A 115343-nucleotide genomic window follows, 5' to 3' on the forward strand; every position below is an offset into this window, starting at 1 on the left:
ACGTTCCCACGCGTTACTAACCCGTCCGCCGCTCACTCCGAAGAGTGCGCTCGACTTGCATGTGTTAGGCCTGCCGCCAGCGTTCGTTCTGAGCCAGGATCAAACTCTCAAGTTGAAAAGCACTTACATGCTTATCCTTGACGTTCGAACCTCTGCACATCTTTGAATGTCCTACCGCTAACGCTACTTGAGGACGGGCCTCAAACAGCACGGCTTCGAACCCGGCTAGGAACTCGAAACGAACATCCAACATTCTCTGTTTCTCGTGCTTCAGTACCAAAGGTACAGAAAGCCGACAAACAGTGAAGCTGACACTTTATTATCGCGCAACCAACCCGCAACTAGAGCGAAAGGCCTTGCTAAAAGCGTTGATATGAAGAGGTTGATCCATCGAATGAACCAAACCGCCCACATATCTCTTCAGATATCATCAATGTCAAAGAGCATACATCCAGAGACAATAACCAACAGATGCGCCAATCTCATGACGCGCCCGCCGATCAAACCCTCATAAATGCCACCGTCTTTCCGATGCGTCCGACCGTCTCTCCAGCCCGTCCCAGCGTCTCTCCGCCGTGTTTCCCATCCAATCCAGCGTCCCCGCCGCACCGTCCGGTGTGTCTCAGTAGCGCCTCAGCGCCGCCGGTGAAGGGGGTTCTAAGGCGAGTTACACAAAGCCGCAACACCAAAATGACAGAAAAACGAAGTTTCCCGAGAGAAAAACATATAATCCAATTAAATCAATGGCTTAAGCCGCAAAAAAGTCAGCACCTCTGACCCGAAATCCACCCCATCACCGCCAGAACTCCCCCGCAAAGACACCCAAATCACACTTACCCACAGACTCGCACAACATATCCACAGACCAACCCAAATCCAAAACGAGTCACAATCCAAAAAAACCAGCAAAAAACCGGGTGAGGCTGCGTGGTGAAGCCAATGGCCATGGCCCCAGATATGTCTTAGCCAACTCTCTCTACATATAAGAAGATGGGCGAGAGCGGCGAAAGGCGCGCAACAAAGACTGCCACCCCCGCTGTATTAGAATGCGCCGTGCCGTCGGACTGCAAACGCCGCGCCCTTGGAAGGGGCGCGGCGTCTGGCCCAACAGAATAGGACCAAAGGTTCGGTTCTGGCGGGAGACCCTGCCCGTCAAGGCGCGGATCTTCCGGTATTACTGGAGCTGGGCCCAGAACAATTCCAGATGACGCGACACGATTTCCTGAAACCGGCCATCGGCCTTGAGCGCCTTCAGGCCTGCGTTGATGCGATAGAGATGCGAGGTGCCGCGCCAGTGGCGTTTGGAAATCACCACGTGCAGGCCCTCTTCGGAGAGCGGGCGTTCAAGAGGAAGCACCTGATCACGCAACCCTTCGGAGATAAGTGTATTCGCGCCGAGAAAGAGGTTCAGTGAGACCGCATCCACCTCCCGCGCCATCAGCTTGCGGAAGCAGGCGCCGGGGTCGGCTGCCTGAACCAGCGTCAGCTTGCCCTCGCTCAACCAGCGGCGATCTCCGCGATCAAGGTCATGGGTGTAGTACCCTTCAGGACGGCACAGAGTCTTGCCCAGCATATCGGTGTCGCTGTTAAAGGCGAAGGCCGCATCTGCCCGCACGAAGACCATGATCGGGATGGTCATCAGCGGCTCCGAGAAATGGAAGTTCACGCAGCGTTCATCTGTTGGGTTTGATGCACAATCCGGCTTCATCCAGGGAAACCCCATGTCGAACTGCTTCTCATCCAGCATCGGGAACAGATGTTTTGACCAATCCTGCTCCCAGGTGATCGAATAGGATACAGGCGCGGGAGTCAGTTCCAGCGCGGCATTGACCAGTTCGGTCACCATCCCCTGACCGGGCAAGGCCTGATCGGTAAATGGGGCAAAGCCACCGCCGGTCAGCAACTTCATCTCCGCATCATCCTTGCGCAGCGGCGTGGCATCGGGGGCAGTGGCCTGCTGTGCGCAGGGGATGTGCAGCGTTTTACCGGGAATAACGCTCGGCCCCTCCAGCACATGCTGGTTGCTATAGTAGATCAGTGTCCAGCGGCTACGGTCACCATAATGGGTTTCGGCGATCGAGAAGAGCGTGTCGCCGGGTTGAACCCGGTAATCGACATTGCAGATGGCTTGCGCCGCGCGTGGTGCGACGCCGATGGCCAGCAGCAACGCAATGGCTGCCGTTGCGAGATGTTTCAGCATGGCGCCCTCCCTCAGAAGCCGGCCCAGATCCTGGCCATGTGATCCTCGATAATGGCCTGATAACGACCATTCTCACGGATGTTGCGCAGACCCGTATTGATCATGGCCAGCATTTCATCGGCCTGTGGATGGGTTTTATGCACCACGACATGGATACCCAGCACCGAAAGCGGCAACGGCAGCACCTCAAACTGATCAAGCAGATCGTTTTCTTTCATCACGCTGCGCCCGGTGAATTCATTGATCGCGACGGCATCCGCCTCGCCTTTGGCGACCATCTCGAAACAATCGGCAACCTTATGCGGCTGCTTCAGGGTGATCTTTTTCTCCTCCATCCAGCGGCGACCGTAACCATCTAGATCGAAGGTCAGATAGCCAGCCGGACGGCAGAGGGTCTTACCCTCGATGTCGGCGTCACTCTCAAAGGTGAAGGGGCGTGACTTATCCACGAACAGCAGCATCAGCGTCTCAAACATCGGGTCCGAGAACAGAAAGTTCACGCAGCGATAGCTCTCCGGCATGGTGTCGCAATCCGGACGATACCAAGGGAAACCCAGATCCAGCAGCGCGTTCGATAACAGCGGATCAAAATGGGAGGCCCAGTCGTCCACCCAGTGGATGGCAAAGCCCTGCGCCGGGGCGGCATCGGTCATCGCTGCATTCACCACCTCGGTGATCAGCCCGCCATTATGGGCGGTCTTGGAGGTGAAGGGCGCATAGTCATCACCGGTCAGCAGGTTGATCTTGCTGCGCACGGCGGCGGTACCAGGCTGCACCTTGACCGGTGCCGCGACCACCGGTTGCGCATCCGCAACGGCCTTACCGCCGGGCAGCCCTGTCGGCAGACCATTCAGGCAGGCCATGGTCAGTTCCATGCCGACGCGGATCGCATCCGGGCGCGGGCCAATCGCGTCGATGTTGCGGCTGTGGATGGCACTCCACATGCCCACATCCTTGTAGAGCCGGTCAGCGATCAGTGACAGGCTGTCCCCGGGGCGCACCTTATATGTGCCGCCGCAGGTCTCTGCGGCCAAGGGCGTGGCAAATAGGCCGGTAACGCAACAAAGCGCCGCGATCAGGTGTTTTCTCATAATGTCCCTCTTGGGTTTAACTCGGGCGCCTCGCGCCGATTATCGGCGCCGCCTCTTCTGTCTTAGGATGGTTGGAAGACTTGTCTCTTGGCGGCCTACCGCGCATCGACCGAGAGCATGGGGGCGCGCAGCAGAAACGGCCCGGAGCTGGTGTTACTGCCCGACGAACAGCGCCAGAATGGTTGCGGTATCGACGCGCCCATCCGCTCCGATCAGCGCCCCAGGTACGGTGATGGTCTCGCTGCGATAGGCATCATTTACCATTTGGTCGATATAGGCAGGCGATTGTCCCTGCCCCACGGCCCGCAACACCAGACTATACAGCGCGGTATGGGCCTGCGACGCCGGGGTGGCGGGCTGGACTTCTTCCGCAGATGGTGTCGCAGCGCTGCCACGCCGCAGCGCCGCCAGCGTTCCTGCGGTCATCTGCGCAACCATGGCATCTTCGGCGCTGAGCGGGGCGGCGGTTTCGACCGCAGCCGTTAGCAGTTCCTCAGCCGCGGCCCGCTCGCTGGGGGTGGCACTTGGATCCAACCCCGCCAGCGCCTGAGGCGTCAGCAACCGTGCCACACGCGGCTGATCACCAGCTGTATCGGCGGTCTCATCAGGTCCGAACTGTAGCACTGCAAGACCCACGGCAAAGAACCCCAGGACCGCAGCCGCAGCCCCCAGTTTCATGATCGGCGACACCCGGGCCAAGGGACGGCCGAGAGCAGGCTTACGCCCGCCAGTCTTCCCGTCTGCGGCTTTGAAGGACCCGGCAGCCCCCTTATCGATATCCGGATTGATGTCAGTCCGATCCTGCGCAACGGAGGCCACCGCCGCAATATTTGCCTTGGCGCGGGATTTTCCCGCCTGAGGCGAGCGCAGCGTACTGTTGCTTGAGGAGATAACACCATCAATCTGGACCGAGCGCACCGGACGATCACCGGTACCAGCGACCTCTGTTCGGGTTTCACTGTCTTTTTTAACGCTCAACATCGGCCCACATTACCCCCCGGCTGCTCCGAAAATCGCGGTCGAGCCGCGTTTTATTAACCGATTCTTAACGTTTGAGCGATTCTGCGTCAACATTCTGCGGCAGAATGGTAAATCGCTACAGGATTTGCTGTGGGAAAGCCCATGTTGAGAGGCCAACCGGGGGTTCCCTCGATATACAGAACCAAGGAATTCGGCGTACGCATGTCGATCATCTCGGCTGTACACAGCCCCGCCGCGCGGGTCACCATTTGCACGAGACGCAATCATGAGGCGAGTTACATGCAGGTCAAATCGCAGCGTGGCATAAGCCGGCACAGGATAGCGTCGTCCTGTGCCTCAGCGCCATCACCAGCCCGAGTGAACCATCGCGGGCAGCCGGAACTTGCTGCCCGCGATTGATATCAGAAATCCAGGTTCTCGACGCTCAGTGCGTTTTTCTGGATGAACTCACGGCGAGGCTCGACAACATCGCCCATCAGTTTGGTGAACAGATCATCCGCCTCAACCATGTCTTCGACACGGACCTGCAACAGGGTACGCGCATCAGGGTCCAGCGTGGTCTCCCACAGCTGGTCGGGGTTCATCTCGCCCAGACCTTTGTAACGCTGGAGCGCCAGACCTTTTTCGCCCTCTTCGAGGATGGCTTTCAACAGGCCAAGAGGGCCGTGAATCGCCTGGCTGCGGTCGCGCCGCACCAAGGTTGCGGTAGCCCCATAGGTTTCCTGTAAGCTGTTGGTAAAGCTGCCAGTTTTCCGGGCCTCTCCGGAGCGCAGCATCGGACCGTCCAAGGTGCGCAGCTCCTCCACCCCACGCAGGATCCGCGACAGGCGAATGCCGTGATCCTGAGTGATGCGCCCACGCCAACCGCGTTCATATTCCAACGCAATCAGATCCAGACGCTGCGCCACCTTATCAGCAACGCCCTGCAGATCGGCATCGACGGCGCCGGGCACAAAGGCACCCGCTACTGCGGCCTGCTCCAGAATATGGCGCGGGTAATGGGTGGGGAAGGCGTCCAGAACACGCTTGAGCTGACGCGCCTCATCAACAACACGGGCAAGATCCTGGCCGACCAGTTCCTCGCCGCTGCCCAGTTTCAGCACCGCTCCGTCAACGCCCTGGTTGATCAGATATTCATCAAGAGCGGCCTGATCCTTGAGGTAAACCTCCGATTTGCCGCGCGACACCTTATACAGAGGCGGCTGCGCGATATAGAGATACCCGCCTTCGATCAGCTCCGGCATCTGGCGATAGAAGAACGTGAGCAAGAGGGTTCGGATATGCGCGCCGTCGACGTCAGCATCAGTCATGATGACAATCTTGTGGTAGCGCAGCTTATCGATGTTGAACTCATCCCGACCAATGCCGGTGCCAAGTGCCATCACCAGGTTGCCGATTTCCTGACTGCCGAGCATCCGGTCAAACCGCGCACGCTCCACGTTCAGAATTTTACCACGCAGAGGCAGGATCGCTTGGGTCATCCGGTCGCGGCCCGTCTGGGCGGATCCGCCGGCGGAGTCCCCCTCCACCAGGAAGACTTCGGTCTTGGATGGATCTTTCTCCGAGCAGTCTTTCAGTTTGCCTGCCAGATAGTTCACATCCATCGCCGTCTTGCGTCGGGTCAGCTCGCGCGCCTTGCGGGCAGCCTCCCGCGCGAGAGCGGCTTCGATAATCTTGCCGACGATCTGCTTGGCCTGGTTTGGGTTTTCCTCAAACCATTCTGCCAGCTTTTCGTTGACCAGGCTTTCGACCACCGGTCGCACCTCGGAGGAGACCAGTTTGTCCTTGGTCTGGCTGGAGAATTTCGGATCGGGCACCTTGACAGACAATACGCAGGTCAGCCCCTCACGGGCGTCATCCCCGGTAAAGGAAACCTTCTCCTTCTTGGCGATGCCGGAAGATTGCGCATAATTGTTGATGGTACGGGTCAGCGCACCACGAAAGCCAGCAACATGGGTGCCACCATCCCGCTGCGGGATATTATTGGTAAAGGGCAGCACGGTTTCATGATAGCTGTCGTTCCACCACATCGCCACCTCAACCCCGATCTCATCCCTGTCACCGGTGATATAGATCGGCGCCTCCATCACGGGCGACTTCGACCGATCAAGATATTTGACGAATTCCTTGACGCCGCCTTCGTAGAACAGCTCCACCTCCAGCCGTTCGGCCGGGCGCTCGTCAATCAGGATGATCCGCACGCCTGAGTTCAGGAACGCCAGCTCACGCAGGCGTTTTTCCAGCGTCTCGAATAAATATTCGAGGTTGGAGAACGTATCGGTGGAGGCGAGAAAGCGCACCTCGGTGCCGGTCTGATCGCCACAGTCGCCAACAACCTTCAGGTGTTCGGCCGTATCGCCACGTTCAAATCGCGCGACATGCTCCTTGCCATCACGCCAGATGCGCAGTTCCAGCCAATCTGACAGCGCATTTACAACGGACACACCCACGCCGTGCAGACCACCGGAAACCTTGTAAGAGTTGCTATCGAACTTACCGCCCGCATGCAGCTGGGTCATGATGACCTCAGCTGCTGAGACACCTTCTTCTTCATGAATTCCAACCGGAATCCCGCGTCCGTTGTCATTCACCGAGACGCTGGAATCAGCGTGAATTTTCACGACCACCCGGTCCGCGTGACCGGCCAGGGCCTCGTCGATGCCATTGTCGACAACCTCATACACCATATGGTGCAGCCCCGACCCATCGTCGGTGTCCCCGATATACATGCCAGGGCGTTTGCGAACCGCCTCCAAGCCTTTGAGAACCTTGATGGAATCCGCGCCATATTCTGCGGGGGCCTGCTCGTTTCCGGACATTCACATCTTCCTGTCTTTGCTTCAGGATTTTATACGAAGTCTGGCCGGGAATGTCACGCGCAAGCCCCTTTTTTTCTTGGTGGAATCAGGCCGCTCTCGCCCCCAGGTCAGCAACCTTGCGCTGCCAGGAAAGGACAGTCTTTTCCGCAGCATCTGTCGCCGGTGCAAAAGACGAGAACCGCGTCGGTTTTATCCCGACAAATCCCAGGATCTGGCTGCTGATAATCCGCTTGATCGCATTGCCGTAGATCAGCCGCAGCCAGAGCGCGGGCGTGTCAGAAGTCAGCAGTACTCGTGCCGTTTTTCCGGTGAGCATCGGCGCGGGCAACCCCATGACATTGGTGTTCCGCGTGTCAAATGCGCGGCCCGGCAAGAGCGCACGATCAAAGACGCCTTTCAGCTTGGCCGGTATCGCGCCCCACCACATGGGCGTTGCCATCACAACGTGATCAGCCCACTCCAGATCGGTTAGAAAATCCGCAAGATCCGGCTCCAGCGGTTTTACGTTCTGATACCCTGCCTGCCCGTAGTCGATATCAAATTGCATGGTCGACAGATCATGGTAGCGCACCTGATGACCCCCCGCCTCGGCTGCTTTTTGATACGTTTGGCAAAGCGACTGGGACAGCGAGCTGGGTGCTGGGTGACCATTGAGGATGATGATTTTTCGCGTGGACATGGGGACCTCCGAATCTTAAAACTGACTGAGGTCAATTTATTTAGAAAATGACCGTGGTCAATAATTAAATTGACCACGGTCACATATGTGAGAGGTCATCATGTCCCGCGCTCCTCAGCAACGTCGACTGGAAACCCGTGCCCGCCTTCTGGAGGTGGCTGCCGCGCAGATCGCCGCATCGGGCTACAGCGGTTTGAGAGTGGAAGATGTGGTTGCAGAAGCCGGCGTCGCAAAGGGCACGTTGTTTTCGCATTTTGGCGATAAAAACGGCCTTCTTGCTGCGGTGATCGGCCCCCGGATCATGGCGATTTTGGATGATACCGAGGCCTTGCCCGCACCTCAGACACTGGATGAGCTGATTGATCGACTGCTGCCCGTAGTGCAGTTCGTGGCGCAGGATCGGGTGATTTTCGATCTGTTGCTGCGCTATTCAGGCACCACAGGTACCGAAACTGATGTGGTCATTACACAGAGCTTTTTCCGCCAGATCTCTCTCTGGTCCGGTTGGGTCACACAGCTGCAGAACACCGGCGCGCTGCGTCAGGATCAGCCGGCGGACGTGCTGGCCGAGGGCATTCAGGCATTCCTGAACCATATATTGGCCCTGTCATTCTGCGCTGCACATGATACCTCCGGCAGCTTCCGCGAGGATCTTCTGACGTATCTCAGCCCGTGGCTGGTACTATCGTCTGGGACATAGGACCAGTGCAGACCTCAAACGAAGGGGATCAGGCACCCAACCCCGATCAGCAAACACCCCGACACGATATTGATCCGGCGCAGTGTGGCCGGGGACGTGATGTGCCAGCGCACCCGGTGGACCAGACCGGCCATGCACAGATTCCCCACCAGAGGCACCAGGAAGGACAACACCACAATAGCGAGGATATCGAGATGGGTGACAGCCGTCAGATCAAAAAAACCCGGTAGTACCCCCATGTAGAACAGAATCGCCTTCGGATTGCCCAGAATGACCGCGATACCGGCGACAAACCCGGCCCATAATCCCGGACGGGTCAGCGCGCTATTGGCCTCAATCCGGGCATCGGCGTGACGCAGCAACATGCCACCCATGAACAGGAACATCGCGCTGGCGACCCAGCGCAGCACCTCCATCAGGCCGGCGATCTCCGATACGATCCAGGACACGCCCGCCACTGCAACCAACGGCCAGAGGATATCGCCACAAGCCACGCCCAAGGCCAGCGGCCATGCCGCAGGAAAGCCACCCGACATCGCCCGCGCCATCACCGCAAGCCAGACTGGCCCCGGCGTCAGGAACAACACAAACAGCCCACCTGCATAAAGGGTCAGATCCCAAGCAGACACGCTCATCCCGCCACCACCTCGGAACCTGTGGCCCCGTCCTCAACGGTGAACATCTGCGCCCTGCCTTCAAATTCATCGAACAGTTCGGGGCCGGTGCCCGTCATCCAGGCCTGCGCCCCCAGCGTCACAATCTCCTGATAGAGCGCAGCCCTGCGGAACACATCCAGATGCGCCGAAACTTCGTCCAGCAGCAGAATCGGCGGCGCGCCGCCTTCTGCGATCAACGCTCGCGCATTGGCCAGGATCAGCGAAACCAATAGCGCCTTCTGTTCACCGGTGGAACAATCGCGCGCGGGCACACCTTTGGCCGCATAGGTGCCCAGCAGATCTGTACGATGCGGACCCAGCAGGGTACGCCCGGCCGCCAAATCACGAAACCGGCCCTCCTCAAAGGCTTCCTGCAGATCTGCTGCAGTGTCCGGAAGCCCGCCGTCGGATTGGATCAGTTCCAGCTCAGCAGCGGGAAAGGCCGTTTCGGCAGCCTCCTGCGCCATGCGCAGGCGGTCCACCGCAGCAGTGCGCGCCGCGTGGATGCGATGGCCGCTTTCAGCCATCTGCGTTTCCAGCACCCGGTACCAGCCAGCATCGCGGATCTGTTCCTTCAGCAGGCGATTGCGCTCCCGCATGGCCTTCTCATAGAGCAATGTCGCCTCGGCATGACCGGGATCAAAACTCAACACGATGCGGTCGAGAAACCGCCGCCGCCCCTCGGCCGCCTCGATCCACAGCCGATCCATCGCAGGGATCAACCAGACCACGCGGCAAATCTGCCCCAGATCAATCTGGCTGGCGGCTTTGTTGTCGATCTTGACCTGCCGTGCCTTGCCCGCTTCCGACCAGGTTTCCACTTCATAGCTTTGCCGCGCGACGGTCAGCTGTCCCTTCAGCTTCCAACCAAGAGCCTCGGGGCGGCGCGCCATATCAGCAGCGCTGGCACGACGCAGACCGCGCCCTGGTGAAAACAGCGAGACCGCCTCAAGAATATTGGTCTTACCCGCACCATTGGCGCCATGGATGGCGACAGGACGCCCATCCAAATGCAAATCCGCCCGCAAATGCGAGCGGAAATGCGACAATGTCAGCGTGGTCAACGCCAGCATGAGGCGGGATCCAGTGTCATCTTTCCAAAAATACTCAAATTCCCCCGCCCGGCGGACAGCTCAACCGCCAAGAGGGGCAACCGCGCCGCCCAGCAGATCACACCCGCATGGGCATGACGACATAAACCGCGCTTTCGTCACTGCCTTCCCGCATCAGGGTTGGATCACCGGATGAATTGAACATGAACACCGCGTTTTCACGATCAACCTGATTGGCGATCTCGAGCAGATATTTTGCGTTGAAACCGATCTCCAGCCGCTCGTCACGATAAGCCACCGCCAGTTCCTCCTCAGCCGCACCGCTGTCAGGCGCGTTGACAGAAAGGATCAGCCGGTCCTCATCCAATTGCAGTTTCACCGCACGAGAGCGTTCTGAGGACACGGTTGCGACCCGGTCCACAGCGCGGGCAAATTCAGAGGCGTCCACTTCCAGACGGCGGGTATTGCCCGCCGGGATGACCCGCGTGTAATCAGGGAAGGTGCCATCAATGACCTTGGAGGTCAGCGTGATATTCGGTGTCGCAAAGCGCACTTTGGTCTCCGAAACCGAAACAGCAATGTCCATCTCATCGTCATCCAACAGCTTACGCAACTCGCCGACGGTTTTGCGCGGCACGATCACACCGGGCATATCCTCGGCGCCCATCGGCAGGTTGGCATCAATTCGCGCCAGCCGGTGGCCATCGGTGGCCACACAGCGCAGCGCCTTGCCGCCTTCGACACCATCAGCGACGTGCATATAGACACCGTTCAAATAGTAGCGTGTCTCCTCGGTGGAAATGGCGAACTTCGACTTGTCGAACAACCGCTGCAGGACGGCTGCATTGGCGGAGAAGTTGGAGTGATATTCGGATGAGGCCATCACCGGGAAATCTTCACGCGGCAGGGTGGCCAGCGAGAAGTTAGAGCGACCTGCCTCAACCGTCAGACGGCCGCTGGCGGCATCTGCAGTCAGGGTAACCAGGGCACCATCCGGCAGTTTACGCACAATCTCATGCAACGTGGTGGCGGCGACGGTGGTGGCGCCAGCGCGTTCGACCTGAGCCGGGGCCTTGTCGACCACCTCGATATCCAGATCGGTGGCGCGGAACTGAACGATGTCCCCTTCGGCCTCAATCAGCACATTTGCCAGGATCGGAATGGTGTTGCGGCGTTCAACCACTGACTGGGCCTGAGCCACAGCTTTCAACAGGGTGCCGCGTTCGATGCTGATCTTCATGTCCCTAAGTCCTCTAACGTCTGGCCGGGAGAAGCAACGTAACGCTTTACCCCTTCGGCACAAGGCTTTTTATGGATTTGTCCAAGGGATTGTCCGCAGCGTCAAGGGCGGATGCCCCCTTGCCCGATTTATCCCCGGTAAACGTGGCTCTCCGGCATGGTTTGCCCGCAGCCACCCGATTTGCGTCATCCCGCGATCTCCTGCGCCCAGAGGGCAAAAGACCCCGGACTGGCCGGGGTCATGCGGGACTTTTGGGGACGCAAGCCGACGGGGCGTCAGCGCAAAATCTGCGGCAAACGCCGAAAGATGTCAGGCCTCCAGAGAGCGGCGCAGCATTTCGACATCTTCGGCGATCTGGCCGTCGATTGTCTTCAGCTCTTCGATGCGACGCACACCGTGCATCACGGTGGTGTGGTCACGCCCGCCAAAGCGGCGGCCGATTTCCGGCAGGCTGCGGCTGGTCAGTTGCTTGCACAGATACATAGCCACCTGACGCGGACGCGCATAAGACCGCAGCCGCTTGGGGCCAATGATATCTGACATACGAATGTTGTAATACTCGGACACCTTGCGCTGGATCTCTTCGACGGTGATCTTACGCTCAGACGCGCGCAGAACATCCGCCAGACAATCCTGAGTCAGTTCCATGTCGATCTCACGACCCACAAGCGATGCGAAAGCAAACAGGCGTGTCAGCGCACCTTCGAGAACGCGAACGTTGGTTGAAATGCGGTGCGCCAGGAATTCCAGCACGCCATCAGCAATCCGCAGATCCGGGTAGGTCTGCATCTGCTGTGCCACTTTGGACTGCAGGATGCCCAGACGCAGTTCATAGTCCGTCGGGTGCAGATCGACCACCAGACCACATTGCAGGCGTGAACGAACACGGTCTTCCAGATCCTTGATCTCCCCCGGAGCGCGGTCGGCGGAAATGATGATCTGCTTGTTCTGGTCCACCAGCGCATTGAAGGTGTGGAAGAATTCTTCCTGCGTGCTGTCCTTGCCGGCGATGAACTGCACATCGTCCACCATCAGCACATCGACCGAACGGAACAGATGTTTGAAGTCCATCATCTTACGTTCGCGCAGCGCCTGCACGAAGCGATACATGAACTGCTCTGCCGACAGGTAGAGCACATTCAACTCCGGATTGCGGGCGGTCAGTTCCCAGGCAATCGCGTGCATCAAGTGGGTTTTACCCAGACCCACGCCCCCATATAGCACCAGCGGGTTAAAGGTCACCGGACCACCCTCAGCCACGCGGCGCGCGGCAGCATGCGCAAGCTCGTTGGGCTTGCCCACAACAAAGCTATCGAAGGTGAAACGCGGATCCAGCGGTGCCGCCTGCAATGTCTCGCCCTGATCCTTCGGCGCGGCAGCGTGACCTGTGGCAGTGCGGGCGCGTGGCAGATCGGTCAGCGCCTCATCATCCAGATCAAGCGGCAGGTCATCAGCAGCACCTGCGGCGTCAACAGCGGTCGGACGTGCAGCTGTATTGGCTGCGACCCTAAAGGCCAGCCGCTGCACCGGTTCACCCGACATGTTCAGTTCGTGCAGGATCAGGTCAGCGAAGTTCTGGCTGACATAATTCCCCATGAAGTTTGTCGGCACGTTGAAAATGGCAACGCCATTCTCCACGCAGGTAAACTCCAGAGGTTCGATCCAAGTTGTAAAGTTATTTTGCCCCACGGTTTTCAACAAACGCTGTCTCAACCGGCCCCAGTTATCTTCCGTCATTCTGCGCCTCACGCGTCCCAATAGCATCGGCCCTTATTTGGCCTCTTGTTTCATCCCCAGCCTGGCCCAAAGCCCAGACGACGTTCACGCACAGCGGATGTGTGTACTGACCCGTAACCGGAGCAGCACTGCCTCGCAGAAGGCAAAAATTGGGATCGCTTTTACATCAACCGGCGAGCAAATTTGCGACGGTCGAATAGACGAACCAAATACATACACAATTGGAACAGGCCTGCCGTCTGGATTGATCCAGAAACACAGCAGGAGCGCGGTGCACGGAGCATTGAAATGCCTGTGTACCAGCGCAATCAGCGTCCTTGAGTCCCATCAAGGATGCCTTGAGCAGCCTGTCCCCCAGCGAGTGAATCGCTGTAACAGTGGTAGCAATTCGGAGGGGGTCGCAGCAACGAAACTATGATGTTGACTCAGGGATTGGTCACAAAGAATCCCCTGCGCCCACCGAGGCGCCACTCGCTGTGACCAAAATGCAAAAGGCGCCGCTGAACGCGACGCCTTTCTGTTTTTTACGGCTTGTCGGAGGAGCGCTCAGCGTGGGTGCAATGGAATCAGCAGGCCCCCTGGAACGTCCCGTTTCAGCCCAGCGCTTTGACGCGAGCGGTCAGACGGGAGATTTTCCGCGATGCAGTGTTCTTGTGGTAGACGCCTTTGGTCACGCCACGCATCAGTTCGGGCTGAGCAGCGCGCACAGCTTCTGCTGCTGCTTCTTTGTCGCCGGAAGCGATAGCTTCTTCAGCTTTACGCAGGAAGGTACGGATGCGCGAACGACGGGCTTTGTTGACAGCAAAGCGTTTCTCGTTCTGACGGGCGCGCTTTTTTGCCTGAGGCGAATTTGCCATGGTGTAGGACCTAACTTTGGTTTCGTGTTTTCAATAGGCGCAATGCCAGCCGAACCCGGATCCGATCCACCGGTGTGATTCTAGCCAAGCGGGCTGCACGCGCATGTATGGCGGCGGGTAGTAACGTCAAACCCCGAGGAATGCAAGCCATGTCGGGATTGCCCGCCCTTTCCCGGTCCCAGCGCGCTGCCACAGCCCCAACTGGAAACGGGCAGACGCCAGCGCCTGCCCGTTTCATATCTCGAAAAGAGGTGCCACAGATTGCGTCACCGCAGTCTGTGAATAGACTTACTTGTCGCGGAATTGAGCTTCGCGTTTTTCCAGGAAAGCGGCCATGCCCTCTTTCTGATCTTCGGTGGCAAACATCGAGTGGAATACGCGGCGTTCGAACAGCAGGCCTTCGCTCAACGGCAACTCATAGCTGCGATTCACGGTTTCCTTCACCGCCATCGCTGTCAGCAAGGACTTCTCGGCAATTTTATGCGCCGCTGCAGTGGCTTCATCCAACAGTTTCTTGGCGGGCACCACGCGAGACACCAAACCAGCGCGCTCGGCCTCTTCAGCCGTCATAAAGCGCCCGGTCAGGTTCATGTCCATGGACTTGGACTTCCCGACAAAGCGGGTCAGGCGCTGGGTACCGCCGATGCCGGCAATCACGCCAAGATTGATCTCAGGCTGGCCAAATTTGGCAGTATCTGCGGCAATGATGAAATCACAAAGCATCGCCAGCTCACATCCGCCGCCCAGCGCGTAGCCTGCCACGGCTGCAATGATCGGCTTACGGATCGCGCTGACGCGGTCATTCACACCCGCAAACAGATTGGTCGAAAACACTTCTGTAAAGCTCTTTTCCGACATCTCCTTGATATCGGCCCCTGCAGCGAAGGCCTTTTCCGACCCGGTCAGGATGATGCAGCGCACCTTGTCGCTGGCGTCCGCCTCTTCCAAGGCGGTGCAAAGCTCACTCAAAAGCTCGGAATTGAGCGCGTTCAACGCTTCGGGCCGGTTCAGTTTAATTTGGCAAACGTGGTCCTGCACTTCGACGTTGATCGTCTCATAGGCCATGATAGTCGCTTTCGGTTGTTCCGTTCAGGGAAGAGTCATTATCACGCGACACATCGCATTCAAGCTATCTTTGGCATTTGCCACAGTAGAAGGAAGAGCGCCCCGATTGGGTAATCCGACCCACGGTGCCACCACAGCCCGCCCGTCGACAGGCCTCTCCCTCACGGCCATAGACATCGAAGCTGTGCTGGAAATATCCAAGTTCTCCATCGGCTTGGCGGAAATCCTTCAGCGATGAGCCACCCGCCTTAATGCCATCCGTCAGCACATCCTTGATGATCGGAACCAGGGCGCCAACCCGTGGCGCGGCGATCTGTCCGGCCTTACGCTTGGGCGATATTCCCGCACGAAACAACGCCTCGCAGACATAGATATTGCCAAGGCCCGCGATGATTCCCTGATCCAGCAACGCCGATTTCACTGGCGTGTTGCGCCCGCTGAAGGCGGCGATCAGATGCTCTTCGTGAAAGCTGTTGCCCAGCGGTTCCGGCCCGAGAACCGCCAGAAGCTTATGTTGATCAGCAGTCGCCGTTTCCAGCAGGTCCATAGCGCCAAACCGGCGCGGATCGTTGAAGGTGATGCGCGCGCCATTGTCCATATCGAACACCACATGATCGTGTTTCTGCGCCTTCGGATGGTCATGAACGAACCGGCCCAGAGGGTCACCAGAGACGGTCATGCGCCCCGACATGCCAAGATGCACCAGCAGCGTTTCGCCGCTGTCCAGATCGGCCAAGATGTACTTGGAGCGCCGCCGGAGCGCGGTGACACAACGCCCGGTCAGCCGTTCGGCCATACGTTCGGGAAAGGGCCAGCGCAGATCGGGCCGGTTAACGGCAGCCTTTTTGATCACCGCTCCCTCCATCGCGGGGGATAATCCGCGGCGCACCGTCTCGACCTCGGGCAATTCTGGCATTACATCCCTCCTGACACGTTGCATCTACATGGGGCCGAAGGGCCGCATTGTACCGCCCTCTCAGCGCCCTATAACTGGGGCGACTCATAACAAACGGCAAGCCGCATGACCCAGAGATCTGAAGATACCACCCATTTCGGGTTTGAAACCGTGCCCGAGTCGGAAAAGGCAGGGCGCGTGCAGGGCGTATTCAACTCAGTCGCGTCAAAATACGACGTGATGAATGACGTCATGAGCATGGGCATCCACCGGATCTGGAAAGACGCGATGATGGACTGGCTGTCGCCGCGGCCGGGTCAACGCCTTCTGGATGTGGCCGGTGGTACCGGCGATATCTCGTTCCGGTTCCTGAAGCGTGCTGGCTATGGCCATTCCACCGTACTGGATTTGACAGCCCCGATGCTGGAAGAGGGCCGCAAGCGGGCTGAGGCCGCACAGATGGCCGACAGTCTGGACTGGGTCACCGGTGACGCGATGGCGCTGCCGTTCAAGGACAACACCTTTGATGTCTACACCATCTCCTTTGGCATTCGGAATGTTACCCGCCCTCAGGAAGCCCTGAACGAGGCCTACCGTGTTCTGAAACCCGGAGGGCGCCTGATGGTTTTGGAATTCAGCCAGCTGCCTAACGCGGCCATGCAGAAAGCATATGACCTCTATTCCTTCAACGTGATTCCCCGCATGGGGCAGATGATTGCGAATGATTATGACAGCTATCAGTATCTAGTTGAATCAATACGTAATTTTCCGGATCAGGACACATTCCTGTCAATGGTGCGAGAGGCCGGTTTTGCCAATGCCAAATACCGCAACCTGTCGCTGGGCATTGCCGCGCTGCACTCTGGCTGGAAGATCTGAACCATGCGTGGCCCCCACAATATTATCCGCCTGATCCGCACAGGCGCCACATTCGAGCGCACGGGCGCCATGAACGTGGTGCTGGATGCCTTTGAGGCGCCCAAACCCCTGCGCATTCTGGCCCGCACTCTTGGCTGGCCATTCAAATGGCTGGGGTACAAGGGCGATCCGACAATGCCACCGGCCACCCGCGCGCTGACCGCGCTGGGGCCTGCCTACATCAAATTTGGGCAGGTTCTGTCCACCCGGCCCGATGTGGTTGGCGATGATCTCGCGGTGCAGTTGCGGGTGCTACAGGACAAACTGCCCCCATTTTCCCGCGCCGAGGCGATGACACAGGTCGAACAGGAACTCGGACAGTCGGTTGATCAGATCTATTCTGAGTTCAGCGAACCCATTGCCGCCGCGTCTATTGCGCAGGTGCATCGCGCACGGCTGAGGGACACCGACCAAGAGGTTGCCGTAAAAGTGCTACGCCCCGGCATTGAACGCGCCTTCCGCAAGGATGTGGATGCCTTCTATTTCGCAGCACGGATTGCCGATCTCTTTGCCCCTGGCGCGCGGCGGCTTAAGCCGATGGATGTGATCAAGCATTTCGACGGCGTTGTGCAGGGCGAACTGGACCTGCGATTGGAAAGCGCCGCTGCATCCGAATTTGCCGCCAATACCAAGGATGACGAGGGTTTTCAGCTGCCCCAAATCCTGTGGAATCACTCCGCCCGTCGCGTGATGACACTCGGCTGGGCCGACGGGCTGCCACTCGGCGACAATGCTGCATTGGATGCGGCCGGCCATGACCGAACCGTTTTGGCTGAACGGGTACTGTCGCTGTTTTTGCGCCATGCCCTGCGTGATGGCTATTTCCATGCCGATATGCATCAGGGCAACCTGAAAGTCGCGGCCAACGGTGATATCATCGCCTATGATTTCGGCATTATGGGCCATATCGACGAATACACTCGCCGGGTCTACGCCGAGATTCTCTTTGGCTTCATCAAACGAGACTACAAGCGCGTCGCCGAGGTGCATTTCGAGGCAGGCTATGTGCCTGCCGACCGCGATGTCGATGAATTTGCCCGTGCACTGCGCGCTGTGGGGGAACCGATCTTTGGCATGGATGCCACCCATATCTCTATGGGGCGACTGCTGAACTACCTGTTTGAAGTGACCGAGCGCTTTGGCATGGAAACCCGGACCGAACTGATCCTGCTGCAACGTACCATGGTTGTGGTGGAAGGTGTGGCCCGGTCACTGGATCCCCATATCAATATCTGGGATTCGGCCCGCCCCGTGGTGGAGGACTACATCAAGAAATCCATCGGTCCTCGGGCAGTCGTCAATGATTTGATGAGCACGGCCAAGGTGATGGCCCGATTTGGTCCCCGCCTGCCCGCGCTTGTGGAACAGGCATTGATCGCCCAGACTCATGAAACCGGTGACCGCAGCCGCCGGTCCGGCAAGACAGGCTGGGTGCTGCCAGGTCTCTGCGGTTTGGGGTTGGGTCTGGCCATTGCTTTTGCCGCAGCCGCCTTTAGCTAGCCCCATCAGCGCAGGCGGTTGAGCACCGAGAGTGACGGGTAGCCGTCCGGGGTCAGCCCCATGGCCAGCTGATAAGCGCGCAGGGCGGCACGGGTCTTCGGTCCGATCCGCCCGTCCGCTCCGCCAGTACCATAGCCCGCTCCGGTCAGCCGCTGCTGCAGCTCGCGCCGTTCCTTATACGTCAGGGGACGGCTGTCCCGCGGCCAGCTGGCGCGGATCGGTCCCGTGCCACGCAACCGGTCGCTCAGGTGCCCCACACCAATCACATAGGCATCCGCCGCATTATACCGCTCAATCACGGCGAAGTTTCTATAGACGATGAAGGCAACCCCCTGCGCACCGGCAGGCAGCAGCAGTGCGCCCTTTCCGTGATCCGGCAGTGATCCGCCATCGGCGCTGGTCACCCCCAGCTGCCGCCAGGCCTGTGCAGATTTGATGATTTTGCGATCCGCCAGCGCATAGTTGAACCCTGTTGGCAGGCGCACCTCCAGCCCCCAGGGTTGGTCTTTCACCCAGCCGAAACGTTTCAGATAGGCGGCGGTTGACGCGAGCGCATCAGCAGGATCATCGGACCAGATATCGCGTTTGCCATCCCCGGTGAAGTCCACCGCATAGGCCAAGTAGGAAGTCGGCATGAATTGCGTGTGCCCCATTGCCCCGGCCCAGCTGCCGGTCATTGCCTCCGGCGTCACATCACCCGCCTGAAGGATCTGTAAGGCGGCAATCAGCTGGCTTTCGAAAAACGCACCGCGCCGCCCGTCAAAGGCCAGTGTCGCCAGCGATCGAATGATATCGCGCTCCCCCCGGAAGGTACCGTAGTTGCTCTCCATGCCCCAGACGGCAGCAACAACCTCTCTGTCGACGCCATATTTGGCTTCGATGCGGGCCAATGTTTGCGCGTGGTCGCGCAGGGCAGCCTTCCCGTTCTGAATGCGCGCGTCGGACACCGCACGCTCAAGATAAGTCCAGATCGGGGTTACGAACTCCGATTGATTGCCATCACGCTGCACGATCTTCGGATCGAATTCCACACCAGAGAGCGCCCGGTCCAGAGTGACCTGCGACAGACCTTCGGCCCGTGCGCGCGGGCGGAACGCTGCGATCCAGCCCTCAAAGGCGCGTTGCTTGGCTGGGGAGACGCCGGGCTCCGCAGGTGCAGGAGCCTGTTGCTCCGGGCGTATCCGCGGCCGCAACGGGGTAGCTGCCACGCCCGATGGCGCCACCGGGCGGGCCGTTGGGCGCAAGGACACCTGCGGCGGTTGAGATGCCGCAATCTCCACAAGCGGTCCATCGGCTGTGGGCAAGGGGCTGGCTGCAACGCGGGCATCGGTCATCGCCAGGGCTGCAAGCATCGCTGCTGTCAGGGCTATGTGCCTCCGGGCGCCAAGATCATACTGCATCTTACACCTCATTTTTTTCTGCTCTGTCTCAGTCTATCCGCATCCCTGCCTCACTCAAAGCAGCGGCGTGCCGGTGTGCGGAGGCTTGCCGACTTATCAGAAGGCGGCGCTACCTCTCTGGAGCGTCTGACCCCGCGTCGGCCTGCGGCGCACAGCCTGCAAGGTCGGCGCGCATCTGTGCCAGGGCATCACGCAGCATCGGCACCCGGTGGGGACGAAAGCTGACATCTGTGGCCTCAAACCCTGCAATCCGGTCAACGCGAAATACCCGCACGTCGTCTCGCAGGCCGCACCAGGCAATCAGCACGGTGGAGCGATCAAAATAGACCAGGCCGAGCGGCTTAACATGGCGTTGGGTGACGGCGCCTTTTGCATCGCAATAATCCAGCCGTACCTCGACCTCATCCCATGTCGCGCGACGCAGGTCTGCCAAGGCGATCCCCGGCGGCTGTGGACGCTGAAGCCGATAGGCAGACAACACCGCATGCCGCAACCGATGAGCCTGACGATTCGGCAGGCGCGCCTGCAGCTTGCGCAAGGCCTCGGCGGCAGCATCGGCCAGTTCGGGATCGCCAATCTGCTGAACCTCGCGCAGGCCAAGAACCAGCGCCTCCAGCTCAGTGTCGCGAAAGCCCATGGGTGGCAACGCATTGTCTTCGATCAGGGTGAAACCATAGCCTGCCTCGCCGTCGATAATCGCGCCCATCTCGCGCAGGGTAGCGATATCACGGTGAACACTTCGGGCAGAAATACCAAGATCCTGCGCCAATCTAGCGGCGGTGTGGGGCCCGGCCCCCTGACGCAGCAGCTGCATAACCTGGAAAAGACGATGAGATCGGGACATGGTTCATCATCTCTACCTCTGATGACAGTTTCTGTCATCAGCAACCGCTAAAACAGGGTAACTCATCTTCCAAGGAGCCAGACTGACATGACCCGCCCCTTTGCCAGCGCTGAAATTTCTGCCGTTTTTGATCAGGCGCCGCCGGGCACACAGGAAGGCCTGTTGCGATTGCGCGAGCTGATCTTTGATGTGGCTGAAAGCGATCCTGATGTCGGGCCGGTCACGGAGACCTTGAAATGGGGGCAGCCGTCTTATGTGGCCGCGCGCGCCGGGCTGGGCACCCCGCTGCGTCTGGGCCGGTCCAATCAGGCGCGATTTGCGTTGCTGGTTCACTGCCAGAGCCGGGTGATCGACAATTTTGCCAATCGTTTTCCAGCCTGGGACAGATTCGACGGGACCCGTGGCGTCCTGTTCAACCGTGTCGAGGAGGTGGAGCCCCTTCGCCACGGCTGGCTGATCCGTCACGCATTGACCTATCACAAATCCAAAGCTGCCACTGACCGGGCCCGCAGGGACCCGGACCGATTCAACTAGGACCGCGAAGCGCAGCCAGGTCAGCTGCGGCGCTTGCGTTCCACCTTGCGCTTGATCTTGCTGCGCTTCGCCTTCGCCTTGGCGGATTTGCGTTTCACGGATCGACCCGCCGGGCTGCGTCGCCCGCCACCGCCGCCCGCTGGCATCGGTTTGTCCTCGATCGACAGAAGCTCCAGTTCCAGCCCTCCGGTCACCGGAGTGGCCTGTGCCAACCGCACCTTCACCCGCTGACCGATGGCGATGATCAGACCGGTATCGGCGCCCATTAGGGTCCCGGCTTCGGCGTCAAAATGGAAAAACTCCCGCCCGATAGAACGCACAGGCACCAGACCATCGGCCCCGGTTTCATCCAGTTTCACAAAGGCGCCAAAGCGGGCAATGCCGCTGATACGACCCTCGAATTCATTGCCGACCCGTTCCGCCAGATAGGCGGCAAGATAGCGATCTGTGGTGTCCCGTTCTGCCATCATAGACCGGCGCTCGGTCTCCGAGATATGGGTCGCGGTCTGTTCCAGCCGTTCGATCTCGGCGGTGTCCAGCCCGTCATCTCCCCAACCATGAGCGGTGATCAGGGCGCGGTGTACGATCAGATCGGCATAACGGCGGATGGGCGACGTGAAATGTGCATAATTGCGCAAGGCCAGACCGAAATGGCCGAAGTTCTCCGGACCATAATAAGCCTGCTGCATGGATCGCAGGGTCGAGATATTGATCAGTTCCGCATCATCGGTCCCGGCTGCCCCGTGCAGCAGCGCATTCAGGTGGCGGGTCTGTAGGACCTGCCCCTTGGCCAACGCAAGCCCCGCCGCACGGGCGGTCTCACGCAGCGCTTCCAGCTTCTCTGGGGATGGTTCCTCATGCACGCGGAACAACAGCGGCGTGCGTTTCTTGATCAGGGTTTCCGCCGCTGCCACATTGGCCAGCACCATGAATTCTTCAATCAGTTTATGAGCGTCCAGACGGTCGCGGAAATTCACCGATGCGACAGTACCTTTCTCATCCAAAACGATTTTGCGTTCCGGCAGGTCCAGATCCAGAGGCTGACGCTCTGCCCGGGCTTTGACCAGCGCAGCGTAGGCGGCGTAAAGCGGCTTGATAACAGGCTCTAAAAAGGGACCTGTGCGATCAGTTGGCGCGCCATCCATCGCCTCTTGCACTTCAGCGTAATGCAGGGATGCCGCCGACCGCATCAAGCCCCGCACAAAGCGATGGGCGATTTTGTTGCCGTCTGCATCAATCTGCATCCGCACTGCAACGCAGGCCCGCGGCACCCCTTCGTGCAGGCTGCAAAGATCGCCTGACAACCGGTCCGGCAGCATGGGCACAACCCGATCCGGGAAATAACTGGAATTGCCACGTTTGCGCGCCTCGCGATCCAGCATCGAGCCCGGCTGCACATAGGCCGCGACATCGGCAATCGCGACCCAGATGACATGGCCACCGGGGTTCTTGGGATCATCATCGGCATGGGCATAGCAGGCGTCGTCATGATCACGCGCATCCGCAGGGTCGATGGTGATCAACGGCAGATCTCGCAGATCTTCGCGCCCCTTCAGGCCCATAGGTTTGGCCGCATCGGCCTCCGCGATGACCTCATCGGGGAAATGGTCAGGAATACCATGCTGATGAATCGCAATCAGCGACACGGCCTTGGGCGCTGACGGATCACCAAGACGGTCGACAACGCGGGCGCGCGGCAGTCCGAGACGCGATTTCGGTCCGGCCTGTTCCGCCTCCACCAGTTCGCCGTCGCGCGCGCCATGGGTGGCGTTTTCAGCAACGGCCCACTCCGTGGAGGCTGATTTATCGATGGGCACGATACGCCCGCCCTCATCACCTTTGCGGAAGATGCCGATCACCCGGCGCGGATTGGTGCCGATGCGGCGGATCAACCGGGCCTCGTAATGATACTCGGCATCCTGAACAACCGTCAGGCGGGCCAGAATGCGGTCCCCCTCACCCAGCGCAGGGTCCGACGCACGCGGCATCACCAGCACGACGGGTTCGACGCCTTCCCCATGCCATTCCAGCGGCCGCGCGAATAGATCACCATCTCCATCCGGTGCTTTGATCTGCAGCACGCTTACCGGGGGCAGTCGCTCAGGGTCACGGTAGGTCTTTTTACGCTTTTCCAGATGGCCTTCGGCCTCAAGCTCTTTGAGGATCCGTTTCAGATCGATTCTGTCTGAGCCTTTGATGCCGAATGCTTTGGCAATGTCACGTTTTGAGGTATGGGTCGGATGGGCTGCGATCCAGTCGAGGATCTCGGCCTTGGAAGGAATACGGGTCATATTTCTGAGCTACCACGCCCAGCCCCCAAGGTCATCGTGAAAAGCGCGCCGCAGACGTCATTGCCCGGGCGCGCGCTGTTCAGGTATCACTTTTGATATTCGGTCAGTTTTGGTCGAAATAATCGCGCAGGATGCGGCCATAAATCGATTTGAGCTGGTGGATCTGGGCAATTTCCACCCGTTCATCGACCTGATGCATCGTTTTTCCGACCAAACCTACTTCAACCACCGGGCAGTGGTTTTTGACAAACCGCGCATCCGAGGTCCCGCCAGTGGTGGACAGCTGAGGTTTGCGACCGGTCTCGGTCTCGACTGCGGCGCTGACAAGATCGGACAGCGGCCCTGGCGGCGTGATGAAACTCTCGCCGGAGACTTTGATTTCCACCGCGATATCAACACCAAAATCCTTTGCCGCACGCGCCGCTTCTGCGCGCAGCCAATCGCTGAGCTCCGCGCCGGTATGGGCATCGTTAAAACGGATATTGACCGTGGAGCGCGTCTGCGCGGGAATGACATTGGTAGCCGGGTTGCCGGTATCGATAGTCACCACCGCAAGGGTGGAGGCATCAAAATGCTCCGTGCCCTGATCCAACTCGTGGCTGGCAAGGCGGTCCATCAGGCGCACCATAGCATTCAGCGGGTTCTTGGCGCGGTGAGGATAGGCCGAATGACCTTGCACGCCGGTGACCGTGAACCAGGCGGACAGCGACCCGCGACGCCCGATCTTGATCATCTCACCCATCTCATCGGGGCAGGTCGGCTCTCCCACCAGACAGACAGCCATTTGTTCGCCCTCGCGGTCCATGTGGTCCAGCAACGCGGTCGTACCATCGATGGCATCACCTTCTTCGTCTCCGGTGATGGTCAGGAGAATGGCCCCATCGGGCGGTGTGGTCTGAACCAAATCAATAGCAGCAGCCACAAAGGCGGCGACGCCCGATTTCATGTCAGTCGCCCCACGTCCATAGAGAAAACCGTCTTTCTCCTCGGCACCAAAAGGGTCAACGGTCCAGGCATTCGTGTCACCTACCGGCACCACATCGGTATGACCATTGAAGCCCATGGTGCGCGGGTGCCCCTTGTCACCCCAGCGGGCAATCAGATTGCTGACCTCGCCACGATCCACACGGGTACAGGTAAAGCCAGCCGCACTCAGCACCTTGTCCAGAAGGACCAGCGCACCGCTCTCCTCCGGTGTGACAGAGGCACAGCGGATCAGATCGGCGGTCAACTGTTGCGGGTCGAGTGGCGAATGCGTCATTTGGATCCTCCGGATATGGGCCGCGAGTCTCTGGCCCTGGTCTGCGACCTCTGGCTACCCCGGTTCAGGCCATGGTGCAAACCTCCACGCCCTACGAAAGCCGATGCCACAAGCCCACCGCGCGACTACCTCAGCCCCGGCAACCGGTTTGTGGCGTAAATGCCGCGCAGACCTGCGTTATTCCGCCGTACCGTCCGAGCGGGCCGGACAAACCGCCGGTGAAAATGTTAATGAAACCTTAATTACGACTCGAGGCAGAGCATCAGATGCTGTGAAACCACCGTAACAACGGGGCCACAGAGCAGACCGGACAGCGCGTTATCTCATCTTTATTGGAGGGGAGCGGGACGCAATCGGCAACCGTCGTAGCGGTGCCATGTACCGGAACCATGCGGTGCCTCATCGTGCAGAGGTGAGACAGAGCAATGGTTGCAGCATCCGAGCTGACATACAACATCAACGCCACTGCGGAACAGATGGCCGAGACTATCTTTGGCGATAGTGTGCAGGTGGTAAACGCCAGCTACACCGGCGATACCCGAGCCTCGGCGATTTATTCCGACGGCGATACGATTGCACCCGGCGCGACGCCCTCCGATACCGGCATCATCCTCTCCACAGGCCAGGCCAGCGCCTATACCAACTCGACCGGTGAGGCCAATCAGTCCAACAATCAGACCACCGCCAGCGACGGTCCCAACGATGATCCCGCCTTCAACGCGGCCGCTGGCACACGGACGTTCGACGCCTCTTATCTGGATGTAACGTTTGTGCCCGATGGCTCGGTCATGACGCTGCAGTTCGTCTTTGCCTCTGAGGAGTACCCTGAATACCAGGACTCGGTGTTTCAGGATTTCGTCGGCGTTTGGGTAAATGGCCAGATGGTGAACCTGGAGATCGGCAATGGCGACGCGGATCCGGGCAATGTGAACTCCGGCAATAATTCCAACATCTACCTCGACAACGCCAACGACGACTACAACACTGAAATGGACGGTCTGACCGTCACCATGACGTTGACCATGCAGGTCGATCCCGGTGTGGAAAACACCATCCGGATCGGCATCGCCGATGTGTCGGACGGCAGCTATGACAGTAACCTGCTGATCGCCGCAGACTCCGCGCAGACCGATGTGATCGCAGAAACCGACACCGTCCGCGTTGACGCCAACGGATCGCGGGTGGTCAATGTACTGGCCAATGATACCAACAACTCTGCAACAGCACTGACCATCACACATATCAACGGCACCGCCGTTGTTGCAGGGGATGTGATTACACTGGGCACCGGCCAGCAGGTCCAGCTCAACGCAAATGGCACCTTGACCCTGATCGGTGACGGCGATGTGGAAGACTTCGCCTTCACCTATACGGCCAGCAATGGCACCAACAGCGATGTCGGCTATGTGGAGGCAACAAGCATCCCCTGTTTCGTGGCCGGCAGCCGCCTGTTGACGGATAGGGGGCTGGTCTCTGTCGAAACTCTGCAACCCGGTGATCTTGTCATGACCCGTGACGATGGCTTGCAACCCCTGCGCTGGATCGGCTCGCGGCGTGTGCAGGCGCAGGGCCGTTTTGCGCCGATTCGAATCAGGGCTGGCGCGCTTGGCAATCATAACGACCTCTGGGTGTCGCCACAGCACCGCGTATTGCTGAGCAACGGGATTGCGGAAATGCTGTTTGGCGCGCATGAGGTGCTGGTCGCGGCCAAAGATCTGATCAATGATCATTCGATCACACGCAAGCCTGGCGGTGAGGTCACCTATGTCCATGTGCTGTTCGATGATCACCAGCTTGTCACCAGCGAGGGATTGGTGACCGAGAGCTTCCTGCCCGGTCCGCAAACCAGTCGGCAGTTCGACCATGACGTCCTGAACGAACTGCAAGCGCTGTTCCCAGACCTCGACCCCTGCACCGGCGAGGGCTATGGCCCGGCAGTCCGCCCCAGCCTGCGCAGCTATGAGGCGCGCCTGCTCTCAGCCACACTTGATGCGCGCTGATCAGATGAGTTGGGTGGCGGCACATAGCATCGACCGGAAGGGGATCGCCTTGGCGACGCCCCAAAACAGCCGCTGTCCCGGTGGCCCCGACAACGCCTTGATGACAAGGGGTAGCCTCTGTCTGGATCTGTCTCTGGATGAGGCGCGCCCAAGCGGTGATCTGCTGCTGCTGGAGCGAACAATAGAGGATCCGGAGGGCTGGCCCCTCCTGCTGCGTGTGAAGCGAAATCTGGGCCGTGGCATCACGCTGACCCTTTGCCAACCGGGCTGCGAACTGGAGCACCGGATCATTGCCGACACCGCTCTTAGCACCGAAAGCGATGCAGCGCGGCTGGTCTATTCCTGGGACAGCCTGTTGCGCTGGGGGCGGTTGGCGCTGATGACCGGTTCGGGCGGAAACATCGCGACCGTGGACATTTCATCGCCTCCACCATTGCGGGTGCGGGACGCAAAAACACTGCTGTCGCTGCTGCCAGCCACGGCGGAGGTCTGCGGACTGCGGGCCGTTTCGCTGAACTCTGACATTGTGCCGTTAACGCCGCTTGCCGGGCTGATACCAGAGACAAAGATTGCCACCCCCGATGGAGAGACATCGCTGGGACAGCTGCGACGCGGAGATCTGGTGCTGACACCCGAGGGCGATGCTGTGCCTGTTCTGCATCGCATCGACCGCCGCGTCCCAGCCATCGGTCACGATGCCCCCATGCGTCTGCGGGCGCCATTCTTTGGGCTGACAGAGGATCTTTTGCTGGCGCCACAACAGCGGCTGGTGATCTCCGGCACGGATGTGGATTACCTCTTTGGTCGCCCGGATGTTCGACTGACGGCGGAGATGCTTCAGGGAACTGCGGTGGCCGCACCAACGACGGTTGCGCTGCACGGCAGAACTGACAGTCCTTGCCCATTGATCGAACTGATCCAACTGATACTGCCACGTCATCAGCGCTTCATCGCAGCGGGCACGGCCGTCGAAAGCCTGTATTTGGGTCGCCTGCGAAGAAAGCGCAGCGCCTATGAGGCCAGCGCGCTGTCCCATCTGGATCGCAATACAATCCCCGAACATGCCTTGGATCCGGCCCCGTTGCTGCGCAGCTTTGATGCCGCAGTTTTGGCAGAACGGCGCATCGCCTGACCGCGACACTTGCCTGAGGCTTTGGGACATTCTAAGGACAAAACGAATGATGTCTCATGGGGTTCTATCGTTCCGTTGCGCCGTTTTTTTGCTCCTTTTGTTCTGATCTACCTGTTGTGGGGGCTCGCGGCGACTGCCGAAACCCTGACCGTCAGCACCGTAACGCGACCTCCATTTTCGATGATGGAAGGGGACCGTGAGACCGGGTTCTCTATTGATCTGGTGCGTAGCCTGACCGACCGGTTGGGTTGGGATTATCAGCTCGTCCGCACCGATACCTTTGGCGAAATGCTGGAAATGGTGCGCACTGGCGAGGTGGATATGGCGGCGGCCAATATCTCCATCACGGCAGCGCGCGAAACCGATATGGATTTCAGCCACCCAATTTTCGAAAGCGGTCTGCGGATCATGGTGGCGGCGGCTGACGTACGTGCCCCGTCACTGATCCGGGTGCTGTTCTCCGCCGATCTGATGATTGCCATCGCCATTGCGGTCGTCTTGCTGATGGGCGGTGGCATGCTGATGTGGGGGCTGGAGCGGCGCGCACAGCCCTATTTCGACCGGCCCCTGAAAGAGGCCTGGTTCCCGTCATTCTGGTGGGCCCTGAACCTGGTCGTCAACGGCGGGTTTGAGGAGCGGGTACCGCGCACCCCGATTGGGCGGATCTTTGGCGTGATTCTCGTTGTTTCCTCACTATTCGTGGTGTCCCTCTTCGTGGCTAAGATCACCGCCGTCATGACGGTTGAGGCGATCAGCGGGTCCATCAATTCTGTCAACGATCTCTACGACAAGGACGTCGGCACCCTCGCGGAGTCCACAGCCGCGCGCTTCCTTGAGCGGCGCGACATCAGCTATCGCGGGTTCTCGGATCTGGCCTCACTGCTGCACGATTTCGAAACCGGCAACACACGGGTCGTGGTGTTCGATGCGCCCGTTCTGGATCACTATATGGAAGACAACGGTCGCCTGCATGGACGTGCGGTCGGCCAGGTGTTCCTGCGCGAGGACTATGGCCTGTTGTTGCCGGACGGCTCGCCGCATCTGGAAGAGATCAACCGCGCCCTGCTGGCCCTGCGCGAAAACGGGGAATATGGCGACATTTATCGCAAGTGGTTCGGCAAGGCGCCCTGACCAAATCTGACCAAGGTGGTCTGGTCCACGACCCCACTATAGCCACTGACGCCAGAGACACGCCCGCCGTCAGTGCAGGGTTGCAGGCCCATCCTCGAAAAACGGCGTCATCTGCGCGACGATCACCGAATTCTCGTCCAGCGCACGCTGCATAAGCTCGCGCTCCTCGTCCGAGATGTCTTGATCCTCGGCCTCACGCTCAGCCAAAGTCCCATAGCCGGTGACATCAAGTGGCGCGGTGTCGGCCTGCTTCAGGATTGCAACGGTTTCACGCACGGCCTCAGCCTCATCAACGCCAGAAGCGTAGATCATTAGGGCCGCACCAGTTGCCCCTTCGGGAAGGCCATCGCCTTCCTTGCGCCCGATCTGCACCACGAGCGTGTAGACCTGCTGACGGGAGATTTTCTTTTTTTCCATGCGCTCGCCATATCCCCGTGACGGGGGCTTGGTCAATACAAGCCAACCGGCTAAGCGCAGCAACGCGCCCGTTCAGTAGCGGCTGCGCATCTGATAGCCCGGATGAAAACTCATCCTGACAAAGGTCACCGGCTGCGCCTGAAACCACGTCGTGCGTTCCATCTGAAACAACGGCGCAGCAATCGGGCAAGCAAGGTATTCGGCAAGCGCCGCATCAGCAGCGATCGCCCCGAAGCTGAGTTCCGCCGTCGAAAACGGCACCTCGGCCAATAGCCATTCATTGGGCCCGACCGTACTGAAATCGGCCTCTGCAACGCTGGGTACTGCTGCAATGTTGATCCAGCGATCTTCGAACTGAAACGGTTGATTGTCTCCATAGTGCATCGCACGGATATGTAGCACAGGAGTGTCCGCAGCCAGCTGAAGCTGCGAGGCCAGCCATCCCGGAGCCGAGATCTCCTCCCGATGCACCAGCGCATAGCGGTAGATGGCGTTGCGATCCTCAACCAACTGGCGGGTCAGGGTGATCTCGAGCTTGGCTTGTTTCACGGGTAACACTGCCACCCGTGTGCCGCTTTTGCGTTTGCGGTCGATGATGCCGCGGTCAGCCAACTCTCGCAGCGCACGATTTACTGTGGCGCGGGCGCAACCAAATTCTTCTGCAAGATCCTGTTCGGTTGGCAGAAGATCACCCTGCCCCCAGACCCGGTCCTGAATGCGTTTCAGCACCTCATCACGGACATCCTGAAAGCCGGTCTTTGTCCGTTCTGTCATGCGTCTGCCCCCGCTGGTATCCTGCTCAACCGCTGCCACAGGCCATCCTGTGCCGCAACCCCATGTGCCATCAAAGCGCGCTAAGAAGCGCAGCCACTGCAGAGTTATAGCGGGCGATAATCTGTTCGCGGTTCGCATGGCGTCCGCCGCTCACTACGTGGCGCCCCGCCGACCAGACATCGCGAACCACAGAATCGTCGGCAGCAAAACACAGCCCATCCAGAAACTGATCCGGGCGCAATGCGCAGAGTGTGACATCGGTGGTGTCAAAGGCCATCAGATCCGCCAGTGCCCCAACTGCAAGTCGGCCGGCGTCACGCCCCAGAGCCTGAGCACCCCCGCAAGCCGTACCAAGATAGAGGGTCGCGCCGACAGATCCTTCCTCCGGCACCATCACGTTGCGGGCGAGATCACGCAGCCGTTGCGAGTATTCCAGCAGCCGCAGTTCTTCGCTGAGGGAAATTCTGATATTTGAATCCGACCCCACACCGAAGCGACCGCCATTGTTCTGGAACAATACGCCATTAAACGGCCCGTCACCCAGATTTGCCTCGGTTATCGGACAGAGCCCAGCCACCGCCCCGCTGCGCGCCAGGTCATGGGTTTCCCTCTCCGTCATATGAGTCGCGTGGATGAGGCACCAATCCTTATCGACCGCGCAGTTGTTCAGCAACCACTGCACCGGTCGCTCTCCCAGCCATCCGCCGATATCTGCGACCTCCTGCGGCTGTTCAGCGATATGGATGTGAACCGGGCTTTCTGCACGCAAGGTGAGCACCTCGGCCAGTTCATCCGGCGCGGTCGCACGCAGTGAATGGGGCGCTATGCCAACCCGCGCATCCATCGGCAAAAGCTCACGCGCAGTGGTGCGACAGTCGGACAGAAGGTTTGCATAGCGCGTCACATCATTGCCGAACCGTTGCTGCCCACCGCCCAAAGGTGCCTGCCCCGCGCCGCCGTAAGTATACAGCACCGGCAGATGAGTCAGTCCGATTCCGGTCAAATCCGCAGCGGCAAACACGCGATGGCTCAACTCACCCAGCACCTCATAGGGCTGACCGCCCGGCTGATGATGCACATAGTGGAATTCCCCCACCGACGCATACCCTGCTTCCAGCATTTCCATGAAAACAAGCGCGGCAATCGCCTCATATTGCTCAGGCGTCAGGTGATCGACGAATTGATACATCAGCTTGCGCCAGGACCAGAAGCTGTCCCGCCCGGACACGCGGGTTTCGGTCATTCCTGCCATCGCCCGCTGAAAGCTATGAGAATGCAGGTTGGCCAGTGCCGGCACCAACGCCCCGACCCGATGATCCTGCGGCTGCACAGCCGCACCGGGCTCAAGCGTTGCGATCTTCCCTGCCTCAATCGTGAGCCGCAGATCGGTAACCCAGCCCTGAGGCATCCGCGCGTGTTGGGCAAAAATTGTCTGCATCAGATCCCCATATGTATAGACATAATATCATTAGATCCATACATTCCCCCTATCAAGCGTTTTTGCGAGGATGCCATGGGCGACACCGATTCCTATCTGATCTGTGATGCGACACTGGCAACGATGACTGGAAGTGATCCTGCCTACGGGTTGGTTCCTGACGGTTTGATTGTTGTACAAAACGGCTGGATCCGTTGGTGCGGGTCTGAGGCGCAGCTGCCCAAGGACTATTCAGATTGGCCGCGCGTCTCGATGGGGGGGCGTCTGGTCACACCCGGCCTGATCGACTGCCACACCCATATCGTCTTTGGCGGCAACCGGGCGATGGAGTTCGAGATGCGCCTGAATGGTGCATCATACGAAGACGTCGCACGTGCAGGAGGCGGCATCGTCTCGACCGTATCCGCAACCCGCACCGCATCGCTGGAGGATCTGGTGCAGGGCGCGCTGCCGCGGCTTGATGCGCTGATCGCTGAGGGCGCGACAGTGGTTGAGGTGAAATCCGGTTATGGGCTAGACCGCGAAACCGAGCTGAACATGCTTCGCGCCGCCCGGCGACTGGCAGTACTGCGTTCGGTGACGGTGAACACCACCTTCCTTGGCGCGCATGCCACGCCCGGCGAATACAAAGGCCGCGATGATGCCTATATAGACGAGGTCTGCATTCCCGCCTTACGTGCGGCCCATGCCGAAGGGCTGGTCGATGCGGTTGATGGCTTCTGCGAGAACATCGCCTTTGCGCCCGCGCAGATCGAACGGGTGTTCAAGGCGGCACGGGAGCTGGGTCTGCCAGTGAAACTACACGCCGAACAGTTGAGTCATCAGGGCGGTACCGCGCTGTCAGCACAATATGGTGCATTGTCAGTCGATCACGTGGAATACGCCACCGAAGACGACGCCAAGATGATGGCCGCTGCGGGTTCTGTTGCTGTGATCCTGCCGGGTGCGTTTTACACCATCCGCGAAACCCAGGCGCCGCCGATTGGGCATTTCCGCAGCCATGGCGTGCCGATGGCGCTGGCGACGGACTGCAATCCTGGCTCCTCGCCGCTGACCTCTTTGCTGCTGACCATGAACATGGGCTGCACCCTGTTCCGCATGACGCCGGAGGAGGCGCTGGCAGGCGTCACTTGCAACGCCGCCCGCGCGCTGGGGCTGACAGACCGCGGTCAGATTTCTGCCGGCATGCGCGCCGATCTGGCGGTCTGGGACGTGGAAACGCCCGGCGAGCTGGCCTACCGCATCGGCTTCAACCCGCTTTACACCCGTATCTATGAGGGCAACCAATGATCGAGATGATCCCCGGCACAGTGACCCTGTCCACGCTGGAAGATATCTACCGCAACCTGACCCCGGCCAAGCTGGCGTCTTCGGCCCGTGAACCGGTGGAAGCTGCGGCGCAGATGGTGGCAGATGCCGCTGCCGGACAAGAGGCGGTCTATGGCATTAACACCGGCTTCGGCAAACTGGCCTCGACCAAGATCGCACCGGAAGACACCGCCACCCTGCAGCGCAACCTGATCCTGTCGCATTGCTGCGGAGTAGGGGAGGCGCTGCCGGAGGACAAGACCCGGCTGATGATGACGCTGAAACTGCTGTCGATGGGGCGTGGTGCATCGGGTGTGCGCTGGCTGGTGATTGATCAGATCGAACAGATGCTGGCGCATGGCGTGGTACCGGTGATCCCGTCGCAAGGGTCCGTAGGCGCTTCGGGCGACCTGGCGCCGCTGGCGCATATGGCGGCGGCGATGATCGGGGCAGGGGAGGCCACGTATGACGGCACCCGCATGTCCAGTGCAGAAGCGCTGAAAAAGGCCGGATTAGAGCCTATTGTTCTGGGTCCCAAGGAAGGCCTGGGGCTGATCAACGGCACCCAGTTCTCGACTGCCTGCGCCTTGGCCGGGCTGTTTGACGCCTGGCGCATGGCTGAGGCCTCGATGACCATCGCATCGCTGACGACGGACGCCATCATGGGCTCCACCGCGCCGCTGATCGCCGATATCCACACCCTGCGCGGCCATGCCGGGCAGATCGACGTAGCACAGCAGATGCGGGAGATCATGGACGGTTCGGAAATCCGCGAAAGCCACCGCGAGGACGATACCCGGGTGCAGGATCCCTATTGCATCCGCTGCCAGCCGCAGGTGGTGGGTGCGGCGCTGGACGTGCTGCGGATGGCCGCTAAAACGCTGGAGATTGAGGCCAATGCCGTCACGGATAATCCGCTGGTGCTGGTGAACGAGGGACGCATTGTTTCGGGCGGCAACTTTCATGCGGAATACGTCGGCTTTGCCGCTGACCAGATCGCGCTGGCGGTGGCTGAGATCGGCGCCATCGCGCAGCGCCGGGTGGCGTTGATGGTCGACCCGACCCTAAGCCACGACCTGCCGCCGTTCCTGACGCCGGATCCGGGGCTGAACTCGGGCTTTATGATCGCGGAGGTGACAACTGCGGCACTGATGAGCGAGAACAAGCATCTGGCCAACCCCTGCGTGACCGACTCGACCCCGACCTCGGCGAACCAGGAGGACCACGTGTCTATGGCCGCCCATGGCGCGCTGCGGCTGGGACGGATGAACGCCAACCTGTCGGTGATCCTCGGCGTTGAAATGCTCTGTGCCGCGCAAGGGGTGGAGGCGCGCGCGCCGCTGCAGACCTCGGCGCGCCTGCAGGATGTATTGGCGATGCTGCGCAAAGACATCCCGGCGCTGGCCGAGGATCGCTATCTGGCACCGGACATCGAAGATGCAAGCGCCATGGTTCGCGCGGGCCGTGTTGCGGAAGCTGCCGGTGTGAAGGTGACGGCATGATTGAAGTGACCCAAGGCGTATCGCCGCTGGTGCTGGGGCTGCCCCATACCGGCACCGATGTGCCGCCGGACATCTGGGAGTGCCTGAACGAAGCGGGCAGGGCGCTGGCCGATACCGATTGGCATATCCATAATCTCTATGCAGAACTGGTGGAGGACATCACTACCGTTCGCACCCCCATCCATCGCTATGTGATCGACGTGAACCGCGACCCCACCGGAATCAGTCTCTATCCTGGGAAAAATACCACCACATTGGCGCCCCTGACCGACTTCGACGGGCTACCGATCTGGCGCGAAGGCATGGCGCCGGACAAGGCGGAAATCAGCCGCCGCCGCGACTTCTATCATGCGCCGTACCACGCGGCGCTGACGGCAGAACTGGAGCGGGTGAAGGCGATCCACGGCTTTGCCATCCTTTATGACTGCCATTCGATCCGCGGCGATATCCCGTTCCTGTTTGAGGGCCGTCTGCCGGATTTTAACACTGGCACCAATCTGGGCACCACCTGCGCGCCTGAAATCGAGGCGCTGACCGTGGCCCGTTGCGCGGCGGCAGAGGGCTATACCTCGACCCTCAACGGCCGTTTCAAGGGCGGTTGGACCACCCGCCATTACGGGCGGCCCGCGGAGGGATTGCATGCGATCCAGATGGAACTGGCGCAGGCCACCTACTGCCAGGAAAGCGCCCCCTGGACCTATCTGCCGGAGCGCGCGGACAACCTGCGCACCCATCTCACCAAAATTCTGACTGATCTCAAAAACTGGAGGCCCTCGGCATGAGCGATCCCCGCAAGAACACCCGCGACATCTTCCCGCCCACCGGTTCGGAAATCACCGCCAAGTCCTGGATGACCGAGGCGCCGATGCGGATGATGATGAACAACCTGCATCCCGATGTGGCCGAAAACCCGCATGAGCTGGTGGTCTACGGCGGCATCGGCCGCGCCGCGCGCACCTGGCAGGATTTCGACCTGATCGTCGAGACCCTGAAAAACCTAGAAGAAGACCAGACCCTGATGGTGCAGTCCGGCAAGCCGGTTGGCGTCTTTCAGACCCACAAGGACGCGCCGCGGGTGCTGATCGCCAACTCCAACTTGGTGCCGCATTGGGCCAATTGGGACCACTTCAACGAGCTCGATAAGAAGGGTCTGATGATGTACGGCCAGATGACGGCCGGTTCGTGGATCTATATCGGCACGCAGGGCATCGTGCAGGGCACCTATGAGACCTTTGCCGAGGCGGGCCGCCAGCATTACGGCGGCAGCCTCAAGGGCAAGTGGATCCTGACCGGCGGCCTTGGCGGCATGGGCGGCGCGCAGCCTTTGGCGGCTGTTTTTGCCGGGGCCAGCTGCCTGGCGGTGGAGTGCAATCCCGACAGCATCGATTTCCGCCTGCGCACCAAATACCTGGACGAAAAGGCCGAAACTCTGGACGAGGCGCTGCAGATGATCGAGCGCTGGACCAAGGCGGGCGAGGCGAAATCCGTGGGCCTTCTGGGCAATGCGGCTGAGATTTTCCCGGAGCTGGTGAAGCGCGCGGAAACAGGCGGCATCCGCCCCGATATCGTGACTGACCAGACCTCGGCGCATGATCCGGTCAACGGCTACTTGCCGCTGGGCTGGACCATGGGTGAATGGAAAGAGCGCCGTGAGAGCGACAAGAAAGCGGTTGAGAAAGCCGCCCGCGCCTCGATGAAGGTACAGGTTAAGGCGATGTGCGATTTCCATGCGATGGGCGTGCCCACGGTGGATTACGGCAACAACATCCGCCAGATGGCGCTGGAGGAGGGGCTGGAGAACGCGTTCGACTTCCCCGGCTTTGTGCCTGCCTATATCCGCCCGCTGTTCTGCCGCGGCATCGGTCCGTTCCGCTGGGCTGCACTTTCGGGCGACCCGGAAGATATCCGCAAGACCGACGCCAAGATGAAGGAACTGTTCCCCGAGAACGAAGGCCTGCACCGCTGGCTGGACATGGCGCAGGAGCGCATCGCATTCCAGGGTCTGCCCGCGCGGATCTGCTGGATCGGCCTCGGCGACCGTCATAAGGCGGGCCTTGCGTTCAACGAAATGGTCCGCACGGGTGAGCTGTCGGCGCCGGTGGTGATTGGCCGTGACCATCTGGATAGCGGCTCGGTGGCGTCGCCCAACCGCGAAACGGAGTCGATGCTGGATGGCTCGGACGCGGTGTCGGACTGGCCGCTTCTGAATGCGCTGCTGAACACCGCGTCGGGTGCCACCTGGGTGTCGCTGCATCATGGCGGCGGCGTTGGCATGGGCTTTTCGCAGCATTCCGGCGTGGTGATCTGCTGTGATGGCAGTGACGACGCCGAGCGCCGCATCGGGCGCGTTCTGTGGAACGATCCGGCAACCGGTGTGATGCGCCATGCGGATGCGGGATACGATATCGCCAAGGACTGCGCGCGCGAGCATGGGCTGAACCTGCCCGGCATCCTCTGAGGTCAAAAGGGGCGCTGCCCCTCGGCCTTCCGGCCTCACCCCGGAGTATTTAGAGAAACGTGACAAGGCCAAGCGTCTGTCATCTTTCCCGAAAATACTCTGGGGTCCGGGGCAAAGCCCCGGCTAATACAAAAAACGCGCCTCTAATATTCTAGAGAGCGCGTTTCTTTTGCAGACTGTGCCGCGCAATCAGTCGCGCAGCAGCTCGTTGATCCCGGTCTTGGAGCGGGTTCTTTCATCGACGCGCTTCACGATCACCGCACAATAGAGATTGATGCCGTTTTTCGACGGCATAGAGCCCGCAACAACAACCGAATAGGGCGGCACTTCGCCGTACATCACTTCGCCGGTTTCACGATCAACGATCTTGGTGGACTGACCGATAAAGACGCCCATGCCCAGAACCGACCCTTCCCGCACGATGCAGCCTTCGACCACCTCGGAGCGTGCCCCGATGAAGCAATTGTCCTCAATGATCGTGGGACCGGCCTGCATCGGCTCCAGCACGCCACCGATACCGACACCGCCGGACAGGTGCACGTTCTTGCCGATTTGGGCACAGGAGCCAACGGTCGCCCAGGTGTCAACCATGGTGCCCTCATCGACATGGGCCCCGAGATTGACGAAGGACGGCATCAGGACCACGCCCGGCGCGATATAGGCCGATTTGCGAACAACGCAGTTGGGGACGGCACGGAAACCCGCCGCTTTCCATTGGGTTTCACCCCAACCTTTGAACTTGCTGTCGACCTTGTCCCACCAGCCGGAGCCCTGCGGGCCGCCGGATTGCTCTTCCATATCCTTAATGCGGAAGCCCAGCAGCACGGCCTTCTTGGCCCATTGGTTGACATGCCAGTCGCCACTGTCCTGACGTTCGGCCACACGCAGCTTGCCGGAATCCAATGCGTTCAGGGTCTCTTCGATCGCATCGCGCTGCTCACCTGTGGTGGCGGATGTGATGGTGTCACGGGCCTCCCAAGCGGCCTCAATTGCGGTTTCCAGCTGGGCGTTGGACATCAGGGGTCTCTCCGGCGTGTGGTTGGTTTCGCTGCTACATACCCTCATTTTGCCATGGGGTCATGTGCGGATTGCGTCAATATTCCTCTCCGCAGCGGCCAATCGCGGTACCAGTTACTGGCACCTAGCGGACGCGACGCAAATGACGACGCAGAATATCGCAGGCAGTGGTCACATCGCGACGGCGCATGGCCTGCACGATCAGGGCATGGTCGGTGTCAACGCGCTGACTCCAGCGGTGCTTCCAGTTCGCAAAAAGATGCCGGGCGGAGGCAATATGCAGGTCATCAATTGTCGCCAGCAGGCGCGGCATGCCACAGGGCGACAGGATCACCCGATGAAAGGCCCGATTTTTTTGCTCCCAATCAGCCATATCGGTTGCAGCATCACAGGCCAGCCGGGCGGCATCCGCCGCCTCCAGCTCTGCCGACCCCAAATGGGCAAAGGCATTCTGCAACGCCAGCAATTCCAACGAGACACGCATTTCAATGACCTCGCGTATTTCCGATGGGTCCAGAGCGGTCACCCGCATTCCCCGACGCGGAATGGACTGGGCCAGTCCATGTGCCTCCAGTCGCAGGAGTGCTTCGCGGACCGGCACATGGCTGGCATTGAACTCACGCGCGATGTGATCCTGGCGCAGTTTCTCACCTGCTGGCAGCGCGCCTGTGACGATCCGTTCGCTCAATGCATGATAAATACGGTCAGAGATTGTGGCGCTGACGCTCATGATACGGCCCCGCAACATCGATGAGAGAACCAATTTCCAACGCAGCACTCACGAAGGTACATTCAGTGCCTCCAGCGGATCAGTGGCAATATTGCCACCACAGAGAAGCACAGCGACCCGCTCATCCGGGGCGGGTTGGTAGGCACCGCTGGTCAGCGCTGCCAAGGCAGTTGCACCTGCCGGCTCCACCAGAAGCCGACGCTCCTTCCACAGTTTGTTCTGCGCTGCGCTAATTGCCTCATCCGACACGGTGAGCGAGGTCACGGTATCAGATTGGCCCTGTGCCAGCTCATAGCAGAGGGTTCCGATTCGCCGAGCACCAAGCGCATTTGCAGCAACACCCGACACTTCGACATCAACAGGCCTGCCGACGGCAAGCGCGGCGTTCAGCGCCGAGCTGGTTTCGGGCTCCACTGCCACAATCTTCTTCGATCCACCATACCAGGCCATCGCGCCTGCGATGAGGCCGCCGCCGCCCACCGCGATCAAAAGGGTATCGGCCTCCAGACCCTGGGCATCCCATTCGGCAAAACAGGTTCCCTGACCAATCACCGTTGCAGCTGCGTCGTAGGCATGGACCTGCATGGCGCCAGTTTGCTGCTCATAGGCCTGCGCCTGCTCTAGCGCATTGGCATAGGCGCCCGGCACGACCTCCAGGTCGGCGCCGCAGGCCCGGATCAGCGCAATTTTCGCAGGGCCTGCCATCTCAGGCACATAGACGCGCGCGCGCACTCCAAGCCGCTTTGCCGCATAGGCAACCGCTGCGCCATGATTTCCACCCGAAGCCGCCACCAGCCCCGCATCCGGCACAGATCCGCCCAACAGGGTGTTGAAGGCACCCCGCGCCTTGAAGCTGCCGGTGTGCTGCATATGCTCCAGCTTCAGCGATATTGGGTAATCTAATCCAAAGCCGGTGGTTTCGAGTATCGGTGTGCGTTGAATATACGGGCGGATCCGCGTGTCAGCGGCCCTGATATCCTGTGTCCAATGCATATGCTGTCCCCTTTTGCCCTCGGCGCGCTGACCGTAATCCCTGTACCGGCGGGTGCAAGCCCTCGTTACACCTGACCGCGCTTCACCATGGATCACCTTCGTGTCGGCGCGCCATTCCGGGCTAGCGCCACGACAGCCAAAGCGGTAGAACTGGAACTCCGCTTTTTTCAAAAATAACACAGTAGGTTTGCAATGAATGATGATCGCCACAGCCGATTCCGGGATGCACATTCTGACAGGGATCGCGCCGAGCACGTGCCATCGACACCGCAGACCGAATCTCCCGCGTATCGTCTGGCGTTTGCAGATAAAGATTTTCTCTGTCGCGACGAGCTGCGCCCGGTGCGGTTGCAGCTGGAGCTGCTGAAGCCCCAGCTAATGCTGGATGAACATGGTATTGAAAGCACAATCGTCATGTTTGGCGGTGCGCGGATCCCTGCCCCCAAGGACAAGGATAAGGCGCGCACCAAGACATTGCGTGACCTGTCGCATTTCTACGATGAGGCTCGCAAATTTGCAAAGCTGATGACCGAAAAATCCATGACCACCGGTGGCAAGAATGATGTCATCGTCACCGGCGGTGGCCCGGGTGTGATGGAGGCGGGCAACCGTGGAGCGATTGATGCCGGGGGCGCCTCGGTTGGCCTCAATATCGTGCTGCCGCATGAGCAGGCGCCGAATGAATATGTGACGCCCGACCTGTGTTTCAACTTCCACTATTTTGCGATCCGGAAAATGCACTTCTTGATGCGCGCGCGCGCCATCACCGTGTTCCCAGGCGGCTTTGGCACCCTGGATGAGATGTTTGAAACCCTGACACTCATTCAGACCGGCCGGATGGAGCGTGTTCCATTCCTGCTTTTTGGCCGTGCCTTCTGGGAAAAGATCATCAATTGGGAGGCACTGGCGGATGCCGGTACCATTTCCGAGGAAGATCTTGATCTGTTCCGTTTTGTGGAAACCGCCGAGGAGGCGATCCACGTTATCGACAACTGGGAACCAGCGCCACCACGCGACAGCCTGCCCGGTCGCGACGAGTAATCATGTAACCTTCCCCGTCGCGCAGAAAAAGTGCGTGGCGGGGACCGCTAGATGCGCAAATGGATCAGGCAAATTCGGCTGGCAGGGCACCCAACGGTTTGCCATGCGGCAGGCGGGTCAGAATTTGCGCCCCTTCGATATCCTTGATCGCATAGCCGTAGCCACGCAGACGGAATTTCCATTCACGTTGGCTCAGCGCCTTGCCGCGTTCTTCACGCACCAGATCCAAAACGGTGGGCTCAATCGGCGTGGCGGCCGGTGTATGACGTGCCATGATCTCTTTCCCTTCCATTGACTGTCTACGATTTGGAAACTGTCCTGTCGAAATGGCAGAAATGTACCGCGATTGAGGAAATTTCTGGGCAGCAGCCAAAACCGCAAGTCACGGAGTTCAGAATCGCCGCCTGGCAACCGGAGATCGAAAGCCATCAAATCAGCATCCTAATCTTCCGTCATTAAGAGGATTGCTTTGAATATGATCTTCCGGCGCAGAAATGCCATTTTCTGGAATCTGATGGAAAAGCATCTGCCCAGACCCTCCAACATCCAGGTATTGCTTTGAATAAACTGCATTTTCAGAAAGGGATCGCAAAAAAAGCGACAGGAACAGATCAGTGCAGATTGCAACACTCAGATAGGTCGCGAGTCCCAAAACTGCGCAAAAAGTCCCAATCTTGGGCGTATCGGCGCCACATTCATTGACGAGGTTGATGGTAACCCAATGTGGAGTGGTCACATGCCAAGAGTCTCGGATTATTCAGCGCTGCTATACTATCTTGATGGTGACCATTTTCGCTGGAACGCCCCTGCCGAAATTGGGACCCAGGCAATCATCACATATAGCTTCACAGAGACCGGTAGCCTTGCAGACCCTGCAGTAAGCGACCCCTATGGCGCGACGGAATACTGGTCATTTGACGAGGATCAGCGCGACATCTTTCGCGAAGGACTTTCCCTCTACGAAGATATTTCGGGGGTCCGGTTTATCGAAGTCGAAGGCCGGGGCATGATCAATGCGTTTGGTACAACCGGCAGCAGTGCTGGTGGCTGGGCCAATATCGCGATGTCCGGAAATGGCTTCACTGGCCGAGGCGACCTGACCGTTGATACGGACGTCATGACAAAAGGCACCTATGGCTATGTCACGGTGTTGCATGAGATAGGTCATACTCTCGGACTGCAACACTCTCATGACGGCGGTCTGACACTAGATCGTCACGCAGACACACCCGAAAACACAGTGATGACCTACAATCATAGCCCTGCCTATGTGACCGAATTGGGCACCTTTGATATTCAGGCAATGCAACATCTCTACGGCAATTCCGATAGCTTCACCGGATGGGAAATACTGGGCGGCGGAAGCGACCCGATCATCATCCGCAGTACGAATGCTTCTGAAACGGTGATCGGAACCGATCAAAATACCACCATCAATGCCAAGGGCGGCCATGACCACGTTCAGGGCCGTGAAGCAGATGACACACTGCGCGGCGCGGATGGGCGCGATACGATGGTCGGTGGCTTGGGAGAGGACCGCCTATTTGGCGGTAATGGCGCCGACCTCCTGATTGGCGGCACCGGGGGCGACGCCTATTCCGGTGGTAGCGATGATGACGTCCTCTACGGCAATCGCGGGCATGACATGCTACACGGCGGATCCGGCAACGACCACCTGTTGGGTGGTATTGGCCGCGACACGCTGGTGGGCGGCGACGGCAGCGATACCCTGACCGGTGGTACTGGTGCGGATACCTTTGTTTTTGATCAGGCTGATGCCTTCGACACCAACCGGATTACCGATTTTGGTCGGGGCGCAGATGTGATCGACCTGTCGGGTCTTTGGCTTACCAGTCTGGACCAGCTGGACATCGCAAAAGACAGCGGCACCACCACCATCTCCTATTCCAATTGGTTTGAGCTGGAGCTGACCAATTATGCCGACCCCCTAACGGGATCGGATTTCATATTCAGTTGAGGCAGCCGGGGACCTGCCTGGAGGTCGAGGTCAGGGGTTGAGCCCCGCCTCGGCCTCAATCTGTTTACGGCTCTTGCGCGCACGCTCGGTTGCGGATTTCAACTGACCACAGGCCGCCAGAATGTCTTCACCACGCGGGGTACGGATAGGCGAGGCATAGCCGGCCTGATAGATGATGTTCGCGAACGCATGGATCCGGTTGTTCGACGACCGCGTATAAGGCGAGCCAGGCCATTCATTGAATGGGATGAGGTTCACTTTCGCCGGGATCCCCTTGATCAATTCGACCAGGCGATGGGCGTCTTCATCGCTATCGTTCACACCATTCAGCATCACATACTCGAAGGTGATCCGCTCCGAATTGGTCAGACGGGGATACGCTCGCAGAGCCTCCAGAAGTGCTTCGATATTCCAGCGTTTGTTGATTGGCACCAGCTTGTCGCGCACCTCATCCGTGGTGGCATGGAAGGACACCGCCAGAAGGCAGCCGATTTCTTCGGCCGTGCGGGCAATTTCCGGCACCACCCCCGAGGTCGAGAGAGTAATACGACGGCGTGACAGGCTGATCCCCTCAGGATCCATCGCAATCTTCATCGCATCGCGCACGTTTTCGAAGTTGTAGAGCGGCTCACCCATGCCCATCAGCACGATGTTCGACAGCAGACGCGTCTCGTCCTTGGGGGCTCCGGGTACGGGCCATTCGTCCAGATCGTCACGCGCCATCATGATCTGGCCGACGATTTCAGCGGCGGTCAGGTTGCGGACCAGCTTCTGCGTGCCGGTATGGCAGAAGGAACATGTCAGGGTGCACCCCACCTGGGAGGAAATGCAGAGCGTGCCGCGCCCTTCCTCCGGGATATAGACGACCTCAACCTCGTGACCGCCAGCAATGCGCACCAGATATTTGCGCGTCCCATCGGTCGAGACCTGCTTGCTCACGACCTCCGGGGTCGCAATCTCAAAATGCTCATCCAAGTCAGCGCGATAAGCTTTGGCGAGGTTTGTCATCTCGGCAAAGTCACGCTTGCCCCATTGATAAATCCACTGCCAGATCTGCCCCACCCGCATTTTGGCCTGCTTTTCCGGTGTTCCATGCGCGATCAGGGTCTCGCGCAGCTGGTCGCGGGTCAGGCCCACAAGATTGATCTTGCCGCCCTCTGGCAGTTTGCGGGGCAGGGTCAGGACGTCTTGGGTGATCGGCGCATTGGCGGTCATGGCAAAAAGACTCGGTCTGTTTGGGTGGATGCGGCTCTATATAGGATTCTCACCGAAGATCAAAAGGAATCCTGCAGATTGATCTTTTGCGCCCGCTATCCTGCGTGGTCCATCAGCGCCTCGACCCGATCCCGCGTCAGGGTGATGCGACAGGACAGAATGGCGATACCGGTACCGGAACCACCGCCGAAGGTCGCGCCGACAAAATCGCAATGAGCATCCCGAAACGCCTCCCAGGACTTTTGCGCTGTCTCCAACGCCGGGCTGGCACTTTGACGCCCTGTAATGCCGTCCAGATCGGCGGCCGCCTCTCGGGCATAATCGAGCGCTCGTGACAGTGCGGCGTTCGCGCGAGTCTGGTCACCATTCAGTCAGTCGCGCAGCTCAATCTGGGAACCGGTACCACTGCATTCCATCGCGGGATCCGCAAGAGCGGGCAGCGGCAGCGCAAGAAGGGCTGAAAGCATGTACGGCCGCATGATCTGAATGTCCTTTTTCTTTGTCATCGCTTCACCGAAATAAAGTTTTGTTTGCGCAAATACAAAACCCCGGACAAAAGCCGGGGTTTATAGGCGTTCAGTTGAAGCGCCAGAGCGATCTCCGGATGCCCTCAGTTACAGCGCTTTTCCGCGTCTTCGACCGCGGCGGTAAAGCCCAGGAGCGAGAACGTATCCTTGGTCTGCGTGCCGCGTGCGGACCGGGCGGTCAGAACTGCCTGCGCGCCGCGTTTCATTGCGGTGATGATCTTCGCGTCATCCGCAGCAGTCGCAGGCCAGGCCCATTCGCCTTCGGTGAACAGCTCAAATTCGGTGTCACCCACCGCAAGGTTCACAGTCGAACCCGGAGCAAAAGGATACCCGCCAGTAAAGGTCACCTGACCCTTGTCGCCCGTCTCCGGTCGGTAGAAGACAAACAACTGAATCTTGCCGCGACGCACCGCTTTGACCCGCCCGTCGCGGGTGTTCACGGTTTCCTTGGGCGCTGAGACTCCCCAGCATTCCTTGGGACTTTCGCCTTGGAACACGCTCCAGTCGACATTGCTCGCAACGCGATTGTCAGATTCTGCCTGCTGTGCGGATGCGCTGGTGGCCATTGCGGCCAGACACAGGCCCGCGATGCAGCGGACGAGTTTTGATGTCATTTGTCCCAACTCCAAGACTGTCTTTACCTCAAATAAGCCAGAGGACATGCGGCGTTGCCTCCGCCGTCTGGTCCCGATCCCCTCGCTTGTGTACTCATACACACTATCGTAACTATCGCCACGTGTGAAAGCCCGTTTTGGCGGGAAATTGCCAACAGGAAAGGCGTTTTGTGATGACCAACCCCGTACCAATGACCGAAGTATGGCGCGGTCCACTCCTAGAAAGCCTCCACTTAGGGCATGCCGTGGTCTGTAACGCCAAGGGCGAGATCGTGCGCAGCTGGGGCGATCCCGATGCGGTGATTTACCCTCGCAGCTCGGCCAAAATGATCCAGGCCTTGCCACTGATTACCTCGGGTGCTGCCGCAAAATACGGGCTGACATCTGAACAGCTGGCCCTGGCCTGCGCCTCCCACAATGGAGCCGAAATCCACACAAGCCGCGTTAACGCCTGGTTGGATCAGCTCTCCATGACCGATCATGATTTCCGCTGCGGCCCGCAGCTGCCCGACGATATTCCCGCGCGCAACGCGCTGATCAAAACAGACACCAGCCCCTGTCAGGTGCACAATAATTGCTCCGGCAAACACGCGGGTTTCTTGACCCTGTCACAGCATCTGGGCGCCGGACCCGAGTATGTCGAGATTGACCACCCGGTACAGCAGGCCTGCCGCAGCGCCTTTGAGCAGGTGACGGAAGAAGTCAGCCCCGGCTACGGTATCGACGGATGCTCGGCCCCGAATTTCGCAACCTCCGTAAAAGGTCTGGCCCGCGCGATGGCTTGGTTCGCCGCCGCGTCGGACCGCTCAGACCGCGATGCAGACGCCGCACAGCAGTTGGTCAGCGCGATGATGGCCCATCCCGAGCTGGTTGCAGGTGAAACCCGCGCCTGCACTAACCTGATGCGCGCGATGGGTGGCAAGGTAGCCATCAAAACCGGCGCCGAAGCCGTCTTCATAGCCATCCTGCCCGAACAGAAACTGGGTGTGGCGCTGAAAATCACCGACGGCGCCACCCGCGCCAGCGAATGCGCAATTGCAAGCATTCTGGTGGGGCTGGGCGTTCTGGATGCGGATCATCCAGCAACGCTAAAATACCGCAACGCCCCCCTGATCAATCGTCGCGGTATTGACTGTGGTTCAATCCGGCCATCCGCCGAAATGACATTCTGAACGTAAATCGCCCCGGCAGCCATATGGCGACCGGGGCGATGTTTAAGGCAGCAGCCTGTCATTACATTTCGATAATTTCGGCCACCTCAACCGAACCGTCGCCGCTGACAACCATCGGGCAACCATTTGCCATTTTGCAGGCGGCGTCGATGTCGACCGCCTCGACCACAGAATACCCGGAAAGCGGATTGGCCCCGCCATTGTCCTCGACCCCGGAATGCTGAACCGTCTTGGACATGCCAACGGGATTGCCGGGCACGACAAGCGCATCGCCCATTTCTCCCATCCAGCTTTTCCAAGCATCCATCACCTTCGCCCCCTCCTCAGGTGACTCAGGTGTCTTGCCGCCGTGATACGCAAAGATGAATTGTGGCATTGGGTACTCCTCTCCCGTTTGGGTCTTCGTTAAAAACACTCGCAGCCGCCTGTATCTGCCAAGATTACTGGATCTTGGACGCCAGTTTGCGCAGGGTTGATTCCCAGCCTTTCTGATGGCCTGCGGCCTGTTCGGAACTGTCCAGATTGCGATGGTCGATGACCAGGCGAGCCCCCGCATCGACAGCCTCAACGGTCAGGGTCACATGGCTTTCGTGACCCCGCGCGCCGGTCTCATCGTGCCATCCCCAGGTAAACCCGATCGATTGCGGCGGCCGCACATGGGTGACCACCCCGGACACATGGTAGCGATCCCCATCCGCATTGGTCATGACCGTGGACCACGGCCCCTCCTGATGGAAATTCAATGTATGTTCAGGCACGGTCATCCCCTCAGGCCCCCACCATTGCAGCAGTTTTTCGGTGTCGCTGATCCAGGCAAACAGGCGCTCCGGTGTGACTGGAAATTCGCGTTCCAATCGCAGATCTGTCATTCCATTTCCTCCTTTAGCGCCGCCTCCAGCCGGTCAAGGCTGCTTTGCCAGAACGATTGTCGAGATATCGTCCAATCCGCGATCAGCTTCAGCCCCTCCGGTCGCGCAGAATACAATCGGCGCGTCCCATCGGCGCGCTGAGCAACCAGCCCCGCCTCGCGCAGGACCTTGAGGTGCCGAGAGACTGCTGGCGCCGTGATGCCCGATCCCCGAACAAGATCCCCGGCGGGCAATTCGCCGTGTTCCATCAACTGTTCGACGATGGCCATGCGGGTGCCGTCAGACAGCGCGGAAAAGGATTTGAGCAGAGGTGTCATACCCTCACATTAACACAATCGTTAATTAATATATAGGTTAAATTGTGGACGACACGGCAACCGGACTGGCATTGACGCGGCTTCAGAACATCAGGGGATCACAGCATGTCCCATAAGAGACGCAACGCCAGCACAACCGATGTCAGCACCAGCAACGGCTTGATCATCCGCGCACCCTGTTTCTGCGCTATCCCGGCGCCTACGCGTGCGCCGACGATCTGCGCAGCGCCCATGGCCAATCCCACACCCCACCAAGGCGTCGCAACAAAAGCAAAGGCCAGCAGCGCCCCGGCGTTAGATGCAAAATTCAGCAGCTTTGTATGTGCGGTCGCCCGCAAAATGCCGAAACCGGCCAGCGACACGAAACCAAGCATGTAGAAACTACCGGCCCCCGGCCCCAGAAGACCATCATAGAGCCCGCAGAGCGGCACAATTGTGACTGCAAAAAGCGTGGGAGACAGGCGCCGTGTCCGGTCACTGTCATCCAGCCCCTTTTTGGTGGCAAAGAATACCGCGATCCCAATTAGCAGCAACGGCAGGATCCATCGGATCCACGTTGTCGGCAGAACGGATATCAACAGCGCGCCGCAGATTGAGGCAAGGCCCGCGATCAGGGCTGACCCGGCCTGCGCCCGCAGGTCAACATGACCGCCGCGGGAATAGCTGATCGCCGCGGTGGCGGCGCCAAACAACCCTTGAATCTTGTTGGTCGCCAAAGCGGTAATGGGATTGGCACCGGCCAGCAGCAATACAGGCACCGTGATCAGCCCTCCACCGCCCGCAACCGCATCAATAAACCCAGCCGCAAACCCTGCTGCCATCAACAGCAGCAGGAGATCAAACCCCACTTCGAACATAAAATCAGCCCTTGAAATCAGTCCGGGCATAGCCCTGGAGATAAAGCAGTGCCGTCAGGTCGCCGTGGTTGATACGGATATCACATTCTGCGGCCACAGATGGTTTGGCGTGCAAGGCAACCCCTGCTCCTGCCCGGCCCAACATGCCGAGATCATTGGCCCCGTCACCGACCGCCATGACATCCGCCTCGCTCAACCCGAGGCGGGCGGTGATCTGTTCCAGCGCCTCAACCTTGGCAGCGCGCCCCAGAATCGGCATACCAACCTCGCCAGTGAGCAACCCATCGGCGACCAGCAACGTATTGGCACGGTTCTCATCGAATCCCAGCTGCTCTGCCACCCGTGAGGTAAAGGCGGTGAACCCACCAGACACCAGCGCCGCGTAGGCCCCGTCAGCCTTCATCGTAGCCAGCAGCGCGGGCCCACCAGGCATCAAGGTGATGCGACGATCCAAAACCTGAGCAATCACTTCGACAGGCAGCCCTTTCAGCAGCGCCACGCGCTCCCGCAGGGCGCCGTCGAAATCCAGCTCACCATTCATGGCGCGGGCGGTGATGTCCTTCACGCGCGCACCGACGCCGGCCTCCTCAGCCAGCTCATCAATACACTCCTGTTGGATCATGGTGCTGTCCATATCGGCCAGCAGCATCTTCTTGCGACGCCCCTCCCTTGGCTGAACCACCAGATCAACGCCAAGCTCCTGCAGATCGGCCCAGACCTCCCATTGGTTGTCCGGCAACCGCTCCAAAGAGAACTCCGCAGCAATATCGGGTGCCAGCCACTGTGCGTCCCCACCAGCCCAGGCATTGCGCAGAGAGTCGACAAGCGCAGGCGCAAGGCAGGGGTTTTTCGGATTGCAAAGCAGGGTGGCAACAAACATCGGCAGGCTCCATTCGGGCGGGGTTGCGCCCGTCATACGCCCGCACGCCCACTATCGCCAAGCCCTCGAATCCACCCCGATGCCAGAACTGTGCTGCCAGCGTCGCACATCACGTCGGCCTGCCGCCCTAGGATACATCTGTTTCCGAAAGGCGTCACAACAGGTCGTGAATGATCCCAAAATGGCCGCTATCTGTCGTTTTCCCTGTTGCCGGGCCGGATTTCAGCCAGTAGCCCTATCTGTGGGACACCTCTCCCCAACGAGAGGCGCTTATCTGGAAGGATAGCAGTAATGGCTATTGAACAACCGGCAACGCGGCCGGGTAATCCGCGTTTTTCTTCTGGCCCCTGCGCCAAACCCCCCGCATTTGATCTGACCAAACTTGCAGGCGCGCCCTTGGGCCGCAGCCACCGTGCTGCCGTTGGCAAGGACAAGCTGCTCGCCGCAATTGAAGGCACGCGCGAAATCCTCGGCGTACCGGCGGATTACCGCATTGGCATCGTGCCTGCCTCGGACACCGGCGCTGTTGAGATGGCAATGTGGAACCTGCTGGGCGCGCGCGGCGCGGAGATGCTGGCCTGGGAAAGCTTTGGCGCGGGCTGGGTTACGGATGTTGTCAAACAGCTGAAACTGGACGCGGTTGTGAAGACCGCCGACTACGGTGAGCTGGTCGATCTGGCCTCTGTCGATTTCAACAATGACGTCGTTTTCACCTGGAACGGCACGACATCCGGCGTGCGTGTGCCCAACGGTGACTGGATTCCATCCGACCGTGATGGGCTGACCATCTGCGATGCGACCTCTGCTGCCTTCGCGCAGGATCTGCCGTGGGACAAACTGGATGTGACCACCTTCTCCTGGCAGAAAGTTCTGGGTGGTGAGGCCGCACATGGCATGATCATCCTGTCCCCGCGCGCGGTCGAACGGCTGGAAAGCTATACCCCAGCCTGGCCCCTGCCGAAGATCTTCCGCCTGACCAAAGGCGGCAAGCTGATCGACGGTATCTTCAAGGGGGCGACGATCAATACACCGTCCATGCTGGCGGTTGAGGATTACCTGCTGGCGCTGGACTGGGCGCGGTCTGTTGGTGGTCTGGACGGGTTGAAGGCGCGCGCGGACGCAAATGCCCAGGCGATCTTCAACTTTTGTGCCAACCGCCCCTGGATCGCCAATCTGGCAACGGATGTCGCGACACGGTCAAACACCTCAGTCTGCCTGAAGTTCACCGATCCCCGCATTCAGGACGGCGCTGTATTTGCCAAGGCAATCGCCAAGCGGCTGGAGGCGGAGAACATCGCTCTGGACATCGGCGCCTATCGCGACGCGCCGGCCGGCCTGCGCATCTGGTGCGGCGGCACGGTTGAAACCTCAGATATCGAGGCCATGCTGCCCTGGCTCGAATGGGCCTTTGAGGTCGAAATCGCAGCACAATCGGCAGCGGCCTGATCAAGACGCCGCCTGCCCGACCAACCAAATCGGGCAGGCACCATATACCCTGACGTCTAGCGCGGCGTCATTCCAGACATTCGGCCCAACCGGCCCCCGCATGAAGGACCTAACCCATGGCTCCCAAAGTTCTCATTTCCGACAAGCTGTCCGAAGCCGCTGTTCAGATTTTCCGTGATCGCGGTATCGACGTTGATTTCCAGCCCGACCTGGGTAAGGACAAGGACAAACTGGCCGCAATCATCGGCGACTACGACGGGCTTGCGATCCGTTCGGCCACCAAGGTGACGCAGAAGATTCTCGACAATGCCACCAACCTCAAGGTGATCGCCCGCGCCGGCATCGGCACCGATAATATCGACAAGGATGCTGCCTCGCAGAAGGGCGTGATCGTGATGAACACGCCTTTTGGCAATATGATCACCACCGCCGAGCATGCCATCGCCATGATGTTTGCTGTCGCGCGACAGATCCCTGAGGCCTCCGCCTCGACCCATGCCGGAAAATGGGAGAAATCCAAATTCATGGGGGTCGAACTGACCAACAAGACGCTGGGTGTGATCGGTGCCGGAAACATCGGTGGCATTGTCTGCGACCGTGCGCGTGGACTGAAGATGAAAGTCGTCGCCTATGACCCCTTCCTCAGCCAGGAAAAGGCCGACAAGATCGGCGTCGAGAAGGTCGAGCTGGATGAGCTGCTCGCGCGGGCAGATTTCATCACCCTGCATGTGCCTCTGACCGATCAGACACGGAACATCCTGTCCAAGGAGAACCTGGAAAAAACCAAGAAAGGCGTCCGTATCATCAATTGCGCCCGTGGTGGTCTGGTGGATGAGGCTGCTCTGGCAGAGCTGCTGACCTCCGGCCATGTTGCCGGTGCAGCCTTTGATGTCTTTTCCGAAGAACCGGCCAAAACTAATCCGCTCTTCGGCCTACCAAACGTAGTCTGTACCCCGCATCTGGGCGCCGCCACCAGTGAGGCACAGGAAAATGTCGCCCTGCAGGTCGCGGAACAGATGTCCAACTATCTGCTGGACGGTGCTGTCGAAAACGCGCTGAACATGCCTTCGATGACCGCTGAGGAAGCCCGTGTGATGGGTCCCTGGGTTGCACTCTCCGGCCACCTCGGCGGCTTTATCGGACAGATGACCGATGAACCCATTCAGGCGATCAATATCCTGTATGACGGTGTGGCCTCCGAGATGAACCTCGCCGCACTGAACTGCTCGGTTGTGGCAGGCATCATGAAGAAGCTGAACCCGGACGTGAATATGGTGTCCGCACCAGTGGTGGCCCGCGAACGCGGCATTCAGATCTCCACCACCAATCAGGATAAGTCCGGCACCTTTGACGGTTATATCAAGGTCACGGTGGTCACCAGCAAGCGCGAGCGTTCGGTGGCCGGAACCGTGTTCTCCGACGGCAAACCACGCTTCATCCAGATCAAGGGCATCAATATCGACGCCGAGGTTGGCGCGCATATGCTCTATACCACCAACGAAGATGTCCCCGGCATCATTGGTACACTGGGGCAGATCCTGGGCGACATGGGCGTCAATATCGCCAACTTTACCCTCGGTCGGTCCGAGGCTGGTGGGGAGGCCATCGCGCTTCTTTACGTTGATGAACCGGTGCCCGCAGCCGCCCGGGCAGCTTTGGCAGAAACCGAGTTCTTCAACCAGATCAAACCGCTGCAATTCGATGTCGGCTGAGTTCTAGTTCAGCTACGATTTGAACAGATGCGCCGCCCGGGTATAAGGGCGGCGCATTTTACGTTTCGCCTCTGTTGATGACACCCTGAGGGACCCCGCCCTATGACCAGACCTACGACAAGCCCAATCTACGCCATCGGTGATATTCACGGCCAGCTGGAGATGTTGGAGCAAGCCCTGGAATGTATCGAAGCAGACGGCGGCCGCGACGCACAGGTGGTGTTCCTTGGCGATTATATTGACCGCGGACCTGATAGCCGGGGTGTCATTGACCTGCTGATCCGCGGCCAGACAGAAGGACGTGACTGGACCACGCTCCTTGGTAATCATGACCGCATGTTCGCATGGTTCATGGAAGATATCCCGCGTCACGACCCGCATATGCTGGTTGGCTATCACTGGCTGCATGAACGCATCGGCGGGATCGAAACCCTGGAAAGCTACGGCGTTGCAGTCCCTGAACGCACCCGGCTGGAGGACGTCCATGCAGCGGCAAGGGCTGCTGTGCCAGACAGCCATGTCACCTTCCTTCGACAGCTAAAACCAATGTATCAGACCGATGATCTGGCTTTCGTCCACGCAGGGATCAAACCCGGTATCTCACTGGATGACCAAGTCGAAAACGATCTGGTATGGATCCGCCAGCCCTTCCACAGACACACCGCCCAGCACCCGAAACTGATCATTCACGGCCATACACCGGTGGATACCCCCACGCATTATGGTAACCGCGTCAACCTCGACACCGGAGCGGGCTACGGCAAACCGCTCACAACAGCTGTCTTTGAAGGTGCCTCAGCCTGGTCTCTCAGTGACACAGGGCGACGAAAGCTAGCCCCATAGCCATCTTCCCTTGGCCGAATATGCGGAGTGACCGACTTTGCGGGAAGAGCTCCGTAGCGAGGGCACGCCATGCGACGGAGTAAACGTGAAGCCGCCCATCATCTTGGAACAGGATACGCTGGGCTTAACAATAGATTCCAGAGACCTGTTGCAGTCTGGCGCAAGGCTGATAGTCAATATCGGCGAGATCGCGGAAGTTCAGATCCGTCAGGCGGACATCGGTCACGTCACCATCGGCGACCCTGTTGGATTGAGGTCTCGGCGAAGTATCTATCTGACATGCTGCATAGCCAGTAGAGCGTATGTTCTACTCCCTTCATCTCCTCAGGGAAGATACTGAACGAAGCGATTGCATATCCTCGAGGTGGATTGCGGCCTAAGGCCAATGAGGGAGCAGACAGCCCCTCCCCCACGTATATCAAAAATCCAGATCGGCGTAATGCGCAGGTGGGCTGAAACCGGGGATCTGATCGGCAAGAATCGAGCGGAAGGCCGGACGCGATTTGATCTTGGCGTACCAATCCTTGACCACCGCCGACCGGTTCCAATCCACGTCCGAAATATAGTCCAGCGACGACAGATGCGCGGCCGCCGCGAAGTCTGCCAGTGTCATCTGATCGCCAGCAAGCCAACGGCGGTGATCGAGCAGCCAGGCAAGATAATCTAGATGATACTTGATTGCCCGCGCGCCGGCCTTGACGTTGCCGCTGTCAGGATAACCTTGGCCAGTCACCTTCTTGTTCACCCGCTCATATAGCAGTTTGGAGGTGACCTCATGGTGGAATTTGTCGTCAAACCAACTGACCAGACGGCGCACCTCATAACGGCCCTCGGGGTCGCTGGGCATCAGAGATGGGTCGGGGCGGGTCTCTTCGAGATATTCGCAGATGGCAGCGCTTTCGGCCATCAACTTACCATCCAGACGGATCACCGGCACCTTGGCAGCAGGGTTGCGACGCAGGAAATCGGCCTCTTTCTCCCAGTAACGCTCCTCGACCAGCTCAACCTCGATCCGCTTTTCGGCCAGCGACAGGCGCACTTTGCGGCAAAAGGGTGAGAGGGGCACATGATAGAGGCGGGCCATGGGACAGCGGATCTCCTGTTGCGGGCGGCTGGGGTCAGACAGCAATGCCCAAAAGCGGCAGAAGTTTCAATCCTCGAAACAGGCCGCGCGGCCATCTGCGCGAATGGTGGCCGCACCATCCATGATCTGGGCTGCGCGTTTGCGCATGAACGCGGTGGGTTTGGCCGCTGAACGCTCTTTGGGGTTGGGCAAAACGGTGGCTAGAAGTGCGGCCTGCCTGCGGCTCAGTTCATCCGGACCGACACCGAAATAATGCCGCGCGGCAGCCTCGGCGCCAAACACACCTTCGCCCATTTCAGCAACATTCAGATAGACCTCAAGGATACGCCGCTTGGTCCAAACGGCCTCAACCATCGGGGTCATCAGCGTTTCCAGCGCCTTGCGGAACCAACTGCGCCCCTGCCAGAGAAACACGTTTTTTACCACCTGCTGAGAAATGGTGGAGCCGCCGCGTTGACCACCGTCAGCGATTGCAGCGCGAATGGCCTGCGCATCCAGCCCCCAGTGCTGGCAGAATCGGGCATCCTCAGCCGCCACGACAGACCGCCCCAGCGCCGGTGCGATATGTTCGATCGGCACCCACTCACGATCAACATCCCCAAGGCGGCGATATTCCGACCAGATGGTATGTGTGGTGGGCGGGTTGATCACCGAAAACAACAGGATCGGCAACAGGGTCACAACCAGAAAACCCAAGGTGGCCCGCCCCAGCCAGCGCCGCAACAGGCGGCGGGGAGAGAGCTTTGCGCGGGCCTTGCTTTTGCCTGCTGCCTTGCTTTGCTTCTTGCCCTTTGTTGAGGGTTTCGATGCTTTGGTTGATTTTTCTGCCTTCGCCATAAGGTCTCTATACGGCAGAGATCGGGCTTGCTCCAACCGGGAAATCCCTTCGCCCGCAAGAGATTGCCCAGCCGCAGTGTCCAGATGTGAAAAGGCCCCGACCACAGCAGCGGTCGGAGCCCATCCAAGGCACATGCAGAGGAGGTGGCGGGGCCTATTCCGCCGGAACGGCTGTAGCCTCAAGCGTCAGAGGCTGCGGCAGCTTGTTCAGCATTTCCTTCGGGCAGATTTGCAGGAAATTGCCCTTCTCGTTCTCCCAATGCTGCAGGATTTCAGCGGCCTTGCGGCTACCTGTTTCCTGCAGATGGCGCTCAATCAGACCTTTCAGCTGATCGTCCCAATGGGCGACGGTCACCGCACAGGTCACCAGTGACTCCATGTTCATCATGGTTTCGGCCTTGCCCTCGGGATCGTAGATATAGGCCATGCCGCCGGTCATGCCTGCACCGAAGTTGGCACCAATGGAGCCGAGGATTACCGCGATACCACCGGTCATATATTCACAGCCACAGGCGCCACAGCCCTCGACCACCACGCTCGCGCCGGAGTTACGGACGGCAAAGCGTTCACCGGCACGACCCGCAGCAAACAGATAGCCATCGGTCGCACCATAGAGAACAGTGTTCCCGACAATGGTGTTTTCGCTCGCATTCAGCGGCGACGCCATCGGCGGACGCACGACGATGGTACCGCCCGACAGACCCTTACCGACATAGTCATTGGCATCACCGGACACTTCCAGCTTCAGACCCGGTGCTGCAAAGGCGCCCAGCGACTGACCAGCAGAGCCCTGCAGCTTCACCGTCAGGTGATCGGACTGCAGCGTGTTGCGCATACCGAAGTTGCGGACAATGTGGCTGGAGGTACGGGTGCCGACGGTCCGGTGGGTGTTCTGCACCGCATAGGACAACTGCATCTTTTCGCCATCTTGCAGGAACCGCGCCGCGTCGCGGACAATTTCCTTGTCCAACGTATCAGGCACTGCGTTACGGTCTTTATCGCGGTTGTAGACGATATTGGCAGAGCCATCGACGGTGATCAGCAGCGGATTAAGATCCAGATCATCCAAATGTGCCGATCCGCGCGAGACCTGCGCCAGAAGATCCGCACGGCCAATCACCTCATCCAGCGACCGCGCGCCGATGGAGGCGAGGATTTCCCGTACCTCCTGAGCGTAGAAGGTGATCAGGTTCACAACCTTATCTGCATTGCCGGTGAACTTGCCGCGCAGCGCTTCGTCTTGGGTGCAGACCCCCACAGGACAGGTGTTGGACTGACACTGGCGCACCATGATGCAGCCCATTGCGATCAGCGCCGCAGTGCCGATGCCGTATTCCTCGGCGCCCAGCATTGCGGCCATCACAATATCGCGCCCAGTGCGCAATCCGCCGTCGGTGCGCAGCGTCACCCGCTCGCGCAGGTTGTTCATTGCCAGCACCTGATGCGCCTCTGTCAGACCCATCTCCCACGGCAGGCCGGCATATTTGATCGAGGTCGCAGGCGACGCGCCGGTGCCGCCGTTGTGACCTGAAATCAGGATGATGTCAGCCTTGGCCTTGGCCACGCCTGCGGCAATGGTGCCAACGCCGGAAGACGCCACCAGCTTCACCGTCACCTTGCAACGCGGGTTGATCTGTTTCAGGTCATAGATCAGCTGCGCCAGGTCCTCGATCGAGTAGATATCATGGTGCGGCGGCGGCGAGATCAGGGTCACCCCCTTGGTTGAGTGACGCAGGCGGGCGATCAGGTCAGTGACCTTCATCCCCGGCAGCTGGCCGCCCTCACCGGGCTTGGCGCCCTGGGCCACCTTGATCTCCAGCTCTTCGCACTGGTTCAGGTATTCAGCAGTCACACCAAAGCGGCCCGACGCCACCTGCTTGATCTTTGCAGACGGATTGTCGCCGTTCGGCTCTGGTACGAAATGTGCCGGATCTTCGCCACCCTCACCGGAATCAGATTTCGCACCGATCCGGTTCATCGCCACATTCAGCGTTTTGTGCGCCTCGGGCGACAACGCGCCAAGGGACATGCCCGGCGTGACGAACCGTTTGCGGATAGAGGTGATTGATTCAACCTCTTCAATCGGCACCGCTTCACCCATCGGTTTGACCTGCAGCAGATCCCGCAGATGGATCGGCGGATTCGACTGCATTTTGGCCGAATACTGCTTCCACAGCTCAAACGAGGCGCGGTTGCAGGCCATCTGCATCATATGCATCGAGGTGGCTTCCCAAGCGTGGGTCTCACCAGTCTTGCGGGCCTTATAGAAACCGCCGATGGGCAGAACGTCCTGACCATTATCCCATGCCTTGGCGTGGATCTCTTCCAGTTTGCTCTGGATACCGGTCACGCCGATACCAGAAATACGTGAGGTCATGCCGGGGAAGAATTCCGCACACATGGCACGGGACAGGCCCACCGCCTCAAAGTTGAGACCGCCGCGATAAGAAGAAATTACCGAGATACCCATCTTCGCCATGATCTTCAGCAGACCTTGGTCGATGGCTTCGCGGTAGCGGGCGACGTTTTCAGTGAGATTGCCGTCCAGCAGACCACGATCGATGCGGTCAGCCAGCGAATCTTCGGCCAGATAGGCGTTAACCACAGTGGCACCACAACCGATCAGAACCGCGAAATAATGCGGGTCGATACACTCGGCGGAGCGTACATTGAGCGAGCAAAAGGTCCGCAGACCCTTGCGGGTCAGATGCGAATGCACTGCAGACGTCGCCAGAATCATCGGCATCGCCACGCGCCCCTCGCCGGAATGCTGGTCGGTCAGGACGATGTGACCGGCACCGGAGCTGACAGCCTCTTCCGCCTCGGCACGGATGCGCGCCAAGGCAGCGTTCAGCGACCCCCGACCGGGGGCAAAGCTACAGTCGATTTCTGCCAGCGGCGCGTTCAGATTCTGAACCAATTCGTCCCACTGGGAATTGCCGACAAAGGGGCTTTCCAGCACGATGATCTCGGTCTGAGAACTGTCTTCGTCCAGCACGTTTTTGAGATTACCGAACCGAGTTTTCAGCGACATCACGCGATATTCGCGCAAGGAGTCGATAGGCGGGTTGGTCACCTGCGAGAAGTTCTGCCGGAAGAAATGGCTGAGCGGGCGATACATTTTTGACAGCACCGCAGACGGAGTGTCATCGCCCATGGAAGCAAGGGTTTCCTTGCCATCCTCAGCCATAGGCGCAAGGATCTGCTCCAGCTCTTCGATCGTATAGCCAGCAGCAATCTGACGACGGCGCAGCTCATCTCCGCTGAACAGCGGCTTTTCGGTGGCTGTGGCAAGCGTACTGTCCAGATCGTTGATCTTCTTCACCCAATCACCAAACGGCAAGGCCGAGGCCAGTTTGTTCTTGATCGCGGTGTCGTGGAACAGCTTGCCTTTTTTCATGTCGACAGCCAGCATCTGACCCGGACCAAGCGCGCCCTTTTCGACGACAGTGGCCTCGTCAATCGGCACCATGCCTGCCTCGGAACCCGCAATCACCAAACCATCGCCGGTGACCACATAGCGCATGGGGCGCAGACCGTTGCGGTCGAGACCAGCACAAACCCAGCGACCATCGGTCATTGCCAGTGCGGCCGGGCCATCCCAGGGCTCCATCACGGAGTTGCAGTAGGAATACATGTCACGCCAGGCCTGCGGCAGTTCCACCGCCTGTTTGGACCAGCTTTCGGGCACCATCATGGTCTTGGCCATCGGTGCCGAACGGCCCGCCCGCACCAGAACCTCAAACACCGAATCCAGCGCCGCAGAGTCAGATGACCCGCTTGCAACGATCGGTTTGATATCCTCGGCGTAATCCCCAAAGGTCGAAGAGGCCATGCGGATCTCGTGGCTCTTCATCCAATTCATATTGCCCTTCAGCGTGTTGATCTCGCCGTTGTGGGCCAACATGCGGAACGGCTGGGCCAGCCACCACTGTGGAAACGTATTGGTAGAGTAACGCTGGTGATAGATCGCAAAGGCGCTCTCAAACCGTTCATCCATCAGATCGGGGTAGAACACGGCGACCTGCTCGGCCAGCATCATGCCCTTGTAGATGATTGAGCGGCAGGACAGCGACGCGATATAAAGTTGTCCAACCTGCGCGGCAGCGGCGGCTTTCTCGATCCGGCGACGAATCACATAAAGCTCGCGCTCAAAGGTTTCCTCATCCACGCCTTTGGAATTGGAGATCAGGATCTGCTCAATCTCTGGGCGGGTCGCGTTTGCCTTTTCCCCCAGACAGGTGACATCCACCGGCACATGGCGCCAGCCATAGATGTAATAGCCCATCCGCAGAACTTCGCTTTCCACGATGGTCCGGCAGCGTTCCTGTGCTCCAAAATCAGTACGCGGCAAGAAGACCTGACCAACCGCCATCAGCTGGTCTTCACGCGGCTCGTGTCCCGTGCGACGAACCTGATCATAGAAGAAAGGTGCCGGGATCTGCACATGAATGCCGGCGCCATCGCCGGTCATGCCGTCGGCATCAACCGCCCCCCGGTGCCAGATCGCTTTCAACGCGTCGATGCCAGCCTCAACCACCTTACGGCTGCGCTTACCGTTGACCGAAACAACAAGGCCAACACCGCAGGAAGAATGCTCTTCTTCTTCCGCATAGAGACCGTTTTCAGCCATCCACTGACGCTTTGCCTCTTCGGCGCGTACCCATTCTGCATCATATTTTGTCATGTCTTACTCCCGTTCCGGTGGGCGGCCCCTTGGGGGCGGCACCTGCCCGGTAGAATATCTGTCTTACTCAGCGGCCATGCTGCTGGCGGCGGTGTTGAAACGGCTCAGGATTGCCTCGGCACAGTCGCGCCCATCCTTGATAGCCCAGACGACCAGCGACGCACCGCGCACGATATCACCGGCAGCGTAGACGCCATCCAGCTCAGTCGCGCCGGTCTGGAATGCCGCCTTGACGGTGCCCCAGCGGGTCACCGGCAGTTCTGGCTGATCCCAGAGCGTCGGCAGATTCTCAGGCTCGAACCCAAGCGCCTTGATCACCAGATCAGCAGGTTCAATATAATCGGCACCTTCGATCACCTCGGGGGCCTGACGGCCAGAGGCATCAGGCTGCCCCAGGCGCATTTTCTGCACCATCACGCCTGCAACCTTGCCGCCGTCATCGGTGAAGCCTTTGGGCGCAGATAGCCACTCAAACACCACGCCCTCTTCCTCGGCGTTCTGGGTTTCGCGCTGCGAGCCCGGCATATTGGCACGGTCACGACGATAGAGACATTTCACCGAAGTTGCGCCTTGACGAATAGACGTCCGCACGCAGTCCATCGCAGTGTCACCACCTCCGATCACCACGACACGCTTGCCATCAGCGTTGAGGGTGCCGTTGTCGAATTCTTCAATGCTGTCGCCAAAGTTCGACGCCTTGTTGGACACGGTCAGGAAATCAATCGCCTTTACGATCCCGGTGGCACCGGAACCCGGCATCTCCAAATCGCGGGACTTGTAGACACCGGTGGCGATGATCACCGCATCATGTTTGGCACGGATATCGTCAAAGGAAATGTCCTGCCCCACGTTGCAGTTCATCACGAACTCAACACCGCCATCCGCAAGCAGCTGATTGCGGCGCGTCACGACGTCTTTTTCCAACTTGAAGCCGGGAATACCGTAGGTCAACAGACCACCGGCGCGATCGTAGCGATCATAGATGGTGACCTTCACACCAGCGCGACGCAGCATGTCCGCGGCGGCCAGACCACCCGGGCCTGCGCCAATGATCCCGACAGATTCGCTGCGCTCATGCGCCGGTTTGATTGGCTGTACCCAGCCTTTGTCCCAGGCCGTGTCGGTGATGTATTTTTCAACCGCGCCGATGGTGACCGTACCATGACCCGATTGTTCGATCACACAGTTGCCTTCGCACAGACGGTCCTGCGGACAAATCCGACCGCAAATTTCCGGGAACGTATTGGTGGCCTGGCTGGTCTCATACGCCTCTTGCAGGCGGCCCGTGGCCGTCAGGCGAAGCCAATCAGGGATATTGTTGTGCAAAGGGCAATGCGACTGGCAGTACGGCACGCCACATTGGCTGCAGCGGCTGGCTTGTTCTTCAGCCTTGGCGGCCGCGAATTCGGCATAGATTTCGTCGAAATCTTCCCTGCGATCTTCTGCGGCCCGTTTGCTGGGCATGTCGCGATCGATTTGCACGAATTTGAGCATCGGTTGCTTGGCCACGGGGCGGACTCCATGTTGGGCTGGCTGCGATATATGAGCGATCGGAGCGAAGCGAATTAAAAGTCAACTATACTGACCTAATATGGCAGCAGTTATGTCCTGATACTCTCCTGAGCGGAAATGTACAGTAATTTTAGGTCCACTTCGGACCAATGCGCGGCAACTCCCAATGAAATCAATGGATTTACACGCCTGCTGTTCTTTGCCATCCCTGCGGGATCCCCAATCGGACCAATATAATGCCACTCTATCAGCTGATCCTCATTGCCCTGATTCAGGGTATCACCGAATTCCTGCCGGTGTCCTCCTCCGGCCATCTGATCCTACTGCCAGGGCTGACAGGGCTGGAAGATCAGGGGCAGATCATCGACGTCGCCGTCCATGTGGGTACGCTGGCGGCGGTGATGCTGTTCTTCTGGCAAGATGTGCGAGCCGGGCTGATTGGTCTGCCGCGCGCCCTGACTGGACGCCTGGACACACCCGGCGCCCGACTGGCCATGGGATTGATCGTTGCGACCATTCCAACCGTTCTGTTTGGCGGGTTTCTGCATTTCAGCGGGATGAGTGACGCGCTGCGGTCTATGAAGGTGATTGGCTGGACGATGCTTGGCTTTGGCCTCGTACTTTATGTGGCAGATCGCTACGGGCCAGCACATAAGGAAAGCAGCGACTGGAATCTGCGCGATGCGCTGATCATGGGGCTGTGGCAGATGCTCGCGCTGATCCCCGGCACATCAAGGTCCGGCATCACCATCACTGGCGCTCGCCAGCTGGGGTATACCCGGATGGATGCAGCGCGCCTCTCCATGCTGATGTCGATCCCGACAATCATCGCCTCGGGCGTGTTGCTGGGCGCTGAAGTGGCCATAGATGCAAACACCGCGGTGATGCGGGATGCGGCCATAGCGGCGCTGTTGTCGATGATTGCCGCGCTTGCGGCCCTGACCCTGATGATGCGGCTGCTGCGCTCCGTCAGCTTCACACCCTATGTTATCTATCGCGTGGCTTTGGGCCTAGTGCTGCTGACCATCGCCTATCAGGGCTGACAAGTCGGCGCCAAACCACGCCAAATAAAAAAGGCGCGGATCTGCGCCGCGCCTTAACTTTTCCGGACAGGTCCGGGTGATCAGAGATCGTTGCGCAGGTTGCGCGCGGAGTCCATCAGTTCATTGTATTGACCGGAGGGGCGGAACTTCCACAGGTAGTCCGGCAAAACCGACGCCAGGGAAACCGGGCGGATCCCCAGCTCATCAAAACCTTTGGCGCCATCAGAGACCACATTGTCAGCCTCAAGGTTCTTCAGCTGATCGCGGGTCAGCATTTTGTTCTCGATCAGCTGGAAGCTCACGAATTGCATCACATCAAAGCCAAGCGCCACAAGCTTTGCAATCGGGCCGGGCAGCGACAACACCAGACGACGGCGATCAATCACCTCAAGCATCTGCTGCATCAGCGCGCCAAAGCTCTTCACCTCCGGACCGCCCAGCTCATAAACGCCCGGCTTCGCCTGTCCCAACAGCGCAGCAACAGCTGCCTTGGCGACATCATCGACATAAACAGGCTGGAACTTGGTATCGGCATGGGCAATCGGCAGGACCGGCGACAGGCGTGTCATCGCAGCAAACCGATTGAAAAACTGATCTTCGGCACCGAAAATGATGGACGGACGCAGAATCACGGCCTCTGGCATATGGGTCAGCACGGCCGTTTCGCCCGCAGCCTTGGATTGGGCGTATGCGCTGTCGCTGTCCTGATCTGCACCGATTGCAGACACATGCACCATGGTGCTGACGCCCTGATCGGCAGCGATTCGCGCGATACGATCAGCACCATCTGCCTGCACCGCATCAAATGTGTTTTTACCCAGCTCATTCAGGATGCCAACGCAGTTCACAACCGCATCTGCCCCCTGCATCACTGCGGCAACCGACGCATCATCGCGGATATTGCACAGGACAGGCTCCACCTGGCCGGGCACGCCATAAGGTTTGACATACATCGCCTCATTCGGGCGGCGTACGGCGACACGGACGCGCCAGCCCTCCTTGGCCATGCGGCGCGCGATGTAACGGCCGACAAAACCGGACCCACCATAGATCGTGACCAGTTTGGACATCTTTTGGCTCCTACATTAGCTGTTGATCCGATTTACCGCCCCGTGCCCTTTGGAACAAGGCGCAAATCGCCCCATCACGGCACAACTCGCTCTACGCCCTATTCCACAGGACCATTAACGGCTGATTTAGCTCCGTGATATAGGCTGTGTACCAATCCCGAATACCAGTTCATCAAATGTCAAAGGCAGATCGGAGGCCCGGCATCATGGTGTCAGCGGACGACAGAACCCTGATTCACAGAAGTGTTGAAAGCGAACGTATGGAACTGGATCACTTTGTGCCCCTGTTCTACACGAAATTTTTCGAAACCTGCCCCGATGTTCGCACATTTTTCCCCAATGATATGGCAGGTCAGCATGAAAAATTGCTGACTTCGCTCACGTATATTATAGAAGCATTGGATCACCCGGAAAAACTGTCGGCGATTCTGAAACATCAGGGAGAGCGCCATCGTGCGATCCGGATCACCGATGCACATTTTGATGGATTCATTTACAGCTTCACCAGTGCCCTGGCAGAGACCCTCGGCCCGGAATGGAGCGAAGACACACATAGCGCCTGGCGCGTCTTTCTGACTGATGTGGCGCTTAACATGAACTTTCTCAGACCCACATGACCACCATTGCCAGATCTAGGGGCGACATCAGCTGTGGCCTGCAGCCGCCACTCGCCCTGACCGATATGGCAAGAAACAAGACCCATGAATTTTCCGTTTGACGGCCCTGCCGCTTCTGCTTATACGCCCCTCACGACACCTGCCCAGGTGGCGGAATTGGTAGACGCGCTAGCTTCAGGTGCTAGTGTCCGTATGGACGTGGAGGTTCGAGTCCTCTCCTGGGCACCATATCCCTCGATATCAAGTAACGTATAACGCCGCTCATATTGAGCGCATGGCCGGTTTGCACCCTTGATGTCACCCCTTAAATTTCCCTGCCATCCCCGCGGATCAGACGTCGAATTTCCGGATCTGCTACGCAGTGAATTTTCCGTTTGACGGCCCTGCCGCTTCTGCTTATACGCCCCCTCACGACACCTGCCCAGGTGGCGGAATTGGTAGACGCGCTAGCTTCAGGTGCTAGTGTCCGTATGGACGTGGAGGTTCGAGTCCTCTCCTGGGCACCATATCCCCGACAGTATAATTTGCACGAACAGCACTCTATGGCGCTGGGTATTGCGTATCGGCCTCTCCGTTACTCACTATGCTCCGCCTTGACCTGACCTGAGGTTCCGCCTGATTGCAGACGTGCCGACCGATCCTACGCCCTGCAAGAGTTGAGTTTGCCCGCCGAAACCCCTATCTCGGTGCCAAACCCGCCGCATCGGCAAGACAAAGGATCCTGTCTCTTGGCCAATCACCTCTATCAAAACGACTTGCCCGACGGGCTCGATCTGGGGCCGGTGGTCGCGATCGACTGCGAGACAATGGGGCTCAACCCGCATCGGGATCGGCTCTGTGTTGTCCAGCTGTCGGGCGGTGACGGCAATGCCCACATGGTGCAGATCGCCAAGGGGCAGTCCGAAGCGCCAAATCTTTGCGCGATGCTTGAGGACCCCAACGTTCTGAAATTGTTTCATTTTGGCCGGTTCGATATTGCCGCGATGTATCATGCCTTTGGCGCATTGGCGGCCCCGGTGTATTGTACAAAGATCGCCAGCCGTCTGGTGCGGACCTATACGGATCGCCATGGGCTGAGAAACCTGACGCAGGAGCTGATCGGCGTGGATATTTCCAAACAACAGCAGATGAGCGATTGGGGCGCAGCCCAGCTGAGCGACGCACAGCTTGATTATGCCGCCTCCGACGTGCTGCACCTACACCGTTTGCGTGCCGCTCTGGACAAGCGTCTGGATCGCGAAGACCGCAGCGAAATGGCCCAAGCTTGCTTCGATTTCCTGCCAATGCGGGCCAAGTTGGACCTCGCGGGTTGGTCTGACACAGACATCTTTGCACACTCATGAGCAGCGCAGAGACATTCCTCGCCACCGCGCGACAGGTGATCACTGATGAAGCCCGCGCACTTGATGCGCTGGCGGACGGCCTGGATGCGCGCTTTGCCGAAGCGGTTGATCTGGTCTTGCAAGCCGAAGGTCGCGTCATCGTCAGCGGGATCGGCAAATCCGGCCATATCGGTCATAAGATCGCCGCCACCCTCGCATCAACCGGGACCCCCGCCTATTTCGTTCATCCAGCGGAAGCCAGCCATGGTGACCTCGGCATGTTGTCCAAGGGTGATGTGGTTCTGGCGATCTCCAACTCAGGCGAAGCGCCCGAACTGGCCAATCTTCTGTCCTTCACACGTCGCTTCGGTATCCCGCTTATTGGTCTGTCCAGCCGCATGGACAGCACCCTGATGAAAGAGGCAGATGTGCACCTGCAAATTCCCGCGTTGGGGGAGGCTTGCGGCTTCGGCATGGTGCCGTCGATCTCAACAACGCTGACCCTGGCGATGGGTGATGCGCTGGCCATCGCCCTGATGAAGCATCGCGATTTCCGGCCTGAGAACTTCCGCGCCTTCCACCCCGGTGGCAAATTGGGTGCGCGGCTGTCAAAGGTTGACGATCTTATGCATGACGGGACCGCGCTGCCACTGGTCGGTGCCGACACCCCCATGTCCGATGCGCTGATCGAAATCAGCCAGAAAGGATTTGGTGTCGCAGGCGTAACAGGCGCAAATGGCACTCTGCAGGGCATTATCACCGACGGTGACCTAAGGCGGCATATGGATGGATTGCTGGACAAGACGGCGGCGGATGTGATGACCAGCAGACCAACCACGATTGCCCCCGGTTCCCTGGCCGAAGAGGCCGTCGCGATCATGAACGACCGTAAGATTACCTGCCTGTTTGTTGTCGATCCCGGAGGTGACACAGCACAGGCAGTGGGATTGCTGCATATTCACGACTGCCTGCGCGTCGGGTTGGGCTAACGGAGGCCAAGGACGATGGACGGCTATTCCCGCCTTGTGGCCTACCTGAAGGTCCTGCTGCCGCTGATGGCTCTGGCGTTGATGTCGACCATGTTCCTGATTTCGCGCGGCGTGAACACCGATGCAGTGATCCCTTTTGCGGAGCAGGATCTGGAAGACCGCACCCGTGGTCAGCAGATCACCGCGCCATTTTTCTCAGGCACCACGGCGCAGGGCGATGAAATCATGGTGACCGCTGCCCTCGCCCGCCCAGGCGGAGCAGATGCGCCGGCGACGGCTGTGAATCTTGAAGCTGAGATCAAGATGATCGGCGGCGGCCGTTTCCTGCTAAGTTCCGACACCGGCGCCTTGCGCCCGGATAAGGATATGGCAAACTTTCGCGGCGATGTTGAAATCCTGTCCAGCGATGGTTTGCGTGTCACGACTCAGGAATTGAATGCCGCGCTCAATGGTGTACGCGCTGACAGCCCCGGCCCGGTTCAGGCCAGCGGTGCCATAGGTGATCTGACCGCTGGTGCCATGCACATCGATACAAAAACCGAAAGCGGGGCGGTACATATGGTTTTCAACAAAGGGGTCAAGCTGCTATATGACCCGCAACAATCGGAAAGATAACCTGTGTTGTATCTGCGTGTTTTGATGTTCTGCCTGCCGGTCACCCTGTTTTCCACAGGGCTGTCGGCGCAATCTGCGTCCATTGCATTTGGCGCAGTCAAGGCAGACCCCTCCCAACCGGTTGAGGTCACCGCAGAAACACTGGATGTAAATCAGGCTGATGGCTCGGCACGGTTTATCGGTGATGTGGTGATTATTCAGGGTGTGATGCGCCTATCGGCAAATGACGTGCTGGTGATCTACAAGCAGGACGAAACCGGAAAGACTGGCGTGGAGCGGCTGGAAGCCTCCGGCAATGTGATCCTGGTCAATGGTCCCGACGCAGCTGAGGCCGACAAGGCAGAGTATACCATCGACTCTGGCACTGTTGTGATGACTGGCAATGTCCTGCTGAGCCAGTCAACAGGCACGTTGACCTCCAACCGTCTTGTGGTGGATCTGACCACCGGCACCGCAAGCCTGTCCGGTCGCGTCAAGACCATCCTTAACGGCGGCAGTGACTGATGGCAAAACCGGAACTGACAGTCACCAGCGGCAGCTCAGGCCTGCGCATTGAAAAATTGCGTAAATCCTACAGCAAGAAAGTGGTGATCCGCGACGTCTCCATGTCGCTGGACCGAGGCGAGGTGGTCGCCCTGCTTGGGCCCAACGGCTCGGGTAAGACCACCAGCTTCTACGCCATTGCTGGCCTCGTATTTCCGGAAGCAGGCTCTGTCACGATTGACGGGCAGAATGCCACCACCTTGCCAATGTATCGCCGTGCCCGCATGGGAATTGGCTATCTGCCGCAGGAGATGTCGATCTTCCGCGGCCTGTCGGTAGAAGACAATATCTCCTCCGTGCTGGATATTGCGGTAAAGCACGCTCACAAGCGGCGCGAGCGGCTGGAGGAGCTGCTGTCAGATTTTTCAATCGAGCATCTGCGCCGCGCGCCGGCTCTCGCATTGTCGGGTGGCGAGCGTCGCCGCGTCGAAATCGCCCGCTGCCTAGCTGCAGACCCTAAGTATCTGCTGCTGGATGAGCCCTTCGCCGGAGTGGATCCGATTTCTGTAGGCGACATTCGCCATCTGGTCGGCGATCTGAAAAAACGCGGTATCGGCGTGCTGATTACCGACCACAATGTCCGCGAAACACTGGAGATCGTGGACCGGGCATATATCCTGCACGACGGCAAGGTGCTGATGTCCGGCACCCCAGCAGAGGTGGTCGACAATGAGAACGTCCGCCGCGTTTATCTCGGTGACAATTTCCGAATTTCCTGATCTCACCAGCTGCAATCCCTGATGTGCTGCCTCCGCGTCCGATAGCCGCTTCTCTCGGGCGCCATCCGTCAACCCTATGACAACAGGTGGAAACCCGCTGCCTCCTCATATTTGGGTAACCGATTGACGCCGATTTGCATTGACTCTCCCGCCCGGTTGTCATCGAATTGACCCATGGCAAACCCGCAGTCCGATGCTGTCCTCGCTCCAGCCTTGTTACCAAGGCCCAGACGAATGCAATCGACTGTCTTGCCTAAATCCCACTTTCAAAACTGAACGATAGCAGGCGGGCTTGGCCCGAACTGGGTTTTGAAGGTCTATTTGTGAAGGAGATCACATGCGTTACCAAATCAGCGGAAAACAGATCGACATTGGCGAAGCGTTGCAGTCCCATGTGCAATCGGAGCTTGGAGCGGCGGTCGCGAAATATGCTGAACGCCCGACTGACGCCAATGTCGTCTTTTCGCGGTCTGCGCATGAATATGTTTGTGAAACGACCGTGCATCTGTCCACAGGTCTGACCGCGCAAGCAAAAGCGCATGCCACTGAAATTTATGCCGCATTCGAGGCCTGCTGTGAAAAAATGGAAAAACAGCTGCGCCGTTACAAACGCCGCCTGAAGGACCATCACCGCGACCGGAGCGAGCCGGTTGAACTCTCCGGCGCTAGCTCTTATATCCTCGCCTCTGAAGACGCCGGCACCGAGTCTGAACCAGAGTCATTGCAGCCAATCATCGTCGCCGAGATGGAAACGCAAATTCCGTCCCTCTCGGTTGGTGAGGCCGTGATGCAAATGGAACTGGCAGGCGCCCCGGTTCTGGTGTTTCGCAAGGAAGGCAAGGACGGCCTGAATGTCGTCTATCGTCGGGAAGACGGGAATATCGGGTGGATCGATCCGTAACCTGTCACGGCGTCTTACGTGAGTTGAGCGGAGCAATCGAAGTATGCAGATCTCTAACATCCTGAAGCCAGAGGCCGTTCGTGTCTTTGGCGCTGCATCCAGCAAAAAGCGTCTGTTTCAAGAGATTGCTGATGTTGCTCAACTCGCCTACGGGCTGCCCGCGCAACCAACGGTCGAGGCTTTGCTGGATCGCGAAAGCCTTGGCCCCACCGGAGTCGGGCACGGCGTTGCCCTGCCCCATGCCCGTCTTGATGGTCTGGACAAGGTGGTTGGTGTGTTTCTGGTGCTGGACACACCGCTGGAATTTGGCGCTGTGGACCGCCAGCCGATCGACATTGCGTTCGCGCTGTTTGCACCCGAAGATGCCGGTGTCGAGCACCTGAAGGCTCTCGCGCTGGTGTCGCGCACCCTGCGCGAGCAGAGTTTCTGCACGAAACTGCGGGCGAATCCCGATCCGGCAACGCTCCACACGATCCTGACAGAAGATCAGTCCGTTCAGGCGGCCTGATCCGGTCTGATCATCTGGCGATCAGGCGCCCCAATCTCCAAATCCAAACAACAGATAATCGCGCTGATACACCGACGCGATCTGCGCCTCCAGCTCAGCATCGTAGATGTCTGCCAGTTGGTAGGGATGGTCCATCTCTGGCGCATTGGGCAGAACACTCTCTGATTGCCCAAGCCAGCGGGCCAGGTCCGGCAGTGTGCGCGCCAAATCTGCTTCCCGCAGGATAAGATCCGGCGACTGGATGGTCGCGAACCCGGCAATTGTCTGCGCCTGCGTCGCCCAAGACGCATCAGTGCGGAACCCTGTCTGTCCCGAGAGATTAGCGCCAATCACCTCGACAAACCTCGTAAAGGCCAAGCGATGCTGGTCCCACGTGTACGCCCCATCTGCCGGATCTTTCGGCAAAGGTACCTTGAACTGGTTGCGCATCAGATTGCGGATCTGGCGCATCGATCCCGGCCCGGTGTCCAGAATACGAGTGCAGAAAACATGATGCAGGCGGGCTACAGGGTGGCGCAGCACGGTCAGGCTGCGGAATCTTGGATGACCCCGCTTCCACTGACGCAGCTGTTTCTGGTTCATCCCCGAGATCAACGCGTCACTGCCATCAGGTTCCTGCCGGGCCATCCAATTGCAGACAACATCCGTTGGCCCCCCGCTGATCGGCAGATACAACAATGGCAGCTGCTGACCGGCCACATACTCAGGGACCACTGGCCCGCGCCGTGGTTCAAAATTTGGGGTCCGGGACAGGTTGAAACGATCTAACCCCGCCATGGCGCGATCCAGCTCCTGCGGATTGGCGACTTTCTCTTCAAGCGAGGTGGGGTTTTGCGGTTTGAGGCTATCATCAAGCTGGTCCAGCCGGGCTCCAACGCCCAGCCATTTGGCCAACCCATTGAGCACCTCCAGATCCTGCAGATCCTCATAGGCGACATAAAAGGCCGTCTGCCCAGATTTCTGCAGCCGGTTTAGCAAGGTAACCTGAAAGTTCTGCAGCTCTGTCACATGCCGCGCGAACTCCTCTGCATTGATCGTTGCCAACCCCGTCTTGCGACGTTTCACGTTTGTCAATTTCCACTGACCAGTGCGCTTGGCAATCTGGTGGGAGACATAGCTTTCAGCCGGATTTCTGGTCAGGATAATCTTGGCGCACTGCGGATCGTCCAAGATCTGATCCAGCACGCGTGGATCGTGATCATGGAAATAGCGAAACCCGTTCAGCGCCCCCTCTGCCCTGCAAAAACGGTCCAGAAATCCCAGTGCATCGCCATCGCGCCGCTGCTGCGTCCACCCCAGTGTCGTCTCGCAGTTTGGGTAGCTGATAAAATGAGGGTTAAACGCCTCACCATGGCAGGTAACCCCCTCCAGTGCGTTCAGATTGGCTTCAAGAAAATTCGAGCCAGTGCGCATTTCAGCAAACACAACGAAGTAATCAAAGTTCTGAGGCATGGTTCGTTATTGTACCAGATAAGGTTTGCGCGGCGTTTTGGGCATGTTCAACGGCCCTTGTTCAGCCGGAAAATCGCCCATCAGATAGGGGTGCATCCCCTGGTTCTTGAGGTTTTGCAGAAACTGGCCAAAGCCCGCCAGATCCACCATTGTCGGCGCGGTATTCAAGTGGCGCTGCGCCTGCGCTCCAAATTCATCCAGAACGGTCTGTATCGGCTCCATCGGCGACTCTACAAATTCAGCCATCGACCAGATCCGCACCCGCGCCTTCACGTATTTGGAGCGGAGGATTTCAATATGTTTGGCCTCAATCTGCTGCAATCGCGCCGCCTCGCGCCGTAAGTCAGCGAAGTTCTTGTTGGACCGGAACAGCGGCACCGCCCAGGCACCGGAGATCACTGAGACCTGCGCATTGGGGTCGCGCGCCACCAGCCAGTTGATAGCTTGATTGTCCTGTGGCCCGAACTGAAAACACTGTCGCTCTCCGCGTGTGTTCCAGATCAGATTGGTCAGAAACCCCTTCGGATGGTAGTCGCGCAGCTTCGCACTGTCACTGAGACCACCGTTGATCAGCGTCTGGCGATCGGCAAATTCGACGCCATCAGCTGCAAACAGATGCCCGTGCACCTTGGCGCCCGTGACCTGGGTCAGCCATTCCTCAAAATTCTCGAACAGCTCAGCGAAACCCTGAAACATCGAATAAGGATTACAGGTAATGCCATTTTCCAACCCGTTGGCGGGAAGGCGGCTCTGCATATAGAGCCCCGGACGCCCGCGTGTCCGACGCTCAACCGCTTTGGCAAAAATCCGGTCAATTTTGCCAGGATTGGGTTCTCTGCTCTTCATCACATCCGGCCGGTCCCCCAGAAACGTCGCATAAAGCCGGTCCGCATGAGGCCAGATCTTGCGCGCAACAAAACAATCAGAACGGCGCAGCAGCTGCAGATGATCATCGTAGAAATTATGCGGTTTGCCCTGAAAATCGAACTTGGAAAGAGTGAGAGATCGACTTTCGATGTTACCGGAATAGAGCCGCGCAAGCGTCTGGTAGTAGCTTTCATCCGGGATCCAGACCTTGCGGAAATACCGGTCATATCGTGGTCGGTCCGGGTCGTCCAAAATTGCCGACAGGGTCTGCCGTGTCAGGCACCACCACTGGCTGCCCATATGCGGGACCAAGCCGTCGGGGATCTTGCGCCGGATACCCAACTTGCGTTGTAGCGAGACATATCTGTCGAAGAGATAGCGGCGTTTTTTCCAGGAGAAGGGAAAACGCAATGTAAAGCGTTCGACATCCAGCCCCCCGACAATCCACGGAACATCAGCGGTGGTGGCGCTTTCGATGAAATCCGTGCGCGGACGCGCGGCAAGGTAGTCCACCAGATCAGACACAGGACGCAGCGGCAGGCAGGACCCGGAGGCGAGGAAGACATGCCGCACCGATGGGTATGTCGCCAGCAACAGCTCCGAGGCAGACTGCGACGCCGCAACAATGCCCCAGGTGCCCCATTCGCAGCGATGTCGCCGCGAAAACCGCACCATCGGGTCACCGGAAAACGCAGCCTTGAACGCCGCATATGTCGCCTGGGGGACCTTTTTGTCGACATGCAGAACAACTGGGCACCCCCCTGCCACCCAATGCCGGGCAACCTGTTCTGCGCGGTCCAGTGCCGTGTGGACCAGCATCACGATGCCGACAGTGCTCATGCCCAATTTCCTTTGGACATCAGGCCCAGAATCTCCAGCTGGCGCCAGTTGATATATTTCTCACTCCACTTGCACCAAAGCTCGGGCTGATCTCCGGCAACCGCGGCATAGGCTTTGTATTCGGCGGATCCGGCATAATGCTGCCCGCGCAGCATCTCTTCCTCGGCTTTGGAGACAAAAGTGTGCAGAAACTTGGTGTGCAGGAGCGCACCACTGGCTTTCTCACCGCCGTCGGTTTCATAGACCTGATTCAGCCCCCGTGGCAGCAGGACATGGGTCGAGCTGACGTAGGCGTAGCGCCGATCCCATTTAACCAGGGGGATCTTGTTCAGGGCTGGCGCCTTCTTCGGCTGATCTGAGAAGAAAACCCGCGCCCGTGGTCCCCCTTGTATCCAGAGGTTGCCATAGGTCGGATTACGCTTGATCGAGTAGTTGCCGCTGTCAAACCAATTGGCGATCTCCAGCGGGTCCTGCCCGGCGTTGTAAGGCACGGCGTCCAGCTTGCCCTTCGGGTAAACATCGATCAGCATCGCGGAAAAACTGCGGATTGCCGAACTGTCCAGCCAATCCGTCAGGGCGCGCAGGGGTCGACTGTCGCAGAAAGGATATATGAACAGCTCATCCGGATCGACCACCAACACCCAGTGGCCATGGGCATAGCGCCGTTTCAGATGGTTCATCCAGTCGATGCCAAATCCCGCACGCTTGTAGCTCGCCACGGTATGCCAGACAGAGACATCCGGCATGCCACGCAGATACTCACGCGTGCCGTCCACCGATCCGTTGTCGACAATAAGGAAGTGATTGACGCCGAGTTTGCGATAGTAGTCGAGGAAATAGGGCAACCGGATCTGCTCATTGCGCAAGGTGGTTACCAGCAGGATATCACCCGGCCGAATGCGATCCGTCTGGTCCTGAACCGCTGACAACTCGCGGGACTTGCGCATGGCACGCAGGATGCGACGTTTCCGCCGCAGCCGCATGCGATAAGACTCCCAAAGACTCAAGACTGCTTCCATCCCCGGTTGCAAAGGCGCCATCTCGGACTGTCGTCAACCCGACTGCATCACCGCCAGCGACATTCCGCACAATATGCCATGTAAGCTATTTGGAAACAATGAATTTGGGATTGACGCTGTTGTTGCGAGATAGTGGTCCTGAGTGGGTCAGGCATGCTCCAGACAGGCCTCTAGTGCGGCCCGTTCCAAGCGATAGGCAAGGCTGTTCTGATCACCATCCCGTTCGTCCCGCCATTGGCAATAGGCGGTCATACGCCAGTGAAACCAGGGTTTCAACAATAGGTAGCGCTGGGTGATCTGCGCATCCGGATATGCCGCAAGGAACGTAGCCTCTTCTGCTCCTGTCAGGGGCGCACCGCGATAGACCTGCTGCATTGCGGGAGACAGAAACAGCGCAAGATCTTCAGCCGGATCTCCGATCTGTGGGCATTGCCAGTCGATCAGGGTCAGACACCCGCCGGAGGTTACGATATTTCCGGGCACAGGATCGCCGTGGATCAACACCTTGCGCCCCGCTGCGGGTATCTTCCTACCGGGCTCAAGCCGGTTCAGATCACCGGCATCGCCGCAATAAGCCAAAATGGACCGGGTCTGGTCTTTGATTTCCTCACTGCCGGACACACCTGCCGGCAAACTTGGTATCACTGGCTGTGCATGCAACCGGCCAAGCAGAGCCGCCACCTCTGCGGTGCCCGACGACCAGGTTACGCCCGGTGAATGCCGGTATGCCAACCAATCATGCCCCTCAAACTGGCCGGATGTCAGCAACTCTGGCACCAAAGCGGTGCCGTTCAGTGCCTGAAGCGTTGCGTATTCGCGTGCGGCATCATTGGCAAAGAGCGGATTGGCGTGACTGTCGCCATAGAGTTTCACCACAATCTCGCCCAAACGCCAGACACGGTTGGAGCGGCCCCCCAGGAGAGGCGAGGGCGTGGCATCGCTCACTCCGCAGTCTGACAGATACGCCAGAAAGCGGGCGATAAAATATGGCGACAGGTTTGGCAGGCCAGGCTCCGTGGTTTCGGCCCGTGTCACCCACGAGCCAGATCTCCGGTGCCCTTGTGCGTCAGACTGTAGGCGTCACAGGTTCGCGCAGCGCTGTCACCGATGATGCCAAGATCGCTGAGCCGCCTTCCAGGATCAAGGCCACTTCGTTGCCACGCATCTGAGTTTCTTTTACCCTTGTGTAGGTTTCAGCGGTGTCAGAGAGGACGACTTCACCGTTTTTCTGGCTCTCCAGCGTGAAGCTGTAGCTGCCTGGATCAAACGCATATCCGTCGTCATCAATACCCTGCCACTGATACGGTTCAGCTGAAACAGGCAGGCTGATTCGCTGCACCTCCTTACCGGTGTCATCCTTGACCACCAGATGCACAGTGTCGGCGATCTGGGCCGGGTTCGGCGAAACGGTCACAGGGTTGGTCCCATCGAAATAGGCGGGTGCCGCCGATCGGGTTTCCATACCCACCCAGCCGGACATGGCTGCCATGTTTGCCAGACCCAGCTGCGCTTGGATCCCTTCCAGAACCTCATTGCCCTGAACCTGTTGTTCAACCATCGAGAATTGCGCCAACTGCGCCGAATACTCTGTTGAATCAATAGGCTCCAGAGGATCCTGATACCGCGCCTGTGCGGTAAGCATCTTCAGAAAGGTCTCAAAATCGGAGGCGATCCCCGTGGTTTTCTTTGGCTCAGCCGAAGCGGTCGACGCCGCTTGCTGTTGTTGCGATGCCGAAGCACCCGATACAGTCGTCGTCATAATCTCAAATCCTCATATCAAGCCCAACCTCACCGAGGTTGAGTGATTGCGTCATCGGTTCTGCAGAAAGATCAGCCAGGTCCTCATCACCATGCCCAGTGGACCGGCCAGCCTGAGTATTCGCCTCACCGCGGCCGCCACTTTGATTCGAGGCTTCATCACCAGAGAACTGGAACGAAATATCCTCAAACCCCATCCGCTTAAACTCATCCGCCAGCTCATTGATATGGCGTCGCATCAAGTCACCGGTTTCAGCGCGCTCTGTCTGAATCATGACGCTGACTCCAGTCTCTGTGACGGAGACGCGCATATTCACGTGCCCCAGCTCTTTGGGATTCAGCGCCACATCGACGTTGCGCTCTCCCTTCATTGCCAGCGCTTCGGCCATCTGATTCGCGATCAAACGGGGCGTTTCAGGTTTGTGCACGGTCCCTGGGCTTACCGTTGCTTCTGTCAGCAGCTGTGACAGACCAGGCAGCTCAAGTCCGGCGCTGCCACCAGACGCGGCGCTGCTGCCCGCCTCCGCTGAGAGCGCTGGATCAATAGCAAACGCCGACGTAGATATTGGCATAGCGGCTGTAAGCGCCCCCGCACCCAGGCCAAAACTGGCAACCGAATATGTGCCCTTAGGCAGCATCGCTGCGGTTTGCGTCGGCGTGGGTGCGCGCATTTGTTCAACTTCTGCACGCCGCAATTCAAGTTTTTCGCGTACCGGCGAAGTCGCCCCGTCCAACGGAGACGGACTGGCCGTTGGGTTCGCCTGTTGCACCAGTTGGGTTTGCGCACTCACGGACGGTTTCGCAGCGTCTTTCACCGTCTCGGCTTGCGCTGCCGCTGTCTCCGAAGCGCTGGCGAATTTCACCTCCGGCTGAGAATTGGCGCCAGGGTTGGAGACGGCATCGGTTTGCACGATCCGACCTTTTGGCCCAGATGTTGTACCGTTTGCCTCGACCGTAGTTTGGCGCGCATCCACAGCGACATCACCTGCTGCCTTGGTCTCTACAGCTGCCGAATCGCTGCGCAGTCCCCGTGTTGACTGGCCTTCCGCGTCTTTGACCATCCGCTGCGGGACGCCGCCCGTTTCCGACAGCGCCTTTTGTGCGTTGGCAGGGGCGGTCTTAACCCCCTCGCTCTTCGCGTCTGACGGCAAACCGTCCTTTATAGTGATCTCGACATCGGAAGCAGCACTCGGCGCAACAGCAGGACCATCCGGCGAACCATCCGCAGGTGAGTTGCCTTCGGCCGTTGCCTTCACGCCCTCAACACTTGGGTGAGACAATGCGGCTGCCTGGCTTGCAGCTTTCTCCGCAGACGCACCATCGCGATGGCCTTTATCAATCCGCTTTTGCTCGGCGACATTGACATTCAGCTGCGCCGGAACCGCCAAAGCGTCCTGATCTGCCAGGACCCCCCCGGCGGTCGCCTGATCCAGCGGATCTTGCGGGTCCTCGCCGGTGGTCGGCTCGGCCTCACCATCATGTGTTGTTTGATTTGCCTTTTCCGACGCACCCGCTGAGGACGCCTGCTGCTCAGGAACCTCTTCCACCTGCGTTACGTCGGTTCCTGCGTCATCTGACGAATTTGCAGTCTCTGCCATAACCGCATCAAAGCTTGCGCCATTACGCGATTTTGCCGATTCGCCTTGCTGGATCTTCTCAGATCCCTGCGCCCCACCAGAGGTGGGGTTTGTAAGTGCGTTGATAAACATTGGCTTCCAGACATTCTATCTCGATGCCAGCACCATAACGCCAATCGGTTACGGCAATTTTAACCGATCATCCGCCAAAATAGAAAAAATCGAAGCAATTTCGACATCTCAGAACGAGGTACATCATGGAACCAATTGCTCAACTTACGGCGATGCGGCGTCCCGCTGCCATCACCCCGCCGCCACAAGATCCGCTGCGCAAGGCCGCACAGGAGCTTGAGGCGACCTTCCTTACAGAAATGTTGAAATCCGCCGGTCTTGGCGAAAGTCGCGAAACAATGGGCGGCGGCGCAGGCGAGGATCAGTTTTCCAGTTTCCTGGTGCGCGCGCAGGCAGAGCAAATCACCAAAGCGGGCGGCGTCGGCCTGGCAGAATCACTTTATCACGCATTGAAAGAGGCACAGGACAATGACTGAACAAACACCGCAACAGTTGATCGAAGAACTTGATGCTCTGCTGGATGCTGAGCGCGCGGCACTTGTAAGTGGCAATCTGCAAGAGCTAGAGCCGCTGCTTGCCAAAAAGGAAACAATCATAACCACACTGAATATGACCGCTGATCTGGAGCGTGAAGCTCTGGAACATGTTCAGGGCAAAGTGTCTCGCAATCAGGTTCTGCTGGACAGCGCCATGGAAGGTATCCGCGCGGTCGCTGCCCGAATGGCGGAATTGCGCCGTGTGCGCAAAGGGCTGGATGTCTATGACCAGTCGGGGCGCAAGACCCGCTTTTCAACCGGTGGCACTCCCAACCTGGAGAAACGCGCATAACTGGCCCAATTTAGGGAAAATTCTAGCAATGGAATTTCCGGCATTAGCACTCCTTTAGCACATAGTAGGCCAATGTCACTTTGCACCTTCAAGAGAGGGTGGCGCGGAAGCCGGACGGCGGAACGCATAGTCAGAAAGACGTCAGAGAGCGCCCTTCGGGGCAGGGAAACCAGAGGTCAAAACGCCTCTAATTAAAGGAATACATGCTATGTCCAGCATTCTGACTAACAATGGCGCAATGGTTGCACTGCAGACCCTGCAGTCCGTGAACAACAGCCTTGATGATACCCAGAGCCAGATTTCGACCGGTAAGCGCATCGGCTCGGCCAAAGACAACGCGGCGGTTTGGGCGATCTCCAAAACCATGGACTCCGACATTTCCGGCTACAAGTCGGTTCAGGAGTCTCTGGGCGTCGGTGAGGCAACTGTTGCTGTGGCTCTGTCCGGTGCCGAGCAGATTGTGGAAACTCTGACCGAGATGAAGCAGCTGGCGATTTCCGCAAACTCGGAAAACGTTGATCATGCTAAGATCCAAGACAGCATCGCCAAGAAAGCGGCACAGATCGAATCGATCATCGACTCCGCTGAATTCAACGGGGCCAACCTGCTTGATGACAACGTCACCACCTCGTTGACTGTTCTGGGTGGATTGGATCCATCTGCGGATACCATCACAGTGACGGCGATCGATTCTGAATCAAACATCAGTACTGCCGGTATCACCGCCATTACTGACGTTGCAACTGCTTCGACTGCTCTGACTGAGATCGAAACCATGCTTGGTAACGCGATCGATGCCGCAGCTCAGCTGGGTGCCGATTCCAACCGCCTGTCCGACCAGGGCATGTTTGTGTCGAAACTGTCTGACTCCCTGACAATGGGCGTCAGCACGATGACCGACACGAATATGGAAGAATCATCTGCGAGGCTGAAAGCGCTTCAAACCCAGCAGCAGCTGGCCGTGCAATCGCTGTCGATTGCAAACCAGGCGCCACAAACCCTGATGCAGCTGTTCCGTTAATAGCAGCTTGACCTGGGGCGCCACCGCGCGCCCCAGGTCCCCTATCGCAGAGAATCTGTAGATTACATGTTAGGATAACACGTGAATGCCCTTCTAAAGGCGAAGAGCGCCTATTCGGCGGCAAAGGCCCCGACTCGAACTGCAAAGAACCTCGAATACGAAGTCATCGCCCGCGTAACCCGTCGCATGGTCGCCGCAGCCCAAAAAGGTAAGCCAGGCTTTACCGAACTTGCCGCAGCACTGACCGACAATCGCAAACTATGGTCGATCTTTTCAGTCGAAGTTGCCAGTCCTGGAAACCCACTCCCGGACGAATTGAAAGCTCAGCTGCTCTCGCTTGGGGAATTCACCCATCAACACACCAGCAAAGTCCTGGCCCGCAAAGCGGATGTGCGACTTCTGGTAGAAATCAACACGGCCATCATGCGTGGCCTTCGCAGCGGAGCGTCCTGAATATGAGCGGATTGGTCCTGAAACTTGCCCCGAAAGAGCGGGTATTGGTGAACGGTGCAGTAATTGAAAACGGAGATCGGCGCAGTCGATTGTCGATCGTAACCCCGGATGCGAACATCCTGCGGCTGCGTGATGCCATCCACCCGGAAGAAGCAAATACGCCAGTACGACGCGTCTGCTACGCGGCCCAGTTGGTTCTATCTGGCGATGTCGATGGCGAGGAAGATCGTCTTCAGATGCTGCGCCGGATCGAGGAGCTTAGCCAAGTGTTCACAGATCCTGACAGCCGTGCATCACTGGCTGAGGCCACCGATGCCGTTCTCTCCGACAACCACTACCGATGCTTGAAAGCGCTGCGCACCTTGTTGCCACGCGAAGATCGACTGATGGCTGTACGCCCATCGTGAGTTCTCAGCCGATCGTGTCTTGGAAAGGCACTGTCGGCTGGAATTTCTCTGAGTAGAGGTGTTCTGGCCTGAGAATAGCTGTGTAACCTCATCTTACTTTGCATAAATTGGCGGGCTTTGGTCATCCAAACGATGATCTCGCATAGTATGCGCAGATGGGCCCACGACCCTGCACATTTCACACATCCGCTCCGTTATACGGGTGTTGAATCTGCTAATGCGCGTTGGACCCTACCCCTCAAAGCGCCCCATATCTCTGTCATCTGTGGTGTGCAGTAGGGCTCCTGGGTTAGAAAATAGCCGTTCAAACCAGATAGTGAATGCCGTAGGGCGATCGTCGCTCCTTCAGCGTCATGACTCCATCGATCCAGCCAAGATCACCAAAGTCGCCTATCTTTCTATTCCTGGAGCGCGGAGCAATTCAGCCCGAGTTAAACTCACTTAGGTAACGCCTCCTCCATGACATCAGCGCGCGAAAGATCTCCAGATCGGGAGAGCTATACGAAACCCCGTGTGCGAAATATACTGATCCCGCAAGACGTCCAGTCATCCGATCGTCCACTTACCTTCACGATGGGGCCATCCAGGAAAACAGCGCGGCCAATCTTAGGCTTTCGATGTGAGCGATACCAAGCGGTCGTCGGGTCGAGGCACCAGACCCTCAACACGATATCGACGGGTTCAGCCTGTACACCAGCAGAAACGACACATCTGTCAAACGCGCAACTCAGCGCACCCGCCGCTGTTGGATCCTCATTGCAATCCAGGCGCCCACACCACCTCGCTGAGCTGTGTTAAACGCGCACTACGTTCATCTAGCTACGCGTTGTATCAACTTACCGAATGGCCACGGCACGTCGCATCATCAGCATCAGGCGATTGAAGCTGCTTTGTACCCCTTCAGGATCTGACCTGCCGAAGAACGAATCCAACTCTGGCCAGAGCTTCACAGCCTGATCCAGCGTAACGTCATTGCCTTCGGAATAAAGGCCCGCGCGGATCATGACCTCTGATTGCTCATAAGCGCCGAGATATTTGCGGACATCCAGAATCGCTGAATTTTCATCCGCTGTTGCGGCCGCGGGCAGGCTTCTGGAGACCGACCGGGAAACATCCACAGCCGGGAACCGTCCTCGCTCCGCAATCTCACGGTTGAGCACGATATGCCCATCCAGAACGCCCCGTAGAATATCGGCAATCGGTTCATCCATGTCGGAACCTGCGACCAGCACGCTGAAAATCGCGGTGATATCGCCCTGGTCGCCACTGCCAGGTCCCGCACGCTCGCAGAGACCGGTAATCAGGGGTGTCACCGACGGCGGGTATCCACGCAGGGCCGGCGCTTCGCCAGATGAAACGGCGATCTCGCGATGCGCTTCGGCAAATCGGGTCACCGAATCTGCCAGAAACAGCACATTTTTTCCCTGATCTCGAAAATGCTCCGCCACAGCCATCGCCGACCAAGCACAGCGGCGGCGCACCAGCGCCGATTGGTCCGACGTAGCTGCGACGACAACTGCACGCTGCATCCCCTCATCGCCCAGGACGTCCTTTACGAAGTGGTTGACTTCACGTCCCCTCTCCCCGATCAGCGCGATGACGACGACATCAGCTTCCATATTCTGTGCCAATGTGGCCAACAGCGTAGATTTCCCCACACCTGACCCGGCAAAAAGACCGACGCGCTGCCCTTTTACGATCGGCAGAATCGTATTGAAAACCGCAAGACCGGTGGCGAGTCGTTCCCCCATCGGACGGCGTGAGGCGGCTTTTGGTGGCGCTGCCATCAGGTCCCGCGTTGCCTCGCCACGCATCATCGGCCGTCCGTCCAGAGGCGCACCGAAGGGATCAATCACGCGTCCGATCCAACTGTCAGCCGGGGCGAAATCCGGGGTTGGATGCAACAGGACGGCATCCCCGACAGCAACGCGATCCGGCGCTGTATCTGGTAACATGCTGACTTCGCTACCGGAAATTCGCATAACCTCACCTTCTAACGGGTCACTCCCCGCCCGACGAAGGATCAACCGATCCCCTATACGCGCCTGACCATTCAACCCCGATACCGTGATCGCTCCGCCTGAAATTTCCGACACGCGCCCCACGGCTGACGACAGTTTCTTGTTCGCCAAATCCTGGGTCAATGCGTTGATGGCTGAGATCATGTTCTGGTGTCTCCAACTGTTCCTGAAAACAATTTCTAAAGGAATCGGGGTTAAGCCTTGATTGAAATTGATCGAGGGAGAAGCCCCGGTGTTTAAAGAACTGAACGTCTTTAAGATTGCCTACTCAATGGCCACCCATGCAGGGAAGCGCCAGGCATTGGTGTCGCAGAACATCGCCAATGCCGATACGCCTGGCTATAATGCCAAGGACATCAAGCCTTTCAAAGAAGTCTATGCGCAAGGGCCCCGCGCTGGCGACATGATCGCCAGCCGCTCCAACCATTTGCACGGCGCATCCGGCAACGGCATGGACTGGGCCGTCACCGCAACGCGCGGCGGCGGCGATCCCAATGACAACACGGTCTCGATCGAAACCGAAATCCTGAAAGGGGTTGAGGTAAAGCGCCAACATGACCGTGCATTGGCGATCTACAAATCCTCGATGAACGTGCTGCGCAGCAGCCTTGGCCGGAACTGAGGAGATTAAATCATGAGCGAATTTTCCAAATCCCTCTCCGTCTCTGCAAGCGCATTGAAAGCCCAGGCAAGCCGCCTGCGTCATGTATCTGAGAATATTTCCAACGCAGATACCCCAGGGTATCGCCGCAAGACCGTCCCCTTTGAAGCGGTACGCGATCTGCGCTCCGACGTGGAAAAGGTGGAGGTCGGCCCTGTACGCCTAGATCGCTCCGATCTGGAGCAGGTTTTTGATCCCTCTCATCCGCTGGCTGACGAGAGCGGCCACTATGAAGGGTCGAATGTAGACCTGATGATCGAGATCGCCGATGCCCGCGAGGCACAGCGCAGCTACGAGGCCAACCTCAAGATGTTCGAACAGGGGCGGCAGATGTCGTCATCGCTGATGGACCTGTTGCGTAGATAACACCGAGATTTTCTGAAACATACTGACATACTTGGAGATCCAGAATGGATATTCGCAGTCTTTCCGCCACCACCGGCTACGCCGCCGCACGCCCCGCGACCAAGGTTGATCCGGAGCATATGCCAAGCAGTGCCGAGGCCAAGATCAAAGCCAGCTTTGAAGAATTTGCCGGCACCCTGCAGCAAAGCGAGCAGGTTTCGGTCACCGCAATGACAGGCAACGGCGACCCGCATGCACTGGTACAAGCATTGGCCCAGACGGAACTGGCGGTGGAAACCGCGGTGACCGTCCGTAACAAGGTGGTCGAAGCCTACCAGGAAATTCTGCGGATGCCGGTGTAAGCCCATGATGAGCGAAGGGCTTTTCTACGACACTCTACGCCAGGCCCTCTGGGCGTCGGTGATGATGTCGACACCGATTTTGCTGGTTGCGCTGGTTGTTGGCCTCGCCATCGGCCTGTTTCAGGCCCTGACATCAGTCCAGGAAATGACCCTGACCTTTGTACCTAAGCTTACCGCTATTCTTGTCGTTTTCTGGATGACCATGGGTTTCATGACGCAGACCTTGGTTGCCTTTTTTGATGGGCACGTTGTGCCGCTGATTTCAGGAGGTCTGTAATGGGAGACACCGGTTACACCACCTTGTCCCGCCAATCGGGTCTGATGCGCGAAATGCGCGTTGTCGCAAATAACATCGCCAACTCGGCCACCACCGGATACCGGGCCGAAGGCGTAATCTTTTCCGAGTTTATTCAGTCCGCTCCCGGTCAGGAATCCCTGTCGATGGGGCGGGCAAACATCCGCAACACCTCGATGGCACAGGGGGCCCTGACCCAATCGGGCGGTGATCTGGACCTTGCCATCGAAGGCGACGGGTATTTCATGGTCGAAACACCGATGGGTGAGCGGCTGACCCGTTCGGGCGCATTTTCCACCAACGCCCAAGGTGATCTGGTCACCATGGATGGCCACCGGGTTCTGGATGCCGGTCGGGCACCTGTGTTCATTCCAGGCGATGCCAAATCGATCAAATTCGGCGCCGACGGCACGCTGAGCGCAGATGGTCGGGCGCTCGGGCAAATCGGTATTTTCAAACCGGAAGAGAACTATCAGATGATCCGCGAAGACGGGGTCATGTTCCGCGTCGATGGCGAAATCGAAGACGCTGGCGACGCCCGCGTGCTCCAGGGCTTTCTGGAGGGATCAAACGTCAATGCCATCTCTCAGCTGGCGCGAATGGTCGAAATTCAGCGGGCTTATGAAATGGGCCAGAGCTTTCTTGAAACCGAAGACCAACGTGTCCGCAACGCCATCAAAAATCTGACGAAGTCATAGGAGTAAGCCCATGCGCGCCCTGAAGATCGCCGCAACCGGAATGACAGCGCAGCAGCTGCGCGTTGAGACGATTTCGAACAACCTCGCGAATATGAACACTACGGGCTACAACGCCCGGCGCGCAGAATTTGCGGATCTACATTATCAGCAGGTTACACGGGCCGGCACGGTAAATGCCTCCGACGGGACTGTACTGCCCACCGGTGTGCAGGTGGGCCTTGGCGTCCGTGCCTCGGCCATCTCCATTCATCTGGCGCAGGGGGCCCTGAGCCAGACGGGAAATGATCTGGACGTTGCCATCGACGGCAAAGGTTACCTTGAGGTCACGCTTCCCTCCGGACAGTCAGCCTATACCCGCGACGGTGCGCTGAAACGGTCGGCAGAAGGTCTGGTCGTCACCTCGGACGGTTTCACTGTCTCCCCGGATATCACCATCCCCAGCGACGCGCGTAATGTTTCGATCAATGCTGATGGTGAGGTCTACGCCTATTTTGACGAAACCGCCGAAGGGCAGTTGATGGGTCAGCTGACGCTGGCGGGGTTCGCCAACCCCAAAGGCCTGGAAGCCCTGGGCAGCAACCTCTTTGTGGAGACCGAAGCCTCCGGTGCGGCCACCGTCGCCTCTCCCGGTGAGAATGGTCTCGGCACCCTGCGTCAGGGCTATCTGGAGGCCAGTTCGGTGGATGCCGTCCGCGAAGTAACGGAACTGATCGAAGCCCAGCGCGGCTATGAAATGAACGCCAAAGTCATCTCTGCCGTCGATCAGATGATGGGCGCAACCACGCAGGTACGCTGATGAAACGGATCCTCGCCATTGTGATGCTATTCTGCGCCCAGCCCGCCTGGGCCGACATTCTGGTCCCGGTGCGAACCATCCGGGCCAAAGAAATCGTGACGGCCGAGGATCTGGTTCTGAAACAGGCCGAGGTGCTGGGCGCGATCTCCGATCCGTCTTTGGTAATTGGCCAAGAAGCCCGCGTGGCGCTCTATGCCGGGCGACCGATGCGCCCCGGCGATGTTGGCCCGCCCGCCATCGTCGAGCGTAACGATCTGGTCACCATTCGGTTCAAACGCGGCGGTCTGACCATTCTGGCCGAGGGCCGCTCGCTTGGTCGCGGCGCTGATGGCGAAGCAATCCGCGTCATGAACTTATCATCACGCACGACCATCAGCGGGCGTATCGCCGCAGATGGAACAGTTGAGGTAAACTGATGAAAAATAAAACTCTTTTGGCGAATACTGCCCTTGCAGCTATGGTCGCACTCAGCGCCTGCGGACGGCTGGACCATGTTGGCAAACCGCCGACTTTCAGCCCCGCAAATGAATCTCCTGAACATGTTGCTATGCTGTTTCAGGGCTTGCCTGTAAACACGCAAAACCAACGCCCGGTTGATCAGGCGTCACTGTGGAGCGGGTCACGGCAGTCTCTGCTAGGGGATCGCCGGGCTACCAAACAGGGTGACATCCTGACCGTCGTCATCGAAATCGACGAAGAGGCAGAAATCTCCAACGATACCAAGCGGTCGCGCTCCGGCTCCGAGAGTCTGGCGGTTCCGCAACTGCTCGGCCTACCCCAGCGGTTGGATCGGAAACTGCCCGAAGGGGCGTCAATGGCTGATGCCGTTGATATCGGCAGCAGCAGCAGCTCTGGCGGCAAAGGTTCTGTGAAGCGCAGTGAGAAACTGGAACTACGAGTCGCCGCAACAGTAGTGGATGTGCTGCCGAACGGAGTGCTGTCGATCAGCGGCACGCAAGAGCTGCGCGTCAACTTCGAGATGCGCGAATTGCTGGTGACAGGTTACGTACGACCTGACGATATCAGCCGCCAGAATGAGATCACCTATGACAAGATCGCCTCTGCGCGCGTCTCCTACGGTGGCCGTGGCCAGATCACAGATGTTCAACAACCCCGTTACGGCCAGCAGGTGCTGGACGTGATCCTGCCATTCTGAGGCCTGCATATGTTGTCAAAACTACTGCCCGTCATTCTGCTCCTTGTTGGGACCGCCGGTGGGATCGGCGCCGGTGTCATGCTGGCCCCTGCCCCGGAGGAGCACGCCGAGGAAATCGGCGAGCATGCCGAAGAAATCACCCCCGAACTGCCGGACGAAGAGGAGGAGCAGCGCGAGTACATCAAGATGGCGAATCAATTCGTCGTTCCTGTTGTCGAGCGTGAACAGCTGTCCTCTCTGGTGGTGATCTCTCTCAGCCTGGAAACCAAGGCCGGGATGAACGAGAAAATCCACGCCTATGAGCCAAAGCTGCGGGATGTCTTCCTGCAGGTGCTGTTCGATCACGCCAATATGGGCGGTTTTCGCGGTGCCTTCACCCGCTCCGACATGTTGACTCCGCTGCGAACTGCCTTGCGCGAAGCTGCGCAGAAGCAACTGGGCAAAGATATTTACGATGTCCTGATCGTTGAAATGTCGCGACAAGACGTCTGAAGCTCAACTCTACGCCATCAAAAAAGGCCGGTTCATCTGAACCGGCCTTTTTTGATGCAAATATGTTGCGCTTATCTCATTCCATATTCATCAGCCGGTTGTGCAGCTTTTGCGCCCTGTCTTTTTTTACTCTCTGGCGCTCCTGGGTCGCCATCGTCTCTACCGCGTGCTTGCGTCCGAACGCCTTGCGCAGATTGTCCATCGCACGCAGCTTTTGCGCGGTAATCTGCGCCAGCTCCATATTAAGTTGTCGGCGCGTGCGGCTGTGCCAGCCCTGCCATAGAAGATCCGCGCCAAGCGCTTTCATCGCATGGTCGGAGTTGGCTAGTTCGCGACTTTCCTTGATCTGCTGATCCAGTTTTGCCAGCTGACCACGCACCCGCGCCTCAGCATCCAAAACCGGTTTCACCTTGGCATGCTCTTGCAGGTACATGGCCTCTGTCACGTCTGCCATCTGGTCCAGCATCTTCTGCTTCATCACACCATCCCCTTGGCCCGCTGACGCATTTTCTCCGCAAAGCGGATGGCTGCAGCAACGGGCGCGTAATGCTCTTCGTGAATTTCCTGGCCGATATCGACCGCCGCATGCAATGCACGCGCGGTGGGCGGATCGCTGTGGATCGGAACCCCATTCTCATTGGCGACTTCGCGGATGACGGCCGCGACCTCATCGACACCCTTGGCTACGCATACAGGGGCCTGCCCCGGCGCGCGGTCCCACTTCAGCGCCACCGCGTAATGGGTCGGGTTGACGATCACAACATCGGCCTCGGCCACATCAGCAACCCCTTGGCCCATGGCGATTTCATGTGCCTTTTGGCGGCGTGCCCCCTTCAGATGCGGATCACCTTCTGCTTCCTTGCTTTCATCCATGATCTCCTGACGAGACATCATGTTCTTTCGATTGTGCTCCGCCTGCTGAAATGCCGCATCAATCACACCGATACCAAGCGCAATGATCAACGCCAGGATCAGGAATTCCAGCGCCAGCTGCGCCATCATCATCACAACAACAAACGCCCCGGTGGCCGATGAGGCAATCATATCCGGCAACCGATAATTGAGGTACACGCCCATACAGACCGAATAGAGTACCAGCTTGACCGTGCTTTTGAAAAACTCGAACAGCCCCGAACGCCCGAATTTGTTCTTAGCGTTGGAAATAATGGAAATTTTTGAGAGCTTTGGTTCCAGCTTGCTCGGAGCGAAGACCAGAGCGCGCTGTGCGATGATCGACAGCAGGACAGCGGCCATCGGCACAATAAATATTGGCAGGCTGGACGTGCCGACCGCCATAAATATGCCGCCAACCGGCACGGTTCCCGCGCCGCCGAAGAACAAATCGGCCAAACGGTCAGGTTGATCCAGGAATGACATCAATATCGTCCCCAGCTCTTCAACCACATCCGCACCCGACACATAGATCGCGATAATCAGGCCAAGATAAGATGCCGCCACATTGAGGTCCGTCGACTTCGGCACCTCGCCCTTCTTACGAGCTTTCTCAAGCTTCTGCGGTGTTGGTTCATATGACTTATCTGAATCATCGTCGCTCATGGCATGCCCTCCCCCGGATTGGCGAAGAAGCCCATCAGTGCCGTGCTCCAGATATCCAAAATCATCGGGCTGGCTACCATCAGAATTGCGAGACCTCCGAAGGTCACAACCGGGGCACCTACAAAGGCCACCATCAGCGCAGGCATCGCGCGGTTGATGACGCCCAGTGTCAGGTTATAGACCATCGAGCCGATCAGGAACGGTGCTGCGAGTGAAAAGCCCATCGCAAAACTGCGCGATACCCTGTGCACACCCCAGTCCGACAGCCCAGATGCGCTCGGAAACTCCCCCACCGGAAACATCATGTAGCTGTAGATCATGAATTCAGCCACCCGGATGTGCAGACCCAGCATCACGGCCAGCGCCAGGCCAGAGATCAGCAGGACCGCACCGATGGCTGGCATGGGTTCGGCGCCGATACCGCCAAGAACCTGCGCGAGTGAGGTCGACTGCGCGGCAATGGTACCGGCAATCTGAATGGCATGAACAAACATGCGGATCGCCATCCCCAGCGCCAGACCGACAACCGCTTCGCTGAGTGCGAGGCTGCCATAATGCAATGGGCTGGCCGGCGGCGGCAGTATCGGCAAGGCCGGCGCCACGATAAATGTAAACGCCAAGGAAATCGCCAGTTTGATCCGCGCCGGCACATATTTTTCGCCAAAAGCCGGCAACACTGAAACCATCGCCCCAATCCGCAGGAAGACGATGGCCCCATGCCAAAAGCCGGCGCCCAAAAGGGCGACCAGCTCAGGTGGCAGAAAGTCCAGATTCATGCGGGAACCATACCAACGAGCGCCGGTCTGGCTTCAAGCCCAATCTCCTCGAATGACAAGACCGGGTTGAGGATCCCACGCGATTTGAGGATTGTCCGCAGATATCGACGGCGCCGGGTCGAGGTTACAACCGCTGCAAATACGCCCTGTTCCGTAGTGGTGTTCAGCCGATCACTCAGACCTTCGGCCAGCCGGTTGAACTGTTCCGGAGGCAGCGCAATATCGACGGCACCGCCCTGGGCGTCGATCTGGTAGGTCGAGAATGTCTCCTCCCACTCAGGCGCCAGCTGGATCAGCGGTATGGTGCCATCTTCGCGTTTCATCTCACCAACCAACTGGAAGCCCAGCCGCTGGCGCACATGTTCGCAGATGATCTCCGGCTGCGGGGTATGCAGGCGGGCCTCGGCAATCGACTCAAGAATGAGAGGCATATTGCGGATTGATACCCGCTCCTCCAGCAACAGCCGCAGCACCGTGTGCAAGGTGTCGATCGGAACCTTGTCCGGAACCAGCTCATCCAGCAGCTTTCGATTGGCTTCGGCGCGGAACTCATCCGTCAGCTCCGTCATCTCATTCAACAGGCGGCGGAGGGATTTCAATGACAGCAAACGCGGGAAATTCTGTTTGATCACTTCCAAAAGATGCGTCGCCAAAATCTCTGGCGCCGTCACGATCGTCGCGCCCGAAAGCGCAGCATCTTCCTGCGCTTTTGAGGAAATCCAGCGCGCAGGGGCGCCATAGACCGGTTCGGTCACATCTGTCCCCGGCGGTAGGGCATCATGATTGTCGGGCATCAATGCCAGCACCATTTCAGGATGCAGAATACCACGCACTTGCTCCACGCCCTGAATCTTGATCACATAGGTGCCGGTCATCAGTTCCGGCTCATCCGTCAGGCGGATTTCCGGTAGGATCAGCCCGAATGTCGTGGCCACATGTGTTCGCATGTTGGCGATACGGGCATCCAGGCCGGTCCCCGCGTCCAGCACCATGCTCACCAGATCGGGCGCAAATTCCAGATGCAGGTCATCCAGATCGAGGATGTCACCAAGAGCCCGGTTTTCCTTCGGCTCCATGACCTCTTCAATCTGCTCTTCCATTTCCGCTTCTTCGCGGTCCTTCAGGTTTTTGCTCATCTTGTAGGCGGTGTAGCCCAGCACGGCAGCACCAGCCATGAACGGAATGAAAGGCAGGCCCGGGACCAAAGCAAACAGCGCCATGAGGATGGCCACAGTCGCCAAAGCAGCCGGGTGTTTGCCCAGCTGGTCTGCCAGCGCGATATCGGTAGACCCGGTGGCACCACCGCGCGCCAGGAGCAACGCTGCGGCGATGGAAATGATCACAGACGGAATTTGCGACACCAGACCATCGCCAACCGTCAGGATTGCATAAGTTTCAAACGCGGAGACAACCGGCATTCCATGGACCAATACGCCCATGATCAGACCCATGATCAGATTCAGCAAAGTGATCAACAGACCGGCAATCGCGTCGCCTTTCACGAATTTGGACGCCCCATCCAAGGAACCGAAGAACGTCGTCTCGCGCTGTTCCGTCTCGCGGCGGTCGCGCGCGGTTGCGTGGTCAATGGCACCAGCGGACATGTCGCTGTCGATGGCCAGCTGCTTACCCGGCATACCATCCAGGGCAAAGCGAGCGCCGACCTCGGCCATCCGTGCGGCGCCTTTGGTGATGACCATGAAGTTCACGATCAGCAGCACCCCAAACACCACGAGTCCCAGGAAAACGCTGCCCCCCATCACAAACTGGGCAAACCCTTCGATCACGCCGCCTGCCGCATCGGTACCGGTGTGTCCCTGACCGATGATCAGTTTTGTCGACGACACGTTGAGCGACAGGCGCAGCATCAGGGAGGCCAAAAGGATCGTCGGAAAAGACGAAAAATCCAGCGGTCGCTCGATAAACAGCGTGATGGTGAAGATCAGAATCGCCAGCCCAAAGGAGGTCGCCAGCCCGATGTCCAGCACCCATGCCGGCATCGGCAGGATCATCATCACGATGATCGCCATCAGCGCAATTGCCAGCAGAACGGTTGGGCTGAACAGTTTTTGCATATCAATGTTTGGCACGAAAATCAGCCCTTATTTCAGTATGATGAGCGCTTGCGCCGAAGTGCCGCCGCCGGTCAATGGGACCAGAGAGCCCAGGCGGGCAGCACCAGACGGTGCCCCCCCCTGAGTGATCAGCGGCGATGGATTGTGAAGCATGGCAAGAGGTTGTGGGGCGGTGAACGTGGCGCGGCTGCGCTCTACCGGTAGCGCCGCAACCGTCTCTACCGGTTTCAGGTCCGCGCGCACCCTGTCAAAACGCGCAGTATAGCGATTTGCATAGGTGGGTGTGCGCGAGTGGTAGGCGCCGGCAGCCTGTGACCAGTCACCAAATTCGTCATGCAGCTCACGCAGAAACCGCGCTGCATACTGCGCATTCGCAAGCGGGTCGAACATCTGGTCGATCGAGTCGAAAGCCTGACCATGCCATTTGAAATTGATCTGGAAACACCCGACGTCAAAGCTCCGCGCACCACGTTTGAAGTGGGAGAAGACATAGGCGCGGGCCTCATCTTCTGTCTGAAACCACTTGCCGGCACCTTCCATGTTGACGGTCCAGGGCCAGGGCTGCAGCCCTTGCTTTCCACCACGACCGGTCTCCGTTCTGGTGATGGCGCGCAACACGTCCAACGGAACGCCCTGGTCGCGCGCCGCCCGTCGCGCCGCAAGATCGCATAGCGCCGATACCTGCGGTGACGCAGCATAGCTGTTTCGAGGAATAAGCAGTCCCAAGAGGCCAAATGCTGCGACAAGCAACACGGACCACATCGGCAAACTGCCTGCGCAGCGGACATACCGCCGCTGTTGTCGGAAATAATAGCTCGATTTCGGCATTCTGCCTGTCCAAATGAGGATTCACCCTAGGTTCGAGCGTAAGGCGAGAGCATTGACAAACCGTTATCACAAAACACGCCAAGACCGCCCGGATCGGGCGGTCTTGGCAAATGCTCAGCTCAGATACTCGGTTGCTGGTCGCTACGATCCATCGTCGGAAGTATCCGCCTGCGGCGTCACCTTCTGCAACAGGTCTGCGATACCGCCACGCGTCCCCTCACTGCTTTCAACCAGCGCCCTCGCATGGGCCAAAGGCGGCAGGCCGGTGGGCTCTTTCGCAGTTTCTTCGATTTGTGTCGTCACGCGCGCGACGCCACCGAACTGCTCCGTATCATCAGCATCCATCGTCGCAAGCGTATCGCGATCCTCCGAATGCCAGAACCCGCGCGCGGCTGCATCTTTTTCTTGCTCTTCAAGCAGATACTCACCCGCTCTTGCGTATTCGCCATTGCGCCAAAGGGCCTCTGCGCGCAGTTTGTTTGCTGCGGAACCGGACAGTCCCATCAGCTCCACCAAAGCGGAATGCGGCTTATCCATCGCCAGCGCAGCTTTGGCCAGGATCAGGCGGCGTTTCGTGTTTCCAGGCTCCATAGCCAGCTTTTTAAGAATCGATTGAGCCTGCTGCGCAAACCCCAGATCCAGCAGGCGTTCGGCCACAATATCCGCAACTGGTGCTACCTCTGCGGTGGTGCCATTGGCCGCGATGACAAGCGCATACTGCAGGAAGGTGACATCATCTGCCCGCTCTGTCAGCAACGTCAGCAACGGTTCCAACGCCGCAGTACGTGCGGCCGGGCCATCGCGCCGGCTCAACACTTCCAGTTCATTGAAACTGTCATGAAACTCACCGGTCAGCGCCAAGGCGGCAACCACTGCACGCCTGAGGTCCGCGCCCAATGGGCTATCGCGATTCTCGACCTCATAAGAGGCGGCCAGATCCGGTACATCCGGCGACAGCGCGCTGCGCTCGGCGAAGCTGAGGTCAATCAGTTCGATCAGAGCGCGTGGTGCGTTTTCGCTCCGCTCGGCAACTTCATCCGTCAACTCCTGGGCGACGGTTTCAACGTCACCTTTCAGTCTGGCGATCTCCGCCTCGGCCAAGTTGATTTCAGGAACATGCTCAACACCAGTGCGATCTACGGATCGTAATGCCGCGCCCGCCAGATGGGGATCACCCGCCTTGGCAAACAAGGTACTGATGCGCGGACCGACTTGCACCCGCAGATGCGGTGGCAGCTTGGCAAATGCCTGTTGGATTGCATCCGTTTTAGCATTTTTCTTGATGGTGCCATCAGCCAAGGCCGCCCAAAGCGCCACTTCGCTATCGCAAACCTGCTGTCCCGCGAAAGCGTGGTTGACCTCCATTTGCTGGCCATCAAGCACAGCCCCCATGGCCGTCAGCGCCACAGCATCATCATGCTCCGCAGCGCCAGACGGCATCATCCGCAGAATTGCCTGTGCCTCAGCACCAAATCCAAAGAAGAGATAGGCCCGCGCCAGTGTCAAAACCGCTTCCGGGTCGACGTCATCAAATTCACGCACCAAATCCGCGCGCAGCGGTGAAATCTGGTCCGCAAATGGCTCATCCGTGCCCCATTCGTGTACGGCCACTTGTTGACTTGGAAGGCAATGTGTCGGCTGGCCTGAGGTGTCAGACCTGCGCGCGATAAGACCAGTTTCGCGGTCCACAGAGGAGGTGACCGAAATCTGGTCCAACGGGTTGAGCGGGCGATCCCGACTGCTCAGCGGATCAAGGATGTGACCATTCGGGCCATCGTGAACCTCAACACCGACCAAGTCCAACAACCCTTGATTGGTGGCACGGCTGATCTGTTGCAGCAGTCGCTGTTCGGATTCGTTGACGGTTGCCGCTCTTTCAGTTTCCGACAAATCAAGCAGCATATCCGTGTCCACTTGAACCGGAACCGGTTTCGGTTCAGCGGCAGAATCCACCGCAACGCGTGCCTCTTCAACCGGCGCAGCAGGCACCTCAGTGCGAGGGGCTCGGGTCAAATCTAGGGGCAGTTGGATCGCTGACGGTGTATCCCCCACAGCGACAGGAAGGCGCTGCGCGTGGTCAACAGCAGTGGTACGGCTGGACGTCACACCAGCAAGATCAAGTGCGGCACGCGCGTCCGCAGCTGCCCGCGCTGCAAGATTGAAACGATATCCGGTACTGTTGATGTTCCCGGGCAATAGCGGCAAGGGCGATCCGGCTGCCAAAGGCTGATCAGCACCACGCGTGCCATCAGCGATATCAACCACCAGATACCCGTCCTTCTGAACAAAGGAGGTGACATCGCAATTACACCCAAGTTGCAACTGCAATGGTTGCCCAGGTCCCGCCTGCGAGACCGACTGGAGGCGTGTACGCGGAATCAGGTCAAAGACCCGCGACGTGTCGAACACAACTGTGGGCGTATCGATCACCACCTGGGCTGATTGCCCGGACTGACGCAAAGACCAAGGCGCGCCGGCCGGAAGCCGCATGACCAGTCGGGAAAACCCGGCATGCTCTCCCGAACGGGCAACCACTGTCTGGGCATCCGCAGATGCCGCAGCCAGGGTCATTGCTGCAAAGGTCAGCGCGCGCCACATCATGCTGCGTCCTGTTTCACCGATTTCAATGCATCTTCCAGCTCAGAAAACCCGGGGCGGATGTGGGATGGGGTGTTCTGACGTCCCACTTCGATACAGATCGCCGCTGCGTGATTGTGCAGGTTGGCCACCAGAACTTCGCGAATGAGCGAATAGAAATGCCCATCCTCTTCGACAACTGACTTCACCTTGCCTGCGAAGGGGCCAACCAGGCCATAGGCAAGGAAAACACCCAGGAATGTACCGACAAGAGCACCACCGATCAGCTTACCCAGAACTTCTGGCGGTTGATCGATCGACCCCATGGTTTTGATAATGCCGAGAACAGCTGCAACAATGCCCAGCGCCGGAAGACCGTCAGCAAGCGATTGCAACGCATGGCTGGAGTGCAAGGCGTGATGCAGGTTCGCCTCAATCCGCTTTTCCAGAACTTCCTCGACCTGATGCGGATCGTCATAATTCATAGATGCCGAGCGCATGGTGTCGCTGATCAGGTTCACCGCTTCCTTGTCTGCGAGGATTTTCGGATACCGATTGAAAACCGATGAGTTTTCCGGGTCTTCGATATGCTGTTCGACCTCAACCGGGTTCGCTCTCGCGATCCTGATCAAAGAGAAGAGCAGACATAGAAGATCGCGGTAGTCATCGGGCTTCCATTTAGGGCCCTTAAACACCTTACCGAGGTCTTTCAGCGTGTGTTTAACGCCGCCCATATCATTGCTGATCAGAAAGGCACCAACACCTGCCCCGCCAATCATCATGAATTCGAATGGCAGAGCTTTGATGATGATCGCAAACTTGCCACCTGCGAGGAGATATCCCCCGAACACCATGACAAAGATAACCACGATGCCTACAATACCGAGCATTAGGTCCACTCCGAATTTCGTTTGTTTCTACAAGTTTAGGCGATTCACGTTAAAAAAGCCTGAGGAGCAGCACCTGCTTACTCCTTTGGAACAGACCCATTGCGACCCGCCAGGACCACGCTGATTGTATATGCCGCCTGCGGGCTGAGCCCCGCCATGATGCCGGCCGCTGCCTCGGGGCGCATGCGCGCAAGGAAGCCAGCTGCAAAGGCAGGATCCATCTCCTCAAAGAGAGCAGACGATTCTTTTGGTTTCATCTGTTCGTAAACCGATGTCAGCCGAGTCAGATCCGCTTCGGTCGCGCCATCGGCAAGGGCGAGCGTCGATTTCAACTCTTCTTCAGCCTGCTCAAGTGCGACAAGCTTCTGCTCAATCGCATCATCTGCGATCTCCAGCGCTTTCATGCGGTCTTCGATCTCGGCCTCACGGGCAGATAGCGCCGCTTCGCGTTCCTGAAAGGCGGCCAACATGTTCTGCAATTCGGCAGAAGAAGGCATCGACTGACCATTCAGCGTGCCTTTCGGCTCGTCTTTCAGGGTCGATTCGTCCTGCAGGTTCGCGACCTCACGCGCGATGGCTGGACCGGCCTCCAGACCGAGGCGCACAATTGCTGATCCCATCAACAGCAAGGCCAGCATCATGAGAGCACCACTGCGCGTCCGCTTGATGCGCTTTGCCTTCTTCGGCTTCGCAGGCGCGGCTTTTGTCTTTGCTGCCTTGGCCATTATGCAACCCGACCCTGCGCCCGGTTATGGCGGACGAACATCAGCCCTGCGGGTTTTGCGGGTTCTGGCTCCGCCGCTACTTCCGGCTCCGCGTCAGCCTCATATGCCGCAGCCAATGCATCGCTTTCTTCAGCCGCCGCAGGTGCAGCAGTCTCAGGTTTTGGCTCAGGCGCAGAGGCCTCCGGCATGTCGTGCATAGAGGCCATCATAAGTTCCAACCGCTGCGCCACCGATTCGGCGCGTCCGGTCAACTGGTCCAGCGCCTTGCTGGAGCCATCCGATACATGGCGCGCGGCCAGCAGTGACTTGTTGAGATCATCGACCTGCGCCGAAAGCACTGCAACAGCGCCGCCAACACCTTTTTCCAGATCATTAAAACGCTTCAGCCGACGCGAGAGCACCAGACAGTAAAAGCCTGCCCCCATGGCCCCGGCCGCAAGCAGGATATCCGCAATCAGTTCCATCCCGTTCTCCTAGTTCAATACGAAGTCCATAATCAGCAGATCACGCACCCGGCCCTGGCCAGCTGCAATATTGATCCGCCGCAGCATCTGTGCGCGCAGTTTCGGCAGTGCCATCGGATCGGTCAGATCCTCCAGCTCCAGTGCCCTGAGATAACTGTTGAGAACATCGACAACCCGCGGGAGAATTTTCTCAACCTCGGCCCGATGGGCGAGATCAACCTCCAGCTGAGAGCGGAAACGAAGGTGCTTCAACCCACTTGCTTTGCGCAAGGTGATCACAATCGGTTCCATTTCGATAAAAGCGAGATTGGCGATATCTTCCGCCGACTCACCATTGTCCACGCCTTCTGGCGCCACTTCGGTCGCATCCACCCCTTCTGGGGCTGCGCTCTGACCAAAGGGAAGAAGGCCTGACTGGACAGCGAAGAATCCCCCACCGGCGCCAACAAGCGCAAGAACAACCCCAATGATAAGGGGCAGCTTGCTCTTCTTGGCCGGGGCGTCCTGTTCTGTGTCTACTACAGCGTCTGTCATGACTATCCCTAATACGTCGTGCCCCATCTTCTTAGCTTGCGGACACTAACCGAATGTTAAGGGCAATCCGGCAAAAGGGTTGCACATCGGACAGAATGCCGGTGCTACGGAGGTTAATGTGCAGCAGATCAAGAATGTCTGGGCAGGTTTGGACACGCGAAAGCGCCTGATTGCCGTGGGGGCCACGGTGATCGTGATTCTCAGCGTCCTGGCGATGTCCCGTGTGGCGAATACGCCCACGATGCAATTACTATATGCCGGGCTGGAAAGCGGCTCGGCTGGGGATGTAGTGCGCGCGCTGGAACAGCGCGGCACCGAATACGAAGTGCGTGGCGGATCAATTTATGTTCCAGCTACGGCACGCGACGAACTACGCATGACGCTGGCAAGCGAAGGCCTGCCTGCGAACGGCGGACGCGGTTACGAACTGCTTGATTCGCTGAGCGGGTTCGGGACCACATCGCAAATGTTTGATGCCGCCTACTGGCGTGCAAAGGAAGGGGAACTGGCCCGTACCATCGTGGCCAGCCCGCATGTGACCCAGGCCCGGGTCCATATCGCAAATACCGGATCAAACCCGTTTCAGCGCACGGCTGAACCGACTGCCTCTGTGTCGGTTGTGCCGATGGGTTCGCCCATCACGCCCGCACAGGCCAATGCGATTCGCTTTCTGATCTCTTCAGCCGTGACTGGCTTGGCGGTGGAAAACGTGGCGGTGATTGATGCCAATGGTGCGCTGATCGGCTCACCCGAGGCCGCTGCCGCTGTCGGCGCCGGAACCGATGATCGCTCGCAATCGATTCGCGAACGGGTCATGCGTTTGGTCGAAGCGCGCGTTGGTCACGGCAATGCTGTGGTCGAGGTCAGCGTCGAAACCGTGACCGACACCGAATCTATTCGCGAGAAACGCATTGATCCCGAAAGCCGCGTCGCCATCAGCACCGACGTGGAAGAACGCGCCGATTCGTCACAAAATCAATCGGGTGAGGTGACCGTTGCCTCCAATATTCCGGATGGTGATGCCGCCTCGGGCGATGGATCCAAAGCCAGTACCAGTGCCACCCGTGAACGGGTGAACTACGAAATATCTGAGACCGAAAAAGAGATCCTTCGTGGCCCTGGCGCAATCAAACGTCTGACTGTCGCGGTTCTGCTGAATGGTGTGCCAATAACCACAGCAACCGGCGAAACGGTGATGGAACCCCGCTCAGAAGAAGAGCTCGGCGCACTCCGTGAACTGATCTCTGCTGCGGTCGGTTTCAGTGAAGAACGTGGAGACGTCATAACGCTGAAATCTATGGAAATGCCTACGGTGGAGCCACAGGGCACCGTGGTCAGCGCCTCCATCTTCGACAACATCTATCTGGATGCGATGTCGTTGATCCAGATGGCTGCCCTGGCGCTTGTCACTCTGATCCTCGGCCTCTTTGTTATTCGTCCCATCCTGTCGAACCAGGCGAGCGTGCCTGCACTTGGCGCACCGGGTGGCGATGCCATGGACGAGCTGCCAGCACTGGGTGGCGGTGGTTTCATGGCCAATCCCAATCTCGGCGCGGATCTCGCACTGGATGGCGAGATTGAGAACAATGAAACCGGTCAGTTTGAACCCATGGGTGGCATGGGTATGGGCACCGGTATGGGCATGGGTGACATGGGCGGAATGGGAGATATGGGTGGACTGCCGGCCCTTGGCGGCGGTGGCGACAATCCCGTTGATCGTCTCCGCTCGATGATTGGCGAACGCCAGGAAGAAACCGTGCAGATCCTGCGCGGCTGGCTGGAAGAAAATGAGGAGAGAGCCTGATGACGATTGCCCATCTTCTTGAAGATTTTGCCATGGACACACCGGCGGTGCCAGTCGCCGAGGTGAGCGAAGAAGTACTGGAGGAAAAGCGTCTGGAATCCTATGAGAAAGGATACAGCGCAGGTTGGGATGATGCGGTAACGGCCAAGGATAAGGAGAGCACACATGTCTCTTCAGAACTGGCCAACTCGCTTGAAGATCTCAGCTTCACCTTCCATGAGGCACAGACGCAACTGCTCGAATCGTTGGATCCGATGTTCAAGGTTCTGACCAGCGCAGTCCTGCCAGATGCCATGGCTGCCAGTTTCGGCCATCACATCGTCGATCAGCTGACGGACATGGCCAAGAGTCAGGCCGATCAGGCTATCAATATTGTTGTCTCCCCGGGCGAAGGTGCAACCGTGCGCGCGCTACTGACCAAAAGTTTCACTGTGCCGGTGCAGGTCCGCGAGGACGTCGTGCTGTCTCCTGGTCAGGCCTATCTCAAGGTCGGCGGCATTGAGCGGGAAATCAACAGCTCCGCCCTGATCGATTCTATTCAGGACTCTATCGAGGCCTTCTCTTTCCACATCACAGAGGACAGCAAATATGGATAAGTCTGCTGAAATGAACAGAAAATCTGGCGATGCAGGCAACCCGTTTGTGTCAGTACCAGTTGAGGTTGTCGTCTCTGTCGGCAAGGCACGACCGCTGATCCGTGATCTGGTAAACCTTGGCGAAAACGCGATTCTGACCCTCGACAAACGGGTCGAAGATCCCGTGGATCTCTATGTTGGCGACCGCCTTGTCGCCAGAGGGCAGCTGGAGGAGATGGAAGGCGAGCAGGCTGGTCAATTGGCCGTAAGACTGACCGAAATCGCGGATTTGCAAAGCGGCCTGGGATGACACGCACTGCCCTTCTTGCCGCCGTTTTGGCGGCCATTCTGGCCGTCGGCCTGCCGGATGTTGTGAGCGCGCAGGATCTCAGCCTTTCCTTGGGCGATGGACAGTCGATCTCTGCCCGCTCGATCCAGCTGATCCTGCTGATCACCGTCCTCAGCCTCGCCCCGGGGCTGTTGATTATGATCACATGCTTCCCGTTTCTTGTCACCGTATTGTCGATTCTCCGGCAGGCCATTGGTTTGCAGCAGGCGCCACCGAACATGTTGATGATCAGCCTTGCGCTGTTCCTCACCTATTTCGTCATGGAACCGGTCTTTACCGAAGCCTGGACCACCGGAATCAATCCGCTGATTGAGGAGCAACTGGATGTAGAAACCGGGCTGGAGCGCGCGTTGCAGCCGTTTCGGGTATTCATGGCCGCGCGTCTTGATCCCGATACCTTCTATGCGATTGCAGATCTGCGACCTACCACTGCAGGCATAGACCCGACCGCTGATGCCCCTTTGTCGACCTTGGTGTCGAGCTTTATGCTGTCGGAAATTGCCCGTGCCTTTCAGGTTGGCTTTTTGGTCTTCCTGCCGTTCTTGGTAATCGATCTGGTGGTCGCGGCCGTGCTGATGTCGATGGGGATGATGATGGTCCCGCCGGCGGTTGTGTCCATGCCTTTCAAACTTGCGTTTTTTGTGGTCGCGGACGGCTGGAGCCTTATCGCAAGCGCCTTGGTCCGCAGCTACTTTCCCTGAAAACACAACCTCTTGCAGGAAGCACCCTGCAAAACGCCCCGGTCACAACAGTGACCGGGGCGTTTTGCATTGGCGGGACAGACGTGATCTCGGCAGGTCTCAACCCAAATCTATTCAACCCCACACGCGGCGACGCTGTGTCAGACGATAGATCATACTTCCACTGAGATGCCATATGAGTGTCGGAACATCTGTCGGATAGTGTAAATTACATCCAGCGCACTGACCGTGCTCAAGTCTGACAAGAGGGTCAGGATCCAGGCCGACACATGCCCTTAGGCCGGTCGTTCAGCTCATCCGGTGTCATGAATCCGGCCAGGTCAAAGGTAGCTAGCAACGGGTAAAATTGGCGGCCTATTGCCTAAGCAAAAGCCCCCGGAACACAGTGGTTCCAGGGGCTCATCCGCCTGCGTGCAGTTCTGTACTGACGTTCTATCTCACCACGAATTCGGCATGCAGCGCACCGGCCGCCTTCAGGCTCTTGAGGATATCGATCATATCCCGCGGTGACACGCCCAGCGCATTAAGACCTGCAACCACTTCAGACAAAGAGGTGGTTTCCGGGACCTCTGCCAGCTGAATGCCCTCTTCCTCTTCGATCGCAGCGCCAGTGCGCGGCACAATCACCGTTTCGCCATCGGCAAATGGATTAGGCTGAACAACCAGCGGCGTTTCCTCAATCCGCAGGGTCAGATTTCCCTGTGCGACAGCAACCCGTGAGATACGCACATCGCTGCCCATCACAATGGTACCAGAGCGTTGATCGACAACCACACGCGCCTTGCGCTGAGGTTCGACCAGAATATTCTCGATCCGCCCGACAGCATGAGCGGTGGAGCGGGTATTCGTGCGCTGCACATCGATCTCAACCGTCCCGGAATCACGCATCAGAGCCACATTACGCCCAAATTCCGCGTTGATCGCGCGTTCGATCCGGCCAGCGGTGGTGAAATCAGGCTCTCGCAACGCAAGACGCATGGACGAGAGCGAGGACAGATCGAAGTCGATCTCACGCTCGACCCGCGCACCAGAAGGGATGACACCAGCAGTGGGAACCCCTTGTGTGACAGAGGCGCCCTCCCCCTCCGCGACGGCACCGCCTGCCAGAATGGTACCTTGGGCGACCGCATAGATCTGGCCATCTGCGGCATTCAACGGTGTCATGACCAGCGTCCCACCCAGCAGGCTCTTTGAATCGCCGATCGCGGACACTGTCACATCAACAGTGCCGCCTACACGAGCAAACGGCGGCAGAGTCGCGGTGACGAATACCGCAGCAACGTTCTTTGGCCGAAACTGTTCGCCGGTCACATTAACGCCCAGCCGCTCCAGAATGTTCGACATGATCTCTTCGGTGAAGGGGGAGTTTCGCAGACCGTCGCCTGTCCCGTTCAACCCTACGACCAGACCATAGCCGACGAGATCGTTGCCGCGTACGCCGTCGAACTCAACCAGATCTTTCAGTCTGATCGCATTGGCCTGAGCCATCGCAGGCAGCAGCATTACAGCAAGAAGAATCCGGATGAACCGCATCATGACAGGAACCTCATCAGCGACAGCTGCGATGTCCGTGCGGTGACGGTGAACAGGCTTTCCAGTTGGAACTGCGCCTCATCCAGACGAGTGGATGTTTCATAGGGATCAGCCTGAACAAGCTCGTTGAATACCAGGCTGAGGCTGGTCTGGGCGGCGCCATTGCGTGTCGCGGTCTGCTCAATGCGACCCTCCACAAAACCAAGATCCGACTGCATCTGGATCAACTGGACCTGGCTTTCGCGCAGCTCAACTCCGGTGCTGCGCAACATCTCGAACTTCACATCTGAGGTGAGGCTAAGTCCTGGGTCATTGACCAAAGTTGCAATGGCAAGGCTCTGCAGCGTCTGCTTAAACGCGTCGTCATTGGCCTTCAAAGAGACAGTGACCTCTTCGGTCGGGCCGATTTTCACCGGATCCATCAGGTCCGACGCACCCTGATACATCACCGTATCAAATCCCAGCGGATCAGCGAACCAGTCTTTGACGGCCTGTACAATATCAGGTGCGGTGGTGAAGGGGGTAACCTCTGTCACCAATGAGGACATCAAAGTGTTGAGATCGGCGAGAGGTTGGGCTTCGGTATCTTTTCCGGAAAACAGGCTGCGACCTGCGGCTTCGCCATTCAGGGAGCGGATAGCTTCGGTCAGGTACACTTCTGCCTGGTTCGACAATTGCTGCGATGTTTCATCATTCGGGGACGTCGTTACAGCGAAAATATCGCCGGTAAGTTTGACCACATTGTCAGAGATCAACTCGATATTGTTCTGCATGGACGACGCAAACAGAGCCGCCTCAGTGTTTGCAACCTGAAAGGATTTGAGACGATCCAAGTTACGCTCCACATCGGAGAGATATGTCAGATCCCCCCCCAGTTTCTGCGTCAACTGCGAGGTTTTTCCAGTGCTCAACTCCTGCGTCAGGGTCGAGATATCGTTCTTCAGACCAACCGACCGATTGCGAAGGAACAGGTGTTGAGCCATATCCCCATAGGAATTCATAATCATGCGTTAAATCCTTAGAAGCGTTTCCATCAGCTCATCGACCACGGAGATCATCCTGGCGTTGGCCTGATAGACTTTTTCAATCACGATAAGGTTCTGCAGTTCAGCATCGCTATCGACACCCTGCGCCAACTCGCGCTGGTACATTTCGGTATAGGTTGCCGCTGCAAAGGCGACGTTCTGTTCTGCAGAGTTTTCACTCTGTGCAAACCGAGATAACAGGTTCGCGCTCAGCGTGCTGGCATCCAGATTTGCCGTCCCCAGACCAACGGATGACACCGTGCGCTTGGCGTCCAGTGCATCCGCATATCCACGCAGCAGCGTCGCATCCCCGGCGTTGCCGGGCGAGGCTGCATTCAGACCATCGCGCAGCCGCCAGGTTTCTGCCTGTCCCTGCATGGCAATTTTGTCATTCAGCTCGATACGGTTGGCGATACCGACAGTATTGGCCGGATCAAAAAATGCCCCCTGATCGGTGAAGATGCCAGGATCCGTTGCCGTTAAGGTCGGATCCAGAGCAGGGTCTTGAAAGCGTTCGATAAGATCCTTTGCCATAGCGTCCAGATCTTCCTGCGCCTCGACGGTGAGTACATCGCGGACCTCGAACTGTGCGGCAAGCGTGCCGCCACGGACAGGCCCGCCGGGCCCTGTCGCGACATCGATACCATTGATCTGCAACCCGGACAGCAAACCGTTGCCCAACGTCATGTAAGGCAATGTATCGGCTTTACCGTCAAAGCTCAGCTCTGCTGCCTGGCCATCCAGAAGCACAGCGCCCCCTTCGGAGAACAGAGCAACCTGGCCTCTGTCACGATTGACTACCTTGACCGGAATGATCTTGTTCACCTCATCAATCAGCAGATCTCGTTGATCTAGCAGAGACGCCGAATCGGACCCTGTTGATTGACTGATCGCAATTTTTGCATTCAGTTTTTGAAGTTTTTCCAACGACTGATTGACCGTGTCCACCTGCACATCAATTGCCCTGTCGGCAGCCGTGCGTTGATTGCGTAGCCCCTCTGCGGCATCTGCAATCGACCGCACCAACTCTTCTGCCTGAATCGCGAGATCATTCAGCCGCGGTCCGGAATCGGGTCGCGAAATCACCTCAATCAGACCGGAGTCGAAATCCGTTAGCCGCTGCGTGATTGAATAGGGGTCGTCTGCGCTGCCAACCAATTCGGTCATGCGACCAAAAAAAGCGGATTTCACCTCGGCAACGCCGACCTCCGAATTGGCAGATCGCACGCTGGATTGCAGGGCCGGATCGTTGATCCGCTGCACGTGACCGACCTTGACCCCGCTGAACCCATCCCCGGCACTGGTAAGCGCGAGGCTCCGGCGAGAATACCCCGGGGTCAGGACATTCGACAGGTTTTCGGAGACGACCGACGTCGAGCGACCAGCCGCCGTCAGCCCGGTCATTGCGGAATTGAGAGCACTTGTAATGGACATGGGTCATCCAGCCTTTGCGCGAATGTAAATCAGAGGGAAGAGCGCCTATCAGCGCTTGATGTTGGTGGTTTCCTGCAACATCTCATCCACGGTCTGAATGACTTTTGCGTTAGACGAATAGGCTCGCTGGGTCTGAATCATATTGGTCAACTCGCCCGCCACATCTGTTGCGGATTCCTCGCGGGCATACCCGAGGATATCGCCTGTCGGACCTTCACCAGCATTCCAAAGGAAGTAGGAGCCGCTCTCGCTCGACGGCATGTAGGTCTGCCGGTCCATGGCGATCATGCCATTCGGGTTCGGCAGATCGACCAGCGGTACCTGATAGACCACGCGGCTGACACCGGTGTCATAGTTGGCATGCACATAGCCGGCCTCATCAATCTCCACGCCAGTGAAGTTGCCTACCGGAGCCCCGTCCTTGGAAATCGAGGCAGGGGCAAAGGTATCCGACAATTGGGTCAATCCATTGTCATCACCGATCATTCCGATGTTGATTTCCATGGGGCCACCCGCGACAGGGACGATGATGGATCCTGTTGCAGCGTCATATGCGCCACCTGTGGTGGCGGCCACAGCGTTCAGCGCCCCCCCGGACGTCCGGTTATCGTCGAAGGTCAATGTGTATTCCCCGATCGGGGTCGAACCGGTCGCGGTGTCGGTAATAATCATGGTCCATTCGTTCGACTCGCCCGTTGCCGGAACGGTGGGCACGAATTCGATCTGCAGGCTCTCGGATTTACCCAGATTGTCGTAATACTCGATCGAAAGGTTCTCACTGGTGCCTGCCGCGGTGGATTCCGTCGCTGTCGCGGGCAGGTTCACACCCAGCGACATCTCGGTTGTCGGCTCCCCCGACAGTTTGTTCACATTGAACCGCACCGGCTCCAGAGCGTCAGATGTATCACGCGCATAGGGTGGAATTGTGCCATCAGATTGCGCAGGCCAGCCCATCAGGACCAGACCGGATTCAGTGGCGAGCAAACCATCAGCATTGGTTCTGAAAGATGCCGTGGTTGTCAGCATCATCTGCGGGTTGGCGGCCCCCGTCTCAACCTCGTTCATCGAGGTGACAGGCAGCATACCACGGCCCCGCACCGCCAGATCGGTTGCATTGCTGGTCGACACCAGCGGCCCTCGCTCATCAATCAAACGCACATTGGTCGTCCGCACACCGCCGGCCGAATAGGTGCCGCCAGATGAGCTCATGACCATCGAGTGGAAATCCGTCTGAACCCGCTTGTAGCCGGCGGTCGAGGAGTTTGCGATATTGTCGGAAATGGAGGCCAGTCGGCTGGCATTCGCGGTAAGCCCGGCAACGCCGGCATTAAGCGAGGAAGAAATCGTCATGGATACGCCTTTCTGCTGCATCGAATCTTTCTTGATGCAACAGCTAGCCGATTGCCCATTAACGGGCGGCTAACAGATAAAATTGTCTGATCTGTTGGCCGCCCATTTCCGGCGTACCCGCGCTTATTTCCGCAGAAGGATGATTTCGACCCGGTTGTTTCGCGCTGACATCGGGTTGCTATCCGTCAGTTTGCGATCTGCATGACCGGTCACACGGTGCATCCGCTTGGACCTAGTGCCACCTGATTCGAGCATCACACGGGTGGCATCCGCCCGCGCATGGGAGAGTTCCCAGACCGGATTATTAGCCACAACGACCGCATGAGATCTGATATGCCCGCCAATGGCGATGTTGTTTTCAACAACCCCTGTGACACGTGACACCATCTTCACAATATCCCGGAACAGCAACGTCGGTTCCGCGGTTCCTTCTTTGAACAGCGGTGACTCCTCGGTATCGAAAAGCTCGACAACCAAACCCTCATCCGTGACGCGTGTGATGATATGCTGAGCCATCTCGATTGAGACCATGCTTTCGCCACCACGCCCCTTCAGCTGTTCTTCCAAGGCACGGAACTGTTCGTCTGCGGCCTCACGGTCCTTGTCCTGTTCGACACCGGAATCTCCCTTGGCCTGCTGTGCATCGGCCGGGCTGATGTCGGACGCTCCGGTCCCGTTCTGGGGCTTGATCTCCTCGGTGAACATACTGTCCCCGTTGAAGGCCCCGTTGCCGCCGCCCGAAACCCGGCTCAGCGGAATGGATGGCGAGAAGTAATCCGCCAGCCCTTTTCTCTGTTTCTCAGTCGTTGCATTGAGCAGCCACATCAACATGAAGAACGCCATCATAGCCGTCACGAAGTCCGCATAGGCGACCTTCCAGGCTCCACCGTGGTGGCCATCGCCACCACCTGACTTTTTCTTCTTGATGATAATGGGCGCCACATTTCCTTGTGCGCTCATAATCCACCACCTATTTTCACCCACTACCGGGATATCAGGCGGGGTCTTAAGCGGCCCTTAACAGATAAATTTGCCGGCAGTTATGATGCCCGGCGAGCCCCAGCCGGGCTCATAACCTGCAATATATGCGCCCCGTCAAAAAGGGATGGACACCGCCACCGGGCCTAATACTCGATGGCGGTACGGGATATCAGGAGTCCAGTAGGATCTCTTCGTATCTTTCCCGGAGCGTATTTTTCTGTACCTTGCCGGTGCCACCCAATGGCAGAGATTCGACAAAAATCACACGGTCGGGAATCTGCCAGCTGGCAACCTTGCCCTGATAATGCGCCAACAGATCATCCTCGGTCACATCGCCGGACCGTTTCACAGCAATCACCACAGGGCGTTCGTCCCATTTGGGATGTTTCGCCGCAATTGCCGCCGCCTGAGCGATATTGGGGTGCGACATGGCGATATCTTCCAGCTCCACAGTGGAGATCCATTCCCCCCCGGACTTGATAATATCCTTGGAGCGGTCGCGAATGATCATATAGCCGTCATCATCGACTGTGGCGACGTCGCCGGTATCAAACCACCCATCATCCGTCAGTGCAGTTTCTCCGGCGCGGAAATAACTGTCGATCACCCAATGCCCGCAGATCTGCAGGTTACCTTGCGTCTCGCCATCATGAGGCAAAACCGCGCCGCTATCGTCTACGATACGAAGATCGATGCCATACATTGGTCGCCCCTGCCCTTCGCGCAGCTTGGCCTGGGCTTCGGCATCCAACTCATTATGCTTCTGCAACAGCTGGTTCAGCGTTCCAATCGGGCTTGTCTCCGTCATGCCCCAGGCATGCACCAGATCGACGCCATATTTGTCGCGGAAGGTGGGTATCATGACTGTTGGCAGGGCAGACCCACCCACAATGGTACGTTCAAGGCTTTCGGCAGTGCAGCCGGTTTCCTCCAGCCCCTGCAGCAAACCCATCCAGATGGTCGGGACACCCAGCGCCACGGTCACTTTTTCCGCGTCAATCAGTCTAGCCAAGCTCACCCCATCAAGATGTGGACCCGGCAGTACCAGCTTTGCCCCGACAGCTGCGGTCATATACGGCGTGCCCCAGGCATTCACGTGAAACATCGGCACCACCGCCAGTACCGTATCCCGCGCCCGCAGCGCCAGACCATCGGGTTGATTACCACCAATCGTATGCAGCACGCTGGTCCGGTGGGTGTATTCAACGCCTTTGGGGTTACCGGTGGTACCTGAAGTGTAGCACAGGCTAGAGGGCAGATTTTCATCCAAATCGGGCCAGTCATAACCCGCGGCCTCCGCATCCAGCACATCATCGTAAAACAGCACGCCCTCAATCTGCGCTGCGATATCGGCATCCCTCGGTCCCATCACGACGATATGCTGCACAGTGGTGAACTGCGCACGCAGTTGCGCTACGGCCGGAACAAAGGTGGTGTCAATGAACAGCACCTGATCTTCGGCATGGTTGATGATGTAGATGAGCTGTTCCGGCTTCAGGCGCGGGTTGATTGTATGACAAACATAACCGCCACCTGACACTCCGAAGTAGATCTCAAGGTGACGGCGGTTGTTCCAGGCGATGGTGCCGCAACGGGCGCCCTGAGCGATACCCAGGCGTCCCAATGCCGCTGCCAGTTTGCGGGCATTTGCATCGATGTCACCCCAGGTCACATGCTCGGTTTCACCCGACGTTTCAACCGAGGTGACCGTCGTTGAGCTGTGAAAACGCCCCGCGTGTTCTATCAGCGAGCCTATAGTCAGCTGTTTGTGCATCATCTTGCCAAGCATCGTCGTCTTCTCCGAAATTGAAATGTCAGCTGCGGGCCCAAGCGCCGCGTATAATATCTGCGGCTTTTTCCGCGATCATAATGGTGGGTGCGTTGGTATTCCCGCCAATCAGCCGGGGCATGACCGACGCGTCAACCACACGTAGCCCCTGCAGCCCGTGCACCCGAAGCGAAGGATCGACCACCGACAACGGATCGGTGCCCATCTTACAGGTGCCAACCGGATGATAAATCGTATCCGCCCGCGCGCGAATATGCTGCTCCAAGGCCGCGTCATCCGGTTCACCGTTTATGAACAGTTCCCTGTGTACATAGCCCGCCAGAGGCTCTGCCGCCATGATCTGCCGCGTTTTGCGCACACCCTTGATCAGCACGGCCAGATCCTCTGGATCGGCAAGGAACTGCGGATCAATTCGGGGGGCGGCCTTGGGATCAGCACTGTTGAGGCCAACAGAGCCGCGAGACTTCGGCCTAAGCACACAGATATGACAGCTGAACCCATGCCCCATGTGCAGCTTGCGCGCGTGGTCGTCGACAATTGAGATGACGAAATGCAGCTGTACATCAGCCCGCTTCTTATTGGGGTCGGTTTTCAGAAACGCTGCCCCTTCGGCAAAGGGCGTGGCGATCATGCCGCGACCGGTCTTGCGCCAGTTCCAGATATGGCGCAGCAGCGAAACACTGCCGGGCAAGGAGATGCCAAAATTGTCCCGATCCCGTGACTTATAGGCCAGCGTAAAATCGAGATGATCCTGCAGATTCTGGCCAACTCCCGGCAGCTCGTGCACCATATCGATCCCATGCGGGCATATGTCGTCGGGACGGCCAACACCAGACAGTTGCAGCAGCTGGGGTGAATTGAACGCCCCACCGCTCAGGATCACTTCGCGGCGCGCGCGCACCATAAGCGCGCGACCACCCTGACTATAGTGCACCCCAACTGCCCGCTTGCCCTCGAACGCAACAGAGGACGCCTGCGCGCGGGTGATCACCCTAAGATTTGGGCGGTCCATGACCGGATGTAGATAGGCCGCTGCAGCCGAGCACCGCTCGCCATTGCGATCATCCCGGTGAAACTGCGTCACCTGATAGTGGCCGATGCCTTCGTTATCGCCGGAGTTGAAATCCTCACGGTGCCGGATTTGCAGGGACTGCCCGGCCTTCACGAAGGCGTCTGTGATCGGGCGCGGCGATTTCTGATTGCTGACCTGAAGCGGACCAGCCGCGCCGTGCAATGCATCATCACCACATTCGTTGTTTTCAGATTTTCGGAAATAGGGCAGTACCGATTGCCAATCCCACCCCTCACATCCCAACGCCGCCCACTCGTCATAGTCTTTGGAATGGCCGCGAATATAGAGCATCGCGTTGATCGCGCTGGATCCACCCAACCCCTTGCCACGTGGCTGATAGCCCCGCCGCCCGTTCAGGCCCGGCTGTGGCACCGTCTCATAGGCCCAATTGTTGATCTTTGGCCGTCCGGGCAGCATGGCGACAACCGCGGCCGGGGCTCGGACCAACAAACCATCACCGCGCCCGCCCGCCTCCAGCAGGCAAACCGTCACATCGGGATCTTCGCTCAGTCGGGACGCCAGCGTTGACCCCGCTGAGCCACCGCCAACGATCACATAGTCCGCCTCCATCACGACCTCCCCGCATCTACCGTACCAGCAGCTCTCCCCGGCTGCCGACAGATCAGCGCCGCTTTTGTTAGAACTGTCCACTCTGACGGTACGTCATCGCGCACGCGGAGCGGGTGGACAAAGGTCGGTCTTGAAAAAGGAAAACTGGTGCCGCTGAAGGGACTCGAACCCCCGACCCCATCATTACGAATGACGTGCTCTACCATCTGAGCTACAGCGGCGACCCGTGCAGGTTAGACCCGCAAAAGTCTGTGCGGCGCGCTCTAACATCAGCGCACCGCCTGGAAAAGATCTATTTTATGCTTTGGGTTTTGGCATCCCCGCCACCCGTATCAGGACCCTGGGGCAGTGTTTCGCCCACGTCAGAAACGGAGGTATCCTCCTCCTCCAACAACTCCACCTCTGGAATATCGGAGGCATCCGGGCCTGCTGCGCCCTCAGGCGTGCCGGTAATCAGTGGCAGAACCTGCGCACCTGTAGCACCAACGATCTCCGGGGCCTCCGGACGGCGCCAGCTGAGGGTATCAAAGCTGGCACAGTTTTCGCAGACCGGCGCCCATTCAGCGTGGATGTGATTGCAGTTTCCACAAACCCACTGCGGCCCACGCGGCGCATTCAACGCCCGTGCCAGCCAGCCCTGGATTACCGCATCACTGGCGCCCTCACCCTTTTCGATCGCCGCCATCAGGGTCAACGCACGCGCATCCGGCTCGCGTTCAACCAGATCGCCCAGCGCACGGCGCGCCTCTGGGAAATCCTCGGCCACAATGTGCAGTTCGGCCATCACCAAACGGGTCTCATCGTGCTGCGGCGCAAGACGTGACAATTGGGCAAACCGTTTCACCCGCTCCTGTGCGGTTTCAGTCGGCTCAACCTCTGCAAAGGCGTGGGCCAGATCAGGGTGCGGCTGCGCCTCCCAGGCTTTCTTCAGCACCCGGATCGCATACCGTTTCTTGTCGCGGGCCAGATATGCCCGCGCCGCCATGGCTGCAGCCGGAACCAAATCCGGCGAAAGCCGGTTCGCTTCAATCGCCTGTTCCTGCTGCTCGACCGTCGCGCCCTCTTTGACGATCGCTCTGGAGGCCGACAGGGCCAGCACAGCATCGCGACGCTTGTAGACATCACGTGGCAGGGTGCCAGTCTTCAGCTTGGTGGTCAGCGTCTTGCGGGCACCGGCCCAATCCTGCGCCCGTGCCTGAAGCGTCAGAAGGGTATCCTGCACCTCCTCGTGCTTGGGCCGCAGGCTAAGCGCCTTCTCCGCCAGTTGGCGTGCGGTGTCAGTATCCCCTTCAGATAGTTTTTGCTTCATGATGCCTCGGACACCAACAAAGCGGGTCGACTGGTTACTCACCAGGCGTTTGTAAGCCTCAGCCGCCTTTTTTGTGTCTCCGGCCAGCTCTGCTGCCTGCGCGGTCAGCAAATCCGTCAGTTCCGGCTTTTCCAGATATTTCTCCGCCCGCGCAGCCTTGGCCATAGCCAGACGCCCCTCACCGGAGGCCAGCGCCATCAGGCCGTCAGAGAGCGCCTGATAGCCCTTCCGCTCGCGGCCCTTGTCAAAATAGCGCGAAATCGCGGTTTCATCACCGTTTAGGAACCGCAGCGTCGCCAGTAACAAAGACAACAGTTTGAACAGGACCCAGACTACAAACACCAGAATGGCCAGCGCGATTACCGACTGCAGTGCACTCAGGGTGTATTCGGTACCGGCGACCGTGATCTGAACGCCCCCTGCCGTCTCCGTCAGCAAAGCAGCACCAAAGGCAAGCACCGCCACGATGGCGACGAATACGAGAATCTTCAACAACGACCAGAGCATGGCAGCTTCCTTATTTGGCGTTCAGGCTTTGGGCCAGTTCATTCACGGCAGCAACAGCGGCCAGACGGGCACGCGCAGCGGCCTCCCAATCGGCCAGCGGTGCACGGGCGGTTTCCGGCAGAGCCTGCAACTCGGTCAGGGCTCCTTGTAGATCGCCGCTCTGCACGGCGGCTTCGGCGCGCGAAAGCACCGCATCGGGATCATCTCCATCACGCGGGGATACCGAACGTGCGCCCAGCTGACGCTGCACATAGGCCGCAATGCCGCCTGTTCCTTTGGTTGCCTGACGGGCTGAAGCAAGGGCATCACGCGCAGCCGGGGCAAAACCATCGCGCAGGCTTGCACGCGTGCTGACGCCTGCCTCTGCGGAACCGGTCAACGCCTCTGGCACAGTCACGCCAACGGCCTGCAGTTCTTCGATCATACCGCCAAAGCTGGTGCCCGCATCAATCGATGACCGCAGACGGGCGACGATCGTCTGTGCGCTGGCGATACGTGCGGCTTCGGCGCTAGCGGCGTCCATCGCCCGCGCCTCCTCCACCATCTTTTCCACCTCGGCGCGTTGCGCCGCGAGGCTGTCCTGAAGCTTGCTCAATTCCGCCTCGAATGCGGCAACGGCAGCCGGGCTGGCAGCATCAGTGATGGGGCGGCTCTCCAGAGCATCCACTCGGGCTGCCAATGTCTCAATCGCCCCTGCCAATTCATCAGATCCGGTCGCCGTCTCACTGGACCGCAGGGAGGCAACCTCCCTTGTCAACGTATCTATCTGCTGCGTGAGCGGCGCGATATCCGGGGCAATATCAGCGGCGACCCGGCCTTCCAGATCGGCGATCTGGGCGCTGAGGCTTTCCTTCAGCTTCTCCAGCGCGGCCGCATCAACGGGCGCTGCACTGCGCCAAGAGGGTGGCATAAAATCATTCAGCACATTTGACTGTCCCGCCACAAAGCCAAGCCCGGCGGCAACGATTCCCCCAAGGAGAGCGGCTCCAAAACCACCACGTTTTTCAACAACACGCTCGACCTCATGGACCGATGCCGCAGCGGCAGGCGGGCTATCAACTGTTTGGTCCCCCGACGCGTTTTCAGCGCTCTTGGCCTCAGCTGTCTCGATTGGATCGAGATCAGCGTCCCCTTGCGCACCATCGTCATCCGACACATTGGAGACTGCATCCTCTTCGGCAGGCAGGGGATCCGTGTTGTCCGGGTCGTTCAAGTCCGCCACAGCAGCCGTATCGGATGTATCATCATCTTCAACAATCAAGCCGTCAGAAACCGCGTCACCGGCGGTTGTGTCGTCGACGTCCGGTTTGGAGACAGACGTCTGGCTCTCTTCTGCCTGCGTCTCATCGGATGTTTTCTTGTCAGCCACGCCGACGTCCCCCTCGATTCTCAAAATCTCTTAACACCAACTCAGCAATAAACTTACTGTGCCGATGGCCCACCCTCAACCCGCGCCAGACTAGCTGCGGCATCACGCACCAGTGTACGCATTGCCGTCACAGTTGGAGACTTACATATCTGTAAGTCTTTGCATTTCAAGCCTTTCAGAGGATCTGCAACCGCCTTGCTGAATGCGATAAGATGTAGCTCTGCGCAATATGGCGCCAATTTGACAAATTGCTGAGCGGTACGCGGTGAGAAAAGCGGCACGATCAGCGACGCTTGCGCATCCATCGCGATCCGCACCTCACTATCATAAGGCAGCAAGATCTGATCATAGATCACATGTTCCCGGCAATTGATCCCTACCAAGCGAAGCCGCTCGACAATGTCGCCGCGGCTATGGACGCCGCGAAGATGGGTCAAAGGACCTGTAGGTGGGACGTCGGTCAAGGTCTGAACCAGCGCGTCAGCGTCCAGACCACAGCAAATCGCCCGCCACCCTTTCGCAGCTGCGGCCTGCGTTGTGCGCTGCCCGACGCAATAAGCGTTCTGCCCCGTAACCGGCGCAGTCGAATACCGCACCCCATTCGCAGATGAGAAGATCGCATCCCCCGAAAAAAGCCCATGTTCAGAAGGATCAGATGGCGGGTTCAGCGGGGTTGTCCTGATTAACGGGGCGTAGATCACCTGCAAAGTCGCTCGGGTCGATGCGGGCAAGTCTTCGACAAATCGCTCTGCCGCCACACGAGGGCGCGTCATCAATAGGCCGACCATCACACGCCCCTCGGGATTGTTCGCCACTGTCATAGGTGGTAGCCCCGGCAGAGACAGGATGCAACGGTAACACCATGGAACAAAGCCTCACCCTTCTGGGATTGGAAAGCAGCTGCGATGATACGGCAGCTGCCGTGGTCCGCCAGTCTGGGCAAGGCCCGGCGGAGGTGCTCTCCTCCATCGTGTTTGGCCAGACCGAACTCCACAGCGCCTTCGGCGGTGTGGTGCCGGAAATCGCAGCCCGTGCCCACGCCGAAAAGCTCGATCATTGCGTCCGCGATGCGCTGGCCGCGGCCGATCTGCGCTTGCAGGATATGGATGCCATTGCCGTCACCGCTGGTCCCGGACTGATTGGCGGCGTGATTTCTGGTGTGATGTGTGCCAAGGGGTTGGCGGCCGCAACCGGGCTACCTCTGATCGGCGTCAACCACCTGGCCGGACATGCCCTCACCCCCCGGCTGACGGATGCGGTGCCATATCCCTATCTGATGCTGTTGGTCTCAGGCGGGCATTGTCAGTACCTGATTGTTCGGGGACCCGATGATTTCAAACGGCTTGGTGGAACAATCGACGATGCCCCCGGCGAGGCCTTTGACAAGACCGCCCGCCTATTGGGCCTGCCGCAACCCGGCGGCCCCTCGGTGCAGAAGGAAGCCGAAAGCGGTGATCCGCGCCGTTTCCGCTTTCCCCGTCCGCTCTTGGACCGTCCAGATTGCAACCTATCATTCTCTGGCCTGAAAACCGCACTGATGCGCATGCGGGATCAGGTGATGGCCGAAAAGGGCGGTCTGACACGGCAGGACCGCGCCGATCTCTGTGCCGGTTTTCAGGCTGCTGTTGCCGACGTCCTGGCAGAGAAAACACGCCGTGCAATTCGGCGCTACCTTGAGGAAGTCCCGACCACCCGCACCGTTGCTGTCGCAGGTGGCGTCGCGGCGAATACCGCCATTCGTGCTGTGTTAGAGACGGTTTGCACTGAGGTTGATGCTCAATTCGTCGCTCCGCCTCTGGCGCTTTGCACGGATAATGCCGCGATGATCGCCTATGCCGGGCTTGAACGATTCCGCAGTGGGGAGCAGGACGGCATGGAGCTCTCCGCCCGG

General features: G+C 58.6%; 110 protein-coding genes and 3 tRNA genes (1 of these 113 running past the window's edge). 47 read left to right on the forward strand and 66 right to left on the reverse strand.

The window, feature by feature from the left end; translation table 11 throughout:
- Window positions 1–1174: 1174 nt before the first annotated feature.
- From INHI_RS0115765 to INHI_RS0115785, 5 genes are all read right to left on the reverse strand, one after another.
- Window positions 1175–2200 (reverse strand): transporter substrate-binding domain-containing protein, encoded by a 1026-nt coding sequence (locus INHI_RS0115765; protein WP_014878817.1) that lies wholly within the window; start codon window positions 2198–2200, stop codon window positions 1175–1177.
- Window positions 2201–2211: 11 nt separating this feature from the next.
- Window positions 2212–3291: a transporter substrate-binding domain-containing protein gene (locus tag INHI_RS0115770; RefSeq protein WP_027248252.1), complete on the reverse strand. Its 1080-nt coding sequence runs from the start codon at window positions 3289–3291 to the stop codon at window positions 2212–2214.
- A 153-nt stretch (window positions 3292–3444) separates the two neighbouring features.
- Complete coding sequence (locus INHI_RS0115775; protein WP_027248253.1) at window positions 3445–4272, reverse strand: hypothetical protein; 828 nt, start codon at window positions 4270–4272, stop codon at window positions 3445–3447.
- 401 nt (window positions 4273–4673) lie between these two features.
- Window positions 4674–7091: a DNA topoisomerase (ATP-hydrolyzing) subunit B gene (gyrB, locus tag INHI_RS0115780; RefSeq protein WP_014873165.1), complete on the reverse strand. Its 2418-nt coding sequence runs from the start codon at window positions 7089–7091 to the stop codon at window positions 4674–4676.
- An 85-nt stretch (window positions 7092–7176) separates the two neighbouring features.
- The gene (locus tag INHI_RS0115785; protein WP_014873164.1) at window positions 7177–7770 is read right to left on the reverse strand and encodes an NAD(P)H-dependent oxidoreductase; all 594 of its coding nucleotides are present in this window, start codon (window positions 7768–7770) and stop codon (window positions 7177–7179) included.
- A 100-nt stretch (window positions 7771–7870) separates the two neighbouring features.
- Between INHI_RS0115785 and INHI_RS0115790 the strand changes: the two genes are divergently transcribed.
- Window positions 7871–8470, forward strand: coding sequence for a TetR/AcrR family transcriptional regulator (locus INHI_RS0115790; protein WP_027248254.1), 600 nt, complete (start codon window positions 7871–7873; stop codon window positions 8468–8470).
- Window positions 8471–8484: 14 nt separating this feature from the next.
- Here INHI_RS0115790 and INHI_RS0115795 read toward each other — a convergent pair whose 3' ends face one another.
- From INHI_RS0115795 to mutM, 7 genes are all read right to left on the reverse strand, one after another.
- Window positions 8485–9105 (reverse strand): LysE family translocator, encoded by a 621-nt coding sequence (locus INHI_RS0115795; RefSeq protein ID WP_027248255.1) that lies wholly within the window; start codon window positions 9103–9105, stop codon window positions 8485–8487.
- On the reverse strand, window positions 9102–10199 hold the full coding sequence (gene recF, locus INHI_RS0115800) for a DNA replication/repair protein RecF (RefSeq protein WP_027248256.1): 1098 nt from the start codon (window positions 10197–10199) through the stop codon (window positions 9102–9104). The genes INHI_RS0115795 and recF overlap by 4 nt, the downstream gene beginning before the upstream one ends.
- A 97-nt stretch (window positions 10200–10296) precedes the next feature.
- Window positions 10297–11418: a DNA polymerase III subunit beta gene (dnaN, locus tag INHI_RS0115805; protein ID WP_014878810.1), complete on the reverse strand. Its 1122-nt coding sequence runs from the start codon at window positions 11416–11418 to the stop codon at window positions 10297–10299.
- Between the two features lie 309 nt (window positions 11419–11727).
- Entirely contained in the window at window positions 11728–13155 is a 1428-nt protein-coding gene (dnaA, locus tag INHI_RS0115810) for a chromosomal replication initiator protein DnaA (protein WP_014873159.1), read from the reverse strand.
- Window positions 13156–13748: 593 nt separating this feature from the next.
- Entirely contained in the window at window positions 13749–14012 is a 264-nt protein-coding gene (rpsT, locus tag INHI_RS0115815) for a 30S ribosomal protein S20 (protein ID WP_014876530.1), read from the reverse strand.
- 288 nt (window positions 14013–14300) lie between these two features.
- Window positions 14301–15077 carry an acryloyl-CoA hydratase gene (gene acuK, locus INHI_RS0115820; protein ID WP_014876529.1) on the reverse strand — a complete coding sequence of 259 codons (777 nt, stop codon included), beginning with the start codon at window positions 15075–15077 and terminating at the stop codon, window positions 14301–14303.
- 64 nt (window positions 15078–15141) lie between these two features.
- A complete protein-coding gene (gene mutM / locus INHI_RS0115825) occupies window positions 15142–15993 on the reverse strand; it encodes a bifunctional DNA-formamidopyrimidine glycosylase/DNA-(apurinic or apyrimidinic site) lyase (RefSeq protein WP_027248257.1) in 852 nt (283 codons plus the stop codon).
- A 105-nt stretch (window positions 15994–16098) separates the two neighbouring features.
- On the opposite strand from mutM, the gene ubiE reads away from it, so the two are divergent.
- Both ubiE and ubiB read left to right on the forward strand, forming a co-directional pair.
- Window positions 16099–16851, forward strand: a complete 753-nt coding sequence (gene ubiE / locus INHI_RS0115830) for a bifunctional demethylmenaquinone methyltransferase/2-methoxy-6-polyprenyl-1,4-benzoquinol methylase UbiE (protein WP_014876527.1) — start codon at window positions 16099–16101, stop codon at window positions 16849–16851.
- 3 nt (window positions 16852–16854) lie between these two features.
- Window positions 16855–18390 (forward strand): 2-polyprenylphenol 6-hydroxylase, encoded by a 1536-nt coding sequence (gene ubiB, locus INHI_RS0115835; RefSeq protein ID WP_027248258.1) that lies wholly within the window; start codon window positions 16855–16857, stop codon window positions 18388–18390.
- A gap of 5 nt (window positions 18391–18395) precedes the next feature.
- Here ubiB and INHI_RS0115840 read toward each other — a convergent pair whose 3' ends face one another.
- Complete coding sequence (locus tag INHI_RS0115840; protein ID WP_027248259.1) at window positions 18396–19790, reverse strand: lytic murein transglycosylase; 1395 nt, start codon at window positions 19788–19790, stop codon at window positions 18396–18398.
- 109 nt (window positions 19791–19899) lie between these two features.
- Window positions 19900–20634 carry a helix-turn-helix transcriptional regulator gene (locus INHI_RS0115845; protein ID WP_027248260.1) on the reverse strand — a complete coding sequence of 245 codons (735 nt, stop codon included), beginning with the start codon at window positions 20632–20634 and terminating at the stop codon, window positions 19900–19902.
- Between the two features lie 87 nt (window positions 20635–20721).
- Between INHI_RS0115845 and INHI_RS0115850 the strand changes: the two genes are divergently transcribed.
- Window positions 20722–21168: a DUF1801 domain-containing protein gene (locus INHI_RS0115850; RefSeq protein ID WP_014876523.1), complete on the forward strand. Its 447-nt coding sequence runs from the start codon at window positions 20722–20724 to the stop codon at window positions 21166–21168.
- A 20-nt stretch (window positions 21169–21188) separates the two neighbouring features.
- Here the strand turns inward: INHI_RS0115850 and rnr are convergent, their stop codons facing one another.
- A complete protein-coding gene (gene rnr / locus INHI_RS0115855) occupies window positions 21189–23459 on the reverse strand; it encodes a ribonuclease R (protein ID WP_027248261.1) in 2271 nt (756 codons plus the stop codon).
- Window positions 23460–23562: 103 nt separating this feature from the next.
- Window positions 23563–24720, reverse strand: coding sequence for a succinyl-diaminopimelate desuccinylase (gene dapE / locus INHI_RS0115860; protein ID WP_027248262.1), 1158 nt, complete (start codon window positions 24718–24720; stop codon window positions 23563–23565).
- Between the two features lie 425 nt (window positions 24721–25145).
- Between dapE and INHI_RS0115865 the strand changes: the two genes are divergently transcribed.
- The 3 genes from INHI_RS0115865 (at window position 25146) to INHI_RS0115875 (ending at window position 28983) form a co-directional block, all read left to right on the forward strand.
- The gene (locus INHI_RS0115865; protein WP_027248263.1) at window positions 25146–26720 is read left to right on the forward strand and encodes a Hint domain-containing protein; all 1575 of its coding nucleotides are present in this window, start codon (window positions 25146–25148) and stop codon (window positions 26718–26720) included.
- 49 nt (window positions 26721–26769) lie between these two features.
- Window positions 26770–27852 carry a Hint domain-containing protein gene (locus tag INHI_RS0115870; protein ID WP_254656895.1) on the forward strand — a complete coding sequence of 361 codons (1083 nt, stop codon included), beginning with the start codon at window positions 26770–26772 and terminating at the stop codon, window positions 27850–27852.
- Window positions 27853–27927: 75 nt separating this feature from the next.
- Entirely contained in the window at window positions 27928–28983 is a 1056-nt protein-coding gene (locus INHI_RS0115875; protein ID WP_027248265.1) for a transporter substrate-binding domain-containing protein, read from the forward strand.
- 69 nt (window positions 28984–29052) lie between these two features.
- Here the strand turns inward: INHI_RS0115875 and INHI_RS0115880 are convergent, their stop codons facing one another.
- The 3 genes from INHI_RS0115880 to INHI_RS0115890 all read right to left on the reverse strand — a co-directional run bounded on the left by INHI_RS0115880 (window position 29053) and on the right by INHI_RS0115890 (window position 31612).
- Window positions 29053–29400: a DUF8846 family protein gene (locus INHI_RS0115880; RefSeq protein WP_014881620.1), complete on the reverse strand. Its 348-nt coding sequence runs from the start codon at window positions 29398–29400 to the stop codon at window positions 29053–29055.
- Between the two features lie 72 nt (window positions 29401–29472).
- Window positions 29473–30174 carry a histidine utilization transcriptional repressor HutC gene (gene hutC, locus INHI_RS0115885; protein ID WP_027248266.1) on the reverse strand — a complete coding sequence of 234 codons (702 nt, stop codon included), beginning with the start codon at window positions 30172–30174 and terminating at the stop codon, window positions 29473–29475.
- 70 nt (window positions 30175–30244) lie between these two features.
- Complete coding sequence (locus INHI_RS0115890) at window positions 30245–31612, reverse strand: formimidoylglutamate deiminase (protein WP_027248267.1); 1368 nt, start codon at window positions 31610–31612, stop codon at window positions 30245–30247.
- Window positions 31613–31687: 75 nt separating this feature from the next.
- On the opposite strand from INHI_RS0115890, the gene hutI reads away from it, so the two are divergent.
- The 4 genes from hutI to hutU are packed head-to-tail and all read left to right on the forward strand — an operon-like array spanning window position 31688 to window position 36880.
- Window positions 31688–32902, forward strand: coding sequence for an imidazolonepropionase (gene hutI / locus INHI_RS0115895; protein WP_027248268.1), 1215 nt, complete (start codon window positions 31688–31690; stop codon window positions 32900–32902).
- Window positions 32899–34422 (forward strand): histidine ammonia-lyase, encoded by a 1524-nt coding sequence (gene hutH / locus INHI_RS0115900; protein WP_027248269.1) that lies wholly within the window; start codon window positions 32899–32901, stop codon window positions 34420–34422. Before hutI ends, hutH begins: the two co-directional genes overlap by 4 nt.
- Window positions 34419–35204 carry an N-formylglutamate deformylase gene (gene hutG, locus INHI_RS0115905; protein ID WP_027248270.1) on the forward strand — a complete coding sequence of 262 codons (786 nt, stop codon included), beginning with the start codon at window positions 34419–34421 and terminating at the stop codon, window positions 35202–35204. Before hutH ends, hutG begins: the two co-directional genes overlap by 4 nt.
- A complete protein-coding gene (hutU, locus tag INHI_RS0115910) occupies window positions 35201–36880 on the forward strand; it encodes a urocanate hydratase (RefSeq protein WP_027248271.1) in 1680 nt (559 codons plus the stop codon). Before hutG ends, hutU begins: the two co-directional genes overlap by 4 nt.
- Before the next feature lie 189 nt (window positions 36881–37069).
- Here the strand turns inward: hutU and dapD are convergent, their stop codons facing one another.
- From dapD to INHI_RS0115925, 3 genes are all read right to left on the reverse strand, one after another.
- Window positions 37070–37897, reverse strand: coding sequence for a 2,3,4,5-tetrahydropyridine-2,6-dicarboxylate N-succinyltransferase (gene dapD / locus INHI_RS0115915; protein WP_027248272.1), 828 nt, complete (start codon window positions 37895–37897; stop codon window positions 37070–37072).
- A 124-nt stretch (window positions 37898–38021) separates the two neighbouring features.
- Window positions 38022–38627, reverse strand: a complete 606-nt coding sequence (locus tag INHI_RS0115920; protein WP_014876509.1) for a GntR family transcriptional regulator — start codon at window positions 38625–38627, stop codon at window positions 38022–38024.
- Window positions 38628–38675: 48 nt separating this feature from the next.
- Entirely contained in the window at window positions 38676–39620 is a 945-nt protein-coding gene (locus INHI_RS0115925; protein ID WP_027248273.1) for a threonine/serine dehydratase, read from the reverse strand.
- A gap of 192 nt (window positions 39621–39812) precedes the next feature.
- On the opposite strand from INHI_RS0115925, the gene INHI_RS0115930 reads away from it, so the two are divergent.
- Window positions 39813–40661 carry an LOG family protein gene (locus INHI_RS0115930; RefSeq protein ID WP_014881611.1) on the forward strand — a complete coding sequence of 283 codons (849 nt, stop codon included), beginning with the start codon at window positions 39813–39815 and terminating at the stop codon, window positions 40659–40661.
- Between the two features lie 64 nt (window positions 40662–40725).
- On the opposite strand, the gene INHI_RS0115935 is transcribed toward INHI_RS0115930, so the two are convergent.
- Window positions 40726–40935 (reverse strand): hypothetical protein, encoded by a 210-nt coding sequence (locus INHI_RS0115935; protein WP_027248274.1) that lies wholly within the window; start codon window positions 40933–40935, stop codon window positions 40726–40728.
- A gap of 159 nt (window positions 40936–41094) precedes the next feature.
- Window positions 41095–41397: a hypothetical protein gene (locus INHI_RS21145; RefSeq protein ID WP_155805613.1), complete on the reverse strand. Its 303-nt coding sequence runs from the start codon at window positions 41395–41397 to the stop codon at window positions 41095–41097.
- Between INHI_RS21145 and INHI_RS0115945 the strand changes: the two genes are divergently transcribed.
- Window positions 41398–42639: a matrixin family metalloprotease gene (locus INHI_RS0115945; RefSeq protein WP_027248275.1), complete on the forward strand. Its 1242-nt coding sequence runs from the start codon at window positions 41398–41400 to the stop codon at window positions 42637–42639.
- A gap of 30 nt (window positions 42640–42669) precedes the next feature.
- Here the strand turns inward: INHI_RS0115945 and rlmN are convergent, their stop codons facing one another.
- The 4 genes from rlmN to INHI_RS0115960 all read right to left on the reverse strand — a co-directional run bounded on the left by rlmN (window position 42670) and on the right by INHI_RS0115960 (window position 44995).
- Complete coding sequence (gene rlmN / locus INHI_RS0115950; protein ID WP_014881608.1) at window positions 42670–43854, reverse strand: dual-specificity RNA methyltransferase RlmN; 1185 nt, start codon at window positions 43852–43854, stop codon at window positions 42670–42672.
- 95 nt (window positions 43855–43949) lie between these two features.
- Entirely contained in the window at window positions 43950–44225 is a 276-nt protein-coding gene (locus INHI_RS21340; RefSeq protein ID WP_302621425.1) for a lysozyme inhibitor LprI family protein, read from the reverse strand.
- The gene (locus tag INHI_RS21390; protein ID WP_275937404.1) at window positions 44226–44360 is read right to left on the reverse strand and encodes a hypothetical protein; all 135 of its coding nucleotides are present in this window, start codon (window positions 44358–44360) and stop codon (window positions 44226–44228) included.
- Between the two features lie 104 nt (window positions 44361–44464).
- Window positions 44465–44995 carry an invasion associated locus B family protein gene (locus INHI_RS0115960; RefSeq protein ID WP_027248276.1) on the reverse strand — a complete coding sequence of 177 codons (531 nt, stop codon included), beginning with the start codon at window positions 44993–44995 and terminating at the stop codon, window positions 44465–44467.
- Window positions 44996–45168: 173 nt separating this feature from the next.
- On the opposite strand from INHI_RS0115960, the gene INHI_RS0115965 reads away from it, so the two are divergent.
- A complete protein-coding gene (locus INHI_RS0115965) occupies window positions 45169–46167 on the forward strand; it encodes an asparaginase (protein ID WP_027248277.1) in 999 nt (332 codons plus the stop codon).
- 61 nt (window positions 46168–46228) lie between these two features.
- Here INHI_RS0115965 and INHI_RS0115970 read toward each other — a convergent pair whose 3' ends face one another.
- The 5 genes from INHI_RS0115970 to serB form a co-directional block, all read right to left on the reverse strand.
- Window positions 46229–46543, reverse strand: a complete 315-nt coding sequence (locus INHI_RS0115970) for a YciI family protein (protein WP_014881605.1) — start codon at window positions 46541–46543, stop codon at window positions 46229–46231.
- 64 nt (window positions 46544–46607) lie between these two features.
- A complete protein-coding gene (locus INHI_RS0115975) occupies window positions 46608–47036 on the reverse strand; it encodes an SRPBCC family protein (protein ID WP_014876499.1) in 429 nt (142 codons plus the stop codon).
- Entirely contained in the window at window positions 47033–47353 is a 321-nt protein-coding gene (locus INHI_RS0115980) for an ArsR/SmtB family transcription factor (protein WP_014876498.1), read from the reverse strand. The genes INHI_RS0115975 and INHI_RS0115980 overlap by 4 nt, the downstream gene beginning before the upstream one ends.
- Before the next feature lie 98 nt (window positions 47354–47451).
- Window positions 47452–48210 (reverse strand): TSUP family transporter, encoded by a 759-nt coding sequence (locus INHI_RS0115985; protein ID WP_014876497.1) that lies wholly within the window; start codon window positions 48208–48210, stop codon window positions 47452–47454.
- A gap of 4 nt (window positions 48211–48214) precedes the next feature.
- A complete protein-coding gene (serB, locus tag INHI_RS0115990; RefSeq protein WP_027248278.1) occupies window positions 48215–49090 on the reverse strand; it encodes a phosphoserine phosphatase SerB in 876 nt (291 codons plus the stop codon).
- A 291-nt stretch (window positions 49091–49381) separates the two neighbouring features.
- Between serB and INHI_RS0115995 the strand changes: the two genes are divergently transcribed.
- From INHI_RS0115995 to INHI_RS0116005, 3 genes are all read left to right on the forward strand, one after another.
- On the forward strand, window positions 49382–50536 hold the full coding sequence (locus INHI_RS0115995; protein ID WP_027248279.1) for a phosphoserine transaminase: 1155 nt from the start codon (window positions 49382–49384) through the stop codon (window positions 50534–50536).
- Between the two features lie 116 nt (window positions 50537–50652).
- Entirely contained in the window at window positions 50653–52248 is a 1596-nt protein-coding gene (gene serA / locus INHI_RS0116000) for a phosphoglycerate dehydrogenase (RefSeq protein WP_014881602.1), read from the forward strand.
- Window positions 52249–52350: 102 nt separating this feature from the next.
- Window positions 52351–53091 carry a metallophosphoesterase family protein gene (locus INHI_RS0116005; RefSeq protein WP_027248280.1) on the forward strand — a complete coding sequence of 247 codons (741 nt, stop codon included), beginning with the start codon at window positions 52351–52353 and terminating at the stop codon, window positions 53089–53091.
- A gap of 418 nt (window positions 53092–53509) precedes the next feature.
- Here INHI_RS0116005 and fzlA read toward each other — a convergent pair whose 3' ends face one another.
- From fzlA to INHI_RS0116025, 4 genes are all read right to left on the reverse strand, one after another.
- Window positions 53510–54175 carry an FtsZ-binding protein FzlA gene (fzlA, locus tag INHI_RS0116010; RefSeq protein WP_014876492.1) on the reverse strand — a complete coding sequence of 222 codons (666 nt, stop codon included), beginning with the start codon at window positions 54173–54175 and terminating at the stop codon, window positions 53510–53512.
- A 66-nt stretch (window positions 54176–54241) separates the two neighbouring features.
- Window positions 54242–55012, reverse strand: a complete 771-nt coding sequence (mtgA, locus tag INHI_RS0116015; RefSeq protein ID WP_027248281.1) for a monofunctional biosynthetic peptidoglycan transglycosylase — start codon at window positions 55010–55012, stop codon at window positions 54242–54244.
- A gap of 154 nt (window positions 55013–55166) precedes the next feature.
- Window positions 55167–59699 (reverse strand): glutamate synthase large subunit, encoded by a 4533-nt coding sequence (gene gltB / locus INHI_RS0116020; RefSeq protein WP_027248282.1) that lies wholly within the window; start codon window positions 59697–59699, stop codon window positions 55167–55169.
- A 63-nt stretch (window positions 59700–59762) separates the two neighbouring features.
- Complete coding sequence (locus INHI_RS0116025; RefSeq protein WP_027248283.1) at window positions 59763–61208, reverse strand: NAD(P)-dependent oxidoreductase; 1446 nt, start codon at window positions 61206–61208, stop codon at window positions 59763–59765.
- 239 nt (window positions 61209–61447) lie between these two features.
- On the opposite strand from INHI_RS0116025, the gene INHI_RS0116030 reads away from it, so the two are divergent.
- Complete coding sequence (locus INHI_RS0116030; protein WP_027248284.1) at window positions 61448–62254, forward strand: undecaprenyl-diphosphate phosphatase; 807 nt, start codon at window positions 61448–61450, stop codon at window positions 62252–62254.
- Window positions 62255–62334: 80 nt separating this feature from the next.
- On the opposite strand, the gene INHI_RS0116035 is transcribed toward INHI_RS0116030, so the two are convergent.
- The gene (locus INHI_RS0116035) at window positions 62335–63324 is read right to left on the reverse strand and encodes a complex I NDUFA9 subunit family protein (protein ID WP_014881596.1); all 990 of its coding nucleotides are present in this window, start codon (window positions 63322–63324) and stop codon (window positions 62335–62337) included.
- Between the two features lie 206 nt (window positions 63325–63530).
- Between INHI_RS0116035 and INHI_RS0116040 the strand changes: the two genes are divergently transcribed.
- From INHI_RS0116040 to INHI_RS0116085, 10 genes are all read left to right on the forward strand, one after another.
- Entirely contained in the window at window positions 63531–63941 is a 411-nt protein-coding gene (locus tag INHI_RS0116040) for a globin domain-containing protein (RefSeq protein ID WP_014876486.1), read from the forward strand.
- Between the two features lie 141 nt (window positions 63942–64082).
- Window positions 64083–64169, forward strand: a tRNA-Leu gene (locus INHI_RS0116045).
- A 191-nt stretch (window positions 64170–64360) separates the two neighbouring features.
- A tRNA-Leu gene (locus tag INHI_RS0116050) sits at window positions 64361–64447 on the forward strand.
- Between the two features lie 222 nt (window positions 64448–64669).
- A complete protein-coding gene (locus tag INHI_RS0116055) occupies window positions 64670–65284 on the forward strand; it encodes a ribonuclease D (RefSeq protein ID WP_014881595.1) in 615 nt (204 codons plus the stop codon).
- The gene (locus tag INHI_RS0116060; RefSeq protein ID WP_027248285.1) at window positions 65281–66252 is read left to right on the forward strand and encodes a KpsF/GutQ family sugar-phosphate isomerase; all 972 of its coding nucleotides are present in this window, start codon (window positions 65281–65283) and stop codon (window positions 66250–66252) included. The genes INHI_RS0116055 and INHI_RS0116060 overlap by 4 nt, the downstream gene beginning before the upstream one ends.
- A 15-nt stretch (window positions 66253–66267) precedes the next feature.
- Window positions 66268–66867 (forward strand): LPS export ABC transporter periplasmic protein LptC, encoded by a 600-nt coding sequence (gene lptC, locus INHI_RS0116065; protein ID WP_027248286.1) that lies wholly within the window; start codon window positions 66268–66270, stop codon window positions 66865–66867.
- Window positions 66868–66891: 24 nt separating this feature from the next.
- The gene (locus INHI_RS0116070) at window positions 66892–67371 is read left to right on the forward strand and encodes an LptA/OstA family protein (RefSeq protein ID WP_014881592.1); all 480 of its coding nucleotides are present in this window, start codon (window positions 66892–66894) and stop codon (window positions 67369–67371) included.
- Window positions 67371–68129, forward strand: a complete 759-nt coding sequence (gene lptB, locus INHI_RS0116075; RefSeq protein ID WP_014876481.1) for an LPS export ABC transporter ATP-binding protein — start codon at window positions 67371–67373, stop codon at window positions 68127–68129. The genes INHI_RS0116070 and lptB overlap by 1 nt, the downstream gene beginning before the upstream one ends.
- A gap of 337 nt (window positions 68130–68466) precedes the next feature.
- The gene (gene hpf, locus INHI_RS0116080) at window positions 68467–69030 is read left to right on the forward strand and encodes a ribosome hibernation-promoting factor, HPF/YfiA family (protein ID WP_014876480.1); all 564 of its coding nucleotides are present in this window, start codon (window positions 68467–68469) and stop codon (window positions 69028–69030) included.
- A 43-nt stretch (window positions 69031–69073) separates the two neighbouring features.
- Window positions 69074–69538 (forward strand): PTS sugar transporter subunit IIA, encoded by a 465-nt coding sequence (locus INHI_RS0116085; RefSeq protein WP_014876479.1) that lies wholly within the window; start codon window positions 69074–69076, stop codon window positions 69536–69538.
- A 21-nt stretch (window positions 69539–69559) separates the two neighbouring features.
- Here INHI_RS0116085 and INHI_RS0116090 read toward each other — a convergent pair whose 3' ends face one another.
- From INHI_RS0116090 to fliK, 6 genes are all read right to left on the reverse strand, one after another.
- Window positions 69560–70990, reverse strand: a complete 1431-nt coding sequence (locus INHI_RS0116090) for a sulfotransferase family 2 domain-containing protein (RefSeq protein ID WP_027248287.1) — start codon at window positions 70988–70990, stop codon at window positions 69560–69562.
- Window positions 70991–70996: 6 nt separating this feature from the next.
- Window positions 70997–72697 (reverse strand): DUF5927 domain-containing protein, encoded by a 1701-nt coding sequence (locus INHI_RS0116095; protein WP_014876477.1) that lies wholly within the window; start codon window positions 72695–72697, stop codon window positions 70997–70999.
- On the reverse strand, window positions 72694–73680 hold the full coding sequence (locus INHI_RS0116100) for a glycosyltransferase family 2 protein (protein WP_014881589.1): 987 nt from the start codon (window positions 73678–73680) through the stop codon (window positions 72694–72696). Before INHI_RS0116100 ends, INHI_RS0116095 begins: the two co-directional genes overlap by 4 nt.
- 183 nt (window positions 73681–73863) lie before the next feature.
- Complete coding sequence (locus tag INHI_RS0116105; RefSeq protein ID WP_027248288.1) at window positions 73864–74751, reverse strand: phosphotransferase family protein; 888 nt, start codon at window positions 74749–74751, stop codon at window positions 73864–73866.
- Between the two features lie 31 nt (window positions 74752–74782).
- Window positions 74783–75475 carry a flagellar hook capping FlgD N-terminal domain-containing protein gene (locus INHI_RS0116110; protein ID WP_014881587.1) on the reverse strand — a complete coding sequence of 231 codons (693 nt, stop codon included), beginning with the start codon at window positions 75473–75475 and terminating at the stop codon, window positions 74783–74785.
- A gap of 4 nt (window positions 75476–75479) precedes the next feature.
- Window positions 75480–77072: a flagellar hook-length control protein FliK gene (fliK, locus tag INHI_RS0116115; protein WP_254656896.1), complete on the reverse strand. Its 1593-nt coding sequence runs from the start codon at window positions 77070–77072 to the stop codon at window positions 75480–75482.
- A gap of 236 nt (window positions 77073–77308) precedes the next feature.
- On the opposite strand from fliK, the gene INHI_RS0116120 reads away from it, so the two are divergent.
- The 5 genes from INHI_RS0116120 to flbT all read left to right on the forward strand — a co-directional run bounded on the left by INHI_RS0116120 (window position 77309) and on the right by flbT (window position 79832).
- Complete coding sequence (locus INHI_RS0116120; protein ID WP_027248290.1) at window positions 77309–77599, forward strand: rod-binding protein; 291 nt, start codon at window positions 77309–77311, stop codon at window positions 77597–77599.
- Window positions 77592–77951: a flagellar export chaperone FlgN gene (gene flgN, locus INHI_RS0116125; RefSeq protein WP_014876471.1), complete on the forward strand. Its 360-nt coding sequence runs from the start codon at window positions 77592–77594 to the stop codon at window positions 77949–77951. Before INHI_RS0116120 ends, flgN begins: the two co-directional genes overlap by 8 nt.
- A gap of 208 nt (window positions 77952–78159) precedes the next feature.
- Window positions 78160–78972 (forward strand): flagellin N-terminal helical domain-containing protein, encoded by an 813-nt coding sequence (locus tag INHI_RS0116130; protein ID WP_014881585.1) that lies wholly within the window; start codon window positions 78160–78162, stop codon window positions 78970–78972.
- 81 nt (window positions 78973–79053) lie between these two features.
- Window positions 79054–79425, forward strand: a complete 372-nt coding sequence (gene flaF, locus INHI_RS0116135; protein WP_014876469.1) for a flagellar biosynthesis regulator FlaF — start codon at window positions 79054–79056, stop codon at window positions 79423–79425.
- A 2-nt stretch (window positions 79426–79427) separates the two neighbouring features.
- Window positions 79428–79832: a flagellar biosynthesis repressor FlbT gene (gene flbT, locus INHI_RS0116140; RefSeq protein WP_014876468.1), complete on the forward strand. Its 405-nt coding sequence runs from the start codon at window positions 79428–79430 to the stop codon at window positions 79830–79832.
- An 836-nt stretch (window positions 79833–80668) separates the two neighbouring features.
- Here flbT and INHI_RS0116145 read toward each other — a convergent pair.
- Complete coding sequence (locus INHI_RS0116145; RefSeq protein WP_014876467.1) at window positions 80669–81997, reverse strand: FliI/YscN family ATPase; 1329 nt, start codon at window positions 81995–81997, stop codon at window positions 80669–80671.
- 88 nt (window positions 81998–82085) lie between these two features.
- On the opposite strand from INHI_RS0116145, the gene INHI_RS0116150 reads away from it, so the two are divergent.
- The 9 genes from INHI_RS0116150 to INHI_RS0116190 are packed head-to-tail and all read left to right on the forward strand — an operon-like array spanning window position 82086 to window position 86658.
- On the forward strand, window positions 82086–82475 hold the full coding sequence (locus INHI_RS0116150; protein ID WP_014876466.1) for a FlgB family protein: 390 nt from the start codon (window positions 82086–82088) through the stop codon (window positions 82473–82475).
- A 12-nt stretch (window positions 82476–82487) separates the two neighbouring features.
- Entirely contained in the window at window positions 82488–82880 is a 393-nt protein-coding gene (flgC, locus tag INHI_RS0116155) for a flagellar basal body rod protein FlgC (RefSeq protein WP_014876465.1), read from the forward strand.
- A gap of 44 nt (window positions 82881–82924) precedes the next feature.
- Window positions 82925–83221: a flagellar hook-basal body complex protein FliE gene (gene fliE / locus INHI_RS0116160; protein ID WP_014876464.1), complete on the forward strand. Its 297-nt coding sequence runs from the start codon at window positions 82925–82927 to the stop codon at window positions 83219–83221.
- Between the two features lie 4 nt (window positions 83222–83225).
- Window positions 83226–83498: a flagellar biosynthetic protein FliQ gene (locus INHI_RS0116165; protein WP_014876463.1), complete on the forward strand. Its 273-nt coding sequence runs from the start codon at window positions 83226–83228 to the stop codon at window positions 83496–83498.
- Window positions 83498–84214 carry a flagellar hook-basal body complex protein gene (locus INHI_RS0116170; RefSeq protein ID WP_014881584.1) on the forward strand — a complete coding sequence of 239 codons (717 nt, stop codon included), beginning with the start codon at window positions 83498–83500 and terminating at the stop codon, window positions 84212–84214. Before INHI_RS0116165 ends, INHI_RS0116170 begins: the two co-directional genes overlap by 1 nt.
- Before the next feature lie 10 nt (window positions 84215–84224).
- Window positions 84225–85010 (forward strand): flagellar basal-body rod protein FlgG, encoded by a 786-nt coding sequence (flgG, locus tag INHI_RS0116175; RefSeq protein ID WP_014876461.1) that lies wholly within the window; start codon window positions 84225–84227, stop codon window positions 85008–85010.
- Window positions 85010–85426 carry a flagellar basal body P-ring formation chaperone FlgA gene (flgA, locus tag INHI_RS0116180; RefSeq protein WP_014881583.1) on the forward strand — a complete coding sequence of 139 codons (417 nt, stop codon included), beginning with the start codon at window positions 85010–85012 and terminating at the stop codon, window positions 85424–85426. The genes flgG and flgA overlap by 1 nt, the downstream gene beginning before the upstream one ends.
- The gene (gene flgH / locus INHI_RS0116185) at window positions 85426–86166 is read left to right on the forward strand and encodes a flagellar basal body L-ring protein FlgH (RefSeq protein ID WP_014876459.1); all 741 of its coding nucleotides are present in this window, start codon (window positions 85426–85428) and stop codon (window positions 86164–86166) included. Before flgA ends, flgH begins: the two co-directional genes overlap by 1 nt.
- A 9-nt stretch (window positions 86167–86175) precedes the next feature.
- Window positions 86176–86658 carry a flagellar basal body-associated FliL family protein gene (locus INHI_RS0116190; protein WP_027248291.1) on the forward strand — a complete coding sequence of 161 codons (483 nt, stop codon included), beginning with the start codon at window positions 86176–86178 and terminating at the stop codon, window positions 86656–86658.
- Between the two features lie 76 nt (window positions 86659–86734).
- Here INHI_RS0116190 and INHI_RS0116195 read toward each other — a convergent pair whose 3' ends face one another.
- The 10 genes from INHI_RS0116195 to INHI_RS0116240 all read right to left on the reverse strand — a co-directional run bounded on the left by INHI_RS0116195 (window position 86735) and on the right by INHI_RS0116240 (window position 97084).
- Entirely contained in the window at window positions 86735–87136 is a 402-nt protein-coding gene (locus tag INHI_RS0116195; protein ID WP_027248292.1) for a hypothetical protein, read from the reverse strand.
- Entirely contained in the window at window positions 87136–88215 is a 1080-nt protein-coding gene (flhB, locus tag INHI_RS0116200) for a flagellar type III secretion system protein FlhB (protein ID WP_014876456.1), read from the reverse strand. The genes INHI_RS0116195 and flhB overlap by 1 nt, the downstream gene beginning before the upstream one ends.
- Window positions 88212–88991, reverse strand: coding sequence for a flagellar biosynthetic protein FliR (locus tag INHI_RS0116205; protein WP_014876455.1), 780 nt, complete (start codon window positions 88989–88991; stop codon window positions 88212–88214). The genes flhB and INHI_RS0116205 overlap by 4 nt, the downstream gene beginning before the upstream one ends.
- Window positions 88988–91066, reverse strand: coding sequence for a flagellar biosynthesis protein FlhA (flhA, locus tag INHI_RS0116210; RefSeq protein ID WP_247656047.1), 2079 nt, complete (start codon window positions 91064–91066; stop codon window positions 88988–88990). The genes INHI_RS0116205 and flhA overlap by 4 nt, the downstream gene beginning before the upstream one ends.
- A 27-nt stretch (window positions 91067–91093) precedes the next feature.
- Window positions 91094–91828 carry a transglycosylase SLT domain-containing protein gene (locus tag INHI_RS0116215; protein WP_014876453.1) on the reverse strand — a complete coding sequence of 245 codons (735 nt, stop codon included), beginning with the start codon at window positions 91826–91828 and terminating at the stop codon, window positions 91094–91096.
- 207 nt (window positions 91829–92035) lie between these two features.
- Complete coding sequence (locus INHI_RS0116220; RefSeq protein WP_027248293.1) at window positions 92036–94492, reverse strand: hypothetical protein; 2457 nt, start codon at window positions 94490–94492, stop codon at window positions 92036–92038.
- Window positions 94492–95361 (reverse strand): flagellar motor stator protein MotA, encoded by an 870-nt coding sequence (motA, locus tag INHI_RS0116225; RefSeq protein ID WP_027248294.1) that lies wholly within the window; start codon window positions 95359–95361, stop codon window positions 94492–94494. Before motA ends, INHI_RS0116220 begins: the two co-directional genes overlap by 1 nt.
- Before the next feature lie 77 nt (window positions 95362–95438).
- Complete coding sequence (locus tag INHI_RS0116230; protein ID WP_014876450.1) at window positions 95439–96086, reverse strand: MotE family protein; 648 nt, start codon at window positions 96084–96086, stop codon at window positions 95439–95441.
- Window positions 96086–96550, reverse strand: a complete 465-nt coding sequence (locus tag INHI_RS0116235) for a hypothetical protein (RefSeq protein ID WP_014876449.1) — start codon at window positions 96548–96550, stop codon at window positions 96086–96088. The genes INHI_RS0116230 and INHI_RS0116235 overlap by 1 nt, the downstream gene beginning before the upstream one ends.
- Before the next feature lie 9 nt (window positions 96551–96559).
- Window positions 96560–97084 carry a flagellar basal body-associated FliL family protein gene (locus INHI_RS0116240; RefSeq protein WP_014876448.1) on the reverse strand — a complete coding sequence of 175 codons (525 nt, stop codon included), beginning with the start codon at window positions 97082–97084 and terminating at the stop codon, window positions 96560–96562.
- A gap of 118 nt (window positions 97085–97202) precedes the next feature.
- Here INHI_RS0116240 and fliF point away from each other — a divergent pair, with 118 nt between their 5' ends.
- From fliF to fliP, 4 genes are read left to right on the forward strand one after another with little or no spacing between them, the layout of a single operon-like run.
- Complete coding sequence (fliF, locus tag INHI_RS0116245; protein ID WP_014876447.1) at window positions 97203–98888, forward strand: flagellar basal-body MS-ring/collar protein FliF; 1686 nt, start codon at window positions 97203–97205, stop codon at window positions 98886–98888.
- Window positions 98888–99484, forward strand: coding sequence for a FliH/SctL family protein (locus INHI_RS0116250; protein WP_014881577.1), 597 nt, complete (start codon window positions 98888–98890; stop codon window positions 99482–99484). Before fliF ends, INHI_RS0116250 begins: the two co-directional genes overlap by 1 nt.
- The gene (locus INHI_RS0116255) at window positions 99477–99773 is read left to right on the forward strand and encodes a FliM/FliN family flagellar motor switch protein (protein WP_014876445.1); all 297 of its coding nucleotides are present in this window, start codon (window positions 99477–99479) and stop codon (window positions 99771–99773) included. The genes INHI_RS0116250 and INHI_RS0116255 overlap by 8 nt, the downstream gene beginning before the upstream one ends.
- Window positions 99770–100513, forward strand: a complete 744-nt coding sequence (gene fliP / locus INHI_RS0116260; protein WP_027248295.1) for a flagellar type III secretion system pore protein FliP — start codon at window positions 99770–99772, stop codon at window positions 100511–100513. The genes INHI_RS0116255 and fliP overlap by 4 nt, the downstream gene beginning before the upstream one ends.
- Window positions 100514–100945: 432 nt before the next feature.
- On the opposite strand, the gene INHI_RS0116265 is transcribed toward fliP, so the two are convergent.
- From INHI_RS0116265 to INHI_RS0116315, 11 genes are all read right to left on the reverse strand, one after another.
- On the reverse strand, window positions 100946–102049 hold the full coding sequence (locus INHI_RS0116265; RefSeq protein ID WP_027248296.1) for a flagellar basal body P-ring protein FlgI: 1104 nt from the start codon (window positions 102047–102049) through the stop codon (window positions 100946–100948).
- Window positions 102046–103053: a flagellin gene (locus INHI_RS0116270; RefSeq protein ID WP_027248297.1), complete on the reverse strand. Its 1008-nt coding sequence runs from the start codon at window positions 103051–103053 to the stop codon at window positions 102046–102048. The genes INHI_RS0116265 and INHI_RS0116270 overlap by 4 nt, the downstream gene beginning before the upstream one ends.
- Before the next feature lie 3 nt (window positions 103054–103056).
- Entirely contained in the window at window positions 103057–104505 is a 1449-nt protein-coding gene (flgK, locus tag INHI_RS0116275) for a flagellar hook-associated protein FlgK (RefSeq protein WP_014881574.1), read from the reverse strand.
- Window positions 104506–104553: 48 nt separating this feature from the next.
- On the reverse strand, window positions 104554–105876 hold the full coding sequence (locus INHI_RS0116280; protein WP_014876440.1) for a flagellar hook protein FlgE: 1323 nt from the start codon (window positions 105874–105876) through the stop codon (window positions 104554–104556).
- A gap of 102 nt (window positions 105877–105978) precedes the next feature.
- Window positions 105979–106815 carry a flagellar motor protein MotB gene (locus INHI_RS0116285; RefSeq protein ID WP_014881572.1) on the reverse strand — a complete coding sequence of 279 codons (837 nt, stop codon included), beginning with the start codon at window positions 106813–106815 and terminating at the stop codon, window positions 105979–105981.
- 190 nt (window positions 106816–107005) lie between these two features.
- The gene (locus INHI_RS0116290; RefSeq protein WP_027248299.1) at window positions 107006–108625 is read right to left on the reverse strand and encodes a long-chain-fatty-acid--CoA ligase; all 1620 of its coding nucleotides are present in this window, start codon (window positions 108623–108625) and stop codon (window positions 107006–107008) included.
- 25 nt (window positions 108626–108650) lie between these two features.
- Window positions 108651–110267 (reverse strand): GMC family oxidoreductase, encoded by a 1617-nt coding sequence (locus tag INHI_RS0116295; RefSeq protein ID WP_027248300.1) that lies wholly within the window; start codon window positions 110265–110267, stop codon window positions 108651–108653.
- Between the two features lie 145 nt (window positions 110268–110412).
- Window positions 110413–110488, reverse strand: a tRNA-Thr gene (locus tag INHI_RS0116300).
- A gap of 71 nt (window positions 110489–110559) precedes the next feature.
- Complete coding sequence (locus INHI_RS0116305; protein ID WP_027248301.1) at window positions 110560–112083, reverse strand: heme biosynthesis protein HemY; 1524 nt, start codon at window positions 112081–112083, stop codon at window positions 110560–110562.
- Window positions 112084–112093: 10 nt separating this feature from the next.
- Complete coding sequence (locus INHI_RS0116310; RefSeq protein ID WP_254656897.1) at window positions 112094–113452, reverse strand: COG4223 family protein; 1359 nt, start codon at window positions 113450–113452, stop codon at window positions 112094–112096.
- Window positions 113453–113505: 53 nt separating this feature from the next.
- Window positions 113506–114273, reverse strand: coding sequence for a uroporphyrinogen-III synthase (locus tag INHI_RS0116315; RefSeq protein WP_027248303.1), 768 nt, complete (start codon window positions 114271–114273; stop codon window positions 113506–113508).
- A 41-nt stretch (window positions 114274–114314) separates the two neighbouring features.
- On the opposite strand from INHI_RS0116315, the gene tsaD reads away from it, so the two are divergent.
- Window positions 114315–115343: the 5' portion of a tRNA (adenosine(37)-N6)-threonylcarbamoyltransferase complex transferase subunit TsaD gene (gene tsaD / locus INHI_RS0116320; RefSeq protein WP_027248304.1), read on the forward strand. Its footprint extends 69 nt past the window's final position; only the first 1029 of its 1098 coding nucleotides appear in the window; its start codon is at window positions 114315–114317; its stop codon lies off the right edge, out of view.

Origin of the sequence: Phaeobacter inhibens DSM 16374 (assembly GCF_000473105.1) — a bacterium.
Taxonomy (GTDB): domain Bacteria; phylum Pseudomonadota; class Alphaproteobacteria; order Rhodobacterales; family Rhodobacteraceae; genus Phaeobacter; species Phaeobacter inhibens.

Excerpts from the sequence above, each read along its gene's own strand:
- INHI_RS0115765 (WP_014878817.1), bottom strand. The coding sequence starts at position 2,200 with ATGCTGAAACATCTCGCAACGGCAGCCATTGCGTTGCTGCTGGCCATC.
- INHI_RS0115770 (WP_027248252.1), bottom strand. The coding sequence starts at position 3,291 with ATGAGAAAACACCTGATCGCGGCGCTTTGTTGCGTTACCGGCCTATTT.
- INHI_RS0115775 (WP_027248253.1), bottom strand. The coding sequence starts at position 4,272 with ATGTTGAGCGTTAAAAAAGACAGTGAAACCCGAACAGAGGTCGCTGGT.
- gyrB (WP_014873165.1), bottom strand. The coding sequence starts at position 7,091 with ATGTCCGGAAACGAGCAGGCCCCCGCAGAATATGGCGCGGATTCCATC.
- INHI_RS0115785 (WP_014873164.1), bottom strand. The coding sequence starts at position 7,770 with ATGTCCACGCGAAAAATCATCATCCTCAATGGTCACCCAGCACCCAGC.
- INHI_RS0115790 (WP_027248254.1), top strand. The coding sequence starts at position 7,871 with ATGTCCCGCGCTCCTCAGCAACGTCGACTGGAAACCCGTGCCCGCCTT.
- INHI_RS0115795 (WP_027248255.1), bottom strand. The coding sequence starts at position 9,105 with ATGAGCGTGTCTGCTTGGGATCTGACCCTTTATGCAGGTGGGCTGTTT.
- recF (WP_027248256.1), bottom strand. The coding sequence starts at position 10,199 with ATGCTGGCGTTGACCACGCTGACATTGTCGCATTTCCGCTCGCATTTG.
- dnaN (WP_014878810.1), bottom strand. The coding sequence starts at position 11,418 with ATGAAGATCAGCATCGAACGCGGCACCCTGTTGAAAGCTGTGGCTCAG.
- dnaA (WP_014873159.1), bottom strand. The coding sequence starts at position 13,155 with ATGACGGAAGATAACTGGGGCCGGTTGAGACAGCGTTTGTTGAAAACC.
- rpsT (WP_014876530.1), bottom strand. The coding sequence starts at position 14,012 with ATGGCAAATTCGCCTCAGGCAAAAAAGCGCGCCCGTCAGAACGAGAAA.
- acuK (WP_014876529.1), bottom strand. The coding sequence starts at position 15,077 with ATGGCCTATGAGACGATCAACGTCGAAGTGCAGGACCACGTTTGCCAA.
- mutM (WP_027248257.1), bottom strand. The coding sequence starts at position 15,993 with ATGCCAGAATTGCCCGAGGTCGAGACGGTGCGCCGCGGATTATCCCCC.
- ubiE (WP_014876527.1), top strand. The coding sequence starts at position 16,099 with ATGACCCAGAGATCTGAAGATACCACCCATTTCGGGTTTGAAACCGTG.
- ubiB (WP_027248258.1), top strand. The coding sequence starts at position 16,855 with ATGCGTGGCCCCCACAATATTATCCGCCTGATCCGCACAGGCGCCACA.
- INHI_RS0115840 (WP_027248259.1), bottom strand. The coding sequence starts at position 19,790 with ATGCAGTATGATCTTGGCGCCCGGAGGCACATAGCCCTGACAGCAGCG.
- INHI_RS0115845 (WP_027248260.1), bottom strand. The coding sequence starts at position 20,634 with ATGTCCCGATCTCATCGTCTTTTCCAGGTTATGCAGCTGCTGCGTCAG.
- INHI_RS0115850 (WP_014876523.1), top strand. The coding sequence starts at position 20,722 with ATGACCCGCCCCTTTGCCAGCGCTGAAATTTCTGCCGTTTTTGATCAG.
- rnr (WP_027248261.1), bottom strand. The coding sequence starts at position 23,459 with ATGACCCGTATTCCTTCCAAGGCCGAGATCCTCGACTGGATCGCAGCC.
- dapE (WP_027248262.1), bottom strand. The coding sequence starts at position 24,720 with ATGACGCATTCGCCACTCGACCCGCAACAGTTGACCGCCGATCTGATC.
- INHI_RS0115865 (WP_027248263.1), top strand. The coding sequence starts at position 25,146 with ATGGTTGCAGCATCCGAGCTGACATACAACATCAACGCCACTGCGGAA.
- INHI_RS0115880 (WP_014881620.1), bottom strand. The coding sequence starts at position 29,400 with ATGGAAAAAAAGAAAATCTCCCGTCAGCAGGTCTACACGCTCGTGGTG.
- hutC (WP_027248266.1), bottom strand. The coding sequence starts at position 30,174 with ATGACAGAACGGACAAAGACCGGCTTTCAGGATGTCCGTGATGAGGTG.
- INHI_RS0115890 (WP_027248267.1), bottom strand. The coding sequence starts at position 31,612 with ATGCAGACAATTTTTGCCCAACACGCGCGGATGCCTCAGGGCTGGGTT.
- hutI (WP_027248268.1), top strand. The coding sequence starts at position 31,688 with ATGGGCGACACCGATTCCTATCTGATCTGTGATGCGACACTGGCAACG.
- hutH (WP_027248269.1), top strand. The coding sequence starts at position 32,899 with ATGATCGAGATGATCCCCGGCACAGTGACCCTGTCCACGCTGGAAGAT.
- hutG (WP_027248270.1), top strand. The coding sequence starts at position 34,419 with ATGATTGAAGTGACCCAAGGCGTATCGCCGCTGGTGCTGGGGCTGCCC.
- hutU (WP_027248271.1), top strand. The coding sequence starts at position 35,201 with ATGAGCGATCCCCGCAAGAACACCCGCGACATCTTCCCGCCCACCGGT.
- dapD (WP_027248272.1), bottom strand. The coding sequence starts at position 37,897 with ATGTCCAACGCCCAGCTGGAAACCGCAATTGAGGCCGCTTGGGAGGCC.
- INHI_RS0115920 (WP_014876509.1), bottom strand. The coding sequence starts at position 38,627 with ATGAGCGTCAGCGCCACAATCTCTGACCGTATTTATCATGCATTGAGC.
- INHI_RS0115925 (WP_027248273.1), bottom strand. The coding sequence starts at position 39,620 with ATGCATTGGACACAGGATATCAGGGCCGCTGACACGCGGATCCGCCCG.
- INHI_RS0115930 (WP_014881611.1), top strand. The coding sequence starts at position 39,813 with ATGAATGATGATCGCCACAGCCGATTCCGGGATGCACATTCTGACAGG.
- INHI_RS0115935 (WP_027248274.1), bottom strand. The coding sequence starts at position 40,935 with ATGGCACGTCATACACCGGCCGCCACGCCGATTGAGCCCACCGTTTTG.
- INHI_RS0115945 (WP_027248275.1), top strand. The coding sequence starts at position 41,398 with ATGCCAAGAGTCTCGGATTATTCAGCGCTGCTATACTATCTTGATGGT.
- rlmN (WP_014881608.1), bottom strand. The coding sequence starts at position 43,854 with ATGACCGCCAATGCGCCGATCACCCAAGACGTCCTGACCCTGCCCCGC.
- INHI_RS21390 (WP_275937404.1), bottom strand. The coding sequence starts at position 44,360 with ATGACAAAGAAAAAGGACATTCAGATCATGCGGCCGTACATGCTTTCA.
- INHI_RS0115960 (WP_027248276.1), bottom strand. The coding sequence starts at position 44,995 with ATGACATCAAAACTCGTCCGCTGCATCGCGGGCCTGTGTCTGGCCGCA.
- INHI_RS0115965 (WP_027248277.1), top strand. The coding sequence starts at position 45,169 with ATGACCAACCCCGTACCAATGACCGAAGTATGGCGCGGTCCACTCCTA.
- INHI_RS0115970 (WP_014881605.1), bottom strand. The coding sequence starts at position 46,543 with ATGCCACAATTCATCTTTGCGTATCACGGCGGCAAGACACCTGAGTCA.
- INHI_RS0115975 (WP_014876499.1), bottom strand. The coding sequence starts at position 47,036 with ATGACAGATCTGCGATTGGAACGCGAATTTCCAGTCACACCGGAGCGC.
- INHI_RS0115980 (WP_014876498.1), bottom strand. The coding sequence starts at position 47,353 with ATGACACCTCTGCTCAAATCCTTTTCCGCGCTGTCTGACGGCACCCGC.
- INHI_RS0115985 (WP_014876497.1), bottom strand. The coding sequence starts at position 48,210 with ATGTTCGAAGTGGGGTTTGATCTCCTGCTGCTGTTGATGGCAGCAGGG.
- serB (WP_027248278.1), bottom strand. The coding sequence starts at position 49,090 with ATGTTTGTTGCCACCCTGCTTTGCAATCCGAAAAACCCCTGCCTTGCG.
- INHI_RS0115995 (WP_027248279.1), top strand. The coding sequence starts at position 49,382 with ATGGCTATTGAACAACCGGCAACGCGGCCGGGTAATCCGCGTTTTTCT.
- serA (WP_014881602.1), top strand. The coding sequence starts at position 50,653 with ATGGCTCCCAAAGTTCTCATTTCCGACAAGCTGTCCGAAGCCGCTGTT.
- INHI_RS0116005 (WP_027248280.1), top strand. The coding sequence starts at position 52,351 with ATGACCAGACCTACGACAAGCCCAATCTACGCCATCGGTGATATTCAC.
- fzlA (WP_014876492.1), bottom strand. The coding sequence starts at position 54,175 with ATGGCCCGCCTCTATCATGTGCCCCTCTCACCCTTTTGCCGCAAAGTG.
- mtgA (WP_027248281.1), bottom strand. The coding sequence starts at position 55,012 with ATGGCGAAGGCAGAAAAATCAACCAAAGCATCGAAACCCTCAACAAAG.
- gltB (WP_027248282.1), bottom strand. The coding sequence starts at position 59,699 with ATGACAAAATATGATGCAGAATGGGTACGCGCCGAAGAGGCAAAGCGT.
- INHI_RS0116030 (WP_027248284.1), top strand. The coding sequence starts at position 61,448 with ATGCCACTCTATCAGCTGATCCTCATTGCCCTGATTCAGGGTATCACC.
- INHI_RS0116035 (WP_014881596.1), bottom strand. The coding sequence starts at position 63,324 with ATGTCCAAACTGGTCACGATCTATGGTGGGTCCGGTTTTGTCGGCCGT.
- INHI_RS0116040 (WP_014876486.1), top strand. The coding sequence starts at position 63,531 with ATGGTGTCAGCGGACGACAGAACCCTGATTCACAGAAGTGTTGAAAGC.
- INHI_RS0116060 (WP_027248285.1), top strand. The coding sequence starts at position 65,281 with ATGAGCAGCGCAGAGACATTCCTCGCCACCGCGCGACAGGTGATCACT.
- lptC (WP_027248286.1), top strand. The coding sequence starts at position 66,268 with ATGGACGGCTATTCCCGCCTTGTGGCCTACCTGAAGGTCCTGCTGCCG.
- INHI_RS0116070 (WP_014881592.1), top strand. The coding sequence starts at position 66,892 with ATGTTCTGCCTGCCGGTCACCCTGTTTTCCACAGGGCTGTCGGCGCAA.
- lptB (WP_014876481.1), top strand. The coding sequence starts at position 67,371 with ATGGCAAAACCGGAACTGACAGTCACCAGCGGCAGCTCAGGCCTGCGC.
- hpf (WP_014876480.1), top strand. The coding sequence starts at position 68,467 with ATGCGTTACCAAATCAGCGGAAAACAGATCGACATTGGCGAAGCGTTG.
- INHI_RS0116085 (WP_014876479.1), top strand. The coding sequence starts at position 69,074 with ATGCAGATCTCTAACATCCTGAAGCCAGAGGCCGTTCGTGTCTTTGGC.
- INHI_RS0116090 (WP_027248287.1), bottom strand. The coding sequence starts at position 70,990 with ATGCCTCAGAACTTTGATTACTTCGTTGTGTTTGCTGAAATGCGCACT.
- INHI_RS0116095 (WP_014876477.1), bottom strand. The coding sequence starts at position 72,697 with ATGAGCACTGTCGGCATCGTGATGCTGGTCCACACGGCACTGGACCGC.
- INHI_RS0116100 (WP_014881589.1), bottom strand. The coding sequence starts at position 73,680 with ATGCGGCTGCGGCGGAAACGTCGCATCCTGCGTGCCATGCGCAAGTCC.
- INHI_RS0116110 (WP_014881587.1), bottom strand. The coding sequence starts at position 75,475 with ATGACGACGACTGTATCGGGTGCTTCGGCATCGCAACAACAGCAAGCG.
- fliK (WP_254656896.1), bottom strand. The coding sequence starts at position 77,072 with ATGGCAGAGACTGCAAATTCGTCAGATGACGCAGGAACCGACGTAACG.
- INHI_RS0116120 (WP_027248290.1), top strand. The coding sequence starts at position 77,309 with ATGGAACCAATTGCTCAACTTACGGCGATGCGGCGTCCCGCTGCCATC.
- flgN (WP_014876471.1), top strand. The coding sequence starts at position 77,592 with ATGACTGAACAAACACCGCAACAGTTGATCGAAGAACTTGATGCTCTG.
- INHI_RS0116130 (WP_014881585.1), top strand. The coding sequence starts at position 78,160 with ATGTCCAGCATTCTGACTAACAATGGCGCAATGGTTGCACTGCAGACC.
- flbT (WP_014876468.1), top strand. The coding sequence starts at position 79,428 with ATGAGCGGATTGGTCCTGAAACTTGCCCCGAAAGAGCGGGTATTGGTG.
- INHI_RS0116145 (WP_014876467.1), bottom strand. The coding sequence starts at position 81,997 with ATGATCTCAGCCATCAACGCATTGACCCAGGATTTGGCGAACAAGAAA.
- flgC (WP_014876465.1), top strand. The coding sequence starts at position 82,488 with ATGAGCGAATTTTCCAAATCCCTCTCCGTCTCTGCAAGCGCATTGAAA.
- fliE (WP_014876464.1), top strand. The coding sequence starts at position 82,925 with ATGGATATTCGCAGTCTTTCCGCCACCACCGGCTACGCCGCCGCACGC.
- INHI_RS0116165 (WP_014876463.1), top strand. The coding sequence starts at position 83,226 with ATGATGAGCGAAGGGCTTTTCTACGACACTCTACGCCAGGCCCTCTGG.
- INHI_RS0116170 (WP_014881584.1), top strand. The coding sequence starts at position 83,498 with ATGGGAGACACCGGTTACACCACCTTGTCCCGCCAATCGGGTCTGATG.
- flgG (WP_014876461.1), top strand. The coding sequence starts at position 84,225 with ATGCGCGCCCTGAAGATCGCCGCAACCGGAATGACAGCGCAGCAGCTG.
- flgA (WP_014881583.1), top strand. The coding sequence starts at position 85,010 with ATGAAACGGATCCTCGCCATTGTGATGCTATTCTGCGCCCAGCCCGCC.
- flgH (WP_014876459.1), top strand. The coding sequence starts at position 85,426 with ATGAAAAATAAAACTCTTTTGGCGAATACTGCCCTTGCAGCTATGGTC.
- INHI_RS0116190 (WP_027248291.1), top strand. The coding sequence starts at position 86,176 with ATGTTGTCAAAACTACTGCCCGTCATTCTGCTCCTTGTTGGGACCGCC.
- INHI_RS0116195 (WP_027248292.1), bottom strand. The coding sequence starts at position 87,136 with ATGAAGCAGAAGATGCTGGACCAGATGGCAGACGTGACAGAGGCCATG.
- flhB (WP_014876456.1), bottom strand. The coding sequence starts at position 88,215 with ATGAGCGACGATGATTCAGATAAGTCATATGAACCAACACCGCAGAAG.
- INHI_RS0116205 (WP_014876455.1), bottom strand. The coding sequence starts at position 88,991 with ATGAATCTGGACTTTCTGCCACCTGAGCTGGTCGCCCTTTTGGGCGCC.
- flhA (WP_247656047.1), bottom strand. The coding sequence starts at position 91,066 with ATGCAAAAACTGTTCAGCCCAACCGTTCTGCTGGCAATTGCGCTGATG.
- INHI_RS0116215 (WP_014876453.1), bottom strand. The coding sequence starts at position 91,828 with ATGTGGTCCGTGTTGCTTGTCGCAGCATTTGGCCTCTTGGGACTGCTT.
- INHI_RS0116220 (WP_027248293.1), bottom strand. The coding sequence starts at position 94,492 with ATGTGGCGCGCGCTGACCTTTGCAGCAATGACCCTGGCTGCGGCATCT.
- motA (WP_027248294.1), bottom strand. The coding sequence starts at position 95,361 with ATGCTCGGTATTGTAGGCATCGTGGTTATCTTTGTCATGGTGTTCGGG.
- INHI_RS0116230 (WP_014876450.1), bottom strand. The coding sequence starts at position 96,086 with ATGGCCAAGGCAGCAAAGACAAAAGCCGCGCCTGCGAAGCCGAAGAAG.
- INHI_RS0116235 (WP_014876449.1), bottom strand. The coding sequence starts at position 96,550 with ATGGAACTGATTGCGGATATCCTGCTTGCGGCCGGGGCCATGGGGGCA.
- INHI_RS0116240 (WP_014876448.1), bottom strand. The coding sequence starts at position 97,084 with ATGACAGACGCTGTAGTAGACACAGAACAGGACGCCCCGGCCAAGAAG.
- INHI_RS0116250 (WP_014881577.1), top strand. The coding sequence starts at position 98,888 with ATGACGATTGCCCATCTTCTTGAAGATTTTGCCATGGACACACCGGCG.
- INHI_RS0116255 (WP_014876445.1), top strand. The coding sequence starts at position 99,477 with ATGGATAAGTCTGCTGAAATGAACAGAAAATCTGGCGATGCAGGCAAC.
- fliP (WP_027248295.1), top strand. The coding sequence starts at position 99,770 with ATGACACGCACTGCCCTTCTTGCCGCCGTTTTGGCGGCCATTCTGGCC.
- INHI_RS0116265 (WP_027248296.1), bottom strand. The coding sequence starts at position 102,049 with ATGATGCGGTTCATCCGGATTCTTCTTGCTGTAATGCTGCTGCCTGCG.
- INHI_RS0116270 (WP_027248297.1), bottom strand. The coding sequence starts at position 103,053 with ATGATTATGAATTCCTATGGGGATATGGCTCAACACCTGTTCCTTCGC.
- flgK (WP_014881574.1), bottom strand. The coding sequence starts at position 104,505 with ATGTCCATTACAAGTGCTCTCAATTCCGCAATGACCGGGCTGACGGCG.
- INHI_RS0116280 (WP_014876440.1), bottom strand. The coding sequence starts at position 105,876 with ATGCAGCAGAAAGGCGTATCCATGACGATTTCTTCCTCGCTTAATGCC.
- INHI_RS0116285 (WP_014881572.1), bottom strand. The coding sequence starts at position 106,815 with ATGAGCGCACAAGGAAATGTGGCGCCCATTATCATCAAGAAGAAAAAG.
- INHI_RS0116290 (WP_027248299.1), bottom strand. The coding sequence starts at position 108,625 with ATGCTTGGCAAGATGATGCACAAACAGCTGACTATAGGCTCGCTGATA.
- INHI_RS0116295 (WP_027248300.1), bottom strand. The coding sequence starts at position 110,267 with ATGGAGGCGGACTATGTGATCGTTGGCGGTGGCTCAGCGGGGTCAACG.
- INHI_RS0116305 (WP_027248301.1), bottom strand. The coding sequence starts at position 112,083 with ATGCTCTGGTCGTTGTTGAAGATTCTCGTATTCGTCGCCATCGTGGCG.
- INHI_RS0116315 (WP_027248303.1), bottom strand. The coding sequence starts at position 114,273 with ATGACAGTGGCGAACAATCCCGAGGGGCGTGTGATGGTCGGCCTATTG.